Source organism: Mesorhizobium sp. LNHC252B00 (assembly GCF_000502955.1).
Classification (GTDB): domain Bacteria; phylum Pseudomonadota; class Alphaproteobacteria; order Rhizobiales; family Rhizobiaceae; genus Mesorhizobium.
In genome coordinates, this window is the sequence record NZ_AYWO01000002.1 from 10,001 (window position 1) to 121,834 (window position 111,834).

The window sequence follows — 111,834 nt, forward strand, 5'->3', positions numbered from 1 at the left end:
CCGGGTTTGGTGCCCGCAAACATCCGATCCTCGGCTATGTCCGCATGCACACCGGCACCGATTGGGCCGCTCCCATCGGATCGCCGATCATCGCCGCTGGCAATGGTGTCGTCGAGAAGGCGGGCTGGGCCGGCGGCTATGGCAAGCAGATCATCCTGCGCCATGCCAATGGCTACGAGACGTCATACAATCACCAGAGCGCCTTTGCCAAAGGCATCGAACCCGGCGTGCGCGTGCGCCAGGGCCAGATCATTGGTTATCTCGGCCAGACCGGTCTCTCCACCGGTCCGCACCTCCACTACGAGCTGATCGTCAACGGCACCAAAGTTGATTCGATGCGCGTCCGGCTGCCGGTCGGCAAGGTGCTGAAGGGCGACGACCTCGTCGCCTTCAAGCGCGAGCGCGAGCGCATCGACGATCTGCTGAAGCAGGAAGACAGTGATTCGCTGAAGGTTGCGAGTGCCAAGATCGACGGTTGATCCGTCGGTCCAACCTTGCTGAATTTCTCAGCCTTGCGGATTTTCTGAACCCCGCGGCCATGGCAGCGGTTGCCCGGAAATGGTCGTCCAGGCGATGACAGCCGAAAGCAGGCAAAGCAGCGCCGTCACCGCAGAGACGGCGGCAAACGCGGCGTCGCTCGCGGCGAGCCTTGCCGCATCGACGGCGGGCGCAAGGCCAACCGTCGCCGGCTCGCCAAAGCCAGGCACGCCGGGCGTTGCATTGCCATCCAGCGCGTGCGCGTAGACCCAAGCGGCAAGCGAGCCCATCGCCGCCACCGCGATCAGACCGCCGATGCGCGAGACGGCATTGTTGATGCCGGAGGCCGCACCCGTATCCTTGTCTTCAACCGCCGTCATGATCGCTGTCGACAATGGCGATACGACCAGCGCCATGCCGAGCCCCATCAGCGCCATCAGCGGAAATGTCCCCGTCCAGAAATTATGAATGCCGGCATGGGCGAGCAAGGCAAGTCCGGCGAAGGCGAAAGCCACGACGAGGCTGCCGCAGGCGATCGGAAAACGCGGGCCGATCCGGTCCGACAGCTGGCCGACCGGTCCCGACAGGAGTGCGATCAATGCCGACAGCGGCAAGAAGATGAAGCCGACCTCGGCCGTACTCAGGCCCCAGCCGGCTATCAGCAACATCGGCAGATAGAAAAGATTGGCCGACAGCGCGAAATAGAGGAAAAACGTCGCCACATTGGCGCCGGCGAAGGCGCCGACGCGAAACAGCGACAGATCGATCATCGGCTCGCGCTGTCGAAGTTCGAAAAAGATGAAAACGACAAGCAATACGGCGCCGGCTGCAATGCTCGGCCCCGACATGTGGCTCTCGTCGCTGGCGCTCATCGAGGTCAGCCCATAGGCGAGCGCGCCGAACGCCAATGTCGCGAGCGCGGCGCCGGCGAGGTCCAGGCTGCGTTTCTCCGTCGGCGTATCGGCTGGAACCTTGGCCAGCAGGAGATAGATCGAGATCAAGCCGAGCGGCAGGTTGATGGCGAAGATCGCCCGCCAGATGCCGTCGCCGAAAGCCGACAGTACGAAGCCGCCGAACACCGGGCCAAGTGCCGTGGTCAGTGCCGAGGCCGCAGCCCAGACTCCGATGGCGCGGCCGCGTTCCTTCTTCGGGTAGGCCTTGGCGATGATGGCGAGACTGCCCGGCACCATGATCGCAGCACCAATGCCCTGCACGGCGCGAAATGCGATCAGCACAATTGCATTCGGCGCCAGCGCACAGGCAAGCGAAGCGGCAATGAACAGCGCAATGCCCGCCACGAAGGCGCGGCGCAGCCCGAATCGGTCACCGGCGGCACCCCCGGCAAGGATCAGCGCCGACAGCGTCAACGCATAGGCGTTGGAAATCCACTGCGCTTGCGCCAGGCTGGCGCCGAGGTTGACGCGGATCGCCGGCATGGCGATGGCAAGGATCGAACCGTCGATGAAGCCGAGCGCCGAGGCCAGGATTGCCGCGATCAGCACAAATCGCCGCTGCGCTTGCGGGCAGAAGGTTCCATTCGTGACCGGACTGGTCAGGGGGACGGCGGCGGCGGCACTTGGTGAATGCATGGAACCTTGCTTAGACTTCGGGTGTAATGGCAACAACCGGCCAGCGGCTTGCTGTCGTTGAAACCAGCCACATTGCCGGGATTGCGCCTGCTCTGACGCAAACGGCGGCAGCCATGTTAGGTTTCCTGCAAATTGCAACGGGGAGAAATCGATGAAGCGGCCACTTGAAGCATCGGCGGAGGGACGTGGCCGCATCGTCGGCATCACTGACGGGGTGTTCGCGATCGCGCTCACCTTGATTGTCCTCGAAATCAGGGTGCCGGCACGCGAGGCGATCCATTCAGAAGGCGAACTGCTTGCCGCGATCGTAGCACTGGCGCCACGCTTCCTGACTTACGCCTTGAGTTTCCTGACGCTGACCATCTTCTGGTTCGGCCAGCAGGCACAGCATGGCCTGATCGCCAGATCCGACCGACGGCTTGCGACGTTGAACCTCTGCTTTCTCGCCTTCATCGCCTTGTTGCCGTTCTCGACCGACCTTCTGGCTGACTTCCTCGAGTTCAGAATCGCCGTGCTGGTCTACTGGCTCAATCTGCTGATGCTCGGCGTCACCCTGTTCGCGAGCTGGCGCTATGCGGAGAAGAACGGCTTCCTGGCAGAGGGCGTCGACGCGGAAACGAAACGCACGGTTTATCTGCGCATCGTCAAGGCGCAAATCCTGTGGGCGATCGGCGCCGCATTGTCATTCGTCAATGCCTTGCTCGGCATCGGCTTCATCCTGGTCGTGCAGCTGATCTATGCCGCCGCACTTCGGAGTTCACTGCTGCGCAAAGTCATCGGCTGAAGGTCCGCCGACAAACTCAACCGTCACACCCGGCGAAACCAGCTTGGCCAGCTCACGCGCATCCCAGTTGGTCAGGCGCACGCAGCCATGGCTTTCAGTCTTGCCGATCTTGGAGGGGTCGGGTGTGCCATGAATGCCGTAGGTCGGCTTGTCCAGCGCGATCCAAACCGAGCCGACAGGACCGTTCGGGCCTGGCGGAATGGTCAGGATCTTGTTGTTTTGACCCTGCTTGAAATTGATGCTGGGGTTGTACGTGTAGTTCGGATCGAGCGCGACGCGCGATACCGCATGCGTGCCGGACGGTGACGGCGTATCCGACGAGCCAATGGTGGCGGGATAGGCTGCCACCAGCTTGCCGCCGGCATCATAGGCGAAAACCTCTTTCTTGTCCTTGTCGGCGACGATGCGGGCCACCGGCGTCGAGACCAACCTGCCGAAATTGGCGACTTTGATGATCGTGCCGGGGCGATTGAAGTTGACGTCCGGGTTGAGCGCCTTGAGATAGTTCTCGTCCATGTGGAAGCGCTCCGCCAGCGCTTCGGTCACAGACGTATAGCCCATGCGATCGAGCTGCGCCTTTTGGCTGTAGTCTTCCGGGATCGAGGCGACATACGGGCCGGCCGCATCCTCCGGCGTGATCGTGTAGTTGGCGAAAGCGTCGCCGCCGGATTGCGCCAGCGCTGACTGGATGCCGACAGCATCGGTCGATCGCAGATTGCTTCCGGTGATCTGGTTGTAGGCGGCGAGTGCCTTGTCGACATTCGAACCGAATCGCCCGTCGATGACGCCAGGCGAAGCGCCACCCCGGTCGAGCAGCACCTGCAGCGCTGCGACGTCCTCGCGCGCTCCCAGCGAAAGCGACGGCTCGACGGTCTTGCCGCCGATCTTCGGCGGCAGTGCCGCCTGATCCCCGGGCATGGTCTGTTCGGTCGGTGCCGCAGGCTGACCAGGGTCTATCGAGGCCTCGTCCAATGGCTGACGCGTTATGATTTGCGGCTCTGCCGGCTGGGGTGCATCGGGAAAATTGTTGTCGTAGCTGCCATCGTCCTGCGGTGCCGGCGGATAGACTTCCACGGAATTGTCACCGTTAGGATCGTATTCGTCGGCCGGCGGCGGGATGACCCGGCCCTCCTCTTCCAGTTGCTTGCGACGGAACCGCGCCATATCTTCCGGATTGTCGAGATAATAGCGATCATTGTCATCGGGGACGCGGCCCAGTTCTCGCAACCGTGTCTCGCGACGCAGCGCGCGGCGATCGAGTCGCGACTTCGGCGGCTGAATGGCGATGACCTTGCCGGTTTCGGCGTCAACGATGACGCGATTGCCCCTGGCGTCATAGTAGATGTCCAGATTGCCGTCCTGTGCGAGCAGGATGGCACCGTCGTTGATGGCGCGGACAATCGGTGGTGCGCTGTCCTGCGTCGGGGCAGCGACGGCATTGGCAGACAAGAACCCGCCGGCAAGTGCCGAGAGGGTGAAGATCGTGCGCAGCATGGTGGCGAAGCTCTCCGGTCCGTAATTGCCGCCGCCCGGCAGTGTCCCTGTAAGGCGAACCCCTTCGCCAGCAAACAAGTCAATCACCATATGGTTCCAATATGAACCGGGCATGAAGATGGCGGTTTCCGGCGCATCGGCGAATATTATCTAGCTTGCGGCAAGACCCAATTCCTTGCGCGCCTGCTTGGTCAGCTTCAGGGCGACAAGACGATAGCTCTCGCGCAGATAGTCCTTCAGCGCACTATCATCCATGCTGTGGCTTGTCTGACGCTGGATCCATGTCATGCCGCGCGACGCAAGATAGGGCGCGGGCCGCAGACCCGGCTGCTCCTTGAGCACATCATAGGCGATATCGGAGCATTTGAAGGTCACGAAGAGTTGGCCACCCTGGCCCCAGCCGCCGATCGCAAAGACCTTGGCTCCGACCTTCCAGACATGGGCACCGCCCCACTGGACGACATGGGTCGTCGACGGCAATGAAGCGCAGAAGTCGTTATAGTCGTCCAGCGTCATCAGTGCTCTCAGGTTTTTAGGTGTATGTCGCCCAAAAGTGGCGCCAGTTTTGGGAGAATGACATGCATATGTCAAAGACCTAAGACGCCGCGCGTCCAGAATGGACGCGCGGCGTTGGATTAGGCTGCCGCTTCCGCCGCGACGATCGTCGGCTTCGAGCGGAAGTTCAGCCGGTCGGAACCGGCTGTCACCTTGACGGTCGAGCCGTCGAGGATGTCGCCAAGCAGGACCTTCTCCGCCAGAGGATCCTGCAACTCCTTCTGCATCACGCGCTTCAGCGGCCGCGCGCCATAGGCCGGGTCGTAACCCTTGGCTGCCAGCCAGTCGATCGCCTCCTGATCCAGCGACAGCGTGATCTTGCGGTCGACAAGCAGGCTCTCCAGCCGCTTGAGCTGGATCTCGACGATGCGGCCCATATCCTGCCGGCGCAGCCGGTGGAACAGGATCACCTCGTCGACGCGGTTGAGGAACTCCGGCCGGAACGATGCCCTGACGACATTCATCACCTCGTCGCGAACCACATCGACATCCTGGTCCTCGCCGAGATTGACGAGATATTCAGCACCGAGGTTCGAGGTCATGATGATCAGCGTGTTGCGGAAGTCGACGGTACGGCCCTGGCCATCGGTCAGGCGGCCGTCGTCGAGCACCTGCAACAGCACGTTGAAGACATCGGGATGTGCCTTTTCAATCTCGTCGAACAGCACGACCTGATAGGGCCGCCGCCGCACCGCTTCGGTCAGCGCGCCACCTTCCTCATAGCCGACATAGCCGGGAGGCGCGCCGATCAGCCGGGCAACCGAGTGCTTCTCCATGAACTCCGACATGTCGATCCGCACCATCGCGCTTTCGTCGTCGAACAGGAAGTTAGCCAGCGCCTTGGTCAGTTCGGTCTTGCCGACACCCGTCGGTCCGAGGAACATGAACGAGCCGATCGGCCGGTTCGGATCCTGCAGGCCCGCACGCGCCCGACGCACGGCCTTCGAGACGGACTGCACCGCTTCGCCCTGGCCGACGACGCGCTTGCCGATCTCGTCTTCCATGCGCAGCAGCTTGTCGCGCTCGCCCTGCAGCATCTTGTCGACTGGAATGCCGGTCCAGCGCGAGACGATATGGGCGACGTGGTCGGGGGTGACCACCTCTTCGACCATGCCGACCTTGCCGTCCTGGGCCTCGGCCTGCTTCAGCTTCTTTTCCAGTTCCGGGATCTTGCCATAGGCCAGCTCGCCGGCGCGCTGGAACTCACCCTTGCGCTGGGCAATGGCAAGGTCGTTGCGCGCCTCGTCGAGCTGCTTCTTGAGGTCAGCGGCGAGCCCGAGCTTCTGCTTCTCGGCCTGCCATTTGGCGGTGATCTCGGTCGATTCCTCTTCGAGGCCGACGAGTTCCTTTTCCAGGCGGGCGAGCCGGTCCTTTGAGGCATCGTCCGTCTCGACCTTCAGCGCTTCGCGCTCGATCTTGAGCTGCATGATGCGGCGATCGATCTCGTCCAGTGCTTCGGGCTTGGAATCGACCTGCATGCGCAGCCGCGATGCGGCTTCGTCGACGAGGTCAATCGCCTTGTCCGGCAGGAAGCGGTCGGCGATGTAGCGGTTGGACAGCGTCGCCGCCGCCACCAGCGCCGAATCCGAGATACGCACCTTGTGGTGCTGCTCGTATTTTTCCTTCAGGCCGCGCAGGATTGAAACGGTGTCTTCCACCGTCGGCTCATCGACGAACACCGGCTGGAAGCGGCGGGCAAGGGCTGCATCTTTCTCGACATGCTTGCGGTACTCGTCGAGCGTGGTGGCGCCGACACAGTGCAGTTCACCGCGCGCAAGCGCGGGCTTCAACAAGTTCGACGCATCCATGGCGCCATCCGCCTTTCCGGCGCCGACCAGCGTATGCATCTCGTCGATGAACAGGATGATGTTGCCGCTGGCCGAGGTGACTTCGGAGAGCACGGCCTTCAGCCGCTCCTCGAACTCGCCGCGGTATTTGGCGCCGGCAATCAGCGCGCCCATGTCGAGCGCCATCAATTGCTTGTCCTTCAGCGATTCCGGCACGTCGCCATTGACGATGCGCAGCGCCAGGCCTTCGGCGATCGCTGTCTTGCCGACGCCCGGTTCACCGATCAGCACCGGATTGTTCTTGGTGCGGCGCGACAGCACCTGGATGGTGCGTCGGATCTCGTCGTCACGGCCAATCACCGGATCGAGCTTGCCGGCACGCCCATCCGCGGTCAGGTCGCGCGCATATTTCTTCAGCGCGTCGTAGCCCTGTTCGGCACTCGCTGAATCGGCGGTGCGGCCCTTGCGGACGTCGTTGATGACCTGGTTGAGTGCCTGCGCGGTGACGCCGGCCTTGGAAAGGATGTCGGCGGTCTTGGCCGATTTCTCCATGGCGAGCGCCTGCAGCAGCCGCTCGACGGTGACAAAACTGTCGCCGGCCTTCTTGGCCAGTTCCTCGGCGGTCGAGAACACTTTTGCCAGCGGCTGCGCCAGATAGAGCTGGCCATTGCCGCCCTCGACCTTGGGCATCGCCTCGAGCGCCGTCTCGACGCCAAGCTTGACGTCGCGGGCATTACCGCCGGCGCGCTCGATCAGTGATGCGGCCAGGCCCTCGTCATCGTCGACGAGCACCTTCAGGATGTGTTCAGGCGTGAACTGCTGGTGGTTGCGGGAGAGCGCCATGGTCTGCGCGGACTGGATGAAGCCGCGCACGCGCTCGGAGTATTTCTCAAGGTTCATATCTGTCTCCTTCCATCACCGGCCCGCTTTGCGGCACCGGATCAGATTGCGGTGACGAATCCGCCCATTCGAGCCGGATCCTGTTCAGCCGAGATATGGTGCATAGGCCATGCTGTCTCAAGACGCCTTGATGTCGGTCAATGCATAATATTCCATCGCGGCACAAAACAAAAACGGCGGAGATTTATCCCCGCCGCTCAATGTATTGAAATGTCGTTCGATCAGTTGTCGATGTCGACAATGGCCGGTTCAGCGTTGCCGCTGTCGGCCGGGGCCGCAGTCACCTCGCCACCTTCGGCTCTGTCGCCACCGCCATCGACCTGATTGGCGTTGACGCGCGGACGGCGCGGACGCCTCGGGCGACGGGCAGCACCGCTTTCGGCGGCCGCCTCATTGAGCTCGGCCCGGGCGGCAAGATCCGCCGGCGAAAGGTTCTCGAACAACGGAGCGGGTTCGGCCGCCGCAACGGACTCGGTCGGCGAAGCGGTTTCGGCCTGAACCGGAGCCTCGTTGCTCCGGGGCTGACCACCTTGCTCGGCGGACGATGAATAATCCCGCTGGCCGTAACCGCCATTGGGGCGACGATCGCGATGGCGTGCGCCACTGTTGTCGCGGCCACCACTGTTGCGCCCGCTATTGTCGCGCCCGCTATTGTCACGCCCGCTATTATCACGATTGTCGCGGCCACCTTCCCGGTTGAGCGCAACCTCGGCCGGCATGCCTTCGATGACCGGCTGCGGGCCGGCGCCATGGTTGATCACCGGCACTTGGGCATCGGAAACGGTATTGCTGTTGTTGCTGGCATTGTCGAAATCGTCGCGATCCTCGTCGCCGTCATCGTCGAAATCATCGCGATTCTGCTGCGTGTTCTGGATCGGCATCTGCGCCTGCGCGGCCGCGATGATGCGATTGTAATGTTCGGCGTGCTGGAGATAATTCTCCGCCATGACCCGATCGCCGGAGCTTTGCGCGTCGCGGGCAAGGGTGGCGTATTTTTCGGCGATCTGCTGAGCCGAACCGCGGATCTTGACGTCCGGGCCATTGCTCTCGTAGTTGCGCGTCAGGGGGTTCGGCCCCTTGCGGTTGTTGTTGTTATTGTTGTTATTGTTGCTGCCGCCGCCATTGTTGTTGCGACCGCGCATGCGCCTGTTCTGCTGTTGTGGCCTCATCAAACTCTCTTCATCTTGAAATTTTCGAAAACTCTTCACGAACGGAGGCGCTCATGCAGCCAGCCGCTTCGTCTCTTCACCGGCGTTCGCCCGCATCAATTGCGTTGGCGCCACGTGCCATCCTGTTCCGGTTACATCACTTGCCGGACGATTCCCGCACGAAGCTTGGGCATCGTTTGCGCAAGAAGGCAGCTATTTCCAAGGAAAACCGAATCGCTAAGAGCACTGCCTGCTTCGTCTCATCCGGTTAAGGCGACCCTAGCCGCATTCCCCGGCATTGCCAAGCGCTTTTTTGCACTGCATCAAGGCTTTATCCTTTCAAAGACAAGAACCCTGTCGTTTCCGCCAAGATCCCGAAAAGCACCACCCGGCACGTAGCCGGCAACTGTGAATGTCTTCGAGACTTGATCGTGCTGCGTGTGGCCGATCTCGACCGCAATCCTGCCTTCAGTTTCCAAAAACCTCGCCGCCTCCGCGGCGATGATCCTATAGGGGTTCAGACCATCCGCGCCGCCATCCAAGGCCAAGCGCGGGTCGAAATTGCGGACTTCGTCCTGCAGATTTCCTATGTCTTCAGAGGGTATATAGGGAGGGTTTGCGGCAATTACATGGTACCGGCCCGAAACTTTTTCAAACCAGTCCGACTGGAGCGCTGTGAACCGCCTTGCAAGGCCCAACTGCCCGGCATTGCGGGTCGCCGTCGCCAACGCGCCCGCGGACAGATCGACACCGGTGGCCGTAGCTGTCGGCACGGCGCTGAGCAGCGCCAGCGCAATGGCGCCGGTGCCGGTGCCAAGATCGAGGATCCGGCATACGCCCTCCCGCGCCGCGATTGCCTTGACGAAGGGCAACACCGCCTCGACCAGCGTTTCGGTATCCGGCCGCGGCTCCAGCGTTTCCGGCGACAGCGACAGGCGCAAACCGTAGAATTCACGATAGCCAAGGGTGCGGTGCACCGGCTCACCGCCGGCGCGGCGCCGCAAGGCGGCGTCGATTTCGACAACAATATCGGCGTCGACCTTGCGTTCGGGGTCCGCGATGGCTTGCGTACGCGTGGTGCCGGAAAAATGCTCGACGATCAGCCGCGCATCGAGCGCCGGATCATTGGAAGCGGCAGCGGCAAGCCGAGCCTGCGCTTCCCGCAGCAGCGGCCCGAGCGTCTCGGGCAGTTGATCAGCCATCGATGCCGATGTCGGCAAGCAGCTTCGACTGGTGATCGGCGATCAGCGCGTTGATGATCTCGTCGAGTTCGCCCATCATTACCCGGTCGAGCTTGTAGAGCGTCAGGTTGATGCGGTGGTCGGTGACGCGGCCTTGCGGGAAATTATAGGTGCGGATGCGTTCAGAGCGGTCGCCGGAACCGACCTGCGACTTGCGCGATTCGGAACGCTCCTCGTCGGCCTTGCCGCGCTCCAGGTCATAGAGCCGGGCGCGCAGGATCTGCATGGCCTTCGCCCGATTCTGATGCTGCGACTTCTCCGCCTGCACCACCATGATGCCGGTTGGCAAATGGGTGATGCGAACGGCCGAATCGGTGGTGTTGACGTGCTGGCCGCCTGAACCCGAGGCGCGCATCGTGTCGATGCGGATGTCTTCGGCCCTGATGTCGATGTCGACCTCTTCGGCTTCCGGCAGCACTGCGACGGTTGCCGCCGACGTGTGGATGCGCCCGCTCGCCTCGGTCGCCGGCACGCGCTGCACGCGGTGCACGCCGGATTCGAATTTCAGATGCGCAAAGACGCCCTTGCCCGACACCGTGGCGATGATTTCCTTGTAGCCGCCGGCATCGCCTTCACTGGCCGAAGCCGTCTCGAAACGCCAGCCACGTTCGGCAGCGTAGCGCTCATACATGCGAAACAGATCGCCGGCGAAAAGGGCGGCCTCATCGCCGCCGGTTCCGGCACGAATTTCGAGAATGGCGTTCTTGTCGTCGGCGGCATCCTTGGGCAACAGCAGGATCTGGATGTCCCTCTGCAGCGCCTCGATGCGTTCCTCGACCTCCGGCAGGTCGGCCTCGGCAAGCGCCCGCATCTCGGCATCGGTGCCCTTGTCGGCAAGCATGGCTTTGAGGTCGGCCTGCTCATGCTCGGCCAAGCGCAGTGCCCTGACCTTGGCCACCATGTCCTGGATGTCGGCATATTCGGACGCCATCCGTACATAGGCATCCGGCGCCGGGCCAGCCGACATCTGCGCTTCGAGCATCTCGAAACGCTTGACGACTTGATCCATACGATCGCGGGGCAGGTTGACCATGATGAGGCTGCTACAATGGAATCGAACGGTCGTCGGCAAAGGCCTGCAGCAGCGCCCGCATCGGCAACCCCTGCGCCGGCGCCATCAGATTGTCGTCGAAGAACGCCTCCAGCTCATCCAGCGGCAGTTCCGTCAGCATCGCCTTGACCGGGCCGATCGAGGCCGGCGACATCGAGATGGAGCGGAAGCCGAGGCCGATCAACGCCATCGCCGAGATAGGTTTTCCGGCGAGTTCGCCGCACAGGGTCACCGGCGTGTGGTTGCGGACGCCGGCATCGGCGATCTGCTTGAGCACCCGCAGGAACGGCGCCGACAGCGTGTCGAAACGGTTGGCCAATTGCGTGTTGCCGCGGTCGACGGCCATGACGAACTGGAACAGGTCGTTCGAACCGACCGAGACGAAATCGACGGCCTTCATCAATTCGTCGAGCTGGAACAAAAGCGACGGCACTTCCAGCATGGCGCCCAGCTTGAGGCTGGTCGGCAAATGATGGGCAAAACGCGACAGATGCCGCACCTCGCGATCGATGATCTCGCGCGCCTGGGCGATCTCGCCGAGTTCGGTCACCATCGGCAGCATCAGCTTCAATTCGCGCCCGCCGCTGGCCTTGAGCAAGGCGCGGATCTGGGTGCGCAGCAAGCCCGGCCGATCCAGCGTCAGGCGGATCGCCCGCCAGCCGAGCGCCGGATTCTCCTCCTGGATAGAGCCCTTGAAGTAGGGCAGCACCTTGTCGCCGCCAATATCGATGGTGCGGAAGGTAACCGGCTTGCCGCGCGCTGCCTCAAGCACGTCGCGGTAAAGCTTTTCCTGGGCCTCGGCCCGGGGAAATGTCGAGGCGACCATGAATTGCAATTCGGTGCGAAACAGGCCGATACCGGCCGCACCCGCCTCGGCGAGCTGCGGCAGGTCGACCGCAAGACCGGCGTTCATCAGCAGGTCGACCTGGACGCCGTCCTTGGTCGTCGACGGCTTCTTGCGCAGCTCGCGATAGACCTCTTGCCGGCGCGCCCGGAAACGCACCTTTTCGGCATAGGCGGCTTCGAGATCGGCCTGCGGCCGCAAATGGATCACGCCCTCTTCGCCATCGACTATGATGGCGTCGCCGTTTTCCGCCATGGAAACGGCGCCCTTCATCTGGCCGGCGACAGGGATGCCCATGGCACGCGCGACGATGACGACGTGACTGGTCGCGGCACCGTCCTCGAGCACCAGCCCGCGCATCTTGTCCCGGGGATAATCGAGCAGTTCGGCGGCCCCCATCGAACGGGCAACGATGATGGCGTCCTTCGGCAGCGATGCGGCGACATCCTCCGGCCCACGTCCCATCAGCTGGCGCAGCAGCCGGTTGGCGAGGTCGTCGAAGTCGCTCATCCGTTCGCGCAGATACGGATCGGTCATGTGCAGCATGCGGGCGCGCATGTCGCTCTGCACCTTTTCCACGGCAGCCTCGGCCGTCAGGCCGTTGCGGATCGCCTCCTCAAGCCGCCGCACCCAGCCGCGGTCGTTGGCGAACATGCGATAGGCTTCCAGAACCTGGCGATGCTCGCCCTCGAAGGCAACATCGCGGCGCTCCAGCATGTCGTCGATGGACAGCCTGAGCGAGCCGAGCGAGGTTTCGAGCCGGCGGACCTCTTCCTCGCTGTCCTCGTTGAACAGATTGGTGACGACGATGCGCGGCTCGTGCAGCACGACATGGCCAAGCCCGACGCCGTCATTGAAGGACAGGCCGGTGAAGCTGACCGGGCGGCGCAGATCGAGTTCGAGACCGGGCCTGGTCAGCCGCGCCAGATCGCCGGTGGCGATCATCTCGGCGATCACCATGGCGGTGGTTTCCAGCGCCTCGACCTCATCGTCGCGATAGTGACGCATGGTCTTGTTCTGCACCACAAGCACGCCCAATGTGCGCCCTGCCCGCAGCACCGGCACGCCGAGGAAGGAATTGTAGATCTCTTCCCCGGTCTCCGGCAGATAAGCGAAGGCCGGGTGTTCCTGCGCATTCGAGAGATTGAGCGGCCGCGCGCTGGCCGCGATCGTGCCGACCAGGCCTTGCCCCAATCGCAACTGCGCCAGATGGACGGCGTTCGGGTTCAAACCCTCGGTGGCGTAGAGTTCGAGCACCGAATCGGAGCGCAGCACATAGAGCGAGCAGACTTCGGCGACCATATTGGAGGCGATGTCGCGCACGATCCGGTCAAGCCGCTCCTGCGGCTCCAGCGGCTCCTGCATGAGCTCGCGGAGCCGTTTCAGCAAAACGCGCGGGCCACTGGCCTGATCACGCATCGCGGCTTGTTCTCCAATGGGCATTCTGCCCGCCACAGTTTCCACTGCGACCGGCGCACACGCAACAACTCAAATCGTTCTCGCTACTGCTTATCCAGACCGTAGACGGAATGCAAAGTGCGAACCGCAAGTTCGGTGTACGGACCGTCGATCAGGATCGAAATCTTGATCTCCGAAGTCGTGATGGCACGGATGTTGATCGACTTGTCGGCCAGCGCCTTGAAAGCGGTGGCGGCGACGCCGGCATGGCTCCTCATGCCGATACCGATGACGGAAACTTTCGACATGCCGGCTTCCGACTGCACGACATCGTAGCCGATCGACGCCTTGAGGCGCTCCAGCACGGCCAGCGCCTTGTCGACATCGCCCGAGGGCACGGTGAATGTCATGTCGGTAGACTTTCCGTCCTCGGATATGTTCTGGACGATCATGTCGACATTGATGTTGGCCTCGGCCAGCGGCCCGAAGATGCCGGCGGCAACGCCCGGCCGGTCGCCGACCCGGCGCAGCGAAATCTGCGCCTCGTCCTTGGCATAGGCAATTCCGGTGACGACCTGTTGTTCCACGATCTCTTCCTCGTCGCAAATGAGCGTTCCGGGCGGATTGAGCAAATCCCCCATTCCGGGCGCATTGGGATCGTCGAAGGACGACCGCACGAAGGTACGCACCCTGTGCACCATGGCAAGCTCGACCGAACGCACCTGCAGAACCTTGGCACCGAGCGAGGCCATTTCAAGCATTTCCTCGAACGATATCTTGGCCAGACGCCGCGCCTTGGGCTCGATGCGCGGGTCGGTGGTATAGACCCCGTCGACATCGGTGTAGATGTCGCAACGATCGGCCTTGACCGCCGCCGCAATGGCGACCGCGCTGGTGTCGGAGCCGCCGCGGCCAAGCGTGGAGATGCGATTGTCCGGACCGATGCCCTGGAATCCGGCGATCACCGCCACCTGGCCCTCGCCGAAGCGTTTGATCAGGAACGCACCATCAATGTCGAGGATGCGCGCCGCGCCATGCGCATTGTCGGTCTTGATCGGGATCTGCCAGCCCTGCCACGAGCGTGCATGCACGCCCATGTTCTGCAAGGTGATTGCCAGAAGGCCGGCCGTGACCTGTTCGCCGGAAGCGACGACCGCGTCATATTCGCGTGCGTCGTGCATCGGCGAGGCCTCGCGGGTCCAGCCGACCAGTTCGTTGGTCTTGCCGGACATCGCCGAAACGACCACCGCCACCTCATGGCCGGCGTCGACCTCGCGTTTCACATGACGCGCCACGTTGCGGATGCGGGCGATGTCGGCGACGGAGGTTCCGCCGAATTTCATCACGATGCGCGCCATGGAAGCGAAATGCCTTTGACTGAAGCCGGATCCAGCCAAAAAAGGCGGGAATCCCAAAAAGTGGAAGGCCGGCTGACGCCGGCCGCTGAATGCGCGGCCTCCTTAGCCAAATGATGAAGGTTTCGCAAGGCTGGCGGCGGATTGCCGCCTTCAAGAAGACGGCATATTGCGTTCCGCCCCGCCGCCGCTTACGAAATATGGCCCAGGGGAACTCCTTTTGGTTCAGCATTGCAGATGATTACTCGTCTTCGGCGTGCCATGCGGTGGCAATCGCTCCCGCTCATCATCGGCTTCGCAGTGTTGGCGCTGATCGTCGGAAGCCGTGCCATGCTGGTCGAGGGCCAGAGGGCCAATCGCGCCGCCGCGCGCGAAGCAATCGAGTATCAGCAATTGCTTTCCGAGCTGCTTTCGCTGGCGCAAGACGCGGAGGGCGGTCAGCGCGGCTACCTGCTGACCGGCGAGAAATCCTATCTCGAACCCTATCGGCAAGCCGTCGACGCAATTCCCGAGCAACTTGCGCATATCGAAGGCATGACCGCCCCCGACGACCAGGTCGTCCAGCAAATCAACCACATCAAGGAGGCGCTTTCGCAAAAGCAGGCTGAAATGGCCGAGACGATTGCGCTGTATGACCAAGGCAATGCGACAAAGGCGCTGGATCTGGTCCGCAGCGGCCAGGGCAAGGCCGCCATGGACGAAATCCGGACAAGCATGGATGCGATCCGACGCATCAGCGCCGCCGCCCTCGCTGCGCGCGACAGCCATACCGACCAGGTCGAGGCCTGGCTGCGCATCGGTTCGCTGGCGGCGCTGCTGGCGATCTTCCTGCTTGCCGCCTACACGATCAGGCAATCGCGTCGCCGCTTTCACGACGTGGTCGTCGTCCAGGAAGAACTGATGCGCAAGAACATCGCGCTCGGCCATGAGATCCAGACGCGCGAAAAGGCCGAATCCCAGATACGCCAGATGCAGAAGATGGAGGCAGTCGGCCAGCTGACGGGCGGTATCGCCCACGATTTCAACAACATGCTGGCTGTGATCATCAGCGCCATGAACCTCGCCCAGCGCAAGCTGGCGCGCGGCGAACACGACATCGAAAAATTCATCGAAGCGGCGGTCGACGCAGCGACCCGTGCCGCCAATCTGACGGCCCGGCTGCTCGCCTTCTCGCGTCAGCAGCCACTGGCGCCGCAGATCGTCGACGCCAACCGTCTGCTGACCGGAATGTCGGACCTGATCCGGCGGGCACTCGGCGAAGCCATCCGCATCGAAACCGTGCTGGCGGGCGGCTTGTGGAAGATCCATGCCGACCCGAGCCAGATCGAGAACGCCATTCTCAACCTCGCCGTCAATGCACGCGACGCCATGGGAGATGGCGGCAAGCTGACCATCGAAACCGCCAACAGCCATCTCGACGACAACTACGCCGCAGCACATGCCGATGTCGAGGCCGGCCAGTATGTGATGATCGCCGTCAGCGACACCGGTTCGGGCATGGCCCCCGAAATCATAGCCAGGGCCTTCGAGCCCTTTTTCACCACCAAGCCGGTCAACAAGGGGACCGGCCTGGGACTGAGCCAGGTATTCGGGTTCGTCAAACAGTCGGGTGGCCACGTCAAGATCTATTCCGAACCCGGCGAAGGCACGACGGTCAAGATATACTTGCCGCGATTCTTCGACCCGCAGGGACCTGTCGTGTCGGGCGGGCGCGGCGAGAATCCCGCCGCGCCGGTCACCGAAACGATCCTTGTCGTCGAGGACGATGCCGGCGTGCGTGCCTCCACCACGGATGCCCTGCGCGAACTCGGCTACGCCGTCATCGACGCGGCGAGTGGCCAGGAAGCGTTGCAGAAGCTGGCGGAAAACCCCGGCGTCGCACTTCTGTTCACCGATATCGTCATGCCGGTGATGAACGGCCGCAAGCTGGCGCAAGAGGCGGTCGCGCGCATGCCGCGGCTGAAGGTGATCTTCACCACCGGCTTCACCAGGAACGCCGTGGTGCACAATGGCGTGCTCGACCATGACGTGCATTTCCTGGCCAAGCCCTTCACCATCGAGCAGTTGGCGACGAAACTGCGCGACGTGCTGGACACGAAATAGGCCACATCGGAATGATCTTGATCGCTTCAGCCTGATGCAGCCGAGCTTGCCCACAGGCCGGATAATCGACTACGAACCCGCGCGGCGAAACCTGAAGGACCTCGTCATAGCCGAACATGGGCGCGGCGTAGGCGTAGCGAGCCTCATCGAGACGACGGTAGCTCTGTTCGAGGCGCGCCAGCTTGAGCTCCGGAAAGGTCAGGTAGGCGGCGGGGGCGGGCGTCGCCTCGCCGATGCCGAGATCGAACCGGCGGATCGCCAGAAGGTTCGATGCCGGCGTGAACCCGAGGTCGACGTCGACGAGGCCGGCGACATCCCGCTGGACTTCGCCGTTCAGCATCCAGCGGCCATCCGAACCGCGTTCGATCGCATAATGCAGCTCGCGCGTGCCGAGAAAGCCGTCGACCCGCGCCGCCCGTGTGCGCCAGCCGGCATCGCAATCCACCTCATAGGCAAGGCAGCATGGCTTGCCGTCCTGGATGAAGATGGCCTGCCCCTTGAGGCTGTGCCCGTCGTCGGTCGGCGAAAGCAGGCAGGCGTCGTGGCCCTCCAGGTCCAGCCGGCGCCAGAGGATCGAAGCCGTTTCCTCTTTCATCGTCATCTCCTCGAACTTCAACCCTGTCCTCTTTTCGCCCGGCGGGCCAATTGTGTTTCGACGAGATGCCCGACAGGTGACATGTGCTGACAGAACCTGTCGCTTCGACTGCATCGAAAAATGCTGCCTTGACATTCGCGGTCTCACGCCCGACTTCCTAGCGTTCGAGGAGACCAATCGATGCCAGAGCCCCGACGATCGACGATCGATGCCGGAGAGGTGGAACGCTTTTCCGCCCTAGCCGCCGAATGGTGGAACCCGAACGGCAAGTTCCGTCCGCTGCACAAATTCAATCCGGTCCGGCTGTCCTATATCCGCGACCAGATAGCGACGCGCTTTGGCCGTGATCCACGCGCCGCGAGGCCTTTCGAGGGTCTGCGCATCCTCGACATCGGCTGCGGCGGCGGCCTGTTGTGCGAGCCGATGGCGCGGCTTGGCGCCGAAGTCGTTGGCGCGGATGCCTCCGAAACAAACATCGAAGTGGCCAAGCTGCACGCGGCCGAGGTCAATGTCAGCGTCGATTATCGCGCCACGACTGCCGAGGACCTTGCGGACGCCGGTGAGAAATTCGACGTCATCCTCAACATGGAAGTGGTCGAGCATGTCGCCGACATCGACCTGTTTGTCGCCAAATGCGGCGAGATGGTCCGGCCGGGCGGCATCATGTTCGTGGCCACCATCAACCGCACGCTGAAGGCGCTCGGACTGGCCATCATCGGCGCCGAATACGTGCTGCGCTGGTTGCCGCGCGGCACCCACCAATTCGGCAAGCTGGTGCGCCCGGAAGAGCTTGAGAAGGCACTTGGCAGCGCTGGCCTCACCGTCATCGACCGCACCGGAGTCACCTACAATCCGCTCGCCGACCGTTGGGCGCGCTCGAAGGACATGGACGTCAACTACATGGTGCTGGCGGAAAAAAGCTCGGTCTGACCCTGTTCGGAATCGAGCGGCCGATAGCCACCGCGCCAATAGATCGCCCTGGGCGGCTCGGCCGATACCCGGTGGCGAAGCCGCTCACGCAGGCTGGCTTTGCGACTTCGTGCTGATCTGATTTTGTGCACTGGTGGTGATGAAAACGCCGGCGGTGATGATGACCGCGCCCGCCCAGGTCAGCAACTGATACTGCTCGCCGAGGAAGATCGTGCCGGCAAACAGGCCGACGGCCGCCGCCACGTAGCCGATCTGGCTGAGGTAGACCGGACCGCCGACCGCCTGCAGCCTAAAGAAGAAGGCGAACATCGCCGACGCCGACGCAGCCTGCGCGACGACCACCATCGGCACGCCGCTCAGGGGAGCGAAGGCCTTGACGCCGAACACAGCCAGAATGCCGACAAGCAGTATCGCCGCCGATGCCAGGTGGCTGCCGACGGCAAGCTCGATGGGGCCGGTGCCGTGGGGCCAGTCGGCCGTGCGGTAGATGTTGCCGGCGGCAAGGCTGACCGGGATGAGCAGCCCCATCACCACCCAGACCAGATCGGCCGGCTGGCCGGCCTCGCCGCGCGTCACCGCCACCATGACGGCGCCGACAAAGCCGACGGCAATGCCGACAATGCCCAGCATGTTCGGGCGCCGGACACGCAGCAGGATGGAGAACACCAGCGTGATGACCGGCGACAGGGTGAACATGATGCCGGTATAGCCGGCGCCAAGATGCGGAATGGCCGAGAACATCAGGAGATTGGGCACGGCATAGGACACCGCCGCGGTGACGAAGAAATAGCGCAGTTCGTGCGCCGTGACCCGGACACGCTGGCCGCGTAGCAGCAAGGCGCACAACAGCACGCCGCCGGCGCCAAGCGAGATGACGAAAGCCCAGACCATGGCCGGCACGCCGGCAGCGGTGGCGAGTTTGCCGAATGGCAGCGTCAGGCCGAGCAAACCGCCGGTGACGACCAGCAGTCCGAGCGGCGAATCCCAGAGAAATTTCATCATCGAACCCTGTTGCGAGCGGCCCTTGGCCGGCATTGCATCTTGAGGTAAGATAATGGAAAGATTCTTAACGTCAAGATATATGATGGTGAGACAGTTGGACAGGGCAGCAAGGGCGATCGAGCAATGGAAGCGGGAGCGGCCCGATCTGGATGTCTCGCCCATGGCAGTGCTCGGGCGGCTGAACGAGGCCGCCTCGCTGATCGCCCGCGAGCACCTCGGTCCATTGTTTGCCCGTTATGGATTGCAGTCCGGGGAATTCGACGTGCTGGCCACACTGCGCCGCTCTGGCTCGCCTTACGCGCTGACGCCGACCGCCCTCTATGAAGCGACGATGGTGACGTCCGGCGCCATGACCAACAGGCTCGACCGGCTCGAAACGTCCGGATTGATCCTGCGCGGGCCACACCCCAACGATCGGCGCGGCATCGTCGTGCGGTTGACCGAAAAGGGGCTGGCTTTGATCGACGAGGCAGTTACCGCCCATGTTGCCAACGAGCACAAGATTCTGGCGAGCCTGACGCAGGCAGAAAAGGAAACGCTCTCTCGGCTGCTTGAAAAGCTGATCGGCAGCGTCAGCTAGCCGCTCAGTTGCGGTCGTCCGGGAACACCGGGATCGGCATGAACTCGACGCCGTCCTCGGCCAGGCTCTTGGCCTCGTCCAGCGTCGCCTCGCCATAGATGCCGCGCGGGTCGCTTTCGCCGAAATGGATCTTTCGGGCTTCCTCCGCGAATTTGTCGCCGACATAGTCGGCATTCTCGCGCACCTTCTCGGCCATCGCCTTCAGTTGCGCCAAAGCCTGCTTCTGCGCCTCGCCCATGGCGAGCGCGATCGTTTCCTGCTTGCGCGCCGTGGAGACGGCCGGCGCCATCAGCGCCTTCTGCACCTTGTGCGAGCCACAGGTCGGGCAATCGACAAAGCCGCGCTTCTTCTGGGTATCGAAATCTTCGTTGCTGCGAAACCAGCCTTCGAATTCGTGCTCATGCTCGCAGATCAGGGAAAAACGGATCAAGAGGCTGCACCCCTGAGACGCGGCGCCTCGCCCGAGCCGTTGACGGCAAAATCCCGCGCATTTTTCAAATTGGGGATCTTCTTGCGCGCGGCAAGCGACTGCGCCGGGTCGATTTCGGCGACGATCACTGCCGGCTCATCATGTGCGGCTTCCGCGATGATACGGCCCCACGGATCGACGACCAGCGAATGGCCATAGGTCTCACGGCCGTCTTCATGCAAGCCGCCTTGCGCGGCGGCGACGACATAGGCGCCGTTCTCGATGGCGCGCGCCCTGAGCAGCACATGCCAGTGCGCCTCACCGGTCTGGCGGGTGAAGGCGGCAGGTACGGAAAGCAGATCGGCGCCGGCCAGTGCCTCGGCGCGGAACAATTGCGGAAAGCGCAGATCGTAGCAGATCGCGAAGCCCAGTTTCGCGCCCTCGATCTCGGCAACGACAGCCTCGGTCCCCGGCTCATAGGCAGAGGATTCGCGCCAACTCTCGCCATTGTCGAGATCGACGTCGAACATGTGGATCTTGTCGTAGGTGGCGAGCGTAGCGCCATCCGGGCCAAACAGCAGCGCCCGGTTGGCGAGCTTGCCGTCGGCGCGCGCGATGGCGGTCGAGCCGATATGCAGGAAGACGCCGAACTCCTTGGCAAGTCTGCGCGCGGTCGCGACGACGACATCCTTGTCCTCGGACGTGAAGGACGCGGCGCGGGCTTGCCTGTCGCGGATCAGCGCGCCGGTCATCTCCGGCGTCTGGATGTAAGTCGCACCTTGGCCAGCAGCCTCACGCACCAGCCGCTCGAGATCGACGGCGTTGCGCTCGGGGCTTTCGCCTGAACGCATCTGGATTGCAGCGGCCTTGAAAACACCCATCGCCATCTTCCTCAATTCGTCGCGCCATTGGCGAGCAGTTTGTCCAGCCGGCCTTCGGCTTCCAGCTCATGGAGGTCGTCGCAACCGCCGACATGCGTGTCGCCGACGAAAATCTGCGGAAAGGTCGAGCGGCCACGGGCGCGGGAAATCATCTCCTGGCGCAGTTCCGGCGAGAAGGAGGCATCGTGCTCGGTGAAGGCAACGCCTTTGCGTTCGAGCAGCCGCTTGGCTGCCGTGCAATAGCCGCACATCATGCGGGTGTAGATGGTAACTTCGGCCATGACGAATTTCCGCTGTCGTTGCCGACTTATATAGTCACGGACTCGTCCGCCCGGAAGTCCCCCGGCAACACACGCGCGAAGGTCAGCACGTCGACGGCGGCCGCACCTCCCCTTTTGAGCGCCTTGGTGGCGGAACGCACGGTGGCGCCGGTGGTGTAGACATCGTCGATCAAAAGCACGCGGCGGCCGGCGATCTCGATTTCCGCCTCGGCGGGCACGCGAAAGGCGGCCCGCACATTCTCCTCGCGCTCGCTGCGCTCCAGCCCAACCTGCTGCCGGGTGAGTTTTACGCGCCGCACCGCCGAGGGCGCGAACGGCAAATGACTGAGCGCCGAGACCGCCCTCGCCAATTCCGCCGATTGATTGAACCGCCGCCTGAAAAAGCGCCGCCAGTGCAGCGGCACCGGCACCACCACATCCGCCTGCGCGATGAGATCGGCACCGGCGCGCACCATCCAGCGTGCCATCCATGGCGCGAGATCGGTGCGATCCTGGTATTTCAGCCCCTGCACCATCTGGCGGGCAACGCCGGAATAGGCCACAGCCGCCCGCGCCCGCTCGAAAGGCGGCGGATCGGCAATGGCCTCGGCGGACAGAAAGCCCTCGCCCATATGGTGGGTGAACGGCGTGCCCATCACCGGGCACCATGGCCGTTCCAGCAGCCTGAGCTTCGGCCAGCAGGCGCCGCACAGCACGCCGGGCTGCGAGACATGCCTTCGGCAGCCGGCGCAGACCGGCGGAAACAGGATGCGCGCAGGCCAGCCGAGAGCCGATCGGGCGAAACTACGGATCTCGACGGACTTGATCTTGGGCATCGGATCGGCCACGTGGTTGGTCCTGCGATCACTATATCAACGATCTATAGGCGTGGACAAACAAGGATCTGCCCGTTGCAGCCGATAATGGATACCTCTCTGTGGCTGGCGCACAAGCGGCGCGCGCTTGCCCATCCGGTCGACGGCGCGGACTTCCTCATGCGCCGCACCGCAGAGGACCTTGCCGACCGCCTTGGTGCCGTCGAGCGCCGGTTCGGCAAGGCCGCCGTGCTGTTCTGCCAGACACCGGCTGCAACCGAAATGCTCGCCCAAAGCGGCAAGGTCGCCGACATTGTCCGCGTCGAGACGGATAGGACGTTCCTGAACGATGGCGGCGCCGGCATGATCGCACCACTCGAAACCGTGCCGTTCGAGGCGGAGAGCCTCGATCTGGCGGTCTCGCTTCTGTCGCTGCAGGCGATGAACGACATTCCCGGCATGCTGATCCAGATCCGCCGCGCATTGCGGCCGGACGGGCTTTTCCTCGGCGCCTTTGCCGGCGCCGGCACGCTTTTCGAGTTGCGCGAAAGCCTGCTTGCGGCAGAGACCGAGCTTTATGGCGGCGCCAGCCCGCGTGTGATCCCGTTCACCGACGTGCGCGAGGCCGGTGCGCTTCTGCAGCGCGCCGGCCTTGCTCTGCCGGTCGCCGATGTCGAGACGGTGACGGTGCGCTACGCCAGCCTGTTCAACCTGATGGCGGATTTGCGGGCCATGGGCGAGACCAATGCGCTCACCGATCGCAGCCGGCGGCCGGGCTCGCGCACGCTGTTTGCCCGCGCGGCGGAAATCTACGCAGAGCGGTTCTCCGACCCCGACGGCCGCGTGAGGGCAAGTTTCTCGATTGTCTGGATGTCCGGCTGGGCGCCCGACGCATCGCAGCAAAAACCGCTGAAGCCGGGTTCGGCCAAGGTTTCGCTGAAGGCGATCCTGGAGGCGCCAGACGGGCAATGATCCTGCCCGCAATCGCGGAAGAATTGGATCAGGGGGTGGGTGCGAAAGCGTTCGCAAGCCTGCTGCTGTTGTCGCTGAACAGCCAGATGATCCCGTCGCGGACCTGACCGATGCCGCCGACGATGGCCAGCGACAGCACAGCGATAATCACGCCATATTCGACGGCCGTGGCGCCGGTCTCGTCTTTCAGAAAACGCAGCAGCACTGCTTTCATGGCCTGAACCCCTCTGGCCCGGACCTTACCGGCGATCTGTTAAGAAAGGTTAACGGCAAAGGCTTAACAGGCCGTGAAACAGCCGCGTTCGCGAAAAGTCTTAACCATGTCAGCAATCGCCGCTGCTTCTGCCATTGGACCTGATGATGCAGACCGAACCGGGCTGCGGCTGCAGCACACTGCGGCGCAGCGTATAGGTTTCGCGATGACTCAGTGAGCCGGTGGCCGTCATGTCGAGCCCGGCAAGACCGTCGCGGGCAGACAGCGGGCGTGTCTGGTTGTCGAGGAAAGAAGTCGCGATCAGCGCCAGCGCCACCGCAGCCGAACCGAACAGCAGCGTGATGCGCAATATCCCCATGCCCGCATCGGCGGCGCGAAAGCCGCGCTCTGGCCGGATCGAGTCCCAATCCCTGTCTAGGCTCATGCTATCGCTCCCCAGCAAATCGGCGGCGCGACCGTGAAACGGCCATGCTTCAATTTTTCACGATGAGATAAATCTTCCATTAACGCTGGCTGATACGAGGGCTCGATCGGCAATCGGACGGGAGCGCGCTCAAAGAAGGTCGATGAGGAACGGGATCAGAGGCGCATCGGCCGGCGGCATCGGGTAGTCTCGCATCTGCTTCGGCCGCACCCATTTCAGCGCCTGCCCTTCCCTCGGCTGGGCAATGCCGCGGAAGCGGCGGCAGATGAAAAGCGGCATCAACAGGTGGAAATCGTCGTAGGAATGGCTGGCGAAGGTGAGCGGCGCCAGGCACGGAATGTCGGTTTCGACGCCGATTTCCTCATGCAGTTCGCGAATGATGCATTGTTCGGGTGTCTCGCCGGGCTCGACCTTGCCACCTGGAAATTCCCACAGCCCGGCAAGTTGCTTGCCCTCGGGCCGCTGCGCCAAAAGCACGCGCCCGTCGGCATCGACCAGCGCGCAGGCGGCGACCAGGAGCATGCGCTTGCCGGCGATCATCACATCACTCATGACCAACTTCACCCATGCCACCTTCACCCATAAACAGGCGGCCGGCGGTAGTGGTAGCGGTAGACCTCGTCGAAGCCGAGCGAATGGTAGAGCGCCAGCGCCGGCACATTGCCGGCCTCGACCTGCAGCCAGGCTTCCCGTGCGCCTCGCAACCGCGCCCATTTCAGCGCCGACAGGATCAGGTTGCGGCCGTGGCCCTTGTTGCGCGCCGACTTGTCGGTGGCGACCTCGAACAGGCCGGCGAGGTCGCCGTCATGCACGCAGATAAGCGTTGCCAGCGACTCGGTTCCATCTTCGAGCGCGAACAGGCCGGCCTCGGGCTGGATGGCACCGATGATCTCCGACAGCCCAGGCCGCAGCGACACATCCGAACCGCTGACCTTGAGCGAGGCGCCGATAAAGCGGCTGATGTCTTTCAGCGGAATCTGGTCCATGGCGGCGTCGAGGTGCGCGTCGGCCAGCGGCAGCCGCATCACCAGCGACTCGTCGAACCGGCTCCAGCCTTCCTTGTCGAGATGGATGGCGAGCTCGGGACCCGACAGCGGCGACATGCGAAACGTCAGCGGCCTGCCATAGGCATCGAAACGGCGGCTGGCCCGGCCGATACGGTCGGCAATGTGCTGGGTGTCACCGGGATCGAGCGGGTTGACCGAGTTCAGCCGCTTGGCCGGATGGCCGGCGGTCAGCCGCACCACCCAGGTGCCGTCATAGTGGACGGCCGCTGCAGGCCAGGCGCGAAAGCCGGCCGCCTCGTAGCGGCGCACGATCGCGAGCATGCTTGCCGGATGCCTGGAGCCCAAGACCATCAGCTCCGGTAATCGCCGTTGATGGCGACGTATTCCTTGGTGAGATCGCAGGTCCACACCGTCGCCTTGCCCCGGCCGATGCCGATATCGGCGCGGATGCGGATATCGTCGCGCTTCATGTAGGCTGACGTCGCCTGCTCGGAATAGGCAGGATCGCGCTCGCCTTCATGCGCCAGCCTGTTGTCGCCGAACCAGATCGACAGCCGGTCCCGATCGGCGGGCTCGCCGGCCTTGCCGACGGCCATGACGACGCGGCCCCAATTGGCGTCCTCGCCGGCGACCGCCGTCTTGACCAGCGGCGAATTGGCGATCGACAGCGCGATGCGCTTGGCCGAGCGCGCCGATTTGGCGCCGGTGACGGTGACTTCGACCTGCTTGCGGGCGCCCTCGCCGTCGCGCACCACTTGCAGCGCCAGCGATTTCAGCACCTTGCCGAGCGCCCGGCGGAACGCTCCAAGGCGGGCATCCTTGGGATCGGTTATATCAGGCGCGCCGCGCTTGGCGGCCTTGCCGGTGGCGAAAATCAGCAGCGTATCGCTGGTCGAGGTGTCGCTGTCGACGGTGACCGCGTTGAAGGTCTTCGCCGTGCCGCGCGACAACAGGTCCTGCAAAACAGGGGCGGCGATCGGCGCGTCGGTGGCGACGAAGGAGAGCATCGTTGCCATGTCGGGCGCGATCATGCCGGCGCCCTTGGAGATGCCGTTGATGGTGACGTCGGTGTCGCCGAGCTTGACGGTCGCGGTCGCCACTTTCGGATAGGTATCCGTGGTCATGATCGCCTTGGCCGCTTCGGTCCACAGGTCGGGCTTGCCGTTGCTGACCAGCCCCGCCAGCAGATGGCTGAATTTGCTGGTGTCGAGCGGCTCCCCGATGACGCCGGTCGACGCCAGGAAAACCTCGCTTGCCTTGCAGCCGGCCGCCTTGGCCGCCGCCTCGCCCGTCAATGCGGTCGATTCGCGGCCTTTCTTGCCGGTGAAGGCGTTGGCGTTGCCGGAATTGACGACCAGCACCCGCGCCTTGCCGGCGCTGAGATTCTGCCGGCAGAAATCGACCGGCGCCGAGGGGCATTTCGACTTCGTGAACACGCCGGCGACCGCGGTGCCTTCATCGAAAACCATGGTCAGCAGATCGGTGCGGTTCTTGTACTTTATCCCCGCCTCGGCGGTGGCGATGCGCACCCCCTCAATGGCCGGCATTTTGGGGTACTTCTTCGGCGCAAGCGGCGAAATCGTCGTGGACATGCAGACCTCGGGCGGCAAAAATCGCAAGGGAAGGCCGGTTTGCCCGATACGCCGCGCGGGCGCAAGGGCGTTGTCTTCGCTTTGCAGGACGGGCCAACTCGGGATTAAGCGTGCATTTCAAATCTGTTGGCGTCGCCGGGAGCTATGGCGTTATGAGGTCATCGAGGGCAATGACCTCGCCAAGCGCGAATTCGAACATAGCATCGGCGAGTTCTCCCCATCATCCAGATAGGAATTTTTTCCTTGACCCATGAGGGCAGCTATGCTAGATATTCAGCCATGGTGCTGATTGCGCCAGTGACCCGCCGCGCAGGCGGGTTTTGCGTTAGGAGCTTCTCCGCCCAACACGTAGGGGCTTCAAGGGACAAAGTTAACGCGGGTTCGTTGCCTGGCGCGACCATCACCGCCGTCCAGAAGTTTGAAAACGCGGCGTTTCGTTTGAGCGCCAGGTCACCTATGCTGCCGGCAAACTTGGTGGCGAGGACGACAGAAATGGCCGAGGACGCCGATCCGGCGCGCAGATCGATCGGTGCGCGACGCAACCCCGACAGCGCCGATGCCATTCTCGAGGCCGCCGAGGCCGTGCTGGTCGAGGCCGGCTACGCCGGTTTCTCGATCGAGGCGGTGGCGCGGCGGGCCCGCGCCGGCAAACCCACCATCTACCGCTGGTGGCCGAGCAAGGCGGCATTGCTGCTCGAAGTCTACCAGCGCCAGAAACGCGTCGATGTTCCCGATACCGGGCGACTGGAGGAGGATCTCGTCGGCTTCGTGAATAATTTGTTCGCCCACTGGCGCGAGACATCGTCGGGCAGCGTGTTCAGGTCGCTGATCGCCGAGGCTCAGTCGGATGATACGGCGGCGGCTGCGCTCAGCGACTATGCACTGGGCCGACGGTCCCATACCGGTCAGATCGTCGAACGCGCCAAGGCAAGGGGCGAAATCCCGGCCGAAATCGATCCGGCTGTTGTCGCCGACCTGATCGCCTCCTTTGCCTGGAAGGATCTGTTGACCAACCGGCTCGACGAGGACGAAGCGACCATACGCAAGGCAGTCGGTTACATCATGCGAGGCATAGCGGCGCCCGGAAGGTAAAATCGGCCGATGCTGGCCGAAAAAAGGGCGCGGCAACCCTTGGCTGCCGCGCCCCTCTTCAAAAAACTTCCTGCAGGCTTACTTGGCGCTTTCCAGCGTATCGACCGCCTTCTTCAGGTTCGCGTCGGGGATCTCGACCTTGGCGCCGGCGCGCAGCGACTTGACCAGCGCGAAATACTTGTCGCGGATGACCGCCTGCTTGGCCTGGTCCTTGACGTCGTCGAAGGCCGGCGGCTGCTTGGTGCGCTTGTCCTCGAGCTTGATGACATGCCAGCCGAACTGCGACTGCACCGGCTGCTCGGTGTATTTGCCGACCTCGAGCGCGAAGGCCGCCTTGTCGAACTCCGGCACCATCTGGCCGGGTCCGAACCAGCCGAGATCGCCGCCGCTGGTCTTGCCTGAAGGATCGCTGGTGTGCTCGTTGGCGAGCTTCTGGAAATCGGCGCCGCCGTCGAGCTGCTTGATGATGGCATCGGCCTCTTCCTTGGTCTTAACGAGGATATGGCGGGCATGCACCTCGTTGGTGGGCGGCGTGTTGGCGATTTCCTGGTCGTAGCGGGCGCGAACCTCGGCGTCGGTGACCTTGTTGACGACGCCCTTCTCGACCATCTCGCCATGCAGCGCGCGCTGCTGCAGGAAGGCCATGCGGCGCTGGAAGTCGGGATCCTTGTCGAGCCCTGTCGTGACCGCCTGGGCGGCCATGACCCGGATTTCGATGGCGGCCGAAAGAGCGGCGGCGCGGCGCTGTTCGGGCGGCAGCTGTGCAAACTGCTGCGACAGCTCGCCTTCGGCAAGCACCAGGTCGGCCTCGGTCAAGGGCTGGCCGTTGACCGTGGCGATAACCGTATTCGGATCGACCGGTGCCGCGGCCGGCGCAGTTGCATCCGCCGGAGCGGGAGCGGTTTGCTGCGCCATCAGCGGCGACAGCGAAAGGGCCGACAGGCCGAAGGCCAAGCCAAGGCTGGCAAGCGACGCACGGCGGAACAACAAGGACATAAGACGACTCCGGTGGGGATTGTAAGGACGGGTGGCTTCCAGATCAGCCAGATTGTGGCGGAATTTGGCGCGCCCGGCAGGCCCAGCGCGGCGTTGACATCAGTTGAGCCCCCTCTTATCTGTCCAACGACTTTGCGTCCAGAACCGTTTTCCGGGCGCTTTTTGCGTTTGTCCACGTTCACGTGGAGTTGATGGGGCCGGCCGGCGCTCATCTCATGTTTGAGAATTCTATCGAAAGGACCATTGGATGGTCAGTCTCGGCGGTCTCGCCCGTAAGGTTTTCGGTTCCTCCAACGACCGTCGGGTCAAATCGACCCGGCCCCGTGTCGAGGCGATCAACGCCATGGAAAACGAGATGCGGGCGCTCTCCGACGAGGAGCTGGTCGGCCGCACCGCGAAATTCCGCCAGGACATCGCCAACGGCGCCACGCTCGATGACCTTTTGGTGCCAGCCTTCGCCACTGCGCGCGAGGCGGCGCGCCGCGTGCTCGGCATGCGACCCTTCGATGTCCAGCTGATCGGCGGCATGGTGCTGCACAATGGCGGCATTGCCGAGATGCGCACCGGCGAAGGCAAGACCCTGGTGGCGACGCTGCCGGTCTACCTGAACGCGCTCGCCGGCAACGGCGTCCATGTCGTCACCGTCAACGATTACCTCGCCACCCGCGACTCCGAATGGATGGGCCGCGTCTACAAATTCCTCGGCCTCTCGGTCGGCGTCATCGTGCACGGCCTGTCCGACGAGGAACGCCGCATCGCCTATGCGTCCGACGTCACCTACGCCACCAACAACGAGCTCGGCTTCGACTACCTGCGCGACAACATGAAGTACGAGCGCGCCCAGATGGTGCAGCGCGGTCACAATTACGCGATCGTCGACGAGGTCGATTCCATCCTGGTCGACGAGGCGCGCACGCCGCTGATCATTTCCGGTCCGCTCGAGGACCGTTCGGAAATGTACAACACCATCGACACCTTCATCATCCAGCTGCAGCCGCAGGATTATGAGATCGACGAGAAGCAGAAGACCTCGATCTTCACCGAGGAAGGCACCGAGAAGCTCGAAAACCTTTTGCGCGACGCCGACCTGCTCAAGGGCGAGTCGCTCTACGACGTCGAGAACGTCGCCATCGTCCATCACGTCAACAACGCGCTGAAGGCGCACCGGCTGTTCCAGAAGGACAAGGATTATATCGTGCGCAACGGCGAGATCGTCATCATCGACGAATTCACCGGCCGCATGATGCCGGGCCGTCGCTATTCGGAGGGCCTGCACCAGGCGCTCGAAGCCAAGGAGCATGTGGCGATCCAGCCGGAGAACCAGACGCTCGCCTCCGTCACCTTCCAGAACTATTTCCGCCTCTACAAGAAGCTCTCCGGCATGACCGGCACGGCGCTGACCGAGGCCGAGGAATTCGGCAACATCTACAATCTCGACGTCACCGAGATCCCGACCAATCTGCCGGTCATCCGCATCGACGAGGACGACGAGGTCTACCGGACGGTCGAGGAGAAATACAAGGCGATCGTCCGGGAGATCCGCGAGGCTAGTGCCAAGGGCCAGCCGACGCTGGTCGGCACCACTTCGATTGAAAAGTCCGAGCAGTTGGCCGAGCGCCTGCGCAAGGAAGGCTTCACCGGTTTCGAGGTGCTCAACGCCCGCCATCACGAGCGCGAGGCCGCGATCGTCGCCCAGGCCGGCAAGCCGGGCGCCATCACCATTGCCACCAACATGGCCGGCCGCGGCACCGACATCAAGCTTGGCGGCAACGCCGAGATGCGCATCGAAGAGGAACTCGGCGACATGCCGGCCGGTCCGGAGCGCGAAGCACGCGAAAAGGAAATCCAGGCCGACGTCGAGCGCCTGAAGGAAAAGGCGCTGGCCGCCGGCGGCCTCTACGTGCTCGCCACCGAGCGCCACGAATCGCGCCGCATCGACAACCAGCTGCGCGGCCGCTCCGGTCGCCAGGGCGACCCCGGCCGCTCGAAATTCTTCCTGTCGCTGCAGGATGACCTGATGCGCATCTTCGGCTCCGAGCGCATGGACGGCATGCTGCAGAAGCTCGGCCTCAAGGAAGACGAGGCGATCATCCATCCGTGGATCAACAAGGCGCTGGAAAAGGCGCAGAAGAAGGTCGAGGCGCGCAACTTCGACATCCGCAAGAATCTGCTGAAATATGACGACGTCTCCAACGACCAGCGCAAGGTGGTGTTCGAGCAGCGCATCGAGCTGATGGACGGCGAAGGCCTGAGCGAGACCATCGCCGAGATGCGCGAGGGCGTCATCGACGAGATCGTCGCCAAGGCCATTCCCGAAAACGCCTATGCCGAGCAGTGGGATGTTGCCGGCCTGAAGGCCGAGGCCGCCGAATTCCTCAACCTCGACCTGCCGATCGAAGAGTGGGTCAAGGAAGAGGGCATCGCCGAGGACGACATCCGCGAGCGTATCGCGCAGGCCGCCGACGCCGCCGCCAGGGAGCGCGCCGAGCGCTTCGGCCCGGAGGTGATGAACTATGTCGAACGTTCGGTGGTGCTGCAGACGCTCGACCATCTGTGGCGCGAGCACATCGTCAATCTCGACCATCTGCGTTCGGTCGTCGGCTTCCGCGGCTACGCCCAGCGCGATCCGCTGCAGGAATACAAGAGCGAGGCGTTCGAGCTGTTCCAGGCGATGCTGGGCAATCTGCGCCAGGCCGTCACCGCGCAGCTGATGCGCGTCGAACTGGTCCGCCAGGCCGCCGAAGCGCCGCCGCCCGAAGCCCCCGACATGTTCGGCACCCATATCGACGGCACCACCGGCGAGAACGACTTCGAAGGCGGCGAGACGGCGCTGCTGGTCCGCCCGGAGACAACCGCCATCGTCGCCCCCGAAGACCGCGACCCCAACAACCCTGCCACCTGGGGCAAGGTCGGCCGCAACGAAGCCTGCCCCTGCGGTTCGGGGAAGAAATACAAGCACTGCCACGGCGCCTTCGCGTAAGCGCGGCCGCCTCTTTCCCTTCTCCCCGTTCACGGGGAGAAGGTGCCGGCAGGCGAGTGACGGGCAATTAGCCGATCTCAGATTGATTAAAATACGCCTTGCCGCGTATTGGCAAGGTATTTTATCACTTTAAAAACTTCTTTCGACTCTACGTTGCTATTTCTGCTGTGTTCGTTGCTTAGCCAATCTTAAGAACCAGCTGGAAATGAGATGAGAAGACAGAAACCCTATCCGGGCGGCTGCTCGAACAGGACATATTGCCAGCAAAGGCAGACAATGCTTTACAGCCGATGCAGCCTCCGCCGTCGACACCAGCGCGAAAAATCGTCAAACCCCATACAGGCTGTGATTTCTGAAAACGCGGCAAAGATTAAATTGCGGTGACACTGGAGTCGTGATGACCGAACATGGAGAAAAGATCCTGTGCTTTGTCGCAAAGCGCTTGATCGCCTCGTTGCCTGTTAATACCGAGTAATCCAATCCTCTACAGCTATCATAAGATCCTTGCTGGTCCCTATCGCGTTGCGTATTAGTTTAGAAACATTCTCTCCATCCAATAGAACAGGCTTACCGAGTTCACTCTTCGGGATATCTAGGCGTCGCAACTTGCCCATATATTCTGGGTCTGCAAAGCCAGCTCTATGAACCATAACGTTCCTGACAGCGCTCAGTTCATCAAGCGCCTTGTTACCGAGCGCCTTGTCGATGCGACCAAACTTTTCGCTGAACGCGCTGGCGTATGCCTCTCTGATGGACGAAAGCCTGGTGAATTCGAAACGGCGCTGCTGGCGGAAAATCGAACCCATACTGGAACGTAGATCGAACCTATGCTTCTCAACTAGGCTTAGCGGAATGGATTTTAGTTCGAGTTTTGCGTTGCTCTGGTCAAAGGCTCCCTTGGAGGATGAGTTAGTCCGCGTCGCGTTTCCTTTTAACGACGATAGAACATCTGGATGAGCGTTTAGTGCGGCCTCCCACAGGTCGCCGAGCATTGTCTCGATTGCTGTCCATGTCCCTGTCGTATGGGCAACCAGTATATCGAGAAATCCATAGGCGCCAATTGGCGTTTCAGTAAGTCCATCTAGCGATTTTGCAGCGGCGAAATGAAATTCTCCTGCTTTTTCATCCCAATCAGACTGACCCATTCTTGCTAATGTTGCGGCGTTGTGGGCGCCGAGAATTTCCGAACGGCGTTTTGTTATTTTGACTGCTACGTTGGAGGCAATTGAGGACTCGTCTTGCACTACAGAGCCCGTCACTTCGAACTCGGCAATGTCATTGACTCTTTGGGTCAGAGCCATTCCTCCGGCTATTGAAGTCGGGAGCAACATAAGAAATCGAACGCGTGCAATATTTGCTCTGAACGCCTTGGCGACTGGCACTAAGCTCGGCAACTTTATGTCTGGCAATTCCCAATTTTCATGAGCAAGCTTCGTGATCTCCTGCAGTTTCAGGTCGCGAACCGAAAAGTCGGGGATGGATGCCATCGCGATACCCTAAAGCCACAAACATGATCTTTGGGGATATCACGCCGCCGCTCCGTTGGGTATGGCAAGGAAAATATCGGGAATACGGTACTGACAGGCCGGTTAACCCGAACGGTAGGGAACATGACTGGCATCAAGCGCACGCGATGCAGATCGTGATGGCGATGGCAACGGCATGACGTATACGCGTGTGGTGGACCGCCGGCTTTGCCGGCCCTTCACTATGGCTCCGGGCGTTCGTCGCTCGAAAAGCCAAATCGTTGGCTTTTCGTCCGCTGCGCGGACCACTCCCCACCCAACCGTTTCTTAATGTGTCTCCGCTACACCCAACCCTGAAAAAGAAGCGGAAAACGGAGAGAAATCGGGGTGCGCTTTTCCGCGGCCACGACTGCCGGGCGGTTCTTGCCGCAGCGTTGGGCGCTGCGCATGCGGCCGCTGCTTGGCCGCATCGATGCCGTGCTGTTCACCGCCGACGAGCGCGGCGAGGCCGGCCGCATGTCGGTCATCGCCTTCTCCATCCGCATCGTCAGCGCCGTCATCGCCTTCATCAGCCAGGTGCTGATGGCGCGCTGGATGGGCTCGTTCGAATACGGCATCTTCGTCCTCGTCTGGGTGACGATGGTGATCGTCGGCAACCTCGCCTGTCTCGGCTTCCACACCTCGGTGATCCGCTTCATTCCCGAATACCGCGAGCGCGGCCTGATGGACGAACTGCGCGGCATCGTGCTGGCCAGCCGCCTGTTCGTGCTGATCGCCTCCACGCTCATCGCCGGGCTCGGCGCGCTCGGCGTCTGGCTGGCGGCACCCTGGATCGAAAACTACTATGTGATCCCGTTCATCCTCGGCGTCATCTGCCTGCCGATGATCGCCATGTCGGACCTCTTGTCGGGACTGGCACGCGCCAACAGCTGGGCGCTGTTTGCCCTGTCGCCGACCTATCTCGTGCGACCCATCCTGATCCTGCTGTTCATGGCGCTGATGCTTTTAGCGGGCTATTCGCCCGACGCCAGGACGGCGATCTTCGCCTCGATCGCCGCCACCTACGCCACCACGCTTGGCCAGCTCTTCGGCGTCACCCAGCGCATGGAACGGCAGATCCCGGCCGGGCCGATGAAAGTGCATTTCGCGCAATGGTTCGTCGTCTCGCTGCCGATCTTCCTGGTCGAAAGCTTCTTCTTCCTGCTCACCAATGCCGACGTGCTGATGGTCGGCGCCTATATGGATCCCAACGACGTCGCCGTCTATTTCGCCACGGTGAAGACGCTGGCGCTGGTGCATTTCGTCTATTTCGCCGTCAAGGCCGGCGTTGCCCAGCGCTATGCGCAGTTCACCCATGGCGACCCGCAAAGGCTCGCCGCCTTTGCCCGCGAGACGGTGTCGTGGACGTTCTGGCCATCGCTGTTGATGGCGCTGCTGGTGCTGGCGCTCGGCGAGCCGATGCTGGTGCTGTTCGGCCCTGAATTCAGCAGCGGCTATCCCCTGCTATTCCTGCTCGTCTTCGGCGTCGTCGCCCGCGCCGCCGTCGGCCCGTGCGAAAGCCTGCTGACGATGAGCGGCAACCAGAACATCTGCGCCGCCGTCTATGCCATGACGCTGGCCTTCAACATCGGCCTCAACGTCGTGCTGATCCCGATGTTCGGCCTGTGGGGCGCGGCCATGGCCACCGCCTTTGCCATGATCTTCGAAGCCAGCGCGCTGTCCTTCACGGTGTGGCGCAAGCTCGGCATCGTCATGCTCATCTTCGTGCCTGCGAAAGGAGCCGCGTGATGGCCGCCATCCCGTTGCTTGAGGAAACCAGCGGCGGCACCGCCGGCGCCATGGTGTCGGGCCTTGCCGGACTGGCCCGCGACCCCGACCCTGCCCATATCGAGATCCTCGCCAACAACCGGCCCGAGCGCAAACTCGCCATCTATCCGGCATCGGCCGGCTTCGACCTGGTCGAGGAACTGGATTATCTCTGCGCCCGCACGGTCGAGCCCAACGTCTTCTTCAACCCGCGCTTCCTGGCACCCGCAATGCCGCGGCTGGAGGATCGCGAGGTGCGGCTGGCGGTCATCCGCGACGGCGATGAATACCGCAACCGGCTGCGCCTCCTGGTGCCGTTCTCGGTGGAGCGGCCGGCCATGCCGCTCGGCGTGCCGGTCATGCGCACATGGTCGAGCCCGTTCGGTCCGCTCGGCACGCCGCTGGTCGACCGTGACGATCCGGTCGGCGTCGTCGAGGATTTCTTCTCGATGCTGTCGCGCCCGCACCTCAAGCTGCCGAAAGTGTTCGTCCTGCCCGACATCCGGCTCGACGGCCCGGCGGCGAGCCTGATTGCCACCGTGGCCGAGACGCGCGGCCTGATGCTGGTCACCACCGGCCAGACGCAGCGCCCGGCGCTGGAGAGCGAAGCCGACGGCGACGATTACCTCAAGGCCTCGCTGCGCCCGCACCATTATCGCGAGTTCCGCCGGCTGAAGCGGCGGCTTGGCAACCTCGGCAGGCTGGAGCATGTCGTGGCGCGCGGACCCGAAGATATCTGCCACGCCATCGAAAGCTTCCTGACGCTGGAAGCGGCCGGCTGGAAGGGCCGCGAACGCACCGCCATGGCGATCGACCGCTACCGCGCCGCCTTCGCCCGCGAGGCGGTGCACCGGCTGGCCGAGCAGGACATGTGCCGCATCCATTCGCTGACGCTCGACGGCCGCACCATCGCCTGCCTGATCGTGTTCGTCGAGACCGGCGTCGCCTACACCTGGAAAACGGCCTATGACGAGACGCTGGCCGCCTATTCGCCGGGCACGCTGCTGACGATCGAGGTGACCAGGCAGCATCTCGACGATCCCAACATCATGATGACCGATTCCTGCGCTGTGCCCGACCATCCGGTGATGAGCCGGCTGTGGGCCGAGCGCAAGCCGATGGGCACGCTGGTGATCGGCCTGACGCCGGACGCCGACCGCCTCACCCGCCAGGCCGCCTCGCAGCTGCACCTCTACCGCGAGACCCGCAACATGGCCCGCCTGCTGCGCAACCGCATGAAGAGCTTGCTGGGACGGCGGTAGGCGGCCAGGCGCGGTCCCGAGAGAACGGCATATTTCGCTGCAAGCCGTGGATAATTGATAGAGGTGGCCGAGAACTTACTTCGATTCCCAACAGTCGATGGTAATATTGACGTCTGTTCATAAAAAAACGAGATTTTTTCGACAGCACTTTTTCAGCGACTGCCGGCAAAATCTACTCGCAATCTTGTTGTTGATCCGCGATACTTCAGTGATTCGGTAGCGATGAGAGAAAAATGTCGCTGAATCATGAGGCCAACGGCGCCCGGCACATCAGTGCAGAGGCCAGTGCCGTTGTCCGAAGACGCGACGATGACGCGCTGGAAGAGCTGATCCGAAGCATTCAAGCCGGCACGGCTTCGCCTTTCTTCGAAGAGAAGCCCAACAGATTGGCCCAGTCGGATCCGCTGGCTGCTTCCCCCGCTTCAATTCAGACGGGCCAGGGCAGGCACCTTTCCTCCCCCTTGTCCAGCCATCAGTCGATTCTGCATTCCGGTGACGATTTGGCCGCCCATTTGAAAGGCGTGGCGGAAGGGCTGGAATTGTCGCGTCAAGCATGGTCCTCCCTGCAGGACTATCTGGTCAGGCTCGATGCGCGGACGCGCCATGCCGACGCGCTCGATACCGAGACATGGGAATTGCAAGGGGCGACGGCCAGGCTCGAACACCTGCATGATCGCGCCTCGAAAGAACTTGAGCGGAAATCGCGCGAGCTGTCGATCGCGAGCGCGACCATCGCCGACCTGAAGGTCGAACTCGACAGGGCCCGTCAGGCCATTGCGGAGGCCGACAGGCACGCCAACCAGCGCGAAGCGCGGTTCCTCAAGGCGAATGTCGAGGTCGAGCGCCTGGGACGCAATCTGGCGCGGGTCTCCGAGCAGCTTGCCGATGAGATCATGGCCAGGCAAGCCGCCGAGCGGGCGCGTGAGGACGTTGCATCGCGGCTTGCCGGCCTGGAACAGGCGGCCATGTTGCTTCATGCCAAGGTCGCGGATTACCAGCTCCTCAACGAGCAACTGACCGGCAAACTGTCGCGGCAGATGGCGGTGCAGCAAGACCTGCAAGCGCGGCTGTCCACGGCCGAGCATGAGCGCGGCGTTCTCAACGATTGCGCCGCCGCCGCGCAAGAGCGGGCCGCGGGATTCGAGAGAGAATTGCGCTCGCTCCAGCGCCGGACCACGACTCTGCTCGTCGATCACGCCGTGGTGCGCGCACCGACGAGCCATGTCGGGGACGGTGCCGGGGAAGCAGCCGAGTATTGGCGCCGCGCTTCGCAAGCCGAGATCGCGAAATTACGCGAGGAGCGCGACGCGGCGCGCAAGGACTATGCCGCGGTGAGGGTTCAACTCGCGGACCTGCGCTTGCGTGGCATGACCGACGAGCTCACCCATGCCCGTTGCCGCGATGAGAACCGCGAGCTTCAACACAGGCTGGAAACGCAGACGCGCCAGGACCGGCACAGCGGACCGGCCGCGGATGTGAGTGCCGATCTCGAACGGGCATTCGACGAATTGGACCTGCTGGCGACCGGTGAGCTTAGCGCGGCCAACGACGGCGATCCCGCCGGAGTGCGCAAAGCGTCTTGATCGCTGAAGGTCAAATTTTTCGGATTGCAACGCCGGTTGTTCGAAAAGGCAGTGGTGCCCCTAGCCGGGATCGAACCAGCACTCCTTGCGGAACTCGATTTTGAGTCGAGCGCGTCTACCAATTCCGCCATAGGGGCTCAGGCCGGGCGGCCTGGATGGCGCGGGACTATACGGTTGGGGGCCTGTTCGTCAACTGGCCAATTCTCCGGCTGGCCAATTCTCCGGCATGAATTCTCCGGCATGCCGGATGCGACCAAACTGCGTCTTTCGATTTCGTGACGGCGCTGCCATTGTGCAGTGCGGCAAATCTTTCTAGACAAGCGGCGCATCAAAGCGCGGCTGCCGGAGAAGTTCGCTGCGCAATTTTGGGCGACATGCGTTAGGAGTGGCGATGCTTCGCGGACTTTACGACTGGACCTTGTCGCTGGCGGCCCGCAAATCCGCCGAATGGTGGCTGGCCTTCATCGCCTTCGTCGAAAGCTCGGTGTTCCTGGTGCCGGCCGACGTGCTCTATCTGCCGATGGCGCTGTCGCGGCCGGATCGCGCCTACCGTTATGCGCTGATCGCCACCGTCGCCTCGGTGCTGGGCGGCATCGCCGGCTGGTTTATCGGCCACTATGCCTATGACGCGGTGGCGCGGCCGATCCTCGAATTCTACGGCAAATACGACGAGTTCGAGACGCTGCGCGCGGGCGCGGGTGTCGGTTTCATCATCCTGATGCTGATCACTTCGGGCGCGGCCCATTTGCCGCCGATCAAGGTGGTGACGATCCTGTCGGGCGTCATCGGCGTCAATCTGCTGCTGTTCACCGTGCTGGCGATCGTGGCGCGCGGTGGTCGCTTCCTGCTGCTCGCTTGGCTTTTGCGCCGCTATGGCGAGCCGATCCGCGATTTCATCGAAAAGCGCCTCGGCCTGATTGCAGGCACCGCGGCGGCCGCCCTGATTTTGCTCTATATAACCGTCAAATACGCCCTCTGAAGACAGCCATTGCGAGCCGGACGGAGCCGATTGAGATGACAGCGACCATGAATGCCGACGCCGGGCGCCAGCGGACGCGCACGGCTCTGTTCCTCGCCGTCGCCATGGCCGCCACCGTCGGCTCGGCACTCGGCTTCCAGTATCTCGGCGGCTACATTCCCTGCCACCTCTGCCTGGAGCAGCGCACACCCTACTATATCGGCGTGCCGCTGATGGTGCTGGCGGCGATTGCCTCGATGCTGCACGCACCGGCCTGGCTGACGCGCGGCCTGCTGGCTGTCGGCGGCCTGCTGATGCTCTATGGCCTCTATCTCGGCGTCTATCACTCCGGCGTCGAATGGCAGTGGTGGGCCGGCCCGACCGATTGCACCGCGGGTGCCGGACCGGTCGACACCGGCGGCAAGGGCGTGCTCGACGCACTCGACAAATTCGTGCCGCCATCCTGCGACAAGGCGGCGCTGCGCATCCTTGGCCTGTCGCTGGCCGGCTGGAACGCCATCGCCAGCCTGATCCTCGCCGCCGTCGCCTTCCGCGGCGCTTTCACGCGCGACTGATGTAGCGCGATAGCGCCGACGCGAGATCGTTCAAAGAATTCGGCAGGCTGAGTCGTATGGAGTGATTGTCGAGAACCGAAGCGGAGCGGACATTTGGGTCCGTGAGCATCGGAAGCGCAGACAATCGCTCCAGACGGCCGGCCTCCTGAATTCTCGAACGATCTCAGGGTTCGAGTTCGACATCCCAGTACAGATAATCCATCCAGCTTTCATGCAGATGGTTGGGCGGGAACAGGCGGCCGTTATTGTGCAGATCATGCACTGTCGGCTGGAAAGGCTTCTGCAGCGGCCACATCTTGGCGTGCGCCGGCATCATGCCGCCTTTCCTGAGGTTGCAGGGCGAGCAGGCGGCAACGACGTTTTCCCAGGTCGTGGCACCGCCACGGTGGCGGGGGATGACGTGGTCGAAGGTCAGGTCCTCCGGCGTGCCGCAATACTGGCACTGGAAGCGGTCGCGCAGGAAGACGTTGAAGCGGGTGAAGGCCGGATGCCTTGACGGCTTCACATAGGCCTTCAGGCTGACCACGCTCGGCAGCTTCATCGAGAAGGTCGGCGAGGAGACGGCGTGCTCGTATTCGGCGACGATGTTCACCCGGTCGAGGAACACCGCCTTGATCGCGTCCTGCCAGGACCAGAGCGACAAGGGGTAATAGCTGAGCGGACGGTAATCCGCATTCAGCACCAGTGCTGGAAGCCCATCCGGAGATACGGCAACCGTCACGTGTTTACCTCCTTGGTTCTAGAACCGAACGGCGAGGATACTGTAAGCCCGACATGACAGGGATGTGAAGCGGATTGTCGCGTCGTCGAAGCAGCAAAAAGATAGGATTTTCATGCTTTTTTGCGGTTTCAGGCCGGTGGTGCGGCGTCCCGCCCTCTGGTTTCGCGATAATAGGACCAGAAAAGCCGCGATGCGACACCTCGCCACGGGCTCCATGATTCGGCGAGTTGGATCAGTGTTTTCTCCGGCGGACGCGGGTCTATGCCAAGCGCATGGCCGACCGCGCTCTGCAAGGCGACGTCGCGCGCGGGGAAGATGTCGGGATGCCCGGCGGCAAACAACAGGTATACTTCCGCCGTCCACGGACCGATGCCCGGCACCGCCGTCATCGTCGTGATCGCCTCCTGGGCATCGAGCCAATAGAGGTGATGCAGGTCGAGGCCGTCGACCACGGCTTTCGCAATTGCGATCAGGCCACGCTGCTTCGGCCGCGACAGGCCGGCCTCGCGAAACATGTCTTCGCCGGCAGCCAGGATAGCCTGCGGCGTCAGCGGATCGACGAGCTTGGTCAGCCGACCGAAGATTGCATCGGCGCTGGCGCGCGACACTTGCTGGGAAACGACAATCGACGCCAGGCTTCGGAACCCCGGCTCTGAAAGCCGCAGCGGCACCTCGCCGGCCATGCCGCGCACCTTTTCCAGGCGTGGGTCGATCACGCAAAGCGCGTCGAGCCCCCGGGCAATGTCGTCCGATGTCACGATACGCTGCATGCTTTCTTGTTCCTCGACCGGCTGCACGGTAGCAATTGGCAAAACCGCCGCACAACCCGATTGCCGCCCAAGAGATGACACTCCTGACATTCCGCTTCGCGCCGAGCCCCAATGGCGAACTGCATCTCGGGCACGCCTATTCGGCGCTGCTCAACCAGAAGCTCGCGACACAGGCTGGCGGCCGCCTGCTGCTGCGCATTGAGGACATCGACACCACGCGCTGCACGCCGCAATTCGAGGCCGGCGTGCTTGACGATCTGAAATGGCTGGGGTTCGCCTGGGAAGAGCCGGTGCGCCGCCAGTCGGAGCATTTCGCCGAGTACAAGGCGATGCTTGACCGGCTGATCGCGGAAGAACTCGTCTATCCCGCCTTCATGAGCCGCGGCGAGATCCGCGCCTTTATCACCGACAGCGAAAAGCACGGACGCGACTGGCCGCGCGATCCCGACGGCGTACCGCTCTATCCCGCCGCCGACAAGGCGCTGCCGGTGAAGGAACGCAAGCGGCGGATCGCCGAAAACACGCCTTTCGCCTGGCGACTGGATGTCAGCGCGGCCATGGCGCGTGTCGGCAAGGCCCTGTCATGGACCGAGTATTCCGACGAGACGCTGCTTGTGGCACGCTCTATCGAAGCCCGCCCACAGGACTGGGGCGACGTGATCGTGGCGCGTCGCGACATCCCGACCAGCTACCACCTCGCCGTCGTCATGGACGATGCGCTGCAAGGCATCAGCCACGTCGTGCGCGGGCAGGATCTGTTTTCCGCCACCGCCGTGCAGCGCCTGCTGCAGGAACTCCTTGGGCTGCCGCAGCCTGCCTATTTCCATCATCGTCTAATCCTCGGGCCGGATGGACGAAAGCTGTCCAAGAGCCTCGGCGATACCGGCCTTGCCGCCTTGCGCCATGCCGGCGCATCACCCGAAGACATCAGGCGGATGGTCGGGCTTTGAGCCCGACGAGACCAGAGAACGGCCTGCCAAAATGCGCCGGCCGTTGAATTCCGATGATGTATGGATCAACGGTTTCACTTTGCGCGTCGCATTGAAGCGCAGTAGAGCAGCGCCACGTTCAACTTCTCCCCAGCACGGCGGTCTCCGGAACATGCACAGCATCAAGCGGTTCATTCCCGCCACCTTCGTCGTCTTGTGGGCGACCGGCTTCATCGGCGCGCGCTATGCCATGCCATGGGCGGAGCCGTTCACCTTCCTTGCCGCGCGTTTCGTCATCGCCGCCGTCCTGCTGGCCGTCCTGATGCTGGTGCTGGGCTCGAAAAGAGCCACCCGCGAGGAGGCATTGCATGCCACCGGCGCCGGCATACTGATGCACGGCGTCTATCTCGGTGCCGTGTTCTGGGCCATCCACCACGGCATGCCGGCCGGCTTTTCGGCCCTGATCGTCGGCCTGCAGCCGCTGATCACGGCGGTGCTTGCCGGCAAGCTTCTCGGCGAGGCGATCCTGCCACGCCACTGGCTTGGCCTTGGAATCGGCCTCGTCGGCATCGTCATCGTGCTGTGGCCGAAGCTCGGCGCGCTCGGCGGCGGCGTAACAGCGGCGACACTGGCCGCCTCGCTGGTCTCGGTGCTCGGCATGAGCGCCGGCACCATCTGGCAGAAGCGCTTCGCATCCGGCGGCGACCTCGTCGCGGCGACCATGTGGCAATATGTCGGCGGCGCCTCGCTGATGCTCCTGGCTTCGCTCGCCTTCGAGACGCATTCGGTCGTCATCAACGGCGAATTGATCTTCGCCATGGCCTGGCTGGTGCTGGTGCTGTCGCTCGGCGCCATCTTCCTGCTGATGGTGATGATCCGCGACGGCGAGATGTCGAAAGTGGCCTCGCTGTTCTATCTTGTGCCGGCGGTGACGGCCATCATCGCCTGGGCCTTGTTCGACGAGCAACTCAACGTGCTGCAGATTGCCGGCATGGCGATCACCACATTCGGCGTCGGCCTGGCAACGGGCACGGCAGACAAAGGGTGGAATTGTAGAATTGAGGAATTGAGGAATTGAGGAATTGAGGAATTGAGGAATTGAGGAATTGAGGAATTGAGGAATTGAGGAAAATGGGGCCATCCGGTGCTGGGTGCCACTTCTTTAATTCTTCAATTCTTCAATTCTTCAATTCTCCAGTTCCCAAATCCTCCAATTCAGCCGTCATCCAACCCGGGCGCGGGCCTCCAGATAGCGGCTGATCGCGGCATTGAGCTCGCCGCCAAGGATGAAGATCGCCGAGACCATGTAGAGGAAGACCACGGCGATCATGATCGAGGCGAGGCCGGCATAGGTCGTCACGTAGGACGAGAAGTGGTCGAGATAGGTGGCGAAGACAGTCGAGCCGACAAGCCATCCGGACAGCGTGAAGATGATGCCCGGGACGATCGACACCAGGCGGCGCTTGCCCGCCGGCAACCAGAAATGGACGGCGAACAATCCGCCGACGATGACCGCCGAGGCGATCACATAACGCCACAGCGTGATGGTGCCCATATAGGGCTTGATCCAGTCGATATGGGCTTCGGCGAGCCGCGCCAGCAGCGGCGCGAACACCAGAAGCACGCTGATCGCCAGAAACCCGGCCGTTGCGATGAGCACGAAGATGATGCTCTGCACCCGGCGGTAGATGATGCCGCGCGTTTCCGAGACGCGATAGGCGCGGTTGAGCGACGTGCGCAGCGCCTCGATGCCGTTCGAGGCGAAGTAGGCGGCAAGCAGCACGCCATAGGTCAAGAGATCGGTGCGCCTGACGGTCAGCACATTGAGCACTTCGCGCGCGATCGGCTTGGCGATCTGCTCGGGCCAGGTGTCGAACACAAGGTGCACGGCCGTGTCTGAGAACGCCTGCGCGCCGAGGAAGCTCGCCAGCGTCGTGGCAAAGATCAGGAATGGGAACAGGGCCATCAACGATGTGATCGCCAGATGGCTGGCCATCGCCCAGCCGTCATCGGTGTTGAAATGGCCAAGCGCGTCGTAGAGGACCCGTTTGAGTGCAACGATCTTCCGCAACAAGAACCGTGCCCTCCAATTGTCTCCACGCCGGGAATATGGGAAGGGATTGCGGCAAATGGCAACCCTTGGCGAAACCACGAACAGTTCAACGCAAGAGTTGCGCCCGATCATCGTCACCGGCGCATCTTCCGGAATTGGTGCGTATTGCGCCCGTGCGTTAAAGGCGGAAGGCTGGCGGGTGTTCGCCACCGCGCGCAAGCCGCAGGACATCGCCGCCCTCGAGATCGACGGTATCGAGGCTTTCTATCTCGATTATTGCGAACCGGATTCCATCGCCGCGCTGGTGGCGGCGGTGCTCGAACGCACCGGCGGCAGGCTCGACGCCCTGTTCAACAATGGCGCCTATGCGCAAGGCGGCGCCGTCGAGGATCTGCCCGTTGCCGCGCTCAAGGAGCAGTTCGAGGCGAATTTCTTCGGCTGGCATGACCTGACCCGCCGGCTGGTGCCGGTGATGCGCCGCCAGGGGCACGGCCGCATCGTCCACTGCTCGTCGATCCTCGGTTTGATGCCAGTGCGTTTTCGCGGCGCCTATTCGGCATCGAAACACGCCTTGGAGGCCTTGATGCTCTGCCAGCGCCAGGAACTGGCCGGCAGCGGCATCCATGTCTCTCTGATCGAGCCCGGGCCGGTAAAGTCGAAAATCGCCAGCAACGCGCTGCCCTGGTTCTTGAAGCACATCGAGCACGAGACTTCAGTCCACCGCCTCGACTATGCGGCGCAACTGGAGCGGCTGCGGGCCGGCGGCAGTCAATCGGCCTTGAAACCCGGACCGGAGGTGGTTCATGCGGCGCTGCGCCATGCACTTCTGTCGCGGCGCCCGCGCCCGCACTATGTGGTAACAGTGCCGGCCAGAATCGGTGCGGCGCTCAAACGCATCCTGCCCGCTTCGATGCTCTATCGCCTGCTCGCCAAGCGAGCCTGAAGCCAAACAACTGGAAACGCAATAATGGCATCCGTCTTCAACATCCTCGCCATCCTGGTCATGGTCGCCGTGGTGATCGTCCTCGTTCGCGGCCTTATCAACATGATGCGAGGCGGTTCCGGCTTCACCTCGAACAAGCTGATGCAGACGCGCGTTCTGTTGCAGGCCGTGGCGCTGGCGCTGATCCTGCTTGCGGTGTATTTCACCCGCAAGTGAGATATCGGCTGCCGGGAGGCGACGTGGTCAAGCTCAACAAGATCTACACCCGCACCGGCGATGACGGCACCACGGGTCTCGGCACCGGCGAACGGCGACTGAAATCCGATCTGCGGGTGGACGCCTACGGCACCGTCGACGAGGCCAATGCCTGCATCGGCATCGCCAGGGTCCACACGGCATCGAGCCACCCCGCGATCGACGCCATGCTCTCCCGCATCCAGAACGATCTATTCGATCTCGGCGCGGATCTCGCCGTGCCCGACGACGGCAAGCCGCTGGGCTATGAGCCGCTTCGCATCGTCGCCGTGCAGACCGATCGGGTCGAGAAGGAGATCGACCTGCTCAACAAGGGGCTCCAGCCGCTCAAATCCTTCGTGCTCAATGGCGGCACACCGGCGGCCGCCGCCCTGCACCTCGCCCGCACCGTGGCACGGCGGGCCGAACGGCTGATGGTGGCCCTGGCCCAGGACCCGAACGAACACGTCAACAGCGACGGACTGAAATACATCAACCGCGTCTCGGATTTCCTGTTTGTCGCCGCCCGGGCGGTCAATGACAACGGAAACGCCGACGTGTTATGGGTTCCGGGCAAGAACCGCTGATTGTCGAAAGCCGAAGGGGCCTGCGGCATGTTCATCCCGCTCTACGATACCAACAGGCTGCGGCACATCAGGCTGCAATATGTGACGATCGGGCTGATCGCGGTCAACGCCCTGGTCTACCTCGCCACTGCGATCGGCGGCGAGAATTTCTCCAATGCCGCCGTGCTTGGCCTCGGCTTCATCCCCTCGGTCGTGCATGACACCGCCGAACTCGACCCGCGCTTTGTCGTCATCCCCGAAAGCCTGAGCTATCTCACCTATTCCTTCCTGCACGCCGACATCTTCCACCTCGGCGGCAACATGCTGTTCCTGTGGGTGTTTGGCGACAATGTCGAGGATGCGCTCGGCCACGTCCGCTATCTCATCTTCTACCTGTTGTGCGCCGTTGCGGGAGCGGCCTTCCAGGGGCTCGTCGCCTGGGATTCGCAGGTGCCGCTGATCGGCGCGTCCGGGGCCATCGCCGGCGTGGTCGTCGCCTATCTGATCCTTTATCCCAGAGTAAAGGTCTGGGTGCTGGCCTTTGCCCGCATCCCGTTGCGCATTCCGGCCTTCATCCCGCTCATTCTGTGGGTGCTGTTCCAGGTGGTGATGTTTGCCGCCGGCGGCGAGGATCAGATCTCCTGGGCCTGCCACATCGGCGGCATCATCGCCGGCGCCGTTCTGGTGCTCATATTGCGCAGCCGCGGTGTGCCGCTGTTTGCAGGCCCTGACGAAGATGTCGCGCCCAGCGCTCCCACCCAACAGCCGGTTGCTACGGAACCGCTGATCCCCGACCCACCCGCCGCGACACCGCGCTGGGGGCGAGGAAACGCGTCCAGCTCGGACTGAACCGATTTGAGCAGCTTGCGGCGTATTGACGTGCAGGGTTGCCGCAACTACGGAAACGTCTCCGCCGCAGCCTAAGGCGGTCAAAGACCAGAATTTCCATCCGGAATGTCGGCTTTCGACAACTCAGCAGGGGCGCAGGCTGCTATAGGCGCGCCCAACTATCTCAAGAGAGGTGACAGGCAAATGAAGATCCTTGTGCCCGTGAAGCGGGTTGTGGATGCGAATGTGAAGGTTCGCGTGAAGGCCGATGGTTCGGCGGTTGAACTCGCCAACGTCAAGATGGCGATGAACCCGTTCGACGAGATCGCTGTGGAAGAAGCAATCCGGCTGAAGGAAGCCGGCAAGGCGGAAGAGATCATCGTCGTGTCGATCGGCCCGCAGCAGGCGCAGGAAACCCTGCGCACCGCGCTCGCCATGGGCGCCGACCGCGCCATTCTGGTCAAGACCGACGAGCAGACCGAGCCGCTCGGCGTCGCCAAGGTGCTGAAGGGCGTGGTCGAGGCAGAGCAGCCCGGCCTCGTCATCCTCGGCAAGCAGGCGATCGACGACGATTCCAACCAGACCGGCCAGATGCTGGCGGCGCTTCTGGGCTGGGCGCAGGGCACCTTCGCTTCCAAGGTCGTGCTCGACGGCGACAAGGCCAAGGTGACGCGCGAAGTCGATGGCGGCCTGCAGACCGTGGAATTGAAGATGCCGGCGATCGTGACCGCCGACCTTCGCCTCAACCAGCCGCGCTATGCCTCGCTGCCCAACATCATGAAGGCAAAGAAGAAGCAGCTCGACGAGAAATCGCCCGCCGACTACGGAGCCGACGTCAAGCCGCGCCTCAAGGTCATCAAGACCGAGGAGCCAGGTGGCCGCAAGGCGGGCGTCAAGGTCAAGAGCGTCGCCGAACTGGTCGACAAGCTGAAGAACGAAGCCGGCGTGCTCTAGGAAATCCGATGAGGCCGGCCTGCAAACGGCCGGTTTCTCCGCTTCCGGTGCTCACGTACTGAAGTACGCTCCGCTCCGGTTCTCGAAACCAACCGTTTTCGACTCGGCCTGACCGGATTTCAGGGAGCCGCGAAACGAAAGTCAGGAATATCATCAATGGCTATTCTTCTGATTGCCGAACACGACAACGCCACCCTTTCCGACCAGACCGCCAAGGCGCTGTCGGCGGCCCTGCAGATCGGTTCGGACGTGCATGTGCTGGTGGCTGGCAAGAGCGCCAAGAGCGCAGCCGATGCTGCCGCCAAGCTGAAGGGCGTCACCAAGGTGCTGCTCGCGGAAGCCGACGAACTCGCCGAGCGTCTCGCCGAACCGACAGCGGCACTGGTCGTGTCGCTGGCAGGCGCCTACGACACCATCATCGCGCCGGCGACCTCGTCGGGCAAGAATGTCGCGCCGCGCGTGGCTGCCCTGCTCGACGTCGCGCAGGTCTCCGAAATCATCGAAGTGGTATCGCCCGACACCTTCAAGCGGCCGATCTATGCCGGCAACGCCATCCAGACGGTGCAGTCGAGCGACGCCAAGAAGGTGATCACTGTCCGCACCGCCTCCTTCCAGGCTGCCCCCGAAGGCGGCTCGGCGGCGGTCGAGACCGTCAAGGCGGCGACCAATCCCGACCTGTCCTCCTTCGTCGAAAACAAGCTTTCGGAGACCGACCGTCCGGAACTGACCTCGGCCAAGATCATCATCTCGGGCGGCCGCGCGCTCGGTTCCTCGGAGAAGTTCCAGGAAGTCATCCTGCCGGTCGCCGACAAGCTCGGTGCCGCCGTCGGCGCTTCGCGCGCCGCCGTCGATGCCGGCTATGCGCCGAACGACTGGCAGGTCGGCCAGACCGGCAAGGTCGTCGCCCCCGATCTCTACATCGCGGTAGGCATCTCCGGCGCCATCCAGCACCTCGCCGGCATGAAGGATTCGAAGGTCATCGTCGCCATCAACAAGGACGAGGAGGCGCCGATCTTCCAGGTTGCCGACTACGGCCTCGTCGGCGATCTCTTCGTCATCCTGCCGGAGTTGCAAAAGGCGCTTTGACGCTTTCTGCCAAAGCGTATTAAATAGTGAGGGCGGGGTAGACGAAGTCGCCCCGCCCTTTTAGTTTGCACCGCACAAAAAGCAGGCCGCAAAGGCATTTTGACGGGATCGGTGTAATGAGCAAGATCGAGACGATCGGCATCATCGGCGCGGGCCAGATGGGCGGAGGTATCGCCCATGTCTCCGCGCTTTCGGGCTACAAGGTGCTGATCTACGATATATCGCCCGACCGCATCGAGAAGGGCATCGCCACCATCAGCGGCAACATGGCCCGCCAGGTGGGTTCCGGCAAGCTCGAAGAGAAGGTGCGCAACGAAGCGATGGCGCGCATCTCTTCCGCGCCAGCGATGGCGGATCTTGCCGGCGCCGATCTGGTGATCGAGGCGGCGACCGAGGACGAGACCGTCAAGCGCAAGATCTACGCCCAGCTCTGTCCGCAGCTCAATCCCGAAGCCATCCTGGCGACCAACACTTCGTCGATCTCGATCACGCGGCTTGCCGCGCAAACCGACCGGCCGGAGCGGTTCATCGGCATACATTTCATGAACCCGGTGCCGCTGATGAAGCTGGTCGAACTGGTGCGCGGCATCGCCACCGAGGACCGGACCTTCGAGGCGGCCAAGACCTTTGTGAAGCAGCTCGACAAGACGATCACGGTCTCGGAGGATTTTCCGGCCTTCATAGTCAATCGCATCCTGCTGCCGATGATCAACGAAGCGATCTACACGCTCTATGAGGGTGTCGGCTCGGTCGACGCCATCGACACCGCCATGCGGCTCGGCGCCAACCATCCGATGGGGCCGCTGCAGCTTGCCGATTTCATTGGTCTCGATACCTGCCTGTCGATCATGCAGGTGCTGCACGACGGCCTGTCGGATTCGAAATACCGTCCTTGCCCCCTGCTGGTGAAATATGTCGAGGCCGGCTGGCTCGGCCGCAAGACCGGGCGCGGCTTCTACGACTATCGCGGCGAGCATCCCGTTCCGACGCGCTGATCAGATTCGCGTCAGCAGCAGGCTCTTTTCGGGACCGGTTCTGATCGAGACCGACAAACAGTTGCCGGGATGATCAAGGATTGGTGAGCACGTGCCGTGTTCGCGGTGACGCACTACCAGCGCACGAAAAACCGCCCGCCAAGCGCACCAAGCAGCGCCAGTACAGCGATCGCGATCGTGTACCAGGTAGCAACGAAAAGCGGCGAATCGTCGAAGCAATGGGCGGCGTAGAAGGTCGCCGACAGCCCGCCGGCGAGCAGGCCCGCGACCGCGCCTGCAAGCACCGGTCGTGTCGGCGCGCCGTAGCGCAGCATCCACAGGAAGATGGCAAGCGGTCCGATCCCGATCAAAGGGATGAATGTCATGCAGATCATCATGTTGGAGCCGACCATCCTTGTGCCCCACAGCGCCTCCGGCACCATGAAAAGCTCCAGAACCGCCGCCACGGCTACCAGCACCGGCGCCGCGGCCATCCAAGCCATTGCCCGACGCGTCGAAGCTCCCGGCGTCGACAAGTCGCGGATCAGGGCAAAGGCACTGACGGCAAGCACGATGGTGAAAACAAACTTGGAGAGAAAGCGCATCGTATGCGCGGCCGCCATGAAGTCCGGGCGCGGGCCGATGGTCAGCAGGAAAACGACGGCGGCGATCACCGCTGCAGCACCGGCGGCCATCCACCAGGCCGATTGCAACGGCATCGCCTTGCTACCGGCATCGGCGTCCAGCGCCTTGATGAGATCGTCCGTCCTCATGTCATTCCCGCCCGAATCGCTTGGCTATCGCGGCAAGTCCCCGATGCAGCGACACACGCACCGCCGTCTCGCTGATACCGAACCTTGCCGCCGTCTCTCCGATAGAGCGGCCTTCCACCGATACGGCTGAGACCACCGAGCGCTGTGCCGGCGACAGGCCATCCAAAGCCCGGTTGATGTCGCGCTCGCTGACGGTTTCCGTTTCCGGCTCGGCGAATGTCTCGGCGATATCGTCGATATCGATCTCGATGCGCCGTCCACGCCGCCGGAACGCGTCGATAAGCTTGAAGCGGGCGATTGCATAGATCCACGGCAACACCGGCGCGTCCTGGCGCCAGGTATGTCGTTTCACATGAATGGCCAGCAACGTTTCCTGCACGACATCCTCGGGATCGACCCCGCCCTGCACGATCTTGCGCCTGACAAAACCGCGCACCAGCGCGGCAATCCGGTGCAGAAAGTCGGCATAGGCCCTTTCATCTCCCGCGATCGCGGCCCGCATCAGCCGGGAAAGCTCGGCCTCGTTCTTGCCGCTCACAAGAGTTCACTCCCCCGATTTTCGCGTCTCGGCGCTGATTTGTTACGTGGCCGGCGAAATAATGTCCAAGCCAAACTAGCGGCAAATCACGAAACTTTGCAGGCGCTCGATCAAAATCAGCAAAGCAATGTTGACTATCCCGGTCAGGTATCGATAGGTGCAGCCCTGACAGACCGAAGACCCGCAGAACGAGGACATGCCATGAAATACGCCCTTTCCACCCTCGTCGGCGCCACCGCGCTGGCAATCATCCTGCTCGCCGGTCCGGCGATGGCGGAAGATGATGGCATCATTGTTTACAACGCCCAGCACGAGAGCCTGACCAAGGCGTGGGCCGAAGGCTTCACCAAGGAGACCGGCATCAAGGTAACCGTGCGCAATGGCGGCGACAGCGATTTCTCGAACCAGATCGTCGCCGAGGGCGCTGCTTCGCCCGCAGACGTGTTCCTGACGGAAAACTCGCCAGCCATGGTGCTGGTCGAAAATGCCGGCCTGTTCGCGCCGGTCGAAGCCGACACGCTGGCCCAGGTTCCCCAGGACTATCAGCCGGCCAGCGGCAAATGGGTCGGCGTCGCGGCGCGCAGTACGGTCTTTGCCTATAACAAGACCAAGCTAAGCGCCGACCAGCTACCCAAGTCGATGCTTGACCTCGCGGATCCGAGCTGGAAGGGCCGTTGGGCCGCTTCACCATCGGGCGCCGATTTCCAGGCCATCGTCAGTGCGCTGCTGCAGCTCAAGGGCGAGGCCGCCACGGCGGACTGGCTGAAGGCGATGAAGACCAACTTCACCGCCTACAAGGGCAACAGCACGGTGATGAAGGCGGTCAACGCCGGCGAAATCGAAGGCGGCGTGATCTACCATTATTACTATTTCGGCGATCAGGCCAAGACCGGCGAAAACAGCAAGAATGTCGCGTTGCACTATTTCAAGAGCCAGGATCCGGGCGCATTCGTTTCGATCTCCGGTGGCGGTGTGCTGGCTTCGAGCAAGCATCCGAAGGAAGCCCAGGCCTTCCTGAAATGGGTGACCGGCAAGGGCGGCCAGGACGTGCTGAAGACCGGCGATTCCTTCGAATACGCGGTCGGCAAGGGTGCGGAGTCCAACCCGAAGCTGGTACCGCTCGCCGATCTGCAGGCGCCAAAGGTCGATGCCACGAGGCTGAACTCCAAGAAGGTCACCGACCTGATGACGGCAGCCGGCTTGCTTTAGTTGACATTCCTCCTAAAAGGACAACCGACCACGCTCCCGCGGAAATTCGCCTTCCGCGGGAGTGATTTTGTTTTTCGAGATGGCATTCGTCGATGACGACACGCTGTGTTCCCGACCGCGATCGCGGTCCTTCAATTGCTGCCGCTGGACGCCAACGGCGTGGCGTCTGACCTGATGCAGTCTGCGGTCGATCTTGCGCGCTCGGGCCTGCCTTCGGGCACAGGCCGAAGGTCTCGGCGGCGCGTACCGCTTTGGCTGGTCATCGTCGCTATCTTCGTTGCGCTGCTGGCGCTGCTGCCGCTCGCCTTCATCATCTGGATCGCAGTGCAGACCGGCTGGGAAACCGTCTCGGCGCTGGTCTTCCGGGCACGTGTCGGCGAGCTTCTGGTCAACACTGTCCTGCTGGTGCTGCTCTGCGTGCCGATCACCATCGTGCTGTCGGTTGCACTGGCCTGGCTGACCGAGCGCAGCAACCTGCCGGGCGCCCGGTTCTGGGCGTGGCTGTGCGTGGCGCCGCTCGCCATTCCCGCTTTCGTGCACAGCTATGCTTGGATCACCATGGTGCCAGGACTGCACGGCCTGTGGGCCGGCGTCCTGATTTCCGTGATCGCCTATTTCCCCCTCCTGTATCTGCCGGTGTCGGCGGCGCTGCGCCGTCTCGATCCCGCCCTCGAGGACGCCGCCGCCGCACTCGGCCTTGGGCCCCGGCGCGTGTTTTGGCGTGTCGTGCTGCCGCAATTGCGGCTCGCGATCTGCGGCGGCTCGCTGCTGGTCGGTCTGCATCTGCTGGCTGAGTACGGCCTCTATGTCTTCATCCGCTTCGACACCTTCACCACGGCGATCGTCGACCAGTTCCAGTCGACCTTCAACGGGCCGGCTGCCAACATGCTGGCCGGCGTACTGGTAAGCTGCTGTTTCGTGCTGCTCGGCCTCGAAGTGCTGGTGCGCGGCGAGGAGCGCTATGCCCGCGTCGGCTCGGGCGCCGCGCGCTATCAGCAGCGCACAAGCCTCGGACGGGCCACCGGACCTTGCCTGGCCTTGCTTGTCGTCACCACGCTGCTGGCGCTTGGCGTGCCTTTCGTCACCATTGGCGGCTGGCTTGCCGCCGGCGGCGCGGCTGTCTGGCGCTTCGACGAGATAGGGCTGGCGCTTGGCCAAACGCTGTTCCTGGCGCTCGCCGGCGCATTGCTCGCCACGGTCGCCGCCATGCCGATGGCCTGGATCTCGATCCGCGCGCCGGGGCCATTGCAGCGCCTGCTGGAGGGCTGCAACTACATCGTCGGCTCGTTGCCGGGGGTCGTCATTGCGCTGGCGCTGGTCACCATCACCGTGCGCATCGCGTTTCCGCTCTACCAGACCCTGTTCACCATCCTGATGGCCTATGCGCTGATGTTCCTGCCGCGCGCGCTGGTCAGCCTGCGCGCGTCGATCGCGCAGGCACCTGTCGAACTCGAACGGGCAGCTTCCAGCCTCGGCCGGCCGCCGCTGCAGGCGCTGTGGTCGACCACGATCCGCCTGTCGGCGCCAGGTGCAGCAGCCGGCATGGCGCTCGTGGCACTCGGCATCATGAACGAACTGACCGCCACCCAGATGCTGGCGCCGAACGGCACCCGCACGCTGGCGATGGCGTTCTGGTCCTACAGCAGCGAGATTGATTATGCCTCTGCGGCACCTTACGCCTTCATCATGGTGGCCATGTCGCTTCCCTTGACCTGGCTGCTTTATGTCCAGTCGAAACGGATGGCCGGACGATGAGCTTTCTCGAGATCAGCGGCCTGCACAAGCATTACGGCCCGGTCGCGGCGCTTGCTGGCGTCGACCTCAGCGTCGCCAGTGGCAGCCGCACGGCGATTGTCGGCCCATCGGGCTGCGGCAAGACGACCCTGCTGCGGCTGATCGCCGGCTTCGAGGCCCCGGATCGGGGCCGCATCATGCTCGACGGCGAGGTTCTGGCCAATGGTGACGGTGCCGTGCCGGCACATCGCCGCGGCATCGGCGTGGTGGCGCAGGACGGCGCCCTGTTCCCGCATCTGACCATCGGCGACAATATCGGCTTCGGCATGGCGCGTGGCGAAGAAAAGCGCACCGAGCGCATCGTCGAGCTCGCCTATATCGTCGGGCTCGACAAGGCGATCCTCAAACGCCGCCCGCACGAACTCTCCGGCGGCCAGCAGCAGCGCGTTGCGCTGGCCCGCGCCATGGCGATGAAGCCCAGGCTGATGCTTCTTGACGAGCCGTTCTCGGCGCTCGATACCGGCCTGCGCGCCTCGATGCGCAAGGCGGTGGCCGAGCTTCTGGAAACCGCCGGCATCACGACCATCCTGGTGACGCACGACCAGGCCGAAGCGCTGTCCTTCGCCAGTCAGGTCGCGGTGATGCGCGACGGCAAGTTCTCGCAGATCGGTACGCCACGCGAACTCTATTTCAAGCCGAAGGACAGGATGATCGCCGAATTCCTCGGCGACGCCATCATCCTGCCGGCAAAGATATCCGCTGGCTTCGCCAGCTCGCCGCTCGGCCGCATCGCGGTCGACACCAACGACAGCCGCGACGTTGCCCGCATCATGCTGCGGCCGGAGCAGATCGCGCTGAAAAGAACGTCGCGCGAGGGCATGTCGGGCACTTCGGACATGCTGTTCGGCGAAGTGACGGAATCGGAATTCGCCGGCTCGATGTGCACGGTCGCGGTGCGGCTTCTGAACAACGCCGATCCGCCCGATGCGGCCGCGATCGGCAACACGCCGCTGGTGCTGCGCAAACCGGGCATGGACGCGCCGGCGGTCGGCGAGATCGTCCGGCTGACCGTGTCGGGAAAGGCGCATGTCTTTGCCTGAACGCCGACGCGTAGGACATATCGTTCGGATTAGCCGACGCGCTTTCCGGCGTGATCGAACCAATGCAGCTTTTCTGCCTTGGCAACCACGCGCAACTGATTGCCGACCGTAGCGGTCGCGCGACCAGCGACACGCACGATGATGCTGCTGCCACCCGCGGCACAGTGAAGAAAACTCTCGGCACCTACCGGTTCGACGGCCGCGACCAGCGCCGGCAGGACGAGTGCGCCGGACGGCGCCTCCGCATTGAAGGTAACGTCGGCATCCTCGGGCCGAAAACCGACTGTCGCGGCTCTTGCCTGCTCAGGCGCGAAGGCAATCGCCGTGCCGTCAGCTAGCATCGGGCCCGAGGAGCCTGCGGTCAACGCCAGGAGATTCATCGGCGGCGCGCCGATGAAGGAAGCGACGAACGTCGAAGCCGGTTTCTCGTAGACGTCGAGCGGCGCCCCCATCTGCTCGACCAGTCCGGCATTCATGACAACGAGGATGTCGGCCAGCGTCATCGCCTCGAGCTGGTCGTGGGTGACATAGACCGACGTGACGCCGAGCGAGCGCTGCAGGTTCTTGATCTCGACCCGCATCTGGCCGCGCAATTTGGCATCGAGATTGGAGAGCGGCTCGTCGAACAGGAAAACGCGCGGGTTGCGCACAATGGCACGGCCCATGGCGACCCGCTGGCGCTGGCCGCCGGACAGCTCGCGCGGGCGTCGGTCGAGCAGTGTTGAAAGTTCCAGCACCTTCGCCGTCGAACGGACCCGGCTGTCGATCTCGTCTTTCGGCGTGCCGCGGTTGCGCAACCCGTAGGCCATATTGTCGTAGACCTTCATATGCGGGTAGAGCGCATAATTCTGGAACACCATGGCGATGTCACGCTCGGTCGGGCCGATGGAGTTGACGATCTTGCCGTCGATCGCAACCGTTCCCGAGGAGATGGTTTCGAGCCCGGCGATCATTCTGAGCAGCGTGGACTTGCCGCAGCCGGATGGGCCGACCAGCACGCAAAGCTGCTTGTCGGGAACGGCGATGGAAACCCCCTTCACGGCCTCGAAGCCGCTCGGGTAGACCTTCTTAACGTCCTTCAGATCGACGGTCGCCATCAGCTTCTCACTTTTCGGAATCGACTAGGCCGCGAACGAACCAGCGTTGCATCAGCACCACGACCAGGATCGGCGGCACGATGGCCAGCATCGCTGTGACCATGACCAGGTGCCATTGCGTATCGGCATCGGCGAAGGAGACCATCCTCCTGAGCGCGATGACGATCGTATTCATGTTGTTGCTGTTGGTGACAAGCAACGGCCATAGATACTGTGTCCAGCCATAGATGAAGAGGATGACGAACAGCGCGGCAATGTTTGTGCGCGACAATGGCAACAGGATATCGAAGAAGAAGCGCCACGGCCCTGCACCGTCTACACGCGCCGCCTCCACGAGTTCACCTGGAATTGTCATGAAAAACTGTCGAAACAGCAATGTGGCGGTGGCCGAGGCGATCAGCGGGATGATCAGGCCGGCGTAGGTGTCGATCATGCCGAGATCGACCATCACCTTGTAGGTGGGCAGGATGCGCACCTCAACGGGAAGCATCAGGGTGATGAAGATCAGCCAGAAGAAGACCATCCGCAGCGGAAAACGGAAGAACACGATCGCATATGCCGACAGGATCGAGATGAAAATCTTCCCCACCGCGATGCCGAGCGCCATGACCGTGGTGTTGAGCAGCAATCGACCGACACTGACGCCGCCGATGCGGCCGACACCGCCGAACAGCGCTTCGCTATAATTGTTCCAGAACTGATCGCCGGGCAGGAGCGGCAATGGCGGCTTAAGGATCGTTTGCAGCGTCTGCGTCGAGGCAACGAATGTGTAGTAGATCGGGAAGGCGACGATCAATATGCCGAGGATGAGCACGGCATGGGCGAGGAAAATGCGAGACGAGGACTGACCGATCATCGCTTGCCTCAGCCGTAATGGACTTTGCGTTCCACGTAGCGGAACTGGATGGCGGTGAGCGAGATCACGATGATCATCAGGATGACCGACTGCGCCGCCGAGTCACCGAGGATCAGATTGACGAAGCCGTCATTGTAGACCTTGTAAACCAGCGTCTCAGTCGCCTTGCCCGGACCGCCGCCGGTGACGGCATGGACGATGCCGAACGTGTCGAACAGGGCATAGACGGTGTTGACGACCAGCAGGAAGAAGGTCGTCGGCGCAAGCAGCGGGAAGACGATGGTCCAGAATCGCTTGGTCTCGCCGGCCCCGTCCATGGCCGCCGCTTCGATCAAGGTTTTCGGCACCGCCTGCAGGCCTGCGACGAAGAACAGGAAATTGTAACTGATCTGCTTCCAGGCAGCGGCGGACACCAGCAGGATCATGGCGTGGGTGCCGTTGAGCAGCGGATCCCAGGCGATGCCGAAACTTCTCAGCATGTAGGCCAGCGACCCGATCGACGGATTGAAGAGGAACAGCCACAGCATACCGGCAATCGCCGGCGCCACCGCGTAGGGCCAGATCAACAGCGTGCGGTAAAGACCTTTGCCGCGCACCACCTTCTCTGCCATGACCGCGAGCAGGAGTGCCACGCACATGGCGACGATAGCGGTCGCAAGGGAAAACACCACCGTCACCTTGATCGAGTTGAGGTAGGCTGGATCGGCAAGCACCTTCCTGAAATTGGCAAACCAGACGAACCTGGTCCTCAGTCCGAACGGGTCCTGCCTGAGCATGGACTGATAGAACGCCTGACCGGCCGGCCAGTAGAAAAAGACGAGCGTGATGGCAAGTTGCGGTGCCACCAAGAGGTAGGGGAGGACCTTGTTGGGAAAGACGACGCGAGGGGTCAAGGAGCCACTCCGGGCTGGTTAGTCGGGTGGCACCATATGGTGCCCTTCTCTGTCAAAGGTGGCATTGATGGACGTTTCGGATTCGGCAGCATCGACAATTGGCGAAATCACAGCAAATCTCCCCCTCTCCGGGGGGAGATCCCTGACAGGACGGTGGGTGCGCAGTAGAACAAGGACTTTTGCGCCCGCTTTAGTTCCCCAGCGCTTCCTTGATCGCGGCATTGCCGCGTGTGACCGCATTGTCGAGCGCCTGCTGCGCGGTTTGCTGGCCGGCGAGCATCTTCTCGAACTCCTCGTTCTGGATATCGCGCACCTGCGGCAGATTCGGCAGACGTACGCCCTTCGAATTGTCGGTCGGCGCCTTACCCGTCATCTGCAGGATCGGGGTCTCGCGACCGACGTTCTTGTCATAGAAACCGGATTTGTTGGTCGCTTCATAGGCCGCCAGCGTTACCGGCAAATAGCCCGACTTCTGGTGCAGGTACTCCTGCACGTCGGTCTTCGACAAATAGGCGAAGAAAGCAGCCACTCCCTTGTATTCCTCGTCGGATTTGTCCGCGAAAACCCACAGGCTGGCGCCACCCGGCGTCGTGTTCTGCGGCGCGCCCTTGGCGTCGCTGTCATAGGGCAATTGGCCGATGCCGTAATTCATGCCGGACTTGACGATATCGCCGAGCCCGCCGGAGGATTCGGTCATGATCCCGCATTCGCCAGCAAGGAAGATCTGCTTGGCTTCGGAGGTGCGCCCGCCATATTTGAAGGTGCCGTCCTTGGCGAGGTCTGCGAGCGCCTGGAAGTGATTGACGAAAATCGGCGCATTGATCTTGAGTTCGACATCGCCGCCGGCCAAGCCATTCTGCTGGGTGGCCCATGGCACATCATTCCAGGCAGCGAAATTCTCCAGATGGATCCAGGTCAGCCAGGTCGAGGTGTAGCCGCAGGCGGCCGCGCCGCTCGCCTTGATCTTCTTGGCATCTTCCCACACCTCATTCCAGGTCTTGGGTGGGCTGCCGACGTCGAGACCAGCCTTCTGGAAGATGTCCTTGTTGTAATAAAGGATCGGCGAAGAGGAGTTGTAGGGGAAGGACAGCATGGTGCCGTCCGGCTTCGAATAATAGCCGACGATGCCTGGCAGGTATTGGCTCTTGTCAAAGGTCATTCCAGCGCTGGTCAATACATCGGCTGCCGGCTTGATTGCGCCTTCGGCTGCCATCATCACGCCGGTGCCGACGTCGAACACCTGGATAATGTCGGGCGCCTGGCCGGCGCGGTAGGCGGCGATGCCGGCATTCAGCGTCTCGGGATACGTGCCCTTGAACACCGGAACGAGCTCATAATCGCTCTGGCTGGCATTGAAATCCTTGGAGATCTTGTCGACGACCTCGGCATTGGCGCCAGTCATGGCGTGCCACCAGCTGATCTGCGTGACAGCAAAAGCGGAGGCGGTGGAAAGCAGCGTAAAGGTGGCGGCAACACCGGCCGCGAAGCCGAAGGACTTCATGTTTCATCTCCCGTTTGTCATTGGCGAAAGGGGCACTCCCGCACAGGCAATATGTGTCGGTCATGACAATCAGACAACGGCTTTGTTGCAGATCGATGAACTTCATCTCTGCCTGAAGCAATGCTCGCCTCCCCGTAACAGACTACGGCAAAGCAATGGCGTTAGCCGACTTAGCGCGACAACGAACAGCGCAGGGACCGTCTTCAGGACCGGGCTCCGCCAAGCTGGTTTTCGGGTATGACAATGCTGATTACAGCTGCAGCAGCCGTGAAACGGTGAGTTGCTCTAAAGGCTTTCGGGTTTGAGCACCGTCTCGACCAGTCTCCTGGCATCCGGCCCCGACCATTCGGCCGGGCCGTTCATATGGGCGAGCAGGCAGCCCTCGCCGTCGATCAGCATGGTGACGGGAAGGCCGAGCGCCAGGCCGCGCTTCTTGAGGTCGTTGAACAGCGCCATCGTCGAATCCCTGTAGTAGCCGAGCGTCGCGACGCCGGTATCCCTGAGGAACTTCTTCGGCTTCACATCGTCGCCGGCATCGACATTGACCGCGACCACTTCGAAGGCATCGCTGCCCTTTTCCTTCTGCAAGGCGTCGAGCGCCGGCATTTCGGCGCGGCAGGGCGCGCACCACGTTGCCCACAGATTGAGCAGCACGGTCTTGCCGGCATGATCGGCGATCGTCATCGGCTTGCCGTCCGGACCGTTGAAGGCGAGGCTCCTCATTGACNCGGCGACCACCTGAAAGGCGTCGCTGCCCTTTTCCTTCTGCAGTGCATCGAGCGCCGGCATTTCGGCACGGCACGGCGCGCACCATGTCGCCCAGAGATTGAGCAGCACGGTCTTGCCGGCAAGGTCGGCAAGCGTCATCGGCTTGCCGTCCGGACCGTTAGAGGCGAGGCTTTTCAAGGATTGCGGCGGATCGGCCGGCAACAGTGCAGCGACTTCACCGGTGGCCGAGGCCGCGATCTTTTTGGCACGGTCGCTCTTGGCGGCGCAGGCGACATCGTCCTTGCTGTCACCGACGGCTGCTTGTGCCGGTGCATTGTTGCCAGACCGGCTCTCGCTGACATATACCGCGACCGCGCCGGCCAGCGCGCCCGCCACCAAGGCGGCGAGGATCAGGCGCGGGGCCGGGAAGAATTTATTACCGTCTGCCATTTTCTCAGAAGTGCTCCGAATCACGGGTTATAGCCATGAGCGACAAGAAGACCAGCAACCAGATGTGGGGCGGACGTTTTGCCTCGGGTCCGGCCGCGATCATGGAAGCGATCAACGCGTCGATCTCCTTCGACCGAAAACTCTATGCGCAGGACATCAAAGGCTCGATCGCCCATAGCGAGATGCTGGCGCAGACGGGCATTATTTCGGCGGCCGATCAAGAAAAAATCGCTCACGGGCTGAACACGATCCTGAATGAGATCGAGGCCGGAAGCTTCGAGTTCTCGACCCGGCTCGAAGACATCCACATGAACATAGAGGCCCGCCTTGCCGACCTGATCGGCCCGGCCGCCGGCCGGCTGCACACCGCACGCTCGCGCAACGACCAGGTGGCGGTGGATTTGAGGTTGTGGGTCAAGGACGAGTGCTTTCGCGTCGCCGAGGCGTTGAAAGGGCTGATCAAGGCGCTGCTGGAGCGGGCCGAGGAGCATGCGGCGACGGTGATGCCGGGCTTCACCCATATGCAGGCGGCGCAACCGGTGACCTTCGGCCATCACTGCATGGCCTATGTCGAAATGTTTTCGCGTGACCTGTCGCGCGTGCGCGATGCGATCGAGCGGATGGACGAAAGCCCGCTCGGCGCCGCGGCCCTCGCCGGCACCAGCTTCCCGATCGACCGCTACCGGACCGCCAAGGCGCTCGGCTTCCGCGAGCCGATGCGCAATTCGCTGGACAGCGTCTCTGATCGCGATTTCGCGCTGGAGTTCCTCGGCATGGCGGCGATCTGCGCCACGCATCTGTCGCGGCTGGCCGAGGAGATCATCATCTGGTCGACGCCGCAGTTCGGCTTCGTCAGGTTGTCGGACTCGTTTTCCACCGGCTCCTCGATCATGCCGCAAAAGAAGAACCCCGATGCCGCCGAACTGGTGCGCGGCAAGACCGGCCGCGTCACCGGCCATCTGGTCGGCCTGCTGACGGTGATGAAGGGCATGCCTTTGACCTACGGTAAGGACATGCAGGAAGACAAGGAATCGGTGTTTGACGCCGCCGAGACGCTCGACCTGATGCTGGCGGCGATGACCGGCATGGTTTCGGACATGACGGTCAACGCCGCTGCGATGAAAAAGGCCGCCGGCTCCGGCCACGCGACAGCGACCGATCTTGCCGACTGGCTGGTGCGCACGCTCGGCCTGCCATTCCGCGAGGCACATCATATCACCGGCCGGGCGGTGGCGCTGGCCGAAGAGAAGAAGGTCGGGCTGGAGAGGCTTTCGCTGGAGGATTTGCAGTCGATCAATCCCGGCATCACGGCGGACATATTTTCGGTGCTGGCTGTGCAGAACTCGGTCAAGAGCCGCACCAGTTTCGGCGGCACGGCGCCGTCAGAAGTGAGGAAGCAGATCCGCGCCTGGAAAAAGCGACTGGCGAAAGCGTGATGCCGGATATTGCGGCCAGCAATATCGCTCATATTGCAGCCAGCAATATCTCGGGGTGCAATACGCCGAGAACTCGGCTAAAAGCGGCGGCTGGCAAAAGTTTCAGACGGATGGATCGATGACCGGAAGCAGGATTTTGGTGACGCTCGCGCTTCTGGTGGCGATGGCGGCCGTTTCGGCCTGCGGCAGGAGGGCCGGTCTCGACACGCCCTATGAGGCAGCCGTGCAAGCGCGCAAGGATGCCTCCAAGGCCCATCAGCCTGTGCCGCCGGAGCCGGAAAAACCGGTCGTGGACAAGAAGTTCATCCTCGACCCGCTGATCTAGAACCGATGAGGCTGGGGTTGGTCTTTCTAAACCCGATCTCATCGCGCTCCAACTTCCCGGAACCACTCTCGTGAACCATTTCGACTACCGCGACGGCGTGCTGCATGCCGAGGACGTGGCGATCCCCGATATCGCCGCACAGGTCGGCACGCCGTTCTACTGCTATTCGACGGCCACCTTGACCAGGCACTACCGGGTGTTCGCGCAGGCCTTTGCCGGGCTCGACGCGCTGGTCTGCTATGCCATGAAGGCCAATTCCAACCAGGCCGTTCTGCGGACGCTGGCGAAGCTCGGCGCCGGCGCCGACGTGGTTTCGGAAGGTGAATTGCGCCGGGCGCTGGCCGCCGGCATCCCGGCCGGCAAGATCCTGTTTTCGGGCGTCGGCAAGACCGCGCGCGAAATGGACTTTGCCCTTGCCGCCGGCATCCTGTGCTTCAACGTCGAATCCGAGCCTGAACTCGAGCTGCTATCGGCCCGAGCCGTGGCGCTTGGCAAGGTGGCGTCGATCTCGCTGCGCATCAATCCCGATGTCGACGCCAAGACCCACAAGAAGATTTCCACCGGCAAGGCCGAGAACAAGTTCGGCATTCCGTGGCAGCGGGCGCGTCAAGTCTACGCCCGCGCGGCAAAGCTTCCCGGCATCAAGATCACCGGCATCGACACCCATATCGGCAGCCAGATCACNTCGATCTCGGCGGCGGCCTCGGCATTCCCTACCGCGTCGACAACAACCCGCCGCCCCTCCCCGATGCCTATGCCCAGATCGTCAGGAAGCATGTCACCAAGCTCGGGCTGAAGGTGATGTTCGAGCCGGGCCGGCTGATATCAGGCAATGCCGGCATCCTCGTCTCGGAAGTGATCTTCGTGAAGGAGGGCGACGCCAAGAACTTCCTGGTCGTCGACGCCGCCATGAACGATCTCATCCGGCCGACGCTCTACGATGCTTTCCACGACATCCGTCCGGTCGTCCAGCCGCCTGCCGACGCGCCGCGCATGATGGCCGACGTGGTCGGCCCGGTCTGCGAGACCGGCGACTATATCGGCCTCGACCGCGATCTGCCCAGGCTGAAGGCCGGCGACCTGATTGCCGTCTTCACCGCAGGCGCCTATGGCGCGGTGCAGGCCGGCACCTATAACACTCGCCTGCTGGTGCCGGAGGTGCTGGTTGATAGCGACCGCTTCCACGTCGTGCGTCCGCGCCTGACCTATGACGACCTGATCGGGCTGGATTCCGTGCCCGATTGGCTCGCATAGAGGTGTCGGAAACATACTTACCCGTCACAGGGAGCAGATCATGGCGAACGGCAACACCGTCACACGCGAGCGCATTGCCGCGATGGAACCGCGCATCCGCCCCTATATCAGGCGCACACCGGTGCTGCGCGTCGACATGGCCGACTTCGACCGGCCGCCGCTGACGATCGACCTGAAGCTCGAATGCCTGCAGCACTCCGGCTCGTTCAAGGCACGCGGCGCGTTCACCAATCTCCTGGAACGGCCGGTTCCCGAGGCCGGTGTCGTCGCCGCGTCGGGCGGCAACCATGGTGCTGCCGTCGCCTATGCCGCCATGCGGCTTGGCCACAAGGCGACCATCTTCGTTCCAGAAGTGAGTCCGCCGGCCAAACTGGAGCGGATCCGCTCCTACGGCGCCGATCTGATTGTCGGCGGCGCCCGCTATGCCGAGGCACTGGCCGCCAGCGAACGCTTCGCCGAGGAAACCGGCGCCTTGCAGATCCATGCCTTCAACCAACAGGAGACGCTGATCGGCCAGGGCACGCTCGGGCTGGAAATCGAGGGCGATTTGCCCGACATCGACACGCTGCTGGTCGCTGTCGGCGGCGGCGGCTTGATCGGCGGCATCGCTGCCTGGTTTGCCGGCCGCATCCGCATCGTCGCCGTCGAGCCGGAAGGGGCGCCGACGCTTTACCGGGCGTTTGAAGCCGGGCACCCCGTCGATGCGCCAGCAGAGGGCATCGCCGCCGATTCGCTGGCGCCAAAGCGTGTCGGCGAGATGATGTTCCCGATCGCCGAGGCCTTTGTCGAACGCTCGATCCTGGTCAGCGACGACGACATCATCGCCGCGCAAAAGGCGCTGTGGAACCGGGTGCGCATCATCTCCGAGCCGGGTGGCGCCGCCGCCTTTGCCGCGATCCTGTCCGGCCGCTATGCGCCGGTGCCGGGCGAACGCGTCGCGGTGCTGGTCTGCGGGGCAAATGCCAACCCCGCAACTTTCTGGCTGCAACCGGTGGAACTATAACGGCGGCCTTCACGTTTTCGCAAACTGCCTCGCCTTTGCCGTGTTTGCTGGTATTCTTCGAGTCGTGAGGCTTGGGCTATCCTGCCCGCCCACAGCATGACCCCAAAAGGGAATCCGGTTTCCGGACAGATCATGCAGGAGACAGAGTCCCATCCCGGTTCTTTCGGGATGAAATAGGAGGAAGGGCCGATGACGCAACGACCCACCTTCAACGGCAACCGCGGCCTGGCCGGGCGCCTCGCCTTGAGCCGGCTGGCGACGCGGGTCTCGATGATGGTCGAGCGTGGCTGGCCGTTGCTGCTTCCGCTCGTCATCGTCGCCAGCCTGTTCCTCAGCGCCTCATGGCTCGGTATCTTCACCCGGCTGCCGGATATGGCGCGCATCGGCCTTGTCGCCGCCTTCGCGATCGCGGCACTGGCCGCGCTCTACCCGCTGCGTTTCTTGCGCATCCCTGGTGCCGCCGAAATCGACCGCCGCATCGAGGCGGCCAATCAATTGCTGCACAGCCCCGTGCTGGTGCAGACCGACCGGCCTAGCGGCAGGGAAAGCAGCTTCTCGCAGGCGCTCTGGCGCGAGCACCAGAAGCGCATGGCCGGAAAGCTTGACAGCCTCGGCGCCGACCTGCCGCGCACGCGCGTGCCGGAACGCGACCCTTGGGGGCTGCGCGCGGTGGCAGCACTTTTGCTCGTTACCGCCTTCGCCTTCTCCTTCGGGCCGACGGGCGGCAGGATCAGCGACGGGTTCAAAGCCCATGGCGCACATGATGCCGTGCCGCCGCGCATCGACGCCTGGGTGACGCCACCGGCCTACACCGGCAAGCCGCCGATCTTCCTGACGGCCGACGCCAACCAGGCGACCCCGACCTTCACCATTCCCGAAGGCAGCGATGTTTCGTTGCGCGTGACCGGCGGTTCGGGCGAGGAAACGCTTGCCTACGCCGACAAGAGTGGCAATTCCCGCGCCATCGACCCGGCCGGCCCGCAGGCCGCCGCCACGGCCAAGCCGGCGGCAAGCCCGGCAACGCCGTCCAAGATACGCCAGTTCACCGGCAAGCTGACCGGTGACGGCACGCTGACGCTGACATCGGGCGAGGATCAGCTCGGCCGCTGGGCCTTTGCGGTCATAGCCGACAAGCCGCCGCAGATCCGCTTCGTCGGCGAGCCGAAGCGCGCCGCCAACGGCGCCTTCGAACTCAACTACCAGATCGACGACGACTATGGCGCCGCCACCGCCAAGGCGGTTTTCGCGCTTGCCGATCAACAGGCACCGAATGCCCATCCGCTCTATGGTCCGCCCGAAATGCCGCTTTCGCTGCCGCGCCGCGGCGGCAAGTCGAATGCCGCCAGGACCTCCAAGGACCTGACGGAACATGTCTGGGCCGGCAGCAGCATAAAGCTGACGCTGGTTGCCACCGACGACGCCGGCCACACTGCATCGAGCGAAACCAAGACGCTGCCGATGCCGGAACGGCCATTCGCCAATCCGCTGGCACGGGCCGTGATCGAGCAGCGCCGCCTGCTCGCGCTCGACGCCAATACCAAGCCGCGCGTGCTCGACCTGATGGACGCCATCACGCTGCGGCCGGAAGACACATTCGACAACATGTCCCACTATCTCGCCATCATGAGCGCCCGCAGCCGGTTGAAGATGGCCGACAGCGACGATCAATTGCGCAACGAGGTCTCCTATCTCTGGGAAATTGCGCTCGGCATCGAGGAAGGCAACCTCTCGGCCGCGGAAAAGCGGCTGCGCCAGGCGCAGCAGGCACTGCAGGACGCCATCAAGAATGGTGCCAGCGACGCTGAAATCGAAAAGGCGATGAAGGAACTGCGCGAGGCGATGAACCAGTTCCTGCAGGAATTCGCGGAGCGCGCCAAGCAGAATCCCAACGCCCCGCAAATGCAGCAGAACGGGCAGGAACTGCGCCAGAGCGATATCGACCGCATGATGGACCAGATCGAGAATCTGGCGAAGTCGGGCGACCGCGACAAGGCGCAGGAATTGCTGTCGCAACTTCAGGACATGATGAACAATCTGCAGGCCGGCCGGCAGCAGCAAGGCGGCCAGCAGGACAGCGAGATGCGCCAGCAGATGGACAAGCTCGGCGATATCCTGCGCCGCCAGCAGGAGATGATGAACGATACCTTCCGCATGGACCAGATGCAGCGCGGCGAACGCCAGCGCGGACAGAACCGCGACGAACAGCTCGGCCAGGACGAGCAACAAGGTCAATCCGGCGAAAACGGCAAGCCGAACGAGGGCGGCCAGCCGAAGCCGATGACACCGCAGGAATTCGCAGATGCGCTGAAGCAGTTGCAGCAAGGTCAGGGCCAGCTGAAAAGCGACCTCGAGCAGCTGAAGAAGGGCCTTGAAGGCATGGGCATGCAGCCCAACGAAGGATTTGGCGAGGCCGGCAAGTCGATGGGCAATGCCGAACAGGCGCTCGGCGAGGGCGAAGGCGATGCGGCCGTCGGCCATCAGGGCCGGGCGCTGGAAGCGCTGCGCAGGGGCGCCAAGGACATGATGAAGCAGATGCAAGCCATGCAAGGCGACCAGGGCGGCAGCGAGAAAGGCGGTCGCCAGCAGAACGCCGATCGTGATCCGCTCGGCCGGCCGCGCGCCAGCCAGGGTCCCGACTTCGGCGATTCGGTGAAGGTGCCCGACGAGATCGACGTGCAGCGTGCCCGTCAGATTCTGGAAGCGATCCGCAAGCGGCTCGGCAACGCGCTGAGCCCCGACATCGAACGCAGTTATCTGGAACGGCTGCTGGAGTTGAAATAGAGCAATTTCAAGAAAGGTGTGAAGCGGTTTTCCGTCCGGAATTGCGACAAGACATAGGGATTGCCGCCCCGCCTCCACCCCACCTGAAGACCCTCTCGAACGGTTGCACCACCATGCCCAAACTTGGCGCCGTCACCCCCATCCTGCGCATCTTCGATATTGCCAAGGCGCGTGAATTCTATGTCGGCTTCCTCGGTTTCGAGGTGCAGTGGGAACATCGCTTCGAAGACGACGCACCGCTCTACATGGCGGTCGGCCGCGACGGCTGCGTCCTGCATCTCAGCGAACATCACGGCGACGGTGCACCCGGCATTGCCATGCGCATCAAGGTCGAGGACATCACCGCACTGCATCGCGAACTGATCGGCAAAAAATACCGCTTCGCCAGGCCGGGCCTGGAAGAGACGCCATGGAAGACCCGTGAGGTATCGGTCGCCGACCCATTCGGCAACCGCCTGCATTTCTACGAGGATGCCGCGGGTTGATCCTGCCTGTTGACGAACGCTTCGCGGATTGCCTCCTGCATGCCGTCGATCGCCTCACCTGAGGCATTGGGGTTGCGGTGCATCACCACATTCGAGGAATCGATGTCGCCGAACCCGTCCGCGGCCGTCAGTTCGCGACAGCCGCTTGGGATGTTGCTGCGCGAAATCGGCGCGATCGCCAGTCCGGAGGTGACGGCGAGCTTGAGGCCGCCAGTGGTGTCGCTGGTATAGGCGACACGATAGGCAAGATTGCGCTGCTCCAGTGACTTGATGGCGAAGTCCTTGCACCAGCCGGCCCGGTTGTAGAGCGCGATCGGCACAGGCTGCTCCTCATGCATATGGTGCAGGGTCGATGTCACCCACACGGTCGGATCGTGCATCAGCACTTCGCCGCCGGCAGGATCCTGCCATTCGAACACTACGCACAGATCGAGTTCTCCGGCGGCGAGCGCCGCTATCTGTGCCCCTGAATGCGCATAGCGCACCGTGACCTCGACCTGCGTGTGACGCTTCGAAAACGCACCGAGCGCGCGCGACAGGATAGCGTGGCCATACTCCTCCGGAATGCCGATGCGCACCGGCCCGCCAAGCGGCGCCGCCGCCATCGAAGCCGCCGTCTCATCGAGCAGCGAGACGATGCGGCGGGCATTGACGATGAGTTCGCCGCCGCGCCGCGTCAGCGCGACGCCGCGCGAACCGCGCTCGAACAAGCTGTCGCCGATCAGCTCTTCGAGCTTCTTCATCTGCATCGATACCGCAGACTGAGTGCGGCCGGCCTGCTCCGCTGCCCTGGTGAAATTGCCCGCCTCCGCAATTGCCACGAAGGTGCGCAGGAGGTCGCTGTCGAGGGTCGGTCGCATGAAATCAGCCATAAGGAAATTTGATCGCTGGTATCATTTCAATTCGTTTGCAACATGTCAAACCCAGGATGATAGTGGCCTCACCCATTGGATATGCGGCTGCGAAATCAGCCGCGGACCAATCAAGAGTCCTCACTCGTGCCCGCTGCCCGAAACGGTGGCGGGTTCTTTTTACCCGCAGGCGACAGCTTCGGATCGTATACGCAGGAGCTTGGATGCAGATGCAGAATCGGATGGTGCGCGGCATCCTGAGCCTGTGCCTGGGCGTGCTGGTCTTCTCGCTGCAGGACCCGCTCGTCAAAGCCGTATCGAGCGGCTATCCGGTGACCGAAGTGATGGCGATCCGCTCGATCGTCGCTCTGCCGATCCTGATTGTTCTGGTCCATGCCGATGTCGGCCTGCGGGCGATCCTGTCGAAGCGATTCGGCATGCTGACCATGCGCGCCTTCATCCAGTTCACCTCCTATACGGTCTACTATCTGGCAATCGCCGCTCTGCCGCTGGCCGATGCGGTGGCGCTCTATTTCATGGCGCCGCTGTTCATCATGGCGCTGGCCGGGCCGTATCTCGGCGAGCGCGTCTCGTGGCAGACGCTGGCGACCGTGTTGATCGGGTTGCTTGGCGTGCTCGTGATGCTGCGCCCCGGCACCGGACTGTTCGACATGGCAGCACTCCTGTCGCTGGGCTCGGCGGCGCTCTATGGCTTCTCGCAACTCATGGCCCGCAAGATCGGCGACACCGAATCGTCGACCGTCATGGCCTTCTATCAGAACGGCGCCTATCTGGTTGGCGCCGCTGTCGTTGCCGGCGTGTTCCACCTTGCCGGCATCACCCATGCCGTCCACCCCAGCGTGGAATTCCTGGTGCGGCCCTGGCTGTGGCCGACACTGCCGGATTTTCTCAAGATGGCGGCCTGCGGTATCGTCGCCTCCGCCGGCATGATCCTGCTGTCGCAGGCCTATCGGATGGCGCCGGCCAACCGCGTTGCCACCTTCGAATATACCGGCATCCTGTGGTCGCCGCTGTGGGGTTTCCTGTTCTTCGCCGAGGTCCCGCGGTCGACGACCGTCATTGGCGCAGCCCTCATCATCGGCGCCGGCCTGCTGGCCCTCAACACCGAACGGCGCAAGAGCGCTCCACCCGTGCTCACTGCTGCCGATCCAGCCTGATCAGGCGAAGCAGATCAGTGCCCGTTCGACCCGCGAGCGGATTTCGGCCAGCGTAAAGGGCTTCTGCACGACATCGAGGATAACGCCGTCCAACTCCTCGGCGCGCTCGCGTTGGTCGGCATAGCCAGTCATCAGCATGATCTTCATTGACGGAAAAAGGGCCGACGCCGCAATCGCCATCTCGATGCCGTCCATCTCCGGCATGCGGATGTCGGAGACGACGAGATCGTAGCCGCCTTTTGCGGCCTGGATCAGTGAAAGCCCTTGCGCGCCGTCCGCCGCGACCTCGATCGCATGCCCTGCGCGTTCAAGCGCGCGGGCGGCCAGGGTGCGGACGGACTCATCGTCCTCAACGATCAGAAGCTTTGCCATGGCCGGCATATTTGGCCGCGAAAAGTTGACTTTTCCTGAAAGCGGCCACGGTCGGCGGATCTTTTTGGAAGTCGCTCAGACATCGCCTTTCACGACGCCGACAAAAGGCAGTTCGCGAAAAGCGTGCGCGACATCCATACCGTAGCCGACGACGAAATAGTCGGGACAGTCGAAGCCGACATAGTCAGCGTTGAGTGCGGTCTGTCGACGCATGCGCTTGTCGAGCAGCACGGCGATGGAACAACTTTTTGCGCCCCTCGACAGCATCAGGTCGCGGGTGAAGCTTAGCGTCTTGCCCGATTCGAGAATGTCGTCGATCAACAGCACGTCGCGGCCGGTGACCTCGTTGTCGATGTCGCGCAGCACCCTCACCTCGCCGCTGGTGGTGCCCGCGCCGTAGCTGGAGATGAAGATGAACTCGACCTCCGGCGACAAGCCGACATCGTGCATGGCACGGATGAGATCGGCGGCGAAGATGAACGAGCCCTTCAGCACCGAGATCACCAGCAGATCGTGATAGTCGTGGCCGGCGATCTCCTTGGCGAGTTCGAGGTTGCGCCGGGCGATCGCCGATGCTGAAAACAGGACTTCGATGTCCTTGCCGCGTACGATTGGCATTGGTGTTCCTCGGTAGTCGCCTATTGAGCGAAAGTGACTAAGACGGCTCTTACGCCGTACTTAGGCACGTCGAGCCGGCTGGCAAAGCCGAATCTTTCGCCCGACGCCAGCGAGCGGCCGGATGTCCCCAACGTATAGCGGGTTGTGCGCCCGTCATTGCTCGTCACCCGAATTTCGAGCGGCGGCAGTTGCACCGGTTTCGCGCCATCATTGACGGCCTCGCCATCGACGAACAGCGCTGGGTTCGGGCCCGACGCGTCGACGCGTGAGGTGACGCCTGAAATGCTGAGCGCCGAGGGCTGCGCGCTGGACAGGAACGACGCCTGGCGCACCAGCGCATGCCCGCCGGAGACCCAGAAAGCGGCCAACGCGGCGCCGACGCCGGCGATCCAGAAGATCGGTCCGCCGCGCGAGGCCGGCGGCCGTTCCGCCGGGGCCTCGGGCTTGCGCAGCATGTCCATGCCCTCGATGGCCGGTGTGACGATCGCACGCGGCAGCGGCGAAACGCTTTCCACGGCGGGGACAAGACGCGGCATCACCACATAATCGGCATCGACGACGTCGGCAGCGGGACCACGCATGAACCGGTCCTTAGCGGCAATTGCCGCCGGATCGGTCATGATTTCGCCGGAAACCGGGCGCGCGGTTCGATCGTCAGCCATCATGGCCCCAGCATTGCAGCACGTGTTCGCTTTTCGTTTCTTTTGCGTAAACACAAATGGTTAACGCTTCCCCACCGGAGCCCTCGTGACGAGCCGAAAGAGCCCAGGAATTAACCGCCGGTTAACCATGCCGGCCGATGGTCTTTACCCAGAACAGGCCGGCTCGCCGCCGTGCCGAATTTCAGGTCGCCGAAATTGATTCGCTTCGAAAATGTCGGCCTCCGTTATGGCATGGGTCCGGAAATCCTCCGCGACATCTCCCTGCACATTCCGGAGCGCTCCTTCCAGTTCCTGAGTGGGCCTTCGGGCGCCGGCAAGACGACGTTGCTGCGCCTGCTGTTCATGTCGCTGAAGCCGACGCGCGGGCTGATCACCATCTTCGGCAAGGACCGGTCACGTATCTCGCGCTCCGAACTGCCGCATCTGCGGCGGCGCATCGGCGTCGTGTTCCAGGACTTTCGCCTACTCGATCACATGACCACCTACGAGAACGTCGCGCTGCCGCTGCGCGTGCGCGGGCGCGAGGAAGCAAGCTACCGCACCGATGTCACCGAGCTGTTGAAGTGGGTTGGGCTGGGCGAACGCATGCATGTGTTGCCGCCGGTTCTGTCCGGCGGCGAGAAGCAGCGCGCCGCGATCGCGCGAGCACTGATCGAGCAGCCGGAGATCCTGCTGGCCGACGAACCGACAGGCAATGTCGATCCGCCGCTGGCGCGACGCCTGCTGCGTCTGTTCATCGAGCTCAATCGTCTCGGGACCGCCGTGGTGATCGCTACCCACGATCTCGGCTTGATGGAACAGGTCGACGCGCGTCGCATGATCCTGGCCGGCGGAAGGCTGGACATCTATGACTGAACTGTCCGCCGAACATCTTGTGGAACGAGACCAGGACGCCGAGGCGGCGAAGGCAGGGCCCCGCACCCAGCGCAGGATGGCACCGATCGTGCCGGCGCAGAACATCGCCGGCCGGGCGCTGGTGCTGGTCATCGCCATCATGACATTCCTGTCCTGCCTGACCTTCGGCGCGGTGACGCTTGTGCGCGACACCGCGTCCGTCTGGGAGAACCAGATTTCGCGCGAGGCGACGATCCAGATCAAGCCGGTCGACGGCCTCGACATGGAGGCAGCCCTTGCCCGGGCCTCACAGATCGCCGGCGAGTTTCCCGGCGTCAAGGCAACCCGGATCATCGATCGCGAGGCGACCGCTAGGCTGTTGGAACCGTGGCTGGGTTCAGGCCTCAACATCGACGAATTGCCGGTGCCGCGCCTGATCATCGTCACCATCGACGAAAGCAGCCCACCCGATTTCGCCGCGATGCGCGCCGCGATCACGCCGAAACTGCCGAGTGCCTCGCTCGACGATCACCGCACTTGGGTCGACCGGCTGGTTGCCATGGCCCGCACCACGGTGACCATCGGCATCGCCGTGCTGGCGTTGATGCTGTCGGCGACGGTGCTGACCGTGGTGTTCGCAACACGCGGCGCCATGGCCGGCAATGGCCACATCATCGAGGTGCTGCATTTCGTCGGTGCCGAGGCACGCTTCATCGCACGCGAATTCCGCCGGCATTTCCTGGTCACTGGCATGAAGGGAGCGGCGGCCGGCGGTGCCGCGGCGGTACTCGTCTTCATCGTCTTTTCCTGGTGGTCGTCGCGCAACATGGCAACGCCGCAGGCCGACCAGGCAACCGCCCTGTTCGGCAATTTCGCTATCGGCTCGGCTGGGTATCTCGGTGTCGTCTTGATGGTGCTGGTGATCGGCGGGCTGACGGCGGCAACCTCGCACGCCACCGTAGTCGCCTATCTCAGCGACATCGATGTTCGCCAACCGGATGCAGGCTGACGAGGCAAGATGATCACGAATGGAGAATTCGCGTAACGCAAAGTGCGTCTTTTACCTACCCAAGTCCGCATTTCAGGATTAACCATATGGCGATGGACGCACGGGATACGACCGGTACGGCTGGACAGATGCCAGTGGTGGTTGCCCGTTCGCATGACCGCCGCACGATGAGCCGTCTAAAGGCTGCGTTGCGTATATCCGCTCTCTCCTTGCTCGTTCTCGCGACATTGTTTGCCGGCGGCTTCGGCTGGTTCGCAAACAAGGTCAGCCACCTGACGACGCCTGCCAATCCAGCCAAGGCTGATGCGATCATCGTCCTGACCGGCGGCCAATCCCGCCTCGATGCGGCCATGGACCTGCTGGCGTCAGGCAAGGGCGAGCGGCTGCTGATCAGCGGTGTGCATCCTTCCGCCAGCCGTCGCCAGTTGCAGGCGGCGACCGGTGGCGACGTCAGGCTGTTCTCCTGCTGCGTCGACATCGACCGTGCCGCGCTCGATACGATCGGCAATGCCGAGGAAAGCGCCAAATGGGTCGAGAGCCATGCCTATGGCACAGTGATCCTCGTCACCAACAATTATCATATGCCGCGCAGTCTGCTGGAAATGGGCCGGCTGCTGCATGGCGCCAAGCTTGAGCCCTATCCGGTGGTCAATTCCAACCTCGACAATGGCGGCTGGCTGACCAAGCCGCGGGCATTGCGCGTGCTGTTCACCGAGTACAACAAATATTTGCTGGCGCTGGCGCGTGGCATCGTCCCGGTCAAGCCGACGCCCAACGGCATCGCGCTGGCCGAAACCGCAGCCGGCGGCTGAACCATCATTCCCCGGCGGCCGCGCCTGCCCTGGCGGCCGCGCCTGCCCTGGCGGCCCTGGCAGCCGCGCCCGACACCCCCTTGAGCCGTGCGACCTCCTGTTCAAGACGCTCGATGCGCCTGTCCCGTTCACCGAGTGCCGCTGCCACGTCGGCCGCCTCGAAACGCTGCGGGATATGCTGCGGGCAATTGGCATCCCAGGCCGTGATCGTGAACAGGATGACCTGCTCGGGACGTGCCTTGTAATCTTGCGGCATCAGTTTCGCCAGCAGTTCGGCATCGTTCTCGACAACGCGCGCCGTGCCCCAGAGCTTGATGCGTTGCCGATGCATATAGTCGACCAGGAACAGGAAGGCCTGCGGATTGTCAGCCAGATTGCCCTGCGTGATGAACTGCCGGTTGCCGGCAAAATCCGCGAAGCCGATCGTGTGTTCATCCAGCACCTTGAGGAAGCCGACCGGCCCGCCGCGGTGCTGGATGTAGGGCTGGCCATCGCCATTGGCCGTCGCCAGGAAGACGCTGGTCTGCATCTCGATGAAGGCGGCAAGGTCGGGGGTGATGGCAGCTTGCCAGCCGCCANGAGTTCAGACGTGTGCTCTTCCGATCTCTGGATCGCCTTGACCGTCGGCGTGAAGGCGACGTCGCTGGTGAAAGCATGCGCGTTCATCGAAAGCCTCCTGGAATTGCTCTAAAGCCCGAGTTCCGACAGTGTAGGGTGGTCATCCGGCCGCCGACCGAGCGGCCAGTGATATTTGCGGTCAGCCTCGCCGATCGGCAGGTCGTTGATGCTGGCGATGCGCAGGCGCATCAGCCCGTGTTCGTCGAATTCCCAGTTCTCGTTGCCGTAGCTGCGGAACCATGAACCGCTGTCGTCGCGCCACTCATAGGCGAAGCGCACCGCGATCCGGTTGGCGTGGAAGGCCCAGACCTCCTTGATCAGCCGATAGTCAAGCTCGCGGCTCCATTTGCGCGTCAGAAACGCCTGGATGGCATCGCGCCCTTGCAGGAATTCAGCCCGGTTACGCCAGCGACTGTCCATTGTGTAGGCGAGCGCGACCCGTGCCGGATCACGGGAGTTCCAGGCGTCCTCGGCCATGCGCGCCTTCTGTGCGGCGGTCTCGGCTGTGAACGGCGGAAGCGGTGGTCGGCTCTCAGACATGACATTCCTCTGCGGCATGCGTGGCGGAGACCGGCGGACACCGCCTGGCCTTTCCGGAGTCAGGCAGCATCACGGGCAGAAACAACCGGAAAATCGATCTCGGTCCGGGCAACCTCATTGATATAGTTGGTCCAGACGTTCAGGGCGACGTGCTGGACGATCTCAATGATCTCACCATCGTCATAGCCTGCCAGCCTGACGGCTGCGAGGTCCTCGTCGCCGACATGGCCGCGGCTGTGGGCGACCTTGGCGGCGAAACGGACAGCCGCGCCCGCCTTGGGATCGGTGGAACCGCCGTGGCGGTTGGCAATCATTTCGGCGTCGTCGAGCCTTGCGAGGTTCTTGCCGAGGTAGGTGTGGGCGGAAAGACAGTAGCTGCAACCATTGACCTCGGCGACCGCGAGCGCGATACGTTCGCGCGTTGGCGCCGGCAGGCGGCCCCTGGCAAGCGCCCCCGACATGCCGAGGTAGCCTTCCAGCGCGGCCGGGCTGTTTGCAACCATCCTAAACAGGTTCGGCACGACACCGAGCTGCTTCTCGACAGCGTGCAGCATGGGTTGCGCGGCTGTTGGAGCGGCGGCAATGGATGACAGGGTAACGATGCGGGGCATGACGATTTCCTTTTGAGGTGCCCGTCTTATATGCATCCTTTCACATTGCAGATGTAGATGCCATAATTGCAATCTATCCTTCCAATTTCTGGAATAAACAATGGACCGCCTCGAAGCCATGTCCCTTTTCGTTGCCACGGTCGAGGCTGGCAGTTTGTCCGCTGCCGCGCGCCGTTCGGGCGTTCCACTTGCCACGGTCAGCCGCAAGGTCTCCGACCTAGAGCGTCATCTTCAGACACGCCTGCTGAACCGGTCGACGCGGCGGCTGACGCTGACCGATGCGGGCGACGCCTACCTCGCCGCATGCCGCCGCATTCTCGACGAGGTCGGCGAGGCCGAGCGGGTCGCCGGCGGCGAGTACAGCGCCCCGACGGGCGAATTGATCATCACCGCGCCGATCGTCTTCGGCCGCCTTCACGTGCTGCCAGTCGTCACCGCGTTTCTCGCCGCCTACCCGCAAGTGGACATTCGCCTGACGCTCGGCGACGCGATAAGCCATTTGGCCGAGGAGCATATCGATCTCGCAATCCGCATCGGCCGGCTGCCGGACTCGCGCATGGTTGCCACAGGGCTTGGCTCCATCCGTCGTGTTGTCTGCGCAAGCCCCGCCTATTTGTCTGAACGCGGCACGCCGAAAACCCCCAGAGATATTGAGACGCACAGCTGCATTACATTTGAGGGTCTCAGTTCCCTCGCCACCTGGACCTTTTCGGTGGAGAAGACCGACCTTCCAATCCAGGTTCGCTCAAGGCTCCGCGTCAACACCGCTGAGGCCGCGATCGACGCTGCGATTGCCGGCATCGGGATAACACGGGTACTTTCCTACCAGATCGTAGCCGCTGTGCGGTCAGGAGCCCTCAGAGCGGTTCTCCAGGACTTCGAACCGCAGCCGTGGCCGGTAAATCTCGTACACGCCGGCCAGGGCCGGCTGCCGGTGAAACTGCGCGCCTTCCTCGACTTCGCCGCTCCTCGCCTGCGGGAACGCCTGGCGCAGGCGGCGTGGTGAATGAGCCGCATCGCCTTGTTTCCTTTTTCCCCGCGCTTGGTGTAACCAACGCTCACCTCCTCACCGGACCTCCCCCATGCTCTATGCCAGATCACTGACGTTCAATTTCGTCTTCTACGTCAACCTGATCATCCAGATGATCCTCTGGACCCCCTATTATTTCCTGTCCCCCCGTCACCGCGCCTGGTTCGTGCCGAAATTCTGGTCGCGCACCTCGATGTGGCTCTTCGACAAGATCGCTGGAACGAAGAGCGACATCACCGGCCAGGAAAACCTGCCAGAAGGCTCCTTCATCCTGGCGCCCAAGCACCAGTCGTTCTGGGACGCGATCGCCTTCTTCCCCTTCCTCCAGGACCCGCTCTACATCTTGAAACGAGAGCTGACCTGGATCCCGTTCTTCGGCTGGTACATCATGAAGATGCGGATGATCCCGGTTAACCGCGGCAGCCGCTCGAAGGCGCTGAAGGCCGTGGTCGCCGCGACCAAGGAGGAGATGGCGCGCAACCCTCGCCAGCTGATCATATACCCCGAGGGCACGCGCCGGGCTCCGGGCGACGAGCCGGCCTACAAATACGGTATCGTCGAAATCTATGCGCAGCTTGGTGTTCCGGTGGTGCCGGTCGCCCATGTCGCCGGCCTTTATTGGCCGCGCCGGAAATTCCTGCGCTACCCCGGCACGATCAGGGCACGCTTCCTGCCGCCGATTCCACCGGGACTGAGCAAGGACGAATTCATGGCCCGGCTGATCGGGGAGACCGAGGCCGCCTGCGACCAGTTCCTGATCGAGGCGGCGCGCGGCCCGAACCCACCTGCCTTGCCACCGACAGCGGTGAAAAGGCTGCAAGAGCTGGATCACGCCGCAAAAACCAAAGCCTGAGCCGAAGTCTCCGGCCGGCAGTTCTCAGCCGAATACGGCCAGCGCAGTGGTCAACACCAGCGTCGCGGCAAAGACCAGATTGATAATCCGCGATGCCGCCGGCTGGCGCAGGAAGCGCGCGAACGCTGCTCCCGCGACGAGCCACACGGCATGGATGGCGACGATCATCAGGGCGAGAACCGTCAGCCTCAGCCATGGACCGAGCTCAGCGACGCCCTGTTTCGACGAAGCCCAGGCGAACACGACGGCGATCGCCACATAGGCCTTTGGATTGGCGACCGCGAGAAGGAACCCAGCCAGCCATGTTAGCCTCGGCGGCGCGTGCCGCCAAGGGCGGCGCCGTAGCGATCTTGAAGGCGAGATAGAGGATGTAGACCGCTGAAGCGACGGCCAGCAGCGGTGCGAACCGCGGCATCGACGTGAGCACCGCCATGACCCCGGTCGCCACGACCAGCAGCACGGCGATCGTGCCTAGGATGATCCCCCCGGCATAGCGCAGCGAGTGGCGCAGGCTGAAGGCGGCCCCGACGGCGGTGACGCTTATCGTTGCCGGCCCTGGGCTGCCCATGACGATCGTGGCGGCAAGCACCAGCGCGACCAGCTGACGCCAAAGGTCCAGCTGCGAAAGAAGCGGCTCCGTCATCTGCACCTCTGCCTTGCCCCCGTGCAAAGAAGGCTATGGCAAGACAAGAGGGTCGTCTTGGACGTTCGTGCGAGGAGCGGTCGCCGAAAGCTTCAGCCGCTCGCCTTGTCGAGTTCGGCCATATCGTCGGCGCTCAATTTCAGCGACGCCGCCTTGATCAGGCTGTCCATCTGGTCGGGCCTGGTGGCGCTGGCGATCGGCGCGGTCACACCGGGCCGCGCGATCACCCAGGCAAGCGCGACTTCCGCTTGCTTGGCCGAATGCCTGGCCGAGACCGCGTCCAGTGCCGCAAGGATGCGATATCCGCGCGCGTTGAGATAGTCCTTCACACCGCCGCCACGCGGGCTCTGACCAAGATCGGCCTCGCTGCGGTATTTGCCGCTGAGAAAACCCTTGGCAAGGCTGAAATAGGTGATGACGCCGATGTCCTCGGCCACGCAGAGATCACGCAGTGGGCCGTCGAAGGACGAGCGGTCGTAGAGATTGTATTCCGGCTGCAGCACTTCGTAACGCGGCAGGCCGCGCAGGCTCGCCACATCGAGTGCGGCGCGCAACTGGGCGGCGTCGAGGTTCGAGCAGCCGGCATAGCGGATCTTGCCCTTGGCGAGCAGCTTCTCATAGGCGCCAAGGGTTTCCTCGTAGGGCGTCGTCGGATCCGGCCAGTGCGACAGATAGAGATCGATGGTGTCGGTCTGCAGCCGCTTCAGCGATGCGTCGACGGCCTTTTCGATGTATGCGGCGGACAGGTCCTTATGGCCCTGTCCCATATCCGAACCGACCTTGGTGACCACGATGACCTTGTCACGATTGCCGCGGTCCTTCATCCACTTGCCGATAATGGTTTCCGACTCTCCGCCCTTGTGGCCGGGCACCCAGCGCGAATAGCATCCGCCGTATCGACGGCGTTGAGGCCGGCGCCGATGAAGCGGTCGAGCAGGTCGAACGAGGTTTTCTCGTCGGCGGTCCAGCCGAAGACATTGCCGCCCAGAACCAGCGGTGCGATGGAAAGATCGGTACGACCGAGACGGCGTTTCTGCAAGGCGTATCTCCGGAATGATTGGGCGGGCGAATGCTGCCCGCGGGCTGAGGTTCGGAGCCTAAAGCTAGGTCTTGGCCGATCGAGGTCAAAGGCCTGGCCGCCTTTTTCCGCAGAGGCAGCTTCACAAAGGCGCGACCCGCCTGGCGACTTCCTCCAGCCAATGGTCGCGAATGCCTAGCGCCTCGAGATGCTCCAGTGTGCTGAGCACATAATCCTCGTTGACGCCGGACTGGCCGACCGCGCCACGCACCATGGCCGCCGCCTCCGCCGCGTCGAGCGCGCCGGCATACTGCACGTGCTGGCGGTCGACGATATAGGCCACCGCCTCGACAGTCCGGCCCCCGTCGAGACGAATCTTGAGCAAGCGCTCGAGATAGACATTGGTGACCAGCTCGCGGTCGCGCAGATAGGTGATGACCTCGTCGCGCAAGTCGCCGGGAACACGGAACGCCAGGCCGACACAGGAGCCGCCACGGTCGAGGCCGAGCACCAGCCCCGGCCGTTCACGCGTGCCGCGATGCACGAAGGAATAGACGCAGAGCGACCGGCGATACCCATGCAGGCGGGCGCGCTGTGTCTCGACATGCGCGAAACCCGGCCGCCAGATCAACGAACCATAGCCAAACACCCAAAAATCGCCCATATCGCCGCGCCTGATTGCAAAGAATGCCAACACCGTGCCGGGACCGGAGTTTTTTAGCCTGTCCCGTCTACCTATTCGTCTCTGTCTACCTATTGTCGGCGGGATCGACTGTCCGTCCGCAACACCCATGCGTTAACGAGAGCCAAAGCATGACGTCAAGTGACGAACGCCAGCCGAGTAACCTTCGCCGCCTGATCTGGCTTGCCGCCTTCGTCGTGGTGCTGTTTGCCATCTACAGCGGCGGCTGGTTCTATCTGGCCAACCGGGTAAGGAGCGAGGCCGACAAGGCGGTTGCCACGCTGAACAAAACTGGCGTCGAAGCCGGCTGCGACAACCTCCAGGTCAGCGGCTATCCCCTGAGCTTTACGGTCTCCTGCGACAATTTGGCTTACGAGGACGATGCCAGGAACGTCGCCGCTTCGGCCGGCAGTTTCAACGCAGCCGCCCAGATCATCCAGCCTCTGTCACCGGTTGCCAATCTGCGCGGCCCGCTCAGGACTTCCGTGCCAGGCATGGCGCCGTTGTGGATCGACTGGGACAACCTGCAGGCCAACGTCAAATTGTGGTGGCCACTACCGCAGCGGATTGCTCTGGAGGCGGAGGGCCTGTCCGGCCAGACCGATCCGGCCGACGATACCGATCCGGTGCAATTGTTCAGCGCCGGCAAGGCGGCTGGCCAACTGCAGCCGAATGGGGCGGACATCGACTATCTCGGCAGTTTCGGCGATCTCGAGATCAATCCCGGCGCGATCGGCGGGCGCGTGCTGCCGGCGCTCGATGCCAGCGGCGACGCGACGCTGAAGAACGGCATTGCACTGATCGGCACGCAGGTGAGAAGCCTGCGCGGCCAGGCAATCGAAATCCGCAACCTCTACCTGTCGTCGGGCACGGCGCGCATCACCGTTTCAGGACCGCTTTCGGTCGATGCCGAGGGCCTGGTCAACGCCGATCTGATGATCAGGCTGAAGGACCCGAAGGCGGTGGCTGCCATCCTCGGCGCCGCCATACCCGAGCAGAAAAGCCAGATCGAGCAGGGCTTTTCTGCCCTGGCGGTGCTTGGCAACGAGCCATCGATGCCGCTCAAGGTGGTCAAGGGCAAGGCCTCGCTCGGCTTCATCCCGCTGGGCAAGATCAAGCCACTCGATTAAGCGTCCCTGTATGAACAGACCGGCAAAACTTCTGAGCGTCGGCGCGCTGACGCTGGACACCATCCTGCGTGTCGAGACACTGCCCCCGCATCAGGGCAAATTCATCGCCTCCGACGGCGTCCAGATCGCCTCGGGCATGGCCACCAGTGCTGCCTGCGCCGCGCACCGCTTGGGCGCCGAGGTGTCGCTGTGGGCTAGTGCGGGTGACGATCCCGTCGGCGACCATCTCGTTGCCGCGATCGAAGCCGAAGGTGTCGATTGCGCCTATGTCCGCCGCGTCGGGGCGCTCGCTCGGCGCTGGCCTCGATCCTGGTCGATGCGCATGGCGAGCGCATCATCGTGCCGTTCTATGACAGACTTGCGCAGGCCGATCCCGAAGCCTTGCCGCTCGCCGACCTCATGGCATTCGACGCCGTATTGGTCGATGTCCGCTGGCCGGGTGCGGCAGCACTTGCGCTGAATGCGGCACGCGCCATCGGCCGCCCGGCGATCCTCGATGCCGACACCGCGCCGCTGGAGGTCCTGGAACAGCTGTTGCCGCTCGCCTCGCACATCGTCGCTTCGGAGCCGGCGGCGCGCATTGTCTGCGGCCAGGCGCTCGACCCGGAAACGGCTTGCGCCGATCTCGCCAGCCGCACCGACGCCTTTGTCGCGGTGACTGGCGGCGCGGCGGGGAGTTGGTGGCACGACCGTTCCGCAGGCTGTGTGCGTCATGTCGCGGCGCCGAGGATCAAGGCGGTGGATACGCTCGCCGCCGGCGATGTCTTTCACGGCGCCTTCGCCGTCGGCCTGGCGGAAGCCATGCCCGTCGAGCATGCTTTGCGCTTTGCCAGTGCGGCCGCCGCGCTCAAATGCCTGCGCTTCGGCGGCAGGCTTGGTGCACCGAATAGAGCCGAGACGCTGGCGATGGTTGCGGCGACCTGGCCTGCCTGAAACGAATTTAAGTCTTGGCCGGGTGTTCGACCGCCTGACGGCCAAAATCGGGCACGTCGATGTCCTGGCCGGCCTCGATGATCGAGCGGCGCACGGCGCGGGTGCGGGTGAACAGGTCGAAGAGTTTTTCGCCGTCACCCCAGCGAATCGCGCGTTGCAACGACGCTAGGTCTTCCGAGAACCGCGCCAGCATTTCGAGGATTGCATCCTTGTTGTGCAGGCATACGTCCCGCCACATGGTCGGGTCGGAAGCGGCAAGGCGGGTGAAGTCGCGGAAGCCCGAAGCCGAATACTTGATCACCTCGGACTTGGTTACCGACTGCAGATCATCGGCGGTGCCAACGATATTGTAGGCGATGATGTGCGGCAAATGCGAGACGATGGCCAGCGTCATGTCGTGATGCTGAGGATCCATCGTGTCGATGTTGGCGCCGCAGCGGCGCCAGAATTCCGACAGCCGTTCCAGCGCGTCCGGGTCAGTATCGGGCAGCGGCGTGAAGATACACCAGCGATTGTCGAATAGGTCGGCAAACCCGGCATCGGGGCCGGATTTCTCTGTGCCCGCCAGCGGATGACCGGGAATAAAGTGAACGCCGGCTGGCACATAAGGCTGCATCTGCGCGATGACAGATGCCTTGGTCGAGCCGACATCGGTGAGGATCGCGCCCGGCTTCAATGAAGGCGCAATTTCCTCGGCGACCGTGCCGGACGAGCCGACCGGCACCGAGACGATGACCAGATCGGCATCCCTGACCGCTTCGCTCGCATCGGTGGTGTAGGAATCACCCAGCCCAAGTTCTTTCGCTCGCGCCAGCGTCGCGGCACTGCGGGTCGAGATGGCTACGCGGCCAGCCAGCCCCTCGCGGCGGATGACGCGGGCCAGCGACGAGCCGATCAGGCCGATGCCGACCAGCGCGATCTTTTCAAACATCGGTGATGTCATGGTGTTCTAGCTTTTCAGGAATGTCGTGAGTGCGGCGACAACGCCGCGATTGGCCTCTTCGGTGCCGACGGTCATGCGCAGCGCGTTGGGAAAGCCGTAGCCGGAAACGCGCCGCAATATATAGCCGCGCGCCGTTAGATACTCGTCCGCCGCAGCTGCGGAATGCTTGTTGTCCTCGGGAAAATGAATAAGGACGAAATTGCCGACGCTCGGCGTCACCCGCAGCCCAAGCTTGGTGAACTCCTCGCTCAACCATGCCAGCCAGGTCTCGTTGTGCGCGACGCTGCGCTCGACATGGGCGCGGTCGCGGATCGCCGCGATGCCGGCCTCGATCGCCGTTGCATTGACGTTGAAGGGGCCACGCACGCGGTTGATCGCGTCGACGATATGCATCGGCGCGTACATCCAGCCGATCCGCGCTCCACCAAGGCCGATCTTCGAGAAAGTACGGGTCATCACCACGTTCTCGGCGCTGCCGACCAGCTCGATGCCGGCTTCGTAATCGTTGCGGCGGACATATTCGGCATAGGCGGCGTCGAGCACCAGAAGCACATGCCTTGGCAAACCGGAATGCAGCCGGCGCACCTCCTGGAACGGCACATAGGTGCCGGTCGGGTTGTTGGGATTGGCGAGGAACACGATCTTGGTGCGCGGCGTGATGGCGGCCAGGATGGCGTCGATGTCGGCGCGCTCCTCTTTTTCCTTGATCGTCACCGGAACGGCACCCGCCGACTGGATGTAGATCTTGTAGACCATGAAGGCGTGTTCGGTGATGACAGCCTCGTCGCCGGGCGCCAGATAAGTCTGCGCCAGCAGGCCGAGGATCTCGTCGGAACCGTTCGAGCAGATGATGTTGGCCGGGTTGAGACCGTGCACTTCGGCGATCGCTTCGCGCAGCCGCCTGGCGGTGCCGTCGGGATAGACGTCGAGCTTTCCGGCAATCTCGCGCGCGGCTTCGATCGCTTTTGGCGAGGAACCGAGCGGGTTCTCGTTCGACGAAAGCTTGTAGACCTTGGCGACGCCGGCAGGCGCCGTGCTCTTACCCGGCACATAGGCGTCGATGTCCATGATGCCCGCGCGCGGGGTTGGACGTGCCTTGTCCGGTGTCTGGCTCATGTCGCAAAATCCGTCGAGAACGCTTCCTCAGGGAAGCCGCAGCGGAAATACAAGCCGTGGCCCGCAATGTCGAGAGGTGACCGCCTCCGGACAATGGCTGGCCGTTGACGCCGGCCTGCCGCAGCCCTAGAAGGGGGTACGAACTACCGTGGTGATTTGGCCGGTCGGCTTGCAGCCACGTTAAACAACTTGCTAAAGGGCCGTTTGCATCCTGTAACCGGCTTTGCGACTGCAATGCCGGTTTTTTATTGCCCGCGCCGGCCGGACACCGCATCGGCATCGATTTTCGAAAAGCACGGTGCAGGGATCAAGGTGTGAGATGGATGCAATGGCCGCTCTGCGTGCTCGCAAAACCAACAACGAGGCCGACCAGCCGTCGAGCCCGGTCTTGCGTTTTGGGCCTGACAAGCCGCTCAAGCTCGACGCTGGCACGCTGCTGTCGCCGTTCCAGATCGCCTACCAGACCTATGGCACGCTGAACGACGCCCGCTCCAACGCTATCCTCGTCTGCCATGCCCTGACCGGCGACCAGCACGTCGCCAGCACCAATCCGGTGACCGGCAAGCCGGGTTGGTGGGAAGTGCTGATCGGCCCCGGCAAGATCATCGACACCAGCCGCTTCTTCGTCATCTGCTCCAACGTCATCGGTGGTTGTCTTGGTTCCACCGGCCCGGCCTCGACCAATCCCATCACCGGCAAGCCCTATGGGCTCGACCTGCCGATCATCACCATCCGTGACATGGTGCGCGCGCAGCAGATGCTGATCGACCATTTCGGCATCGAAAAGCTTTTCTGCGTGCTCGGCGGCTCGATGGGTGGCATGCAGGTGCTGGAATGGGCGTCGAGCTATCCGGAGCGCGTCTTCTCGGCGCTGCCGATCGCTACCGGCGCGCGCCATTCCTCGCAGAACATCGCATTCCACGAGGTCGGCCGGCAAGCTGTCATGGCCGATCCGGACTGGCATGGCGGCAAATATTTCGAGCACGGCAAACGCCCGGAAAAAGGCTTGGCGGTGGCGCGCATGGCCGCCCACATCACCTATCTGTCGGAGGCCGCGCTGCACCGGAAATTCGGCCGCAATCTGCAGGATCGCGAAGCGCTGACCTTCGGCTTCGACGCCGACTTTCAGATCGAAAGCTATCTGCGCCACCAGGGCATGACCTTCGTCGATCGCTTCGACGCCAATTCCTACCTCTACATGACCCGGTCGATGGACTATTTCGACCTTGCAGCCGACCATGGCGGCCGGTTGGCCGACGCTTTTGCCGGTACCAAAACCCGCTTCTGCCTGGTGTCCTTCACGTCGGATTGGCTGTTTCCGACCGAGGAGAGCCGCTCGATCGTGCATGCGCTGAACGCCGCCGGCGCCTCGGTGTCCTTCGTCGAGATCGAGACCGATCGCGGCCACGATGCCTTCCTGCTGGACGAGCCGGAACTGTTTGCCGCCATCAACGGCTTCATCGGCTCGGCGGCCCGGGCGAGAGGGCTCAGCGCATGACCCTGGAAAGTTGCGGACTGGTCTGTCCAGGATCATGCTCCACGCAGGAGGCGGCATCATGAGTGTCAACCGCGACCAGCGCGTCGACCTCGAGGTCGTCGCCAATCTCATCCCGCCGCAGTCCCGCGTGCTCGATGTCGGTTCGGGCGACGGCTCGCTGCTCGAATTGCTGCAGGACACCAAGCAGGTCGACGGCCGTGGGTTGGAGCTGTCGCAGCGCGGCGTCAACGAATGCGTGGCGCGCGGCCTCTCGGTCATCCAGGGCGATGCCGACAAGGATCTCGAATTCTATCCCGACAAGGGCTTTGACTTCGTCGTCCTGTCGCAGACGCTGCAGGCCACCCGCAACCCGAAGCTGGTGCTCGACGAACTGCTCAGGATCGGCAACCGCGCCATCGTATCCTTTCCCAATTTCGGCCATTGGCGGGTGCGCCTGTCGCTATTCATCCAGGGTCGCATGCCGGTGACAAAGGACCTGCCCTATTCCTGGTACGACACGCCCAATATCCATTTCTGCACCATCCGCGACTTCGTCAATCTGTGCGACGAACTCGGTGCGACAGTGGAGAAGGCGACGGCACTCGACGCCAACGGCCAGAAGATCGGTCTGTCGATGCCGTGGTGGTTCTGGAATTTCTTCGGCCAGCAGGCGGTGTTCTTGCTGAAGCGGTAGCTTGCGACACGCCGTCGCTTGATCGACAAGGATTGCCTCTATACTGGGACGAGTAGAGTGTAGTCACATGGAAGCTGATAAATGGCCGGCGCAGAGATAAACGAAGAGTCCACAACATATTCGCTCGTCGTGGAAATGGAGAACGCTAGATCCGTCGATTGGGACGAAGTCGGCGTTGGGCTGAACGCGTTGGCGCGTGAGATAGCTGCGGTTTCGTCGATCGGCTTCACCAGACCGGATGTTATCATATCCCACGCCGGTACGGACGACGACGCGGAATCCCTTCACAGCGACATCAAGGGAGAAGCGCCGCAGTTGGCGCAGGTTGCCGACTTGACCTTTGTTGCCTGCCCTGGCGGTCGATATTATGAGCTCAAGAACAATGGCATCCGGAAAGCGGATTCAGATGTAGTTGTCCTGACCGATTCCGACACGGTTGCAGAATCGGGATGGCTCTCAACGATTCTTGAGCCCTTTAAGGATCCCCGCGTTATTTGCGTAAACGGATTTACGCATCTTTTGCATGACGATTTCGCGTCGAGAACGTTTGCGCTGATCTGGTTTTTCCCTTTGGCGCACGGAGACGGACGATTTGCTTCAAAACGGGCGATCAATGCGAACAATGTAGCCCTTCGCCGGAGCGGGTTTGCGGAAAATCCTTTTCCGGAGAACAATGGCTTCAAGGTCTCTTGCACCCTGCTGATGCGTAATCTGCAACGCCAGGGTCACGAGATTCGCAATGTCAACGCACGCGTCTACCACTATGCGCCGCGGGGTTTGCGGTTCTTTGTCTGGCGCGCCTTGGTAACAGGTCGCGATGCCGACCGGAAATTTGTGGACCTTGCCTCGCCCGGCCGCATGCGACGGGTAGCCAAGTCTTTCAGCCGGTGGTTCACCATGTCGTGGCGCACAACACGACGCGTTGTGGGCCATGCTCGGGACACAGGGATGCCGCTTTGGCAAATTCCGTTCTCCCTGATTGTCGGTCAGATATTTTATGGATTGGCATTCTGGGGCCAGTTTAGCTTCGCCACCGGTATGGTAGGTGATAAAATTGAGAAGCTGCCTGACTATGTCGAGCACAGCTAGCCGACGCTCTTCATAAACCAAAATTGAGGCATATCGCTTTGTCGCAATAGAGTTCACGTTTGGCCAAGGACATCCGTGGCCTTGTGCGCATATTCGACGCAGTCGGCGAGCCCCATCGGCCTCCGCTCATGATTGAATTTCCCTTTGGAGGGCAGCCGACAAGCCAGCCTCCCAAGGCAATCTGTCGAAACGCCGAGCACAATACGATTACGTCCGAGGTAATGGAATATATGCTGTCCGCAGCGGCAGGCCGCTTCCGTGGTGATTCGTAAATGCTCTGTTCGGCAATGCTGTTGCAAATGGAGCGCTAATAACGGGAATTCGTTGGCTTGCGCGGGTCGAGTATCGGTAAAGTGGATGACACGGGCAGTTGCTTTTTGTAGCGTCGTATCGACTACGAGATGTCGCGGAAAGGAAGTTCGATCCATTCGACCGTTCCAAGAATCGAAAAGTCCTGGATAGACGCGCAGCTCTGCGCAGGGAAACAGCTGACACGACATGGCCGGGATCATAGATCCGACACCTCTCGTTACCGTCATCACGCCGACCCACAACCGGCGCGAAACGGTGTTGCGCGCCGTGGAAAGCGTGCTTTCCCAAAGCATGCCAAGGCTCGAGCATATTGTCGTTGACGATGGCTCGACCGACGGAACCGAGGCGGCACTTGCCCGCATTCAAGACCCGCGGCTGATTTATGTCGGTGCGAAATGGCGAGGCGCCAATGCCGCCAGGAATGCCGGCATCGAGCGGGCCCGGGCGCCCGTGGTGACATTCCTCGATTCGGACGACGTTTACCTGCCGCACCGGCTTGAACGAACCCTGGCCCGCTTCGACGACAATTCCGCACTTCAGGTATTGATCAGCTCTTTTGTGTCCCTGAAGGGCAATCGCGCCACCAATTGCATCAATCGCGATGCGTTCGTGAGCCCGACGATGCTGGAACGGACGCTGGTCGCACAGACGATCTTCATCGCCGGCTCCGCGATAACCGCTCGCCGCGAGGCCTTGCTGGGCATTGGCGGTTATGACAGCGACATCACCCGGATGCAGGACCGGGAATTGCTGCTGCGGCTAGCGCGCCGTCATGGCGCTCGGTTGTCCGAAGACATCGACTGGACGAAATACAACTCGGAAAACTCCATTTCAGGCCGCCGTGACGGCTATGTCGAAGCCTATGCGAACCTGATGGGCAAACATCCGCATATTGCCGACGCCTACCCGCATATTCCGCCATACATGATCTCGCGGCAGATTATCGCCGATATTCTCAGGGGCCGGATACCTCAAGCATTTGAGGGCTACATGGCCAATCGCTCGTCGAAATCGCTCGGCTACACGCTGCCGGAACTGATGCACGGCTATATTCACGGCCGGCGCTGGCGCCGCGATCTCTACAACGAGTTCCGCGACAAGTTTGGCGCCCGACCGGCCTAATTGCATGTCGCCTAAAAGTGTCCACCGGTTCTAGACTACGACATGCACGACAAGTTCCAGTAAGGCTCACCGGTCGAGTTCCGGAAAATACGGATCGGACAAGAACCGCCTATCCCGTTCGCCCTGCAGACAGTCTATCGGCGTCGCCACGTCGACGGGCATGATTCTCGCCTCGTCCTGATTGCCGCTTACTTCGAGGATCAGCTTGCGCCGGATGGCCGTCGAAAATTCGGCGGCCGCATAAATCGGCAGCACAAAGGAACCGGGCCCGCCGCTCACGCACTGCGCGTAATACTGGTCGAGATGACTGAAGGTGGGTGATGGACTGATCAGGATTGGCAATCCATTGACGACGATGCCCTTTGCGGTCGCCGCATCGCGCGTGGCGGTGACCGGCGGCCCGATATTGTTCGGACCGTCACCGGAAATATCGATGACGCTCCGTTCGCCCTTGAAAGAAGTGTGATCGAAAAGCTCGGTGCCGAAGGCCAGCGCACCGGAAATCGAGGTGCCGCGGAAGCTGCGGAACGGGCGGGCCGCAACCTTGTCGGCAAAGAGGTTGGCGCTCTCCGCGCTGTCGATGATCTGCCAGCCGATGACCGCGTCGTCACGCACCGTGCCGGCCCATTCGAAATAGGTGAGCGCGATCCGGCCGGTGGCGCCGGCGCGAACAGCCTTGATAAAGTCAGGATGTCGCAGCGCCTCGACATAACCGGCGCGCTGCAGGGCGAACTCCTTTTCGTCCATCGACAGCGATATGTCGACTGCAAGCACCAACTCGACGTCGACGGCCGGCGCATCCGGCGGCGAGGCGGCGGCCTGGGCGCAGGCAAGACAGGCAAGCAGGCGCAAAGCATCAAGCATGGCCGTCGCCAGGGTTGTTCCTCTGGACAAGCTTGCGGCGCGATCACGGCAGAATAAAGCTTTGCGCGGAGGAATTCTGGGAAAAGCATCGGACGGCCTTCCCAGGAAAAGCGCATAGCGCCTTCCCCCTAGGATTTGCGTCAAAACAAACGATTGGAGCGGATCGGCGTTTCCGTGAAACGATGAACCGCTCTGAACATGAACATCGGTCTATGCCTTGCGGCGGGCAGCGACTGGCGGCGGTTCGATGGCGCCGGCCCTGACGCGGGCGGGCTTCAGAGCGGGAGCGCCGGTATCCTTGACGATCGTCAACGCGCGCGGAAAGAACTGATTGTTGTGCAGGCCGCGCCCTATGTTGAGGATCGCAGTCCCAGGCAAACGCTTCTCGAGCATGGCCAGCACTCGCCGTAGCGACGGGCCGTCAAATGCATCCAGTGCTTCATCGATGATCACCCATTTCGGCTGCCGCAAGGCGAGTCTGGCGAAGGCCAGCGAGCGCTGTTCGTCATCGCCCAGCTCGTGGTCCCATCGCCCGGCGCGGTCGAGCGACGACGACAGCCATTCAAGACCGACCTCTGCAAGCACCTTCGAAATGTCGGCGTCACTCGCCGGCGCGGGTCCGTTCGGGTGATCAAGCACCTCGCGCAACGTGCCGGTCGGGAAATAAGGGACGCGCGGCACGAATATGAGGGTTTCTGCCGCCGGCAGGCCGATCCGCCCGCTTCCCCATGGCCACAGGCCGGCAATGGCACGAAAGAACAGCGTCTTGCCGGCGCCCGCCTCGCCGATGACCATGACGCGCTCGCCGGGACGGATTTCGACATGCTGGTCCGCGAGCCTCGTGCAGCCCTCCGGCGAGGCCACTTCGAGCTTCTCGAAAGTCAGGTTGCCATTGGCGTTGTCGCCGAACTCGATGCGCCTTTCCGTGTCGTGGAGCACATCGATTTCGTCGAGAGCGATGCGGAAATCGGCGACGCGCATCAGCGTGGCGCGCCAATCGGCGATGCTGCCGATGTTGTTGATGAACCAGCGCAGCGACGAATGGACCTGGTTGAAGGCCCCGACCGCCATCATCAATCCGCCAAAACTGATATCACCTGCGAAGTACACCGGCGAGGCGACCAGGATTGGCGCGACGACGGTGATCCAGCCATAAGAGTCGGTCACCCAGGCTAGATTGATCTGTGCGCTGTAGATGCGCCGCATGGCGCCTAGCACCGTGCCGAGATCGAGTTCGAGCCGCCGCCTGGCATCGGGCTCGCCATGGTACAACGCAATGGCATCGACATTTTCGTTGACGCGCACCATCGAGGAGCGCAGCTCGGCTTCACGTGTGTAGCGGTCGCTGTTCAGGCTGATGAGCGGGCGTCCAACCAGCCAGCTCAGCCAGGAGGCGGTGCCGGCATAAAGAATGGCGGCCCAGACCATGTAGCCCGGTATGGCCAGTGCGGTTCCGCCGATGTGGAACACGAAGCCTGAGGACAGCTCCCACAGCACGCCGACGAAGGACACGAGCAGGATGCATGACTGCAGCAGCCCGACACCGAGGTCGGTCGACAGGTCCGAGAGGTGCGCCGCATCCTGCTGCATGCGCTGGTCGGGATTGACGCCGATGGCACCGGCATTGGCCAGCCGGAAGGCGCGCGCGGGCCGCGTCCACTGGTCGATCAGATCCAGCGTCAGCGCCTCGCGCAGCTTCAGCCGGATCATCTGGTTGAGCCAGGTCTGGCCGATATTGAGCACCAGAAGTCCACCGGCTATTGCCGCAAAGACGAGAAGCTGGTGCAGGAAGGCCGCCATGTCGCGCCGCGCGAGCGCGTCGTAGAAAGGCTGATTCCAGCGGTTGAGCAGAACCTGGCCGATCGACGTTGCGATGATCACGGCCATCATGCCGACCGCTGTCCAGAGCAACCATTTGCGAACCGGCGATGCCGCCAGCGCCCTCCTGATCGTCGCCACCTGGTCGCTCAGGCTGCTGGCTTCGACCGCCACCACAACCGGCTGGACGATGGCGGCATAGTCCGGTTGATCAGCCATGTCCGAGGTCCTTGCGTTCAGTGCTGAAACCGGTTGGAGAGACTTGCAGGCATCCGTCGTCCAAATGGACTGCCAGGTGCGCTGTCACTCCACTTGCGACAGATAGGCAGGGAACCGACGCCAGGCACTCTTGCCCCGATCACGAAGCCGTCACCCGCGCAACCGATGACTTGGTATCCCCGACCTCGTTGCGACGGCCAAGCCGGGTGGCGCCATGCGGCGACAGCACGGGCACGAAGACGCGGCGCGAGGCGCGCTGGGCGACCGGCACGCCTTGATAGAGCCGCTTCTGCGCCTCGACGACGATGACCCCGGAAAAGATCGGCCACAGCCGCCGGCCGGCGCGTTCGAGCACATTGTGGAACTGCATCATGAAGCGCCGCCGCGATGGCGGGAAGAAAAGCGCATCGGACCAGGACGCGGGCGTGAAATTCGCCTCGCGCAGCAATTCGGTGAGCTGTCCACGCGAAAAAGGCCGGCCATTGCCGAACGGCGTGTGCTCGAAGCGCGCCCAGACGCCGCGCCGATTCGGGACGACGATGACCACCCGACCCGCCGGCGACAGCACACGCCAGATCTCGTTCAGCGTCTCACGCGGGTTCTCGACATGTTCGAGCGAATGGACGAGCAGCATGCGGTCGATGCAGGAATCGACCAGCGGCAGTTCCTCGTCGAAGACCAGCGCCGTCGCCGTCGGCCCCGTCGCCGGCCAGACTACGGCGCCCTGCGTTGCCGGCATGAAGGCGAAGACCCGCTCGGCATCGGTGCCGAAGCGCTCCAGCCAAGGCAAGGTGTAGCCGAGACCGACCAGCCGCTCGTTGGGCACGGCTGCCCATATCGACGACAACGCCATGGTGATCGAACGCTCGGCGAACTGCCCGAGTGTTGTCGAATAGAAGGAGCGAAGATCGACGATGTCGGAATGCATGGCAGGGATGTAGCCGTGATGTCGTCGGGTTTCAATAAATGCATCGATAACCGGGATGACAGCGGCCCGCTAGCGCCCTATGTCTGCGGCGATAATGGAGAGATGCGATGCCGGTCGAAATCGAACAGTTCATGTGCCGCAGCGACAATTTCGGCATTCTGGTGCACGACCCCAAAAGCGGCCAAACCGCGATCATCGACGCGCCCGAGGAAGCGCCCATCCTGGCCGCGCTCAAACGTACCGGCTGGACGCCGACAATGATCCTGACCACGCATCACCATGTCGACCATGTCGAGGCCAATTTGGCGCTGAAGGAGCGCTTCAAGCTGCGCATCGTCGGCCCGGAAGCGGAAAAGGCCAAGATCCCAGGCATCGACGAAACGGTCGAAGACGGCTCGGTTCTCCATCTTGGCGATGAAAAGATCGAGGTGATCGCCACGCCCGGCCACACTGCCGGCCACGTCTCCTACTATTTGCCTGGATCGAAAGTGGCGTTCACCGCCGACACGCTGTTTGCGCTGGGGTGCGGACGGCTGTTCGAATGCAAGCCGCCGGTCATGTACGATTCGCTGAAGAAGCTGGCGGCACTTCCGGCTGAAACGGTCATCTATTGCGGCCACGAATACACGCTCTCCAACGCCCGTTTCGCGCTGACCGTCGATCCGACCAACTCGGCGCTGAGAGAACGCGCTGCCAAGATCGAGGCGTTGCGCGCCGCCGACAAGCCCACGCTGCCGACGACGATCGGCGAGGAGCTGTCGACCAATCCCTTCCTGCGCTGGCACGATCCTTCTGTCCGCAAGCATCTTGGACTGGAGAAAGCTTCGGACGCCGAGGTCTTTGCCGAAATCCGCAAGCGCAAGGACAATTTCTAGAGTCCGGTGATATCGTCGAAGCCATGACCAGCTCCGCCGAAATCATCGCGACGCTCGGCCTGAAGCCGCATCCGGAAGGCGGCTGGTACGCCGAGACCTTTCGCGATGACGCTGGCGGCGCGCGCGGCCATTCGACCGCTATATATTTCCTGCTGGAACGGCATCAGGTGTCTGCCTGGCACCGGGTCAAGGACGCCGCCGAGGTCTGGCATTTTCATGCCGGTGCCCCGCTGGCGCTGTCGATGTGGGAACAAAGCAGCGCCGTTATCGAGCAGGTGCTTGGCATCGATCTCCCAGCCGGTGAGCGGCCGCAGATCGTCGTCCCCGCGGGCTGGTGGCAATCGGCGCGTAGCCTGGGCGAATGGACGCTGGTCGGCTGCACCGTCGCACCGGGCTTTGAGTTTGCGGCGTTTGAGCTGGCCGAGCCGGGCTGGCAACCGAAACAATCCTAACTCAATTCAATAAGAAGCCTAGCGTGATCGCGAGTTGAGCTGCGTAATAGAGTAACCAGACGGCAAAGCGCATCCAGCTGCGGTGCGGCGAGATGGCGGCCACCAGGAATTTCTCCGCGGCGAGCATCCCGTCCGACGCCATGAACAACACGGCGCCGCCGAGAATCCAGACGCTGCTTGTCGTCAGCGCCGAAACACCCATCGCGAGGATCGCAGCGACATAGACGGCGATAGGGACACGAAGGCCGGGGCCGACGCGCCGCCACAGCGCCGCCAGCATGACGATCGCAAACACCAGCATGGCCAGCGCGATCGCCCCACGCCACGATTCGGCGCCCAGCAACTCCAAGCCGCCGCCGCTGCGCAGGAACAGCACGGCATAGACAATGTGGGCGACAAGAAAACTGGCGAGCCCGCCGAGAAACGCCTTTTCGCCGTCGCGCGACAGAAAGGCGTCGCCAACAGCGCTGAGCGCAAGGGCTGCGACCAGCAGCAACGGGCCGCCTTGCAGCGCCGCCAGCACGGCAAGCATCGCCACGGCAAGCGTCTTTGCCGCCGAGCGGGCGAGCGTCGGCGGCATCCCGAGCGTGAAGGCATAGATCACCGCAGCAGCCAGCGAAAAGATCAGCGTCGCGTTGGCATTGGCGTCAATGCCGCCCGGGAAGGGCATCGTCATGCCCGGGCTCCGCCTTCGGATGCCCCGGCTCCGCTTGCGGATGCCCGCGCTCCACTCTCGGTCACGGCGGGCTTGCGCAGAAACAGTGACTTTGCCGCCAGAGCCGCGCCGCCGGTGATAAGCACGCAGGCGGCAAGAATGCGCAGTGACGGCTCGGCGGCGCCGGCTGCGATCAGCACCAGCGTCGACAGCAGTGGCGCGGCATAGCTTGCAGCACCCAGCACCTGGATGTTGCCGCGCTTGACGCCTATGTCCCAGGCATAGAAGGCAGCGCCGACCGGCATCAGGCCAAGGCCGACCACGGCCAGCCACTGGCCGGCGCCGTCAGGCAGAACCGTTTGTTCCAGGGTCAAATGGCAGGCGAGCGACAGCACCGCGGTCGCGGCGCAGAACCAGGTGACGATGCTGCTCGGCACCGACGGGAAGCGCCGCGACAACAACGAATAGGACGACCACATCACAGCGCAAACGGCGGCCATGGCATAGCCGTAAGCATAGCGGGCGTCGAAGGCGATGCCGGCGCCCTTGGTGACGATCAGCATGGTGCCGGCAAGGCCGAGCAGCGCGCCGACGACGTGGTTCCATGCCAGGCGCTCGCCCGGCATCAGCGCCGAACCAAGCACGATCAGCAACGGCCACAGATAGGCGATCAGGCTCGCTTCCACCGCCGGTGCATTGCGCAGCGCGGTGAAGTAGAAGAAGTGGTAGCCGAACAGGCCGGCAATGCCGATCAGCCAGACCTGCAGTGGTATTTTCTGGCTCTTGTCGGGCGCCGGCATGAACAGCCGCGCGATGAGCCCGACCCCGGTGCCGATCGAGAAGGTGATCGCCGACAGCAGGAATGGCGGCACCTGGCCCGATCCATCGGTAAGCAGCGCCAGCAACGCCCACATGGCGACCGCCGAAAAGCCAATCAGTGTTGCGCGCCCCATTCCGCCTCCAGTGGCGCGCGTATGGCGCCTGCCCTACTGTACTGCCTCGAAACGCCTGGCGCTGATGGTCAAGGTGCCGATCTGCGTGCCCACCGTGGCGCGGATCGGCGCATATACGCCGGTTTGGCCGAGCGGTGCAAACGTCACCATCATGCGGCTGCGGTTCTTAAGATAATTCAGCGCCTTGCGGCCCTTGCGATAGCCCGCCACCGGCTCGAAACCCATTCGGCAGGTGATGGTGTCGCCCTTATAACCCGGCACCGAGATCGTCCCCTTCGAAGCGTAGGTTAGTGACAGATCGGCACGCATCTCGCCGTCATAGAACTTCACCGTGCGGCCGCAGACCTGGTCGAGACTGTCGGCATGGATCACCGTCGCGGCCATCGGATCGAGCACCGAGACCAAATCGCCGGCACCGATAGGCACCCAGCTCTTGGGGTCGCGCTTGCCCGGCGCCGGAACGACCTGCGTCGAGGTGACCGCGCCATCTGCAAAGCGGATATCGACCGTCGATGCCTTCTTTCCAGAGGTGTAATCGGCACGGAACGCCTGCGGCACCATCTTCTTGCCAGAAATCGTGCCTTTCGACGAGATCGTGCCGCGCGTGTCGTCGAACAGCTTGGCCAGACCCGCGGCGGTGACGCTGCCTTCGATCGCATAGGCGCCGTTCTCATAGCGGCTGGAAAACGTTGATTTTGCTATCGAAAGGCCTAGAAACGAGACCGTGTACTCTCCCTTGAATGACTGTGGCGAGGCAGTGGACGCGGCGGATGGCAAGGCAATCGCAAGCAGGGCAGCAAGGGCAAGAGACAAACGAAGCATGACGGGATCCGGTCCTTGATTTTCGGCCGGAGGCGGGCAACTCCGGTCTGGCATGTCCCTATGAGACCGCTTATAGGATGAATTCCGGCCTTAATATGAAATGCCGGGCGCATCCGTGGGGAACCCGGAGCTTGACGCCTCGGCGAAATGCAACTATGGAACGCCAACTTTTCCATAAGGCCGCCTGACCAGAACCGCGCGCCACCCGGCGCGGGCTTGAATGTTTGGCAGACCCGAGAACTGAAGGTTAGAATCATGTCCCGCACCTGCGAACTCACTGCCAAGGCAGTCATGTCCGGCAACAATGTGAGCCACGCCAACAACAAGACCAAGCGTCGCTTCCTGCCGAATCTCGTCAACGTGACGCTGATTTCAGAAGCGCTGAACCAGAATGTGCGCCTGCGCATTTCGGCCAACGCGCTGCGTTCGGTCGAACATCGCGGCGGTCTCGACGCCTTCCTGGCCAAGGCCGACGTCAAGGAATTGTCGCAGCGTGCGCGTCTGTTGAAGAAGCAGATCGCCAAGAAGATCGCCGAGCAGGTCGCCGCCTGATATCGTTCAAAGGCGGGGGACGACCGCCCTGGCCAACCTCTTGTTGGCCTGAACATCGGATCGAGCCCGCAAGGTTTCGGCAACCCGATGCTCAAATACGAGCGAGCGTGATCCGGTTTCGGCATGCGCTCCGCTGGTTCCATTACCCAGGATAAAAAAATGACTTCCTTCTCGCGATACCTGCCATTCGTGGCCGCCATGGCATTTGTAGTCGTGGCTTCGAACATTCTCGTGCAGTTCCCGATGCAGGGCCAGGTCGGCGGCCTCTCACTGGCCGACCTTTTGACCTGGGGTGCCTTCACCTACCCGTTCTCCTTCCTGGTCACCGACCTCGCCAATCGCCGCTATGGGCCAACCGTGGCGCGCAGGATCGTCTTTGTCGGCTTCATGACGGCAGTGGTCTGCTCGATCCTCGTCCCGCCTTTCCTGTTCCGTCACGGCCTGATCGAGTTCGAGACCGCCGCCGACCGGCTGGTGCGGATCGCGGCGGCGTCCGGCGCGGCGTTCCTTGCCGCGCAATTGCTCGACGTGACCGTCTTCAACCGGCTGCGCCGGCAGAGCTGGTGGCGCGCGCCAATCGTCGGCACGCTGGTCGGATCCGTGTTCGATACCGCCGTCTTCTTCACCGTCGCGTTCTCGGCCGCGTTTGCCTTCGCTGGTCCGAACGACAGCTTTGCGCTCGAAACAGCACCGCTGATGGGCGTCTTCCATGTCGACGCCATGCGCTGGATTTCGTGGGCGCTCGGCGATCTCAGTGTGAAGCTGATCATCGCCGTTGTGGCATTGATCCCCTACCGGCTGCTCGCTGCCCGCTGGAGCCAGCCGGCAGTCGCGGCTTAAACCATGATCCCGAAAAGTGGGACGGGGTTTTCGGAAAAGATCATGGTCGGACAAAGATCATGATTCCCTGGGTCCAGCTCGATTCGGCGAAGACCCCGGATGGTGCGCAGGAACTTCGCCTCAAGCGGCGCGGTTCCGAATTCTCGATCATGCTCGGCACCAACGAGCTGATGAACAGCCGACTCAGCGGGTCCGAGGAGGCGCTGGCAAAACTATCCTGCCAGCGGATTGCCGGCCATCGGCGGCCAAGGGTCCTGATCGGTGGGCTTGGCATGGGCTTTACGCTGCGCGCCGCACTCGCAGAACTCGGCAGCATTGTCGTCGCGGAGCTGGTGCCGGCGGTCGTCGCCTGGGCACGCGGCCCGATGACCGAAATCTTTGGCGGCTGTCTTGACGATCCGCGTGTCATTATCCACGGGACTGATGTCGGGCAGCTGATACAGTCGGGCCCCGCGGCTTGGGACGCCATCCTGCTCGACGTCGACAACGGCCCGAAAGGCATTGTCCACAAATCCAATGATGCGCTTTACAGCCTGCAGGGCCTCGGCGCTGCTCGCGCCGCCCTCAAGCCGGGCGGAGTGCTGGCGGTGTGGTCGCAAGGCCCCGACAGCGGCTTCACGCGGCGGCTGAAGCAGGCCGGCTTCGCGGTCGAGGAGGTCAACACACGCGCTAACGGCAAGCGTGGCGCGCGCCATGTTATCTGGATAGCCACCAATGGCTCACGAACCTGACCGGACGCTGTCATAGCTCTATTGATCGCAGGTCGGTGCGCGCTCAATCCTGGTGGAGAATAAATTCCAGGTAGAGGTTGCGCTGCAGGATCGAGTGGTTGTCGTCGGAAATCAGCGACACCATCAGCGCACCATCGTCGCGGGTCCAGACGTCGAGCCCTTCCATATTGTCGATCTGGTAGCCCATGTCGGCTTCCAGCAGCACCGGCCCGTCGGCGACCGCACCCTTTTCGACGCTCTCGCCATAAATGCGTCGCAGCCGCATTTTGACGCCCCTGGCCATCGAAAAGCTGCGCTCCAGAAGCAAGAGGTCGCCATCCGGCAGGAAGGCGCCGTCGGTGATATCGAAGTCGCCGTTGCGCTTGACGGTGAAGACGCCCTTATGCGGCCCTTCGATGATGGCGGCATAGATGTTGCCGGCCTTGTCGAGGCTCTTCTCGGAGACCACGACCAGACCGCCCTCATGCTGGCCGTTGGCATTGGCGTGGGTGACGGTTTCGAAGCCTCGATTCTGGCGCAGTTCCCCGGCCGGCACCACGAAATCCAGCTGCTTGAACGGCGCCTTCATGTCGGCCGGATCGATCTTGAACTGTGCGACGCGGTGGTTGCGCTCGAAGCCGACGGTGGCAACGCCGTCCTTGACCGCGAGGCCTTCTGCATCGACCTCCCACTTCTTGTCGATTGGCCGACCGGTTTCGTCGACCATCTGCTGCATGCGGAAATTCTGGATGCCGGACGGCCGCTTGTCGGCGTCGCGGACCACCGTGCCGAAGAACCAGAACCCGGTGTCGGCGACGCCGATGAAATCGCCGCCGGCTTTCAGGAATCGGAACGCCGACAGCGCACCGAAATCGCGACTTGGCGAGGTCGTCTCCAGCCCGCCGACGAATTCGAGCGGACCGAACTGCTTGTCGGCGCCGCCAATGTGGAATTCGGCGATTGACCTGGCCGAGACTTCGACCGGTTCGACCGAACTTGAGCCGAGCGAACCGGCTGCTGCCGAAGCCACGCCGGAAAGCAGGGCGATGGCGGCGAAAATCGTCTGCTGAAAGCCGCCGCGCCTAGAGATCATCCGGCGCGCCGCATGCCGCCACGCCGCGTATCCTTCGCGCTCTCCTCGGCGAACAGCGAAGCCAGCTGCTCGGTCATGGCGCCGGCCAGTTCCTCGGCATCGACGATGGTGACGGCGCGGCGATAATAGCGCGTGACGTCGTGGCCGATGCCGATGGCCAGCAGCTCGACCGGCGAGCGCGTCTCGATCAGCTCGATGACGGCGCGCAGATGGCGCTCGAGATAATTGCCAGGATTGACCGACAACGTCGAATCGTCGACCGGCGCGCCGTCCGAGATCATCATCAGAATCTTGCGCTGCTCCGGGCGGGCGATCAGCCGGTTGTGCGCCCACAGCAGCGCCTCGCCGTCGATGTTTTCCTTGAGCAGGCCCTCGCGCATCATCAGGCCGAGATTGCGCCGTGCCCGTCGCCATGGATGGTCGGCGGATTTGTAAATGATGTGGCGCAGATCGTTGAGCCGGCCGGGGTTCGGCGGCTTGCCGTCCTTCAGCCACTTCTCGCGCGCCTGCCCGCCCTTCCAGGCTCGGGTGGTGAAGCCGAGGATCTCGACCGAGACGCCGCAACGTTCCAGCGTGCGCGCCAATATGTCGGCGCAGGTGGCTGCGACCGTGATCGGCCGGCCGCGCATGGAGCCCGAATTGTCGAGCACCAGCGTCACCACCGTGTCGCGGAATTTGGTGTCGCGCTCCTGCTTGAAGGACAGCGGCTGCATCGGGTCGATAACGACACGCACCAGCCGCGCCGGATCGAGGTAACCCTCTTCCAGGTCGAAATCCCAGGAGCGGTTCTGCTGCGCCATCAGCCGGCGCTGCAGCCGGTTGGCCAGGCGGCCGACGACGCCAGACAGATTGGCAAGCTGCTTGTCGAGGAAGGCGCGCAGTCGGTCGAGCTCTTCTTCTTCGCAAAGTTCCTCGGCACCGACCGTCTCATCGAAAGCGGTGGTGAAGACCTTGTAGTCGATTTCCTTCGGCAGATTGGTGAAGGGGTTGTCGTTGCGGCGCGCCTCGCCGGGCGTCTCGGCGTCCGCATCGTCATCGTCGGACAGATCGTCGGCGGTGGCATCGGACGCTTCCGTCTCGGCCGATTGCTCGTCATCGGCCGAAGCCTCGGCATCCTCGGACTGCGACTGCTCGGAGCCCGAATCCTCTTCGCCGCCCTCCTCGCTTTGCTCGTCGCCTTGCGGCTGGTTGTCGTCATTGTCCTCGGAGTCTTCCGTCTCCTGCTCGTCGCCGAGTTCCTCGGCCATTTCCATGGAGGCGAGCATCTCGCGCACGACGCGGGCGAAAGCCTGCTGGTCGCCGAGCTTGGCGGAAAGTCCCTCGAGATCCGCCTTGGCCTTTTCCTCGACCCAGGGCCGCCAGAGTTCGACCAGCCGCTGGCCGCTCTTCGGGATCGGCCGACCGGTCAGCTTCTCGCGCACCATGAGCGCAAGTGCTTCCTCGATCGGCGCGTCGGCCTTGTCCCTCACGTCGACGAGATTGGCCTTGGCGTATTTGTCTTCCAGCATCGAGCCGATATTGTCGGCGACGCCTTGCATGGCACGTGAGCCGATCGCCTCGACACGAGCCTGCTCGACAGCGTCATAGATGGCGCGGGCCGCCTTGCCATCCGGCGCCAGCTTAGTGTGGATGCGCACATCGTGGCAGGCACGCTTCAGCGCCATCGAATCGCCGAGGCCGCGGGTGATCGCGATGTCGGTCTTCGAAGCCTTCTTCGGCAGTTCGGGCAGGCGCGCGCGGCTGCCGGCGAGTGCCGGCCTATCCTTGGCGAAACCGACTTCAAGCTCCTTGTCGCCGGCAATGGCGCGCATGCAGACGGTGACGGCGCGCTTGAAGCTGTCGGCTTCAGACCCCGTCTTCGATTTGTTGCGCGTGTTGTCGCCCGGACCCGCCATCGAGACTCTGCTTTAGCCCAGCACCACGTTCGCGGCGCTCTCGGGCAGATCCTCCCCAAAAGCACGTTGATAGAACTCGGCCACCAACGAACGCTCCAGCTCGTCGCATTTGTTGAGAAAGGTCAGGCGGAACGCCATGCCGATATTGCCGAAGATCTCGGCATTTTCGGCCCAGGTGATCACGGTGCGTGGGCTCATCACTGTCGACAGATCGCCATTGATGAACGCCGAGCGCGTCATGTCGGCGACGCGCACCATCTTGTTGACGATTTCCTTGCCCTTGCCGTCGCGATAGTGCTTGGCCTTGGCCAGCACGATGGCAACCTCATTGTCGTGCGGCAGGTAGTTCAGCGTGGTGACGATCGACCAGCGGTCCATCTGCGCCTGGTTGATCTGCTGGGTGCCGTGATAGAGGCCGGTGGTGTCGCCGAGGCCGACCGTGTTGGCGGTCGAGAACAGCCGGAACGCCGGATGCGGACGGATGACCCGGCTCTGATCGAGCAGCGTCAGCCGGCCCGACGATTCCAGCACGCGCTGGATGACGAACATCACGTCCGGACGGCCGGCGTCATATTCGTCAAAGCATAGCGCGACATTGTGCTGGTAGGCCCAGGGTAGGATGCCGTCGCGGAATTCCGTGATCTGCAGCCCGTCCTTGACGACGATCGCGTCCTTGCCGACGAGATCGATACGGCTGACATGGCTGTCGAGGTTCACGCGCACGCAGGGCCAGTTGAGGCGGGCGGCGACCTGTTCGATATGGGTCGACTTGCCGGTGCCGTGATAGCCCGACACCATGACTCGGCGGTTATAGGCAAAGCCCGCCAGGATCGCCATCGTCGTGTTCTTGTCGAAGAGATAGTCCGGGTCGATGTCGGGCACATGCTCTGATGTCACCGAATAGGCCGGCACCACCATCTTGGACTCGAAACCGAATTTCTCCTTCACCGACACCGTCGTGTCGGGCAGGTTGGCGATGTCGCGATCGACCTTGTTCATATCTCTCAACGTCTCCACGGGCGAAAAGCCTGATTTCGCCGGCAATCGATTTTGTCCGGGGGCGGTCTTAGAGCCTTTTCCAACCTTATGAAAGTTGGAAAACGACGCGAACCGTATGGTCGCTCAGCACAGGCCCGCCTGTTTGAGCACGCGATAGGCCTGCAGCACATCGCGGAACCGGTCTTCCGAACCTCTGTCGCCACCATTCGCATCCGGATGGTGGAGTTTCACCAGTTCCTTATAGCGCGCCTTGATTTCCTTGCCAGTCGCCTTTGTATCAAGGCCAAGCGTTTCCAGCGCCTTGGCCTCAAGCGGCTTGGCCTTGCGCTCGCGCGCCTCGCGCGGATCCTTCGGCCCCTTGAACAGGTCGAAGGGGTCGCGCATGCGATTGTAGTAGCCGGCGCGGCCGGAACGCATCTGCGCCATATCGGGCGACGACCGCGTCGAGGCACCGTTGGCGCCCATCTTCCAGGTCGGCCGATGGCCGGTCATCGCTTCCTTCTGGAAACGCGCGACCTCGGTGTCCGGCACGCCGGAGAAATAGTTGAAGCCCTTGTTGTATTCGCGCACATGGTCGAAGCAGAAGCGGAAATACTCGCCTTCCTTCATCCGCCCGACCGGCGCGCGATGTGTGCCCGCCTCCTTGCAGCCGTCCCACTGGCAGATCGGCGAGTGCGACTTCAGCTCCGCGTCCTTGTCGGGGCGGACGCGAATCTTCTCGAAATATTTGGGGTACGGCTTCATCTTACCCATTTATGGGGCGTTCGCAGATGCGAAACAAGAATTGACATTTTCGCGATGATCGCCCTAACCGCTGAATCGCGGCATAAAACAGGCGAATGGCGGATTTTGTTGAGCGGCAGCGGCTTTTGCGCAGACCGATTCCGGTTTTTGCGGGCAGATATGCCGGCCATATGTGGTGAAGGAATACGGCGATGTCCATACAGACGACCATGGAAGACAAGCTCAACAAGGCGTTTTCGCCGGACCGGCTGGTCATCATCAACGAGAGCCATCTCCATGCCGGCCACCATCACCACGGCTCCGATCATCATGGCGCCTATGACGGCACAGGAGAGACGCATTTTCGCGTGCGCGTCGTCTCATCCGCCTTTGCCGGCATGAGCCGCATCGACCGCCATCGCGCCGTCAATGAACTGCTTGCCGACGAGTTGAAGGCCGGCGTGCATGCGCTGGCGATCGAACCGGCGGCGCCCGGCGAAAAGACCCGCTGGTAGCTCGGTTCCGCCGCCCGCTTTTCGCCGCGCTCAGAGCCCACCTCGAACAGAAACGGTCCGGGTTGAGATAGCGCGCTGTCCAGCAATGCGCCGAGCCGTTCGCACGTGGTCTGATCCAGTAGCTAGAGCAATCCCAGGAAAAGTGCGAAGCGGTTTTCCGTCCGGCATTGCGTTAAAACAAAGAGTTAGAGCGGTTTGCCGTTTCCGTGAAACGGTAAAAAGCTCTGACGCACGAGCCTCGATCAGCCGACCGTCGATTTCAGGAATGCCAGCGCGGCCGCGGTCAGCGCGTCGCCGTCCTCGCCGAAATCGCGATTGATCGACATGTGCGTATAGGCGCTGCCGTCGAACAGGGTGACCTCGGTGCCGGTGGCGCGCAGGCGTTCGGCAAAAGTCTTCGAGGCTTCGCCACGGCCTGGCGCTCGCGAATAGGCGATGAAGGTCGGCGGATGCTTGCGGCCGTCGACGTAGCTGGCCGGTGAAAGTGCGGCCCATTGCGAGGGGTCGGAAAAGACCCGAGCATAGGCCCGGACCATGCCGCCATTCCTGGCGAGCGCTGCAAGATCGTAGGCACGGGTGTCATCGAGAAGCAAGGCAGCGACGTCCGGCAACCCGCCGCGCATGCCGCTCAGTGCAATCAGATGACAGCCGGCCGAATGACCCATGCCCACAATGCGCTTGGGGTCGCCGCCATGCTGGGCGATGTTGGCTCTGATATAGGCATAGGCCATTTCGACGTCACCGGCCTGGGTGGCGACATCGGCCTCAGGCAACATCCGGTAATCGATGGAGACGAAGCAGAAGCCATTGGCCAGCAGGAAAGCCGGCTTGGCGTTGACCTGGCTGCGTTTGCCGAATTGCCAGGTGCCGCCGTGGGCGAAGAACACGACCGGCAGGCCGGTTGCATCATCAGGCGCATAGATATCGAGCTTGGCTGGCCCGTAGTCGAAAGTTTTTGGCGCCGGTTGGCGCAAGCGCCACACGGCCGATGCTCCCGACGGCAGCATCGCCGCCACGGAAGCCAGAATGAAGCTTCGTCGATCGATCATCGTGGTCTCCCGACCATGTCGACCAAGAGTGCCAGCGGGCGGCACAAGCGTCCAGTTGAGTATGGCACATGGATCCGGTTCGGCGATCGACCATCGATCCGAACCGCGAATGGGCTCTCAACCTTTTTGGACGCTCATCCGCTGTAGAGGAGACCAGATCGATCAGGCTCATCGAACCCGTATCGGGCCACAGGTCACGCCACGTCAAATGCACTACGCTCACGGTTCAGTTCACGAAATCAATTTTTGTCCTTGACGCCTCAGTCGACCATCACCACCCTAAGTTGTTGGATACGCATTCCAATCACATCGGGTGCTGTTCCGCGCCGATGCCAGGCGCACGTTCTCTCCTTCATGTGATGGGAACCACAACGCACTCCGATAGTTGAATAGATTGAGGAACCATCCGGCAGCCAGAACGGCTTTGAGGGCGGAATATCATGCGCGAGAATCAGTCCGACGTCTTCGACCTGTTTTCGGAGATTTATGCGAACGAGGGCCAGGAGGAAATCAGTCTCCAGCAGTACCTACTTGCCTGCCGGGAGGACAAATCGATGTATGCCTCGGCGCCTGAACGGATGGTCGAGGCAATCGGCGAGCCTAACCTGATCGACACCAGCAAGGACGAGCGACTAGGCCGCATTTTCTCGAACCGCACCGTCAAGATCTATCCATCCTTCTCCGACTTCTACGGCATGGAGGATACGATCGAGCGCATTGCCGGATATTTCCGCTATGCCTCCCAGGGACTCGAGGAGCGCAAACAGATCCTCTACCTCCTCGGCCCTGTCGGCGGCGGCAAATCCTCTCTGGCCGAACGGCTGAAGAGACTGATGGAGGAACGCCCGATCTACACGCTGAAGGCCGGCAACCAGGTCAGTCCGGTTTTCGAATCGCCACTCGGCCTTTTCAATCCCGATCGCATGGGCGACCTGCTGGAAGATAAATACGGGATAGCCCGGCGCCGTCTAAACGGGCTCATCTCACCCTGGGCGGCCAAGCGACTTGACGAATTGTCCGGCGACATTTCGAAATTCAGCGTGGTCAAGTTGAAGCCTTCGCGGCTGCGCCAGGTCGCCATCGCCAAGACGGAGCCTGGCGACGAGAACAATCAGGATGTCTCGGCCCTGGTCGGCAAAGTCGATATCAGGCAACTGGAAAATTTCAGCCAGTCCGATCCGGACGCCTATTCATACAGTGGTGGACTGAACCGAACCACCCAGGGCCTGCTCGAGTTCGTCGAAATGTTCAAGGCGCCCATCAAGGTCCTGCATCCGCTGCTGACCGCGACCCAGGAGGGCAGCTACAACGGTACCGAGAATTTCGGTGCCTTCCCCTATCAAGGCATCATCGTGGCCCATTCCAACGAGTCGGAATGGCAGCAGTTCAAGAACAACAAGAACAACGAGGCTTTCCTCGATCGCATCCTCGTGGTCAAGGTGCCGTATTGTCTGCGGATAACTGAAGAGAAACATATCTACGAAAAGCTGCTGCGGGAGAGCGAATTGGCCAACAGTTCCTGTGCCCCCGAGGTGCTGGACATTCTCAGCCGATTTACCGTCTCGACCCGCTTGGCCAAGCACGACAATTCGCCGCTCTACACCAAGATGCGCGCCTATGACGGCGAGAACCTCAAGGAAATCGACCCCAAGGCGAAACCGGTTCAGGAATATCGCGATGCCGCCGGCGTCGACGAGGGCATGGCCGGCGTCAGCACGCGTTTTGCCTTCAAGATCCTGTCGCAGACCTTCAACTATGACACCGAGGAGGTGGCTGCCGACCCCGTACATCTCATGTACATCCTCGAGGAGGCAATCAAACGCGAACAGTTTCCGAAGGAGACGGAAGCGGACTACCTGGAATTCATCAAGTCCGAGCTGGCGGCGCGGTATGCCGAGTTTATCGGCCACGAAATCCAGAAGGCCTATCTGGAATCGTACAGCGAGTACGGCCAGAACCTTTTCGATCGCTACATCGCCTATGCCGATGCCTGGATCGAGGATCAGGACTATAAGGATCCCGACACCGGTCAAATCCTCAATCGCGAGGTTCTGGACAATGAACTGTCGCAGGTCGAAAAACCGGCCGGCATCGCCAATCCCAAGGACTTCCGCAACGAGGTGGTGAAGTTCACATTGCGCGCCCGTGCAAGAAACCATGGCCGCAACCCGGCTTGGACAAGTTACGAAAAGCTGCGGGAAGTCATCGAGAAGCGCATGTTCGGCCAGGTCGAAGACCTTCTGCCGGTGATCAGCTTCGGCTCCAAGCAAGATAGCGTCACTGAAAAGCGGCACAATGAATTCGTGCAGCGCATGGTCGAGCGCGGCTACACCCAGCGGCAGGTGCGTCGCCTTGTGGACTGGTACATGCGGGTGAACAGGGCGGGTTGAGAGAGCCCGGGTGGTTCCATGCCGATCTTCATCGACCGTCGCCTGAACCCGAAGGACAAGAGCCTCGGCAATCGCCAGCGCTTTCTCAGGCGTGCGCGCGAGGAACTGAAGCGGAGCATACGCGATCAGATCCGCACCGGCAGGATCGCNAGGATCGCCGACGCCGATGCCGAGCACGCCGTGCCCATGCCGGAGAGCGGCACTGACGAACCGAGTTTCAACAACGCCCGCAACAGCGGCAGGCGCCAGCACATCCTGCCGGGCAACAGGCATTTCTCTCCTGGAGATCTGCTCCCTAAGCCCGGCGGCGGCGGCGCGGGAGGGGCGTCCGCGGGGAATACAGCGTCTGAAGACGACTTTCGTTTCGTGCTGTCGCGTGAAGAGGTGCTCGATCTTTTTTTCGAGGATCTCGAACTCCCAGATATGGTCAAGCTCAACCTCAAGGAGATCCTTGCATTCAAGTCGCGCCGGGCTGGCTTCGCCGCCACCGGCTCACCGACCAACATCAATGTTGTGCGCACCATGCGTAACAGCCACGGCCGCCGCATTGCGCTGAGGCGTCCTAAGCAGGAGGAGTTGGACGCGATCCTCAAGGAAATCGCCGCGCTTGAGTTGGTGCCATCCAGCGTGGCGGCGCGCCAGCGCATTGCGGCATTGAGGGAGGAGCTTGACCGGCTGGAGCGGCGGCGCAGGCGAATTGCCTATGTCGATCCGGTCGACATCCGCTTCAACCGCTTCGATCCCCGACCTGTGCCGAATGCCAATGCCGTCATGTTCTGCCTAATGGATGTGTCCGGCTCGATGGGTGAACGCGAAAAGGATCTGGCAAAGCGCTTCTTCGTACTGCTGCACCTGTTCTTGAAACGGCGCTACGAGCGCATCGAGATCGTCTTCATCCGCCACACGCATCTGGCCCAGGAGGTCGATGAGGAAACATTTTTCTACAACACGCAAAGTGGCGGCACTGTCGTTTCCACCGCGCTGGAGGAAATGCACCGAATTATTGATGCACGTTACCCCGCCCACGAGTGGAACATCTACGCTGCCCAGGCCTCCGACGGTGACAATTTCGGCGGCGATTCCGAGCGATGCATAGCATTGCTCAACGGCAAGCTCATGCGGTTGTGCCAGTATTTTGCCTATGTCGAGATCATCGACGAGCGTGAAGCCCATATCTTCGGCTCGACCGAAAACGGGACATCGCTATGGCGTGCCTATAGCGAAATCGACCTGAAATGGTCGAACTTCCAGATGAGCCGCATCGCCACGCCCGCGGATATCTACCCGGTTTTTCGCCAACTCTTCGGCAGACAGCCGGCTTCCCTCAAGGTTGCATGAGGGGATTCAATGGCCAGACAAGCCGGTAAATCCAGCCTGCTTTTTTCAGGGTCCGATTGGGATTTCAAGACATTGTCGAGGACCTATGACACGATCGAGGCAATCGCGATCGAAGAGCTTCATCTCGACACCTACCCGGTGCAGATGGAGATCATCTCGTCCCAGCAGATGCTCGACGCCTATTCATCGGTCGGCATGCCACTGATGTACCGTCACTGGTCTTTCGGCAAACATTTCCTCCACCACGACCTGCTCTATCGTAAGGGCGGTCGAGGGCTTGCCTATGAACTGGTCATCAATTCCAATCCGTGCATCGTCTATCTGATGGAGGAAAACACCATGGCCCTGCAGGCCTTGGTGACGGCCCATGCTGCGCTCGGGCATAATCATTTCTTCAAGAACAACCAGCTGTTCAAGCAGTGGACGGACGCCGGGGCGATCCTCAACTACCTGGATTTCGCCAAGGGCTACATTGTCCGTTGCGAGGAGCGGCATGGCCTCGCCGCCGTAGAGGCTGTCCTTGATTCCGCCCATGCGCTGATGGCACAGGGCGTGTTCCGCTATCACAGGCCGCCGAAGCTGTCGTCGGAACGGCAGCGTGAAGGACTTCGCGAGCGCCTCGAATACGAAGAGCAAACCTATAATGATCTGTGGCGTACGCTGCCACCGTCGCAGCAAAAGGCTAACGACAAGAGAGAAGACCCGGAGCGGAAGAAATCGCTCAACCTTCCCGAGGAAAACCTGCTTTACTTCCTGGAAAAGAACAGCCTGGTCCTGGAGCCCTGGCAGCGTGAGATCGTCAGGATCGTTCGCGTCATAGCACAATATTTCTACCCACAACGACAAACGCAGGTGATGAACGAGGGCTGCGCCACTTTCGTCCACTATACGCTGATGAACATGCTGTACGATCGCGGCCAGATCAGTGAAGGCGCCATGCTGGAAATCCTGCGGAATCATTCCAACGTGGTCTTCCAGCCGGCCTACGACGATCCGCGGTTTTCGGGCATCAACCCTTACGCTCTCGGCCTCGACATGATGCAGGACATCAAGCGCATTTCGACCGAACCGACGGCCGAGGACCGCGATTGGTTTCCCGACTTCGCCGGCCGCGGCAACTGGCTAGAGGTCCTGCTCGACGCCTGGGCAGATCACCGCGACGAGTCCTTCATCCGCCAGTATCTCAGTCCGAGTTTGATCCGGAAATGGCGGCTCTTCGTGCTCGGCGACGCTGCCGACCAACCGCATTTCGAGGTTGCCTCGATCCACAACGAACGCGGCTATGCCAAGGTCCGCGCCGCGCTTGCCCACAGCTACGAGATCGGAGCAAACCAACCGGACATCCAGGTGATGGATGTCGATCTGCTTGGTGACCGGCATTTGAGACTGCAGCACAAGGTCAATGACGGTATCCTTCTCGAGGAGGCCAGCCGTGACGCCACGCTTCGTCACATCCGCAGGCTTTGGGGTTACGAGGTCAGCTTGGCGGCCGTCGACGCCGAGACGGGCGCGGCGATCCACGAACGCTCGACGAGCCAGATCGCAGAATGAGGCTCCGTAGCGGGCTGGTTTTCATGGCGCCAAAAGTGCTCCGCGGTCCTGGGCGACATGCATGATCACACGACTTGAACCGAATGGCGTCGCTGTCTTCGTTTCGACGGGACGCGTTTTTAAGCGTCGCCGGCTGGCCTGATCCTCAGCCTGGCAATCCGGTTCTTGTCGCGCTTCATGACAGTGAAGCGCTTGCCGTGGAATGTGAAAGCCTGCTTCTCCTCGGGGATCGATTGCGTCTCGTGGATAACGAGGCCGGCAATGGTGGTCGCCTCCTCATCCGGCAGGTTCCAGTCGAGCGCCCGGTTCAGGTCACGGATCGGCACCGTGCCGTCGACGACGACGGAGCCGTCGGCCTCCTGCTTGACGCCTTGGATGTCGATATCGTGCTCGTCCGCGATCTCGCCGACGATCTCCTCGATGATGTCCTCCAGCGTCACCAGCCCTTCGACTTCGCCATATTCGTCGACGACGACGGCGAAATGCGCCTTGCGGCGCAGGAAGGCGTTGAGCTGTTCCTGCAACGTCGTGGTGTCGGGCACGAACCACGGTTTCGAGGCGATCTTCATCACGTCTATCCTGGAGAAGTCGTTGCCGACTTCGTTCAAGGCGCGCAACAGATCCTTGGCGTGCAGCACGCCGACGATGTTGTCGAGCGAGCCTTTCCACAACGGCATGCGGGTGTGCGGGCTCTGTAGCATCTCGCGCACCACCGCCTCTGGCGCGTTGTCGGCGTTGACCGAGCGCATGTTGGTGCGGTGGACCATGATGTCGGAGACTTCGAGTTCGGCGAGATCGAACAGCCCACCGACGCGGTCACGGTCCTCGCGCACGACCTGGCCGTCGCGGCGGAAATCGTCGACCGCGCCGCGCAACTCATCGTGGGTGGAGCGCCGCGGCTCGATGCGCGACAGCTCATAGCCGAAAGCGGCAAGCAGGCGCGTGCGCAAGGCAACGACCAGCAGGAGGAGGACGGCAAGGACAGCGACGACGATCCAGCCGGTCTCGTTCATCTCCGAGTGCTTTCCTTCGGGCTCGGATGGTTCTCCCTGAGGAACGACAGAACTTCCGAGGCCGGCACGTCCTTGGCGATGAAGGCTTGGCCGATGCCACGCGTCAGGATGAACGTCAGCGCGCCGCGCGACACCTTCTTGTCCTGGGTGATGAAGGCAAGCAGGCTTTCGGCATCCGGCAAATCGCCCGGGATATCGGCCATGCGCCAGGGTAGGCCGACGGTGCGCAGATGCGCCTCGACGCGTGCGGCATCGTCGGGACTGGCCAGGTTGAGCCGCGACGAGAACCGATGTGCAAGGGCCATGCCAATGGCGACACCCTCGCCATGGACGAGGCGGGATCCGTCATACTGGGTGGCGGCTTCCAGTGCGTGGCCGAACGTGTGGCCGAGATTGAGCAGCGCGCGGTCGCCGGTCTCGAACTCGTCGCGCGCAACAACGTCGGCCTTGGCCCGGCAGGCTTCGGCAATGGCCTGCGCCCTCTCCGGTCCGCCAGCAAAAACCTGGCCCCAGTTCCCTTCCAGCCAGGCGAAAAATTCCGGCCGGTCGATGAGCCCATACTTGGCGAGTTCGGCATAGCCGGCGCGGAATTCGCGGATCGGCAACGTGTCGAGCACTCCGGTGTCGGCCAGCACCAGCTTCGGCTGATGGAAGACGCCGACAAGGTTCTTGCCGCGCGCACTGTTGATGCCGGTCTTGCCGCCGACGGAGGAATCGACCTGCGCCAGCAGCGAGGTCGGGATCTGCACGAAATTCATGCCGCGGCGCACGATGCCGGCTGCAAAGCCGGCAAGGTCGCCGATAACGCCGCCGCCCAAGGCGATGACAATGTCGCCGCGCTCCAGTTTCGCAGCCAGCACGCCATCCACCACCTCTTCGAGATGGGCAAAGCTCTTGGTCTTCTCGCCGGGCGGCAGCGTGATGACGGCCGACTCTATACCGCCCGTTTCGAGGCCGGCCTTCAGCACATCGAGATGCGCTGCCGCGACATTGGCGTCGGTGATCACAGCGGCGCGGGTGCCCGGCAGGCGGCGCGAAATCTCCACGCCGGCGCGTGACAGCAGTCCCGAGCCGATCAGGATGTCATAGGTCCGCTCGCCGAGGCCG

General features: G+C 62.7%; 105 protein-coding genes, 1 tRNA gene, 5 pseudogenes and 1 riboswitch (2 of these 112 only partly in view). Of the genes and pseudogenes, 52 read left to right on the forward strand and 59 right to left on the reverse strand.

Going from position 1 to position 111,834, the window contains the following annotated elements; translation table 11 throughout:
- Positions 1-479, forward strand: the final stretch of a protein-coding gene (locus X744_RS166565) for a M23 family metallopeptidase (RefSeq protein WP_023757168.1). 1,486 nt of this gene lie to the left of the window's left edge; only the last 479 of its 1,965 coding nucleotides appear in the window; its start codon lies beyond the left edge, outside the window; its stop codon occupies positions 477-479.
- A gap of 27 nt (positions 480-506) precedes the next feature.
- On the opposite strand, the gene X744_RS166560 is transcribed toward X744_RS166565, so the two are convergent.
- On the reverse strand, positions 507-2,066 hold the full coding sequence (locus tag X744_RS166560) for an MFS transporter (protein WP_023757169.1): 1,560 nt from the start codon (positions 2,064-2,066) through the stop codon (positions 507-509).
- Positions 2,067-2,217: 151 nt separating this feature from the next.
- Here X744_RS166560 and X744_RS166555 point away from each other — a divergent pair, with 151 nt between their 5' ends.
- Positions 2,218-2,850 carry a TMEM175 family protein gene (locus X744_RS166555; RefSeq protein WP_023757170.1) on the forward strand — a complete coding sequence of 211 codons (633 nt, stop codon included), beginning with the start codon at positions 2,218-2,220 and terminating at the stop codon, positions 2,848-2,850.
- Here the strand turns inward: X744_RS166555 and X744_RS166550 are convergent.
- The 8 genes from X744_RS166550 to X744_RS166515 form a co-directional block, all read right to left on the reverse strand.
- Entirely contained in the window at positions 2,824-4,344 is a 1,521-nt protein-coding gene (locus tag X744_RS166550; protein ID WP_023757171.1) for a L,D-transpeptidase family protein, read from the reverse strand. The two genes, X744_RS166555 and X744_RS166550, sit on opposite strands and share 27 nt — an antisense overlap.
- 150 nt (positions 4,345-4,494) lie before the next feature.
- Positions 4,495-4,860 (reverse strand): MmcQ/YjbR family DNA-binding protein, encoded by a 366-nt coding sequence (locus X744_RS166545; RefSeq protein ID WP_023757172.1) that lies wholly within the window; start codon positions 4,858-4,860, stop codon positions 4,495-4,497.
- 119 nt (positions 4,861-4,979) lie between these two features.
- A complete protein-coding gene (gene clpB, locus X744_RS166540; RefSeq protein WP_023757173.1) occupies positions 4,980-7,586 on the reverse strand; it encodes an ATP-dependent chaperone ClpB in 2,607 nt (868 codons plus the stop codon).
- 221 nt (positions 7,587-7,807) lie between these two features.
- Positions 7,808-8,755 (reverse strand): DUF4167 domain-containing protein, encoded by a 948-nt coding sequence (locus X744_RS166535; protein ID WP_023757174.1) that lies wholly within the window; start codon positions 8,753-8,755, stop codon positions 7,808-7,810.
- 302 nt (positions 8,756-9,057) lie between these two features.
- Positions 9,058-9,936 carry a peptide chain release factor N(5)-glutamine methyltransferase gene (gene prmC, locus X744_RS166530; RefSeq protein ID WP_023757175.1) on the reverse strand — a complete coding sequence of 293 codons (879 nt, stop codon included), beginning with the start codon at positions 9,934-9,936 and terminating at the stop codon, positions 9,058-9,060.
- Positions 9,929-11,008 (reverse strand): peptide chain release factor 1, encoded by a 1,080-nt coding sequence (prfA, locus tag X744_RS166525; protein ID WP_023757176.1) that lies wholly within the window; start codon positions 11,006-11,008, stop codon positions 9,929-9,931. The genes prmC and prfA overlap by 8 nt, the downstream gene beginning before the upstream one ends.
- A 10-nt stretch (positions 11,009-11,018) precedes the next feature.
- Positions 11,019-13,289 carry a phosphoenolpyruvate--protein phosphotransferase gene (ptsP, locus tag X744_RS166520; RefSeq protein WP_023757177.1) on the reverse strand — a complete coding sequence of 757 codons (2,271 nt, stop codon included), beginning with the start codon at positions 13,287-13,289 and terminating at the stop codon, positions 11,019-11,021.
- Between the two features lie 83 nt (positions 13,290-13,372).
- A complete protein-coding gene (locus X744_RS166515; RefSeq protein WP_023757178.1) occupies positions 13,373-14,626 on the reverse strand; it encodes an aspartate kinase in 1,254 nt (417 codons plus the stop codon).
- 258 nt (positions 14,627-14,884) lie between these two features.
- On the opposite strand from X744_RS166515, the gene X744_RS166510 reads away from it, so the two are divergent.
- Positions 14,885-16,726 (forward strand): CHASE3 domain-containing protein, encoded by a 1,842-nt coding sequence (locus X744_RS166510; protein ID WP_023757179.1) that lies wholly within the window; start codon positions 14,885-14,887, stop codon positions 16,724-16,726.
- Here X744_RS166510 and X744_RS27320 read toward each other — a convergent pair.
- Entirely contained in the window at positions 16,674-17,321 is a 648-nt protein-coding gene (locus X744_RS27320) for a putative glycolipid-binding domain-containing protein (RefSeq protein WP_023757180.1), read from the reverse strand. The two genes, X744_RS166510 and X744_RS27320, sit on opposite strands and share 53 nt — an antisense overlap.
- Before the next feature lie 180 nt (positions 17,322-17,501).
- Between X744_RS27320 and ubiG the strand changes: the two genes are divergently transcribed.
- Positions 17,502-18,251: a bifunctional 2-polyprenyl-6-hydroxyphenol methylase/3-demethylubiquinol 3-O-methyltransferase UbiG gene (gene ubiG, locus X744_RS166505; RefSeq protein WP_023757181.1), complete on the forward strand. Its 750-nt coding sequence runs from the start codon at positions 17,502-17,504 to the stop codon at positions 18,249-18,251.
- An 84-nt stretch (positions 18,252-18,335) separates the two neighbouring features.
- Here ubiG and X744_RS166500 read toward each other — a convergent pair whose 3' ends face one another.
- Entirely contained in the window at positions 18,336-19,250 is a 915-nt protein-coding gene (locus X744_RS166500) for a DMT family transporter (RefSeq protein ID WP_023757182.1), read from the reverse strand.
- A gap of 97 nt (positions 19,251-19,347) precedes the next feature.
- On the opposite strand from X744_RS166500, the gene X744_RS166495 reads away from it, so the two are divergent.
- Positions 19,348-19,833, forward strand: coding sequence for a MarR family transcriptional regulator (locus X744_RS166495; protein ID WP_023757183.1), 486 nt, complete (start codon positions 19,348-19,350; stop codon positions 19,831-19,833).
- Between the two features lie 4 nt (positions 19,834-19,837).
- On the opposite strand, the gene X744_RS166490 is transcribed toward X744_RS166495, so the two are convergent.
- Genes X744_RS166490 through X744_RS166475 form a run of 4 tightly spaced genes read right to left on the reverse strand, consistent with a single transcriptional unit; the run spans position 19,838 to position 22,231 of the window.
- Positions 19,838-20,263 (reverse strand): DUF1178 family protein, encoded by a 426-nt coding sequence (locus X744_RS166490; protein ID WP_023757184.1) that lies wholly within the window; start codon positions 20,261-20,263, stop codon positions 19,838-19,840.
- Entirely contained in the window at positions 20,260-21,123 is an 864-nt protein-coding gene (locus X744_RS166485) for a carbon-nitrogen hydrolase family protein (RefSeq protein WP_023757185.1), read from the reverse strand. The genes X744_RS166490 and X744_RS166485 overlap by 4 nt, the downstream gene beginning before the upstream one ends.
- An 11-nt stretch (positions 21,124-21,134) precedes the next feature.
- Positions 21,135-21,404 carry a glutaredoxin 3 gene (gene grxC / locus X744_RS166480; protein ID WP_023757186.1) on the reverse strand — a complete coding sequence of 90 codons (270 nt, stop codon included), beginning with the start codon at positions 21,402-21,404 and terminating at the stop codon, positions 21,135-21,137.
- Between the two features lie 26 nt (positions 21,405-21,430).
- Entirely contained in the window at positions 21,431-22,231 is an 801-nt protein-coding gene (locus X744_RS166475) for a ComF family protein (protein WP_023757187.1), read from the reverse strand.
- Positions 22,232-22,294: 63 nt separating this feature from the next.
- Between X744_RS166475 and X744_RS166470 the strand changes: the two genes are divergently transcribed.
- Positions 22,295-23,170: a methyltransferase domain-containing protein gene (locus X744_RS166470; RefSeq protein WP_023757188.1), complete on the forward strand. Its 876-nt coding sequence runs from the start codon at positions 22,295-22,297 to the stop codon at positions 23,168-23,170.
- Between the two features lie 28 nt (positions 23,171-23,198).
- Here X744_RS166470 and X744_RS166465 read toward each other — a convergent pair whose 3' ends face one another.
- The 5 genes from X744_RS166465 to argJ form a co-directional block, all read right to left on the reverse strand.
- Complete coding sequence (locus tag X744_RS166465; protein ID WP_023757189.1) at positions 23,199-23,384, reverse strand: Flp family type IVb pilin; 186 nt, start codon at positions 23,382-23,384, stop codon at positions 23,199-23,201.
- 109 nt (positions 23,385-23,493) lie between these two features.
- Positions 23,494-23,808 (reverse strand): hypothetical protein, encoded by a 315-nt coding sequence (locus X744_RS166460; RefSeq protein ID WP_023757190.1) that lies wholly within the window; start codon positions 23,806-23,808, stop codon positions 23,494-23,496.
- Between the two features lie 129 nt (positions 23,809-23,937).
- A complete protein-coding gene (locus X744_RS166455; protein ID WP_023757191.1) occupies positions 23,938-24,360 on the reverse strand; it encodes a (deoxy)nucleoside triphosphate pyrophosphohydrolase in 423 nt (140 codons plus the stop codon).
- Positions 24,361-24,383: 23 nt separating this feature from the next.
- Positions 24,384-25,136, reverse strand: a complete 753-nt coding sequence (locus X744_RS166450; protein WP_031259569.1) for a GNAT family N-acetyltransferase — start codon at positions 25,134-25,136, stop codon at positions 24,384-24,386.
- A gap of 29 nt (positions 25,137-25,165) precedes the next feature.
- The gene (gene argJ / locus X744_RS166445; protein WP_023757193.1) at positions 25,166-26,407 is read right to left on the reverse strand and encodes a bifunctional glutamate N-acetyltransferase/amino-acid acetyltransferase ArgJ; all 1,242 of its coding nucleotides are present in this window, start codon (positions 26,405-26,407) and stop codon (positions 25,166-25,168) included.
- Between the two features lie 492 nt (positions 26,408-26,899).
- On the opposite strand from argJ, the gene X744_RS166440 reads away from it, so the two are divergent.
- Positions 26,900-27,499 carry a TetR/AcrR family transcriptional regulator gene (locus X744_RS166440; RefSeq protein ID WP_023757194.1) on the forward strand — a complete coding sequence of 200 codons (600 nt, stop codon included), beginning with the start codon at positions 26,900-26,902 and terminating at the stop codon, positions 27,497-27,499.
- Between the two features lie 78 nt (positions 27,500-27,577).
- Here X744_RS166440 and X744_RS166435 read toward each other — a convergent pair whose 3' ends face one another.
- Complete coding sequence (locus X744_RS166435; RefSeq protein ID WP_023757195.1) at positions 27,578-28,495, reverse strand: peptidylprolyl isomerase; 918 nt, start codon at positions 28,493-28,495, stop codon at positions 27,578-27,580.
- Positions 28,496-28,742: 247 nt separating this feature from the next.
- Here X744_RS166435 and secA point away from each other — a divergent pair, with 247 nt between their 5' ends.
- A complete protein-coding gene (gene secA, locus X744_RS166430; protein ID WP_023757196.1) occupies positions 28,743-31,475 on the forward strand; it encodes a preprotein translocase subunit SecA in 2,733 nt (910 codons plus the stop codon).
- A 461-nt stretch (positions 31,476-31,936) separates the two neighbouring features.
- Here secA and X744_RS166425 read toward each other — a convergent pair whose 3' ends face one another.
- A complete protein-coding gene (locus X744_RS166425; protein ID WP_023757197.1) occupies positions 31,937-32,962 on the reverse strand; it encodes a hypothetical protein in 1,026 nt (341 codons plus the stop codon).
- Between the two features lie 366 nt (positions 32,963-33,328).
- On the opposite strand from X744_RS166425, the gene X744_RS166420 reads away from it, so the two are divergent.
- The 3 genes from X744_RS166420 (at position 33,329) to X744_RS166410 (ending at position 37,592) form a co-directional block, all read left to right on the forward strand.
- Positions 33,329-34,729, forward strand: a complete 1,401-nt coding sequence (locus tag X744_RS166420; protein WP_023757198.1) for a lipopolysaccharide biosynthesis protein — start codon at positions 33,329-33,331, stop codon at positions 34,727-34,729.
- Positions 34,729-36,009, forward strand: a complete 1,281-nt coding sequence (locus X744_RS166415; protein WP_023757199.1) for a GNAT family N-acetyltransferase — start codon at positions 34,729-34,731, stop codon at positions 36,007-36,009. The genes X744_RS166420 and X744_RS166415 overlap by 1 nt, the downstream gene beginning before the upstream one ends.
- Positions 36,010-36,242: 233 nt before the next feature.
- On the forward strand, positions 36,243-37,592 hold the full coding sequence (locus tag X744_RS166410; protein WP_023757200.1) for a hypothetical protein: 1,350 nt from the start codon (positions 36,243-36,245) through the stop codon (positions 37,590-37,592).
- Between the two features lie 52 nt (positions 37,593-37,644).
- Here X744_RS166410 and X744_RS166405 read toward each other — a convergent pair.
- A tRNA-Leu gene (locus tag X744_RS166405) sits at positions 37,645-37,729 on the reverse strand.
- Between the two features lie 254 nt (positions 37,730-37,983).
- On the opposite strand from X744_RS166405, the gene X744_RS166400 reads away from it, so the two are divergent.
- Both X744_RS166400 and X744_RS166395 read left to right on the forward strand, forming a co-directional pair.
- Entirely contained in the window at positions 37,984-38,571 is a 588-nt protein-coding gene (locus X744_RS166400; RefSeq protein WP_023757201.1) for a YqaA family protein, read from the forward strand.
- Positions 38,572-38,606: 35 nt separating this feature from the next.
- Positions 38,607-39,125 (forward strand): disulfide bond formation protein B, encoded by a 519-nt coding sequence (locus tag X744_RS166395; protein WP_023757202.1) that lies wholly within the window; start codon positions 38,607-38,609, stop codon positions 39,123-39,125.
- 163 nt (positions 39,126-39,288) lie between these two features.
- Here the strand turns inward: X744_RS166395 and X744_RS166390 are convergent, their stop codons facing one another.
- Together X744_RS166390 and X744_RS166385 are read right to left on the reverse strand one after the other, a co-directional pair.
- On the reverse strand, positions 39,289-39,846 hold the full coding sequence (locus X744_RS166390; protein WP_006328497.1) for an HNH endonuclease: 558 nt from the start codon (positions 39,844-39,846) through the stop codon (positions 39,289-39,291).
- A gap of 128 nt (positions 39,847-39,974) precedes the next feature.
- The gene (locus X744_RS166385; RefSeq protein ID WP_023757203.1) at positions 39,975-40,616 is read right to left on the reverse strand and encodes a DNA-3-methyladenine glycosylase; all 642 of its coding nucleotides are present in this window, start codon (positions 40,614-40,616) and stop codon (positions 39,975-39,977) included.
- A gap of 74 nt (positions 40,617-40,690) precedes the next feature.
- Here X744_RS166385 and gluQRS point away from each other — a divergent pair, with 74 nt between their 5' ends.
- Both gluQRS and X744_RS166375 read left to right on the forward strand, forming a co-directional pair.
- On the forward strand, positions 40,691-41,566 hold the full coding sequence (gene gluQRS, locus X744_RS166380) for a tRNA glutamyl-Q(34) synthetase GluQRS (protein WP_023757204.1): 876 nt from the start codon (positions 40,691-40,693) through the stop codon (positions 41,564-41,566).
- A gap of 151 nt (positions 41,567-41,717) precedes the next feature.
- Entirely contained in the window at positions 41,718-42,623 is a 906-nt protein-coding gene (locus X744_RS166375; RefSeq protein ID WP_023757205.1) for a DMT family transporter, read from the forward strand.
- A gap of 144 nt (positions 42,624-42,767) precedes the next feature.
- On the opposite strand, the gene X744_RS166370 is transcribed toward X744_RS166375, so the two are convergent.
- Positions 42,768-43,619, reverse strand: coding sequence for a YihY/virulence factor BrkB family protein (locus X744_RS166370; protein WP_032906951.1), 852 nt, complete (start codon positions 43,617-43,619; stop codon positions 42,768-42,770).
- Between the two features lie 55 nt (positions 43,620-43,674).
- Between X744_RS166370 and X744_RS166365 the strand changes: the two genes are divergently transcribed.
- The 7 genes from X744_RS166365 to X744_RS166335 all read left to right on the forward strand — a co-directional run bounded on the left by X744_RS166365 (position 43,675) and on the right by X744_RS166335 (position 49,204).
- On the forward strand, positions 43,675-44,541 hold the full coding sequence (locus X744_RS166365; RefSeq protein ID WP_084025113.1) for an SDR family oxidoreductase: 867 nt from the start codon (positions 43,675-43,677) through the stop codon (positions 44,539-44,541).
- Positions 44,542-44,565: 24 nt separating this feature from the next.
- Positions 44,566-44,757 (forward strand): twin transmembrane helix small protein, encoded by a 192-nt coding sequence (locus X744_RS166360; protein WP_023757208.1) that lies wholly within the window; start codon positions 44,566-44,568, stop codon positions 44,755-44,757.
- A 23-nt stretch (positions 44,758-44,780) separates the two neighbouring features.
- Complete coding sequence (locus X744_RS166355) at positions 44,781-45,362, forward strand: cob(I)yrinic acid a,c-diamide adenosyltransferase (RefSeq protein ID WP_023757209.1); 582 nt, start codon at positions 44,781-44,783, stop codon at positions 45,360-45,362.
- 27 nt (positions 45,363-45,389) lie between these two features.
- On the forward strand, positions 45,390-46,190 hold the full coding sequence (locus X744_RS166350; RefSeq protein ID WP_023757210.1) for a rhomboid family intramembrane serine protease: 801 nt from the start codon (positions 45,390-45,392) through the stop codon (positions 46,188-46,190).
- A 183-nt stretch (positions 46,191-46,373) separates the two neighbouring features.
- Positions 46,374-47,123 (forward strand): electron transfer flavoprotein subunit beta/FixA family protein, encoded by a 750-nt coding sequence (locus tag X744_RS166345; protein ID WP_023757211.1) that lies wholly within the window; start codon positions 46,374-46,376, stop codon positions 47,121-47,123.
- 156 nt (positions 47,124-47,279) lie between these two features.
- Positions 47,280-48,209, forward strand: a complete 930-nt coding sequence (locus X744_RS166340; protein WP_023757212.1) for an electron transfer flavoprotein subunit alpha/FixB family protein — start codon at positions 47,280-47,282, stop codon at positions 48,207-48,209.
- A 116-nt stretch (positions 48,210-48,325) separates the two neighbouring features.
- A complete protein-coding gene (locus tag X744_RS166335) occupies positions 48,326-49,204 on the forward strand; it encodes a 3-hydroxybutyryl-CoA dehydrogenase (RefSeq protein WP_023757213.1) in 879 nt (292 codons plus the stop codon).
- 113 nt (positions 49,205-49,317) lie between these two features.
- Here X744_RS166335 and X744_RS166330 read toward each other — a convergent pair whose 3' ends face one another.
- Positions 49,318-49,956, reverse strand: a complete 639-nt coding sequence (locus X744_RS166330; protein WP_023757214.1) for an NrsF family protein — start codon at positions 49,954-49,956, stop codon at positions 49,318-49,320.
- 1 nt (position 49,957) lies between these two features.
- Entirely contained in the window at positions 49,958-50,494 is a 537-nt protein-coding gene (locus tag X744_RS166325) for a sigma-70 family RNA polymerase sigma factor (RefSeq protein WP_023757215.1), read from the reverse strand.
- A gap of 201 nt (positions 50,495-50,695) precedes the next feature.
- Between X744_RS166325 and X744_RS166320 the strand changes: the two genes are divergently transcribed.
- The 3 genes from X744_RS166320 (at position 50,696) to X744_RS166310 (ending at position 54,537) form a co-directional block, all read left to right on the forward strand.
- A complete protein-coding gene (locus X744_RS166320) occupies positions 50,696-51,703 on the forward strand; it encodes an iron ABC transporter substrate-binding protein (RefSeq protein ID WP_023757216.1) in 1,008 nt (335 codons plus the stop codon).
- Between the two features lie 174 nt (positions 51,704-51,877).
- On the forward strand, positions 51,878-53,458 hold the full coding sequence (locus tag X744_RS166315) for an iron ABC transporter permease (RefSeq protein WP_023757217.1): 1,581 nt from the start codon (positions 51,878-51,880) through the stop codon (positions 53,456-53,458).
- On the forward strand, positions 53,455-54,537 hold the full coding sequence (locus X744_RS166310; RefSeq protein WP_023757218.1) for an ABC transporter ATP-binding protein: 1,083 nt from the start codon (positions 53,455-53,457) through the stop codon (positions 54,535-54,537). The genes X744_RS166315 and X744_RS166310 overlap by 4 nt, the downstream gene beginning before the upstream one ends.
- Positions 54,538-54,566: 29 nt before the next feature.
- Here the strand turns inward: X744_RS166310 and ugpC are convergent, their stop codons facing one another.
- The 6 genes and pseudogenes from ugpC to X744_RS1000000174910 all read right to left on the reverse strand — a co-directional run.
- Entirely contained in the window at positions 54,567-55,634 is a 1,068-nt protein-coding gene (ugpC, locus tag X744_RS166305; RefSeq protein WP_023757219.1) for a sn-glycerol-3-phosphate ABC transporter ATP-binding protein UgpC, read from the reverse strand.
- 7 nt (positions 55,635-55,641) lie between these two features.
- Complete coding sequence (gene ugpE, locus X744_RS166300; RefSeq protein WP_023757220.1) at positions 55,642-56,490, reverse strand: sn-glycerol-3-phosphate ABC transporter permease UgpE; 849 nt, start codon at positions 56,488-56,490, stop codon at positions 55,642-55,644.
- Positions 56,491-56,498: 8 nt separating this feature from the next.
- Positions 56,499-57,383, reverse strand: a complete 885-nt coding sequence (ugpA, locus tag X744_RS166295) for a sn-glycerol-3-phosphate ABC transporter permease UgpA (RefSeq protein WP_023757221.1) — start codon at positions 57,381-57,383, stop codon at positions 56,499-56,501.
- Positions 57,384-57,573: 190 nt separating this feature from the next.
- On the reverse strand, positions 57,574-58,884 hold the full coding sequence (gene ugpB, locus X744_RS166290; protein ID WP_023757222.1) for a sn-glycerol-3-phosphate ABC transporter substrate-binding protein UgpB: 1,311 nt from the start codon (positions 58,882-58,884) through the stop codon (positions 57,574-57,576).
- A gap of 285 nt (positions 58,885-59,169) precedes the next feature.
- Positions 59,170-59,607, reverse strand: coding sequence for a TlpA disulfide reductase family protein (locus tag X744_RS166285; protein WP_280948932.1), 438 nt, complete (start codon positions 59,605-59,607; stop codon positions 59,170-59,172).
- Positions 59,602-60,042, reverse strand: a pseudogene (locus X744_RS1000000174910) (TlpA disulfide reductase family protein); the annotation flags it as partial. The pseudogene X744_RS1000000174910 and the gene X744_RS166285, both read right to left, overlap by 6 nt.
- Positions 60,043-60,077: 35 nt before the next feature.
- Between X744_RS1000000174910 and argH the strand changes: the two are divergent.
- The 6 genes and pseudogenes from argH to X744_RS166260 all read left to right on the forward strand — a co-directional run bounded on the left by argH (position 60,078) and on the right by X744_RS166260 (position 67,326).
- Positions 60,078-61,478: an argininosuccinate lyase gene (gene argH, locus X744_RS166280; protein ID WP_023757224.1), complete on the forward strand. Its 1,401-nt coding sequence runs from the start codon at positions 60,078-60,080 to the stop codon at positions 61,476-61,478.
- A 118-nt stretch (positions 61,479-61,596) separates the two neighbouring features.
- Positions 61,597-61,803, forward strand: a complete 207-nt coding sequence (locus X744_RS166275; RefSeq protein WP_023757225.1) for a hypothetical protein — start codon at positions 61,597-61,599, stop codon at positions 61,801-61,803.
- 70 nt (positions 61,804-61,873) lie between these two features.
- Positions 61,874-63,057: pseudogene (locus X744_RS01000000169170) on the forward strand (diaminopimelate decarboxylase).
- Between the two features lie 40 nt (positions 63,058-63,097).
- A complete protein-coding gene (locus X744_RS166270) occupies positions 63,098-64,060 on the forward strand; it encodes a threonine/serine dehydratase (RefSeq protein WP_023757226.1) in 963 nt (320 codons plus the stop codon).
- Positions 64,061-64,249: 189 nt separating this feature from the next.
- Positions 64,250-66,841: a TIGR02302 family protein gene (locus X744_RS166265; RefSeq protein ID WP_023757227.1), complete on the forward strand. Its 2,592-nt coding sequence runs from the start codon at positions 64,250-64,252 to the stop codon at positions 66,839-66,841.
- A 113-nt stretch (positions 66,842-66,954) separates the two neighbouring features.
- Positions 66,955-67,326, forward strand: coding sequence for a glyoxalase superfamily protein (locus tag X744_RS166260; RefSeq protein ID WP_023757228.1), 372 nt, complete (start codon positions 66,955-66,957; stop codon positions 67,324-67,326).
- Here the strand turns inward: X744_RS166260 and X744_RS166255 are convergent.
- Positions 67,305-68,186 (reverse strand): LysR family transcriptional regulator, encoded by an 882-nt coding sequence (locus tag X744_RS166255; RefSeq protein ID WP_023757229.1) that lies wholly within the window; start codon positions 68,184-68,186, stop codon positions 67,305-67,307. The genes X744_RS166260 and X744_RS166255 overlap by 22 nt on opposite strands.
- 221 nt (positions 68,187-68,407) lie before the next feature.
- On the opposite strand from X744_RS166255, the gene X744_RS166250 reads away from it, so the two are divergent.
- Entirely contained in the window at positions 68,408-69,355 is a 948-nt protein-coding gene (locus tag X744_RS166250) for a DMT family transporter (protein ID WP_023757230.1), read from the forward strand.
- Here X744_RS166250 and X744_RS166245 read toward each other — a convergent pair whose 3' ends face one another.
- From X744_RS166245 to X744_RS166235, 3 genes are all read right to left on the reverse strand, one after another.
- The gene (locus X744_RS166245) at positions 69,356-69,727 is read right to left on the reverse strand and encodes a response regulator (RefSeq protein ID WP_023757231.1); all 372 of its coding nucleotides are present in this window, start codon (positions 69,725-69,727) and stop codon (positions 69,356-69,358) included.
- 75 nt (positions 69,728-69,802) lie between these two features.
- The gene (hpt, locus tag X744_RS166240; RefSeq protein ID WP_023757232.1) at positions 69,803-70,345 is read right to left on the reverse strand and encodes a hypoxanthine phosphoribosyltransferase; all 543 of its coding nucleotides are present in this window, start codon (positions 70,343-70,345) and stop codon (positions 69,803-69,805) included.
- 20 nt (positions 70,346-70,365) lie between these two features.
- A complete protein-coding gene (locus X744_RS166235) occupies positions 70,366-71,010 on the reverse strand; it encodes a cadherin-like beta sandwich domain-containing protein (RefSeq protein WP_023757233.1) in 645 nt (214 codons plus the stop codon).
- A gap of 192 nt (positions 71,011-71,202) precedes the next feature.
- On the opposite strand from X744_RS166235, the gene ftsE reads away from it, so the two are divergent.
- The 3 genes from ftsE (at position 71,203) to X744_RS166220 (ending at position 73,662) form a co-directional block, all read left to right on the forward strand.
- Entirely contained in the window at positions 71,203-71,862 is a 660-nt protein-coding gene (gene ftsE, locus X744_RS166230) for a cell division ATP-binding protein FtsE (RefSeq protein WP_023757234.1), read from the forward strand.
- Positions 71,855-72,850, forward strand: a complete 996-nt coding sequence (locus X744_RS166225) for an ABC transporter permease (protein WP_023757235.1) — start codon at positions 71,855-71,857, stop codon at positions 72,848-72,850. The genes ftsE and X744_RS166225 overlap by 8 nt, the downstream gene beginning before the upstream one ends.
- Before the next feature lie 86 nt (positions 72,851-72,936).
- Positions 72,937-73,662 (forward strand): YdcF family protein, encoded by a 726-nt coding sequence (locus X744_RS166220; RefSeq protein ID WP_023757236.1) that lies wholly within the window; start codon positions 72,937-72,939, stop codon positions 73,660-73,662.
- Between the two features lie 687 nt (positions 73,663-74,349).
- On the opposite strand, the gene X744_RS166215 is transcribed toward X744_RS166220, so the two are convergent.
- Together X744_RS166215 and X744_RS166210 are read right to left on the reverse strand one after the other, a co-directional pair.
- Positions 74,350-74,820, reverse strand: a complete 471-nt coding sequence (locus X744_RS166215; RefSeq protein ID WP_023757237.1) for a DUF1348 family protein — start codon at positions 74,818-74,820, stop codon at positions 74,350-74,352.
- 59 nt (positions 74,821-74,879) lie between these two features.
- Positions 74,880-75,431, reverse strand: a complete 552-nt coding sequence (locus tag X744_RS166210; RefSeq protein WP_023757238.1) for a carboxymuconolactone decarboxylase family protein — start codon at positions 75,429-75,431, stop codon at positions 74,880-74,882.
- 100 nt (positions 75,432-75,531) lie between these two features.
- On the opposite strand from X744_RS166210, the gene X744_RS166205 reads away from it, so the two are divergent.
- Entirely contained in the window at positions 75,532-76,437 is a 906-nt protein-coding gene (locus X744_RS166205) for a LysR family transcriptional regulator (protein ID WP_023757239.1), read from the forward strand.
- A 76-nt stretch (positions 76,438-76,513) separates the two neighbouring features.
- Positions 76,514-77,314 carry a 1-acyl-sn-glycerol-3-phosphate acyltransferase gene (locus X744_RS166200; RefSeq protein ID WP_023757240.1) on the forward strand — a complete coding sequence of 267 codons (801 nt, stop codon included), beginning with the start codon at positions 76,514-76,516 and terminating at the stop codon, positions 77,312-77,314.
- 24 nt (positions 77,315-77,338) lie between these two features.
- Here X744_RS166200 and X744_RS01000000169180 read toward each other — a convergent pair.
- The 3 genes and pseudogenes from X744_RS01000000169180 to X744_RS166195 all read right to left on the reverse strand — a co-directional run bounded on the left by X744_RS01000000169180 (position 77,339) and on the right by X744_RS166195 (position 79,639).
- Positions 77,339-77,957 (reverse strand): annotated as a pseudogene (locus X744_RS01000000169180) (LysE family translocator).
- Positions 77,958-78,049: 92 nt separating this feature from the next.
- A pseudogene (locus X744_RS01000000169185) lies at positions 78,050-78,996 on the reverse strand (aldo/keto reductase).
- Between the two features lie 121 nt (positions 78,997-79,117).
- The gene (locus X744_RS166195) at positions 79,118-79,639 is read right to left on the reverse strand and encodes a gamma-glutamylcyclotransferase (protein ID WP_023757241.1); all 522 of its coding nucleotides are present in this window, start codon (positions 79,637-79,639) and stop codon (positions 79,118-79,120) included.
- Between the two features lie 149 nt (positions 79,640-79,788).
- Here X744_RS166195 and X744_RS166190 point away from each other — a divergent pair, with 149 nt between their 5' ends.
- Both X744_RS166190 and X744_RS01000000169190 read left to right on the forward strand, forming a co-directional pair.
- A complete protein-coding gene (locus tag X744_RS166190) occupies positions 79,789-80,787 on the forward strand; it encodes a DUF2125 domain-containing protein (RefSeq protein WP_023757242.1) in 999 nt (332 codons plus the stop codon).
- A 10-nt stretch (positions 80,788-80,797) separates the two neighbouring features.
- Positions 80,798-81,720, forward strand: a pseudogene (locus X744_RS01000000169190) (sugar kinase).
- A gap of 7 nt (positions 81,721-81,727) precedes the next feature.
- Here X744_RS01000000169190 and X744_RS166185 read toward each other — a convergent pair.
- On the reverse strand, positions 81,728-82,663 hold the full coding sequence (locus X744_RS166185; protein WP_023757243.1) for a prephenate/arogenate dehydrogenase family protein: 936 nt from the start codon (positions 82,661-82,663) through the stop codon (positions 81,728-81,730).
- Between the two features lie 6 nt (positions 82,664-82,669).
- Entirely contained in the window at positions 82,670-83,779 is a 1,110-nt protein-coding gene (gene hisC, locus X744_RS166180; protein WP_023757244.1) for a histidinol-phosphate transaminase, read from the reverse strand.
- Positions 83,780-83,917: 138 nt separating this feature from the next.
- Positions 83,918-83,995: riboswitch (SAM riboswitch) on the forward strand.
- 112 nt (positions 83,996-84,107) lie between these two features.
- Here hisC and X744_RS166175 point away from each other — a divergent pair.
- The 3 genes from X744_RS166175 to X744_RS166165 all read left to right on the forward strand — a co-directional run bounded on the left by X744_RS166175 (position 84,108) and on the right by X744_RS166165 (position 87,039).
- On the forward strand, positions 84,108-85,277 hold the full coding sequence (locus X744_RS166175) for a homoserine O-acetyltransferase (RefSeq protein ID WP_031259577.1): 1,170 nt from the start codon (positions 84,108-84,110) through the stop codon (positions 85,275-85,277).
- Positions 85,278-85,335: 58 nt separating this feature from the next.
- Positions 85,336-85,950, forward strand: coding sequence for a methionine biosynthesis protein MetW (metW, locus tag X744_RS166170; RefSeq protein WP_023757246.1), 615 nt, complete (start codon positions 85,336-85,338; stop codon positions 85,948-85,950).
- An 81-nt stretch (positions 85,951-86,031) separates the two neighbouring features.
- Positions 86,032-87,039 carry a glycosyltransferase gene (locus tag X744_RS166165; protein WP_245266408.1) on the forward strand — a complete coding sequence of 336 codons (1,008 nt, stop codon included), beginning with the start codon at positions 86,032-86,034 and terminating at the stop codon, positions 87,037-87,039.
- A 53-nt stretch (positions 87,040-87,092) separates the two neighbouring features.
- Here the strand turns inward: X744_RS166165 and X744_RS1000000173390 are convergent, their stop codons facing one another.
- Positions 87,093-87,467: a hypothetical protein gene (locus tag X744_RS1000000173390; RefSeq protein ID WP_156938474.1), complete on the reverse strand. Its 375-nt coding sequence runs from the start codon at positions 87,465-87,467 to the stop codon at positions 87,093-87,095.
- Positions 87,468-87,537: 70 nt separating this feature from the next.
- On the opposite strand from X744_RS1000000173390, the gene X744_RS166160 reads away from it, so the two are divergent.
- Positions 87,538-88,473, forward strand: a complete 936-nt coding sequence (locus X744_RS166160; protein ID WP_023757249.1) for a glycosyltransferase family 2 protein — start codon at positions 87,538-87,540, stop codon at positions 88,471-88,473.
- A gap of 66 nt (positions 88,474-88,539) precedes the next feature.
- On the opposite strand, the gene X744_RS166155 is transcribed toward X744_RS166160, so the two are convergent.
- From X744_RS166155 to X744_RS166145, 3 genes are all read right to left on the reverse strand, one after another.
- Positions 88,540-89,337 carry a DUF1194 domain-containing protein gene (locus X744_RS166155; RefSeq protein WP_023757250.1) on the reverse strand — a complete coding sequence of 266 codons (798 nt, stop codon included), beginning with the start codon at positions 89,335-89,337 and terminating at the stop codon, positions 88,540-88,542.
- A gap of 210 nt (positions 89,338-89,547) precedes the next feature.
- Positions 89,548-91,374, reverse strand: a complete 1,827-nt coding sequence (locus tag X744_RS166150; protein WP_023757251.1) for an ABC transporter ATP-binding protein/permease — start codon at positions 91,372-91,374, stop codon at positions 89,548-89,550.
- 139 nt (positions 91,375-91,513) lie between these two features.
- Complete coding sequence (locus X744_RS166145) at positions 91,514-92,302, reverse strand: methyltransferase domain-containing protein (protein ID WP_023757252.1); 789 nt, start codon at positions 92,300-92,302, stop codon at positions 91,514-91,516.
- A 107-nt stretch (positions 92,303-92,409) separates the two neighbouring features.
- Here X744_RS166145 and gloB point away from each other — a divergent pair, with 107 nt between their 5' ends.
- Complete coding sequence (gene gloB / locus X744_RS166140; protein ID WP_023757253.1) at positions 92,410-93,177, forward strand: hydroxyacylglutathione hydrolase; 768 nt, start codon at positions 92,410-92,412, stop codon at positions 93,175-93,177.
- Between the two features lie 23 nt (positions 93,178-93,200).
- On the forward strand, positions 93,201-93,629 hold the full coding sequence (locus tag X744_RS166135) for a cupin domain-containing protein (protein WP_023757254.1): 429 nt from the start codon (positions 93,201-93,203) through the stop codon (positions 93,627-93,629).
- 1 nt (position 93,630) lies between these two features.
- On the opposite strand, the gene X744_RS166130 is transcribed toward X744_RS166135, so the two are convergent.
- The 3 genes from X744_RS166130 to X744_RS166120 are packed head-to-tail and all read right to left on the reverse strand — an operon-like array spanning position 93,631 to position 96,059.
- Positions 93,631-94,305 (reverse strand): lysoplasmalogenase, encoded by a 675-nt coding sequence (locus tag X744_RS166130; protein ID WP_023757255.1) that lies wholly within the window; start codon positions 94,303-94,305, stop codon positions 93,631-93,633.
- Complete coding sequence (locus X744_RS166125; RefSeq protein WP_023757256.1) at positions 94,302-95,237, reverse strand: EamA family transporter; 936 nt, start codon at positions 95,235-95,237, stop codon at positions 94,302-94,304. The genes X744_RS166130 and X744_RS166125 overlap by 4 nt, the downstream gene beginning before the upstream one ends.
- A 33-nt stretch (positions 95,238-95,270) precedes the next feature.
- Entirely contained in the window at positions 95,271-96,059 is a 789-nt protein-coding gene (locus X744_RS166120; RefSeq protein ID WP_023757257.1) for a DUF3108 domain-containing protein, read from the reverse strand.
- Between the two features lie 255 nt (positions 96,060-96,314).
- Between X744_RS166120 and rpmB the strand changes: the two genes are divergently transcribed.
- The 3 genes from rpmB (at position 96,315) to X744_RS166105 (ending at position 98,182) form a co-directional block, all read left to right on the forward strand.
- On the forward strand, positions 96,315-96,611 hold the full coding sequence (gene rpmB / locus X744_RS166115; protein ID WP_023757258.1) for a 50S ribosomal protein L28: 297 nt from the start codon (positions 96,315-96,317) through the stop codon (positions 96,609-96,611).
- Between the two features lie 159 nt (positions 96,612-96,770).
- Positions 96,771-97,451, forward strand: a complete 681-nt coding sequence (locus X744_RS166110; RefSeq protein ID WP_023757259.1) for a queuosine precursor transporter — start codon at positions 96,771-96,773, stop codon at positions 97,449-97,451.
- A 59-nt stretch (positions 97,452-97,510) separates the two neighbouring features.
- Positions 97,511-98,182: a spermidine synthase gene (locus tag X744_RS166105; protein WP_023757260.1), complete on the forward strand. Its 672-nt coding sequence runs from the start codon at positions 97,511-97,513 to the stop codon at positions 98,180-98,182.
- 43 nt (positions 98,183-98,225) lie between these two features.
- Here X744_RS166105 and X744_RS166100 read toward each other — a convergent pair whose 3' ends face one another.
- The 4 genes from X744_RS166100 to X744_RS166085 form a co-directional block, all read right to left on the reverse strand.
- Positions 98,226-99,254 (reverse strand): esterase-like activity of phytase family protein, encoded by a 1,029-nt coding sequence (locus X744_RS166100; RefSeq protein WP_023757261.1) that lies wholly within the window; start codon positions 99,252-99,254, stop codon positions 98,226-98,228.
- Positions 99,251-101,149 (reverse strand): cobaltochelatase subunit CobT, encoded by a 1,899-nt coding sequence (cobT, locus tag X744_RS166095; protein WP_023757262.1) that lies wholly within the window; start codon positions 101,147-101,149, stop codon positions 99,251-99,253. Before cobT ends, X744_RS166100 begins: the two co-directional genes overlap by 4 nt.
- Before the next feature lie 12 nt (positions 101,150-101,161).
- Positions 101,162-102,148, reverse strand: coding sequence for a cobaltochelatase subunit CobS (gene cobS / locus X744_RS166090; protein WP_023757263.1), 987 nt, complete (start codon positions 102,146-102,148; stop codon positions 101,162-101,164).
- A gap of 123 nt (positions 102,149-102,271) precedes the next feature.
- On the reverse strand, positions 102,272-102,901 hold the full coding sequence (locus tag X744_RS166085) for a J domain-containing protein (protein WP_032906956.1): 630 nt from the start codon (positions 102,899-102,901) through the stop codon (positions 102,272-102,274).
- 182 nt (positions 102,902-103,083) lie between these two features.
- Here X744_RS166085 and X744_RS166080 point away from each other — a divergent pair, with 182 nt between their 5' ends.
- Entirely contained in the window at positions 103,084-103,386 is a 303-nt protein-coding gene (locus X744_RS166080; protein ID WP_023757265.1) for a BolA family transcriptional regulator, read from the forward strand.
- A gap of 242 nt (positions 103,387-103,628) precedes the next feature.
- Here the strand turns inward: X744_RS166080 and X744_RS166075 are convergent, their stop codons facing one another.
- Entirely contained in the window at positions 103,629-104,435 is an 807-nt protein-coding gene (locus tag X744_RS166075; protein ID WP_023757266.1) for an alpha/beta hydrolase, read from the reverse strand.
- Between the two features lie 440 nt (positions 104,436-104,875).
- On the opposite strand from X744_RS166075, the gene X744_RS166070 reads away from it, so the two are divergent.
- The 3 genes from X744_RS166070 to X744_RS166060 all read left to right on the forward strand — a co-directional run bounded on the left by X744_RS166070 (position 104,876) and on the right by X744_RS166060 (position 109,714).
- Positions 104,876-106,825: a PrkA family serine protein kinase gene (locus X744_RS166070; RefSeq protein ID WP_023757267.1), complete on the forward strand. Its 1,950-nt coding sequence runs from the start codon at positions 104,876-104,878 to the stop codon at positions 106,823-106,825.
- Positions 106,826-106,843: 18 nt separating this feature from the next.
- On the forward strand, positions 106,844-108,163 hold the full coding sequence (locus tag X744_RS166065) for a YeaH/YhbH family protein (RefSeq protein ID WP_023757268.1): 1,320 nt from the start codon (positions 106,844-106,846) through the stop codon (positions 108,161-108,163).
- A 9-nt stretch (positions 108,164-108,172) separates the two neighbouring features.
- Complete coding sequence (locus X744_RS166060) at positions 108,173-109,714, forward strand: SpoVR family protein (RefSeq protein WP_023757269.1); 1,542 nt, start codon at positions 108,173-108,175, stop codon at positions 109,712-109,714.
- A 119-nt stretch (positions 109,715-109,833) separates the two neighbouring features.
- On the opposite strand, the gene X744_RS166055 is transcribed toward X744_RS166060, so the two are convergent.
- Complete coding sequence (locus tag X744_RS166055; RefSeq protein ID WP_023757270.1) at positions 109,834-110,727, reverse strand: HlyC/CorC family transporter; 894 nt, start codon at positions 110,725-110,727, stop codon at positions 109,834-109,836.
- Positions 110,724-111,834 carry the 3' portion of a 3-dehydroquinate synthase gene (gene aroB, locus X744_RS166050; RefSeq protein WP_023757271.1) on the reverse strand. The gene runs 32 nt beyond the window's last position, so only the last 1,111 of its 1,143 coding nucleotides appear in the window; its start codon lies off the right edge, out of view; it ends in the stop codon at positions 110,724-110,726. The genes X744_RS166055 and aroB overlap by 4 nt, the downstream gene beginning before the upstream one ends.

What these genes read in the sequence shown, in the direction of transcription:
- X744_RS166560 (WP_023757169.1), bottom strand. Translation starts at nt 2,066, where the DNA reads ATGCATTCACCAAGTGCCGCCGCCGCCGTCCCCCTGACCAGTCCGGTC.
- X744_RS166555 (WP_023757170.1), top strand. Translation starts at nt 2,218, where the DNA reads ATGAAGCGGCCACTTGAAGCATCGGCGGAGGGACGTGGCCGCATCGTC.
- X744_RS166550 (WP_023757171.1), bottom strand. Translation starts at nt 4,344, where the DNA reads ATGCTGCGCACGATCTTCACCCTCTCGGCACTTGCCGGCGGGTTCTTG.
- X744_RS166545 (WP_023757172.1), bottom strand. Translation starts at nt 4,860, where the DNA reads ATGACGCTGGACGACTATAACGACTTCTGCGCTTCATTGCCGTCGACG.
- clpB (WP_023757173.1), bottom strand. Translation starts at nt 7,586, where the DNA reads ATGAACCTTGAGAAATACTCCGAGCGCGTGCGCGGCTTCATCCAGTCC.
- X744_RS166535 (WP_023757174.1), bottom strand. Translation starts at nt 8,755, where the DNA reads ATGAGGCCACAACAGCAGAACAGGCGCATGCGCGGTCGCAACAACAAT.
- prmC (WP_023757175.1), bottom strand. Translation starts at nt 9,936, where the DNA reads ATGGCTGATCAACTGCCCGAGACGCTCGGGCCGCTGCTGCGGGAAGCG.
- prfA (WP_023757176.1), bottom strand. Translation starts at nt 11,008, where the DNA reads ATGGTCAACCTGCCCCGCGATCGTATGGATCAAGTCGTCAAGCGTTTC.
- ptsP (WP_023757177.1), bottom strand. Translation starts at nt 13,289, where the DNA reads ATGCGTGATCAGGCCAGTGGCCCGCGCGTTTTGCTGAAACGGCTCCGC.
- X744_RS166515 (WP_023757178.1), bottom strand. Translation starts at nt 14,626, where the DNA reads ATGGCGCGCATCGTGATGAAATTCGGCGGAACCTCCGTCGCCGACATC.
- X744_RS166510 (WP_023757179.1), top strand. Translation starts at nt 14,885, where the DNA reads ATGCGGTGGCAATCGCTCCCGCTCATCATCGGCTTCGCAGTGTTGGCG.
- X744_RS27320 (WP_023757180.1), bottom strand. Translation starts at nt 17,321, where the DNA reads ATGAAAGAGGAAACGGCTTCGATCCTCTGGCGCCGGCTGGACCTGGAG.
- ubiG (WP_023757181.1), top strand. Translation starts at nt 17,502, where the DNA reads ATGCCAGAGCCCCGACGATCGACGATCGATGCCGGAGAGGTGGAACGC.
- X744_RS166500 (WP_023757182.1), bottom strand. Translation starts at nt 19,250, where the DNA reads ATGAAATTTCTCTGGGATTCGCCGCTCGGACTGCTGGTCGTCACCGGC.
- X744_RS166485 (WP_023757185.1), bottom strand. Translation starts at nt 21,123, where the DNA reads ATGGGTGTTTTCAAGGCCGCTGCAATCCAGATGCGTTCAGGCGAAAGC.
- grxC (WP_023757186.1), bottom strand. Translation starts at nt 21,404, where the DNA reads ATGGCCGAAGTTACCATCTACACCCGCATGATGTGCGGCTATTGCACG.
- X744_RS166465 (WP_023757189.1), bottom strand. Translation starts at nt 23,384, where the DNA reads ATGAAAGCAGTGCTGCTGCGTTTTCTGAAAGACGAGACCGGCGCCACG.
- X744_RS166460 (WP_023757190.1), bottom strand. Translation starts at nt 23,808, where the DNA reads ATGAGCCTAGACAGGGATTGGGACTCGATCCGGCCAGAGCGCGGCTTT.
- X744_RS166455 (WP_023757191.1), bottom strand. Translation starts at nt 24,360, where the DNA reads ATGAGTGATGTGATGATCGCCGGCAAGCGCATGCTCCTGGTCGCCGCC.
- X744_RS166450 (WP_031259569.1), bottom strand. Translation starts at nt 25,136, where the DNA reads ATGCTCGCGATCGTGCGCCGCTACGAGGCGGCCGGCTTTCGCGCCTGG.
- argJ (WP_023757193.1), bottom strand. Translation starts at nt 26,407, where the DNA reads ATGTCCACGACGATTTCGCCGCTTGCGCCGAAGAAGTACCCCAAAATG.
- X744_RS166440 (WP_023757194.1), top strand. Translation starts at nt 26,900, where the DNA reads ATGGCCGAGGACGCCGATCCGGCGCGCAGATCGATCGGTGCGCGACGC.
- X744_RS166435 (WP_023757195.1), bottom strand. Translation starts at nt 28,495, where the DNA reads ATGTCCTTGTTGTTCCGCCGTGCGTCGCTTGCCAGCCTTGGCTTGGCC.
- secA (WP_023757196.1), top strand. Translation starts at nt 28,743, where the DNA reads ATGGTCAGTCTCGGCGGTCTCGCCCGTAAGGTTTTCGGTTCCTCCAAC.
- X744_RS166425 (WP_023757197.1), bottom strand. Translation starts at nt 32,962, where the DNA reads ATGGCATCCATCCCCGACTTTTCGGTTCGCGACCTGAAACTGCAGGAG.
- X744_RS166415 (WP_023757199.1), top strand. Translation starts at nt 34,729, where the DNA reads ATGGCCGCCATCCCGTTGCTTGAGGAAACCAGCGGCGGCACCGCCGGC.
- X744_RS166410 (WP_023757200.1), top strand. Translation starts at nt 36,243, where the DNA reads ATGTCGCTGAATCATGAGGCCAACGGCGCCCGGCACATCAGTGCAGAG.
- X744_RS166400 (WP_023757201.1), top strand. Translation starts at nt 37,984, where the DNA reads ATGCTTCGCGGACTTTACGACTGGACCTTGTCGCTGGCGGCCCGCAAA.
- X744_RS166395 (WP_023757202.1), top strand. Translation starts at nt 38,607, where the DNA reads ATGACAGCGACCATGAATGCCGACGCCGGGCGCCAGCGGACGCGCACG.
- X744_RS166385 (WP_023757203.1), bottom strand. Translation starts at nt 40,616, where the DNA reads ATGCAGCGTATCGTGACATCGGACGACATTGCCCGGGGGCTCGACGCG.
- gluQRS (WP_023757204.1), top strand. Translation starts at nt 40,691, where the DNA reads ATGACACTCCTGACATTCCGCTTCGCGCCGAGCCCCAATGGCGAACTG.
- X744_RS166375 (WP_023757205.1), top strand. Translation starts at nt 41,718, where the DNA reads ATGCACAGCATCAAGCGGTTCATTCCCGCCACCTTCGTCGTCTTGTGG.
- X744_RS166365 (WP_084025113.1), top strand. Translation starts at nt 43,675, where the DNA reads ATGGCAACCCTTGGCGAAACCACGAACAGTTCAACGCAAGAGTTGCGC.
- X744_RS166360 (WP_023757208.1), top strand. Translation starts at nt 44,566, where the DNA reads ATGGCATCCGTCTTCAACATCCTCGCCATCCTGGTCATGGTCGCCGTG.
- X744_RS166350 (WP_023757210.1), top strand. Translation starts at nt 45,390, where the DNA reads ATGTTCATCCCGCTCTACGATACCAACAGGCTGCGGCACATCAGGCTG.
- X744_RS166345 (WP_023757211.1), top strand. Translation starts at nt 46,374, where the DNA reads ATGAAGATCCTTGTGCCCGTGAAGCGGGTTGTGGATGCGAATGTGAAG.
- X744_RS166340 (WP_023757212.1), top strand. Translation starts at nt 47,280, where the DNA reads ATGGCTATTCTTCTGATTGCCGAACACGACAACGCCACCCTTTCCGAC.
- X744_RS166335 (WP_023757213.1), top strand. Translation starts at nt 48,326, where the DNA reads ATGAGCAAGATCGAGACGATCGGCATCATCGGCGCGGGCCAGATGGGC.
- X744_RS166330 (WP_023757214.1), bottom strand. Translation starts at nt 49,956, where the DNA reads ATGAGGACGGACGATCTCATCAAGGCGCTGGACGCCGATGCCGGTAGC.
- X744_RS166320 (WP_023757216.1), top strand. Translation starts at nt 50,696, where the DNA reads ATGAAATACGCCCTTTCCACCCTCGTCGGCGCCACCGCGCTGGCAATC.
- X744_RS166315 (WP_023757217.1), top strand. Translation starts at nt 51,878, where the DNA reads ATGCAGTCTGCGGTCGATCTTGCGCGCTCGGGCCTGCCTTCGGGCACA.
- X744_RS166310 (WP_023757218.1), top strand. Translation starts at nt 53,455, where the DNA reads ATGAGCTTTCTCGAGATCAGCGGCCTGCACAAGCATTACGGCCCGGTC.
- ugpC (WP_023757219.1), bottom strand. Translation starts at nt 55,634, where the DNA reads ATGGCGACCGTCGATCTGAAGGACGTTAAGAAGGTCTACCCGAGCGGC.
- ugpE (WP_023757220.1), bottom strand. Translation starts at nt 56,490, where the DNA reads ATGATCGGTCAGTCCTCGTCTCGCATTTTCCTCGCCCATGCCGTGCTC.
- ugpB (WP_023757222.1), bottom strand. Translation starts at nt 58,884, where the DNA reads ATGAAGTCCTTCGGCTTCGCGGCCGGTGTTGCCGCCACCTTTACGCTG.
- X744_RS166285 (WP_280948932.1), bottom strand. Translation starts at nt 59,607, where the DNA reads ATGAGGAGCCTCGCCTTCAACGGTCCGGACGGCAAGCCGATGACGATC.
- argH (WP_023757224.1), top strand. Translation starts at nt 60,078, where the DNA reads ATGAGCGACAAGAAGACCAGCAACCAGATGTGGGGCGGACGTTTTGCC.
- X744_RS166275 (WP_023757225.1), top strand. Translation starts at nt 61,597, where the DNA reads ATGACCGGAAGCAGGATTTTGGTGACGCTCGCGCTTCTGGTGGCGATG.
- X744_RS166270 (WP_023757226.1), top strand. Translation starts at nt 63,098, where the DNA reads ATGGCGAACGGCAACACCGTCACACGCGAGCGCATTGCCGCGATGGAA.
- X744_RS166265 (WP_023757227.1), top strand. Translation starts at nt 64,250, where the DNA reads ATGACGCAACGACCCACCTTCAACGGCAACCGCGGCCTGGCCGGGCGC.
- X744_RS166260 (WP_023757228.1), top strand. Translation starts at nt 66,955, where the DNA reads ATGCCCAAACTTGGCGCCGTCACCCCCATCCTGCGCATCTTCGATATT.
- X744_RS166255 (WP_023757229.1), bottom strand. Translation starts at nt 68,186, where the DNA reads ATGCGACCGACCCTCGACAGCGACCTCCTGCGCACCTTCGTGGCAATT.
- X744_RS166250 (WP_023757230.1), top strand. Translation starts at nt 68,408, where the DNA reads ATGCAGAATCGGATGGTGCGCGGCATCCTGAGCCTGTGCCTGGGCGTG.
- X744_RS166245 (WP_023757231.1), bottom strand. Translation starts at nt 69,727, where the DNA reads ATGGCAAAGCTTCTGATCGTTGAGGACGATGAGTCCGTCCGCACCCTG.
- hpt (WP_023757232.1), bottom strand. Translation starts at nt 70,345, where the DNA reads ATGCCAATCGTACGCGGCAAGGACATCGAAGTCCTGTTTTCAGCATCG.
- X744_RS166235 (WP_023757233.1), bottom strand. Translation starts at nt 71,010, where the DNA reads ATGATGGCTGACGATCGAACCGCGCGCCCGGTTTCCGGCGAAATCATG.
- X744_RS166225 (WP_023757235.1), top strand. Translation starts at nt 71,855, where the DNA reads ATGACTGAACTGTCCGCCGAACATCTTGTGGAACGAGACCAGGACGCC.
- X744_RS166220 (WP_023757236.1), top strand. Translation starts at nt 72,937, where the DNA reads ATGGCGATGGACGCACGGGATACGACCGGTACGGCTGGACAGATGCCA.
- X744_RS166215 (WP_023757237.1), bottom strand. Translation starts at nt 74,820, where the DNA reads ATGTCTGAGAGCCGACCACCGCTTCCGCCGTTCACAGCCGAGACCGCC.
- X744_RS166210 (WP_023757238.1), bottom strand. Translation starts at nt 75,431, where the DNA reads ATGCCCCGCATCGTTACCCTGTCATCCATTGCCGCCGCTCCAACAGCC.
- X744_RS166205 (WP_023757239.1), top strand. Translation starts at nt 75,532, where the DNA reads ATGGACCGCCTCGAAGCCATGTCCCTTTTCGTTGCCACGGTCGAGGCT.
- X744_RS166200 (WP_023757240.1), top strand. Translation starts at nt 76,514, where the DNA reads ATGCTCTATGCCAGATCACTGACGTTCAATTTCGTCTTCTACGTCAAC.
- X744_RS166195 (WP_023757241.1), bottom strand. Translation starts at nt 79,639, where the DNA reads ATGGGCGATTTTTGGGTGTTTGGCTATGGTTCGTTGATCTGGCGGCCG.
- X744_RS166190 (WP_023757242.1), top strand. Translation starts at nt 79,789, where the DNA reads ATGACGTCAAGTGACGAACGCCAGCCGAGTAACCTTCGCCGCCTGATC.
- X744_RS166185 (WP_023757243.1), bottom strand. Translation starts at nt 82,663, where the DNA reads ATGACATCACCGATGTTTGAAAAGATCGCGCTGGTCGGCATCGGCCTG.
- hisC (WP_023757244.1), bottom strand. Translation starts at nt 83,779, where the DNA reads ATGAGCCAGACACCGGACAAGGCACGTCCAACCCCGCGCGCGGGCATC.
- X744_RS166175 (WP_031259577.1), top strand. Translation starts at nt 84,108, where the DNA reads ATGGCCGCTCTGCGTGCTCGCAAAACCAACAACGAGGCCGACCAGCCG.
- metW (WP_023757246.1), top strand. Translation starts at nt 85,336, where the DNA reads ATGAGTGTCAACCGCGACCAGCGCGTCGACCTCGAGGTCGTCGCCAAT.
- X744_RS166165 (WP_245266408.1), top strand. Translation starts at nt 86,032, where the DNA reads ATGGCCGGCGCAGAGATAAACGAAGAGTCCACAACATATTCGCTCGTC.
- X744_RS1000000173390 (WP_156938474.1), bottom strand. Translation starts at nt 87,467, where the DNA reads ATGGATCGAACTTCCTTTCCGCGACATCTCGTAGTCGATACGACGCTA.
- X744_RS166160 (WP_023757249.1), top strand. Translation starts at nt 87,538, where the DNA reads ATGGCCGGGATCATAGATCCGACACCTCTCGTTACCGTCATCACGCCG.
- X744_RS166155 (WP_023757250.1), bottom strand. Translation starts at nt 89,337, where the DNA reads ATGCTTGATGCTTTGCGCCTGCTTGCCTGTCTTGCCTGCGCCCAGGCC.
- X744_RS166150 (WP_023757251.1), bottom strand. Translation starts at nt 91,374, where the DNA reads ATGGCTGATCAACCGGACTATGCCGCCATCGTCCAGCCGGTTGTGGTG.
- X744_RS166145 (WP_023757252.1), bottom strand. Translation starts at nt 92,302, where the DNA reads ATGCATTCCGACATCGTCGATCTTCGCTCCTTCTATTCGACAACACTC.
- gloB (WP_023757253.1), top strand. Translation starts at nt 92,410, where the DNA reads ATGCCGGTCGAAATCGAACAGTTCATGTGCCGCAGCGACAATTTCGGC.
- X744_RS166135 (WP_023757254.1), top strand. Translation starts at nt 93,201, where the DNA reads ATGACCAGCTCCGCCGAAATCATCGCGACGCTCGGCCTGAAGCCGCAT.
- X744_RS166130 (WP_023757255.1), bottom strand. Translation starts at nt 94,305, where the DNA reads ATGACGATGCCCTTCCCGGGCGGCATTGACGCCAATGCCAACGCGACG.
- X744_RS166125 (WP_023757256.1), bottom strand. Translation starts at nt 95,237, where the DNA reads ATGGGGCGCGCAACACTGATTGGCTTTTCGGCGGTCGCCATGTGGGCG.
- X744_RS166120 (WP_023757257.1), bottom strand. Translation starts at nt 96,059, where the DNA reads ATGCTTCGTTTGTCTCTTGCCCTTGCTGCCCTGCTTGCGATTGCCTTG.
- rpmB (WP_023757258.1), top strand. Translation starts at nt 96,315, where the DNA reads ATGTCCCGCACCTGCGAACTCACTGCCAAGGCAGTCATGTCCGGCAAC.
- X744_RS166110 (WP_023757259.1), top strand. Translation starts at nt 96,771, where the DNA reads ATGACTTCCTTCTCGCGATACCTGCCATTCGTGGCCGCCATGGCATTT.
- X744_RS166105 (WP_023757260.1), top strand. Translation starts at nt 97,511, where the DNA reads ATGATTCCCTGGGTCCAGCTCGATTCGGCGAAGACCCCGGATGGTGCG.
- X744_RS166100 (WP_023757261.1), bottom strand. Translation starts at nt 99,254, where the DNA reads ATGATCTCTAGGCGCGGCGGCTTTCAGCAGACGATTTTCGCCGCCATC.
- cobT (WP_023757262.1), bottom strand. Translation starts at nt 101,149, where the DNA reads ATGGCGGGTCCGGGCGACAACACGCGCAACAAATCGAAGACGGGGTCT.
- cobS (WP_023757263.1), bottom strand. Translation starts at nt 102,148, where the DNA reads ATGAACAAGGTCGATCGCGACATCGCCAACCTGCCCGACACGACGGTG.
- X744_RS166085 (WP_032906956.1), bottom strand. Translation starts at nt 102,901, where the DNA reads ATGGGTAAGATGAAGCCGTACCCCAAATATTTCGAGAAGATTCGCGTC.
- X744_RS166080 (WP_023757265.1), top strand. Translation starts at nt 103,084, where the DNA reads ATGTCCATACAGACGACCATGGAAGACAAGCTCAACAAGGCGTTTTCG.
- X744_RS166075 (WP_023757266.1), bottom strand. Translation starts at nt 104,435, where the DNA reads ATGATCGATCGACGAAGCTTCATTCTGGCTTCCGTGGCGGCGATGCTG.
- X744_RS166070 (WP_023757267.1), top strand. Translation starts at nt 104,876, where the DNA reads ATGCGCGAGAATCAGTCCGACGTCTTCGACCTGTTTTCGGAGATTTAT.
- X744_RS166060 (WP_023757269.1), top strand. Translation starts at nt 108,173, where the DNA reads ATGGCCAGACAAGCCGGTAAATCCAGCCTGCTTTTTTCAGGGTCCGAT.
- X744_RS166055 (WP_023757270.1), bottom strand. Translation starts at nt 110,727, where the DNA reads ATGAACGAGACCGGCTGGATCGTCGTCGCTGTCCTTGCCGTCCTCCTC.